The sequence below is a fragment of the Streptomyces sp. LaBMicrA B280 genome (assembly GCF_049222185.1).
GTDB lineage: Bacteria > Actinomycetota > Actinomycetes > Streptomycetales > Streptomycetaceae > Streptomyces > Streptomyces murinus.
Genome location: NZ_JBMJCT010000052.1, coordinates 114,828 through 230,170 on the forward strand (window position 1 = coordinate 114,828; position 115,343 = coordinate 230,170).

Annotated in this window: 25 protein-coding genes (2 of these 25 cut by a window edge); 8 read left to right on the forward strand and 17 right to left on the reverse strand. The window is 74.0% G+C overall.

From position 1 onward, the window contains the following. From ACLF5H_RS30850 to ACLF5H_RS30870, 5 genes are all read right to left on the reverse strand, one after another. Positions 1-17,049: the 5' portion of a type I polyketide synthase gene (locus tag ACLF5H_RS30850; protein ID WP_421679290.1), read on the reverse strand. It extends 1,557 nt beyond the left edge of the window; 17,049 of the gene's 18,606 nt are visible here — the first part of the coding sequence; it begins with the start codon at positions 17,047-17,049; the stop codon falls past the left edge of the window. 35 nt (positions 17,050-17,084) lie between these two features. Beyond that, positions 17,085-22,616, reverse strand: coding sequence for an SDR family NAD(P)-dependent oxidoreductase (locus tag ACLF5H_RS30855; protein WP_421679413.1), 5,532 nt, complete (start codon positions 22,614-22,616; stop codon positions 17,085-17,087). After that, positions 22,613-28,321, reverse strand: a complete 5,709-nt coding sequence (locus ACLF5H_RS30860) for an SDR family NAD(P)-dependent oxidoreductase (RefSeq protein WP_421679291.1) — start codon at positions 28,319-28,321, stop codon at positions 22,613-22,615. The genes ACLF5H_RS30855 and ACLF5H_RS30860 overlap by 4 nt, the downstream gene beginning before the upstream one ends. 56 nt (positions 28,322-28,377) lie before the next feature. After that, complete coding sequence (locus tag ACLF5H_RS30865) at positions 28,378-33,354, reverse strand: SDR family NAD(P)-dependent oxidoreductase (protein ID WP_421679414.1); 4,977 nt, start codon at positions 33,352-33,354, stop codon at positions 28,378-28,380. A 65-nt stretch (positions 33,355-33,419) separates the two neighbouring features. Next, positions 33,420-56,888: a type I polyketide synthase gene (locus ACLF5H_RS30870; protein ID WP_421679292.1), complete on the reverse strand. Its 23,469-nt coding sequence runs from the start codon at positions 56,886-56,888 to the stop codon at positions 33,420-33,422. 401 nt (positions 56,889-57,289) lie between these two features. On the opposite strand from ACLF5H_RS30870, the gene ACLF5H_RS30875 reads away from it, so the two are divergent. From ACLF5H_RS30875 to ACLF5H_RS30885, 3 genes are all read left to right on the forward strand, one after another. Further along, complete coding sequence (locus ACLF5H_RS30875; RefSeq protein WP_421679293.1) at positions 57,290-58,390, forward strand: cytochrome P450; 1,101 nt, start codon at positions 57,290-57,292, stop codon at positions 58,388-58,390. An 11-nt stretch (positions 58,391-58,401) separates the two neighbouring features. Then, positions 58,402-58,596: a ferredoxin gene (locus tag ACLF5H_RS30880; protein ID WP_256641318.1), complete on the forward strand. Its 195-nt coding sequence runs from the start codon at positions 58,402-58,404 to the stop codon at positions 58,594-58,596. 182 nt (positions 58,597-58,778) lie between these two features. Next, positions 58,779-59,531, forward strand: coding sequence for a hypothetical protein (locus ACLF5H_RS30885; RefSeq protein ID WP_421679294.1), 753 nt, complete (start codon positions 58,779-58,781; stop codon positions 59,529-59,531). Positions 59,532-59,689: 158 nt separating this feature from the next. On the opposite strand, the gene ACLF5H_RS30890 is transcribed toward ACLF5H_RS30885, so the two are convergent. Further along, the gene (locus ACLF5H_RS30890; protein ID WP_421679295.1) at positions 59,690-60,619 is read right to left on the reverse strand and encodes an MBL fold metallo-hydrolase; all 930 of its coding nucleotides are present in this window, start codon (positions 60,617-60,619) and stop codon (positions 59,690-59,692) included. 164 nt (positions 60,620-60,783) lie between these two features. Between ACLF5H_RS30890 and ACLF5H_RS30895 the strand changes: the two genes are divergently transcribed. From ACLF5H_RS30895 to ACLF5H_RS30905, 3 genes are all read left to right on the forward strand, one after another. Then, positions 60,784-60,993 carry a hypothetical protein gene (locus tag ACLF5H_RS30895; protein WP_421679296.1) on the forward strand — a complete coding sequence of 70 codons (210 nt, stop codon included), beginning with the start codon at positions 60,784-60,786 and terminating at the stop codon, positions 60,991-60,993. Then, positions 60,980-62,371 carry an amidase gene (locus ACLF5H_RS30900; protein ID WP_421679297.1) on the forward strand — a complete coding sequence of 464 codons (1,392 nt, stop codon included), beginning with the start codon at positions 60,980-60,982 and terminating at the stop codon, positions 62,369-62,371. Before ACLF5H_RS30895 ends, ACLF5H_RS30900 begins: the two co-directional genes overlap by 14 nt. A 110-nt stretch (positions 62,372-62,481) precedes the next feature. Continuing rightward, the gene (locus ACLF5H_RS30905) at positions 62,482-63,045 is read left to right on the forward strand and encodes a TetR/AcrR family transcriptional regulator (protein ID WP_421679298.1); all 564 of its coding nucleotides are present in this window, start codon (positions 62,482-62,484) and stop codon (positions 63,043-63,045) included. Between the two features lie 253 nt (positions 63,046-63,298). Here the strand turns inward: ACLF5H_RS30905 and ACLF5H_RS30910 are convergent, their stop codons facing one another. Beyond that, positions 63,299-63,613: a DUF6980 family protein gene (locus tag ACLF5H_RS30910; protein ID WP_421679299.1), complete on the reverse strand. Its 315-nt coding sequence runs from the start codon at positions 63,611-63,613 to the stop codon at positions 63,299-63,301. A 65-nt stretch (positions 63,614-63,678) separates the two neighbouring features. Between ACLF5H_RS30910 and ACLF5H_RS30915 the strand changes: the two genes are divergently transcribed. Beyond that, a protein-coding gene (locus ACLF5H_RS30915; RefSeq protein WP_421679300.1) for an IS5 family transposase occupies positions 63,679-64,532 on the forward strand; the annotation gives its coding sequence in 2 pieces (ribosomal slippage) (positions 63,679-64,069 and positions 64,069-64,532; 855 coding nt in all). Positions 64,533-64,807: 275 nt separating this feature from the next. Here the strand turns inward: ACLF5H_RS30915 and ACLF5H_RS30920 are convergent. Beyond that, positions 64,808-66,055 (reverse strand): FAD-dependent monooxygenase, encoded by a 1,248-nt coding sequence (locus tag ACLF5H_RS30920; protein ID WP_421679301.1) that lies wholly within the window; start codon positions 66,053-66,055, stop codon positions 64,808-64,810. An 82-nt stretch (positions 66,056-66,137) separates the two neighbouring features. Between ACLF5H_RS30920 and ACLF5H_RS30925 the strand changes: the two genes are divergently transcribed. Beyond that, the gene (locus ACLF5H_RS30925) at positions 66,138-66,713 is read left to right on the forward strand and encodes a TetR/AcrR family transcriptional regulator C-terminal domain-containing protein (RefSeq protein WP_421679415.1); all 576 of its coding nucleotides are present in this window, start codon (positions 66,138-66,140) and stop codon (positions 66,711-66,713) included. Positions 66,714-67,121: 408 nt separating this feature from the next. Here the strand turns inward: ACLF5H_RS30925 and ACLF5H_RS30930 are convergent, their stop codons facing one another. From ACLF5H_RS30930 to ACLF5H_RS30970, 9 genes are all read right to left on the reverse strand, one after another. Continuing rightward, the gene (locus tag ACLF5H_RS30930) at positions 67,122-67,658 is read right to left on the reverse strand and encodes a hypothetical protein (RefSeq protein WP_421679302.1); all 537 of its coding nucleotides are present in this window, start codon (positions 67,656-67,658) and stop codon (positions 67,122-67,124) included. Positions 67,659-67,818: 160 nt separating this feature from the next. Then, a complete protein-coding gene (locus tag ACLF5H_RS30935) occupies positions 67,819-69,069 on the reverse strand; it encodes an MFS transporter (protein WP_421679303.1) in 1,251 nt (416 codons plus the stop codon). Continuing rightward, entirely contained in the window at positions 69,066-69,833 is a 768-nt protein-coding gene (locus ACLF5H_RS30940) for a GNAT family N-acetyltransferase (RefSeq protein WP_421679304.1), read from the reverse strand. Before ACLF5H_RS30940 ends, ACLF5H_RS30935 begins: the two co-directional genes overlap by 4 nt. A gap of 183 nt (positions 69,834-70,016) precedes the next feature. Further along, positions 70,017-70,220, reverse strand: a complete 204-nt coding sequence (locus ACLF5H_RS30945; protein ID WP_421679305.1) for an MbtH family protein — start codon at positions 70,218-70,220, stop codon at positions 70,017-70,019. 122 nt (positions 70,221-70,342) lie between these two features. Next, positions 70,343-90,160 carry a non-ribosomal peptide synthase/polyketide synthase gene (locus ACLF5H_RS30950; RefSeq protein ID WP_421679416.1) on the reverse strand — a complete coding sequence of 6,606 codons (19,818 nt, stop codon included), beginning with the start codon at positions 90,158-90,160 and terminating at the stop codon, positions 70,343-70,345. Positions 90,161-90,370: 210 nt separating this feature from the next. Continuing rightward, positions 90,371-109,120, reverse strand: a complete 18,750-nt coding sequence (locus ACLF5H_RS30955; RefSeq protein ID WP_421679306.1) for a non-ribosomal peptide synthase/polyketide synthase — start codon at positions 109,118-109,120, stop codon at positions 90,371-90,373. Between the two features lie 521 nt (positions 109,121-109,641). Then, complete coding sequence (locus ACLF5H_RS30960) at positions 109,642-110,994, reverse strand: serine hydrolase domain-containing protein (protein WP_421679307.1); 1,353 nt, start codon at positions 110,992-110,994, stop codon at positions 109,642-109,644. Between the two features lie 102 nt (positions 110,995-111,096). After that, positions 111,097-112,305: a cytochrome P450 gene (locus ACLF5H_RS30965; protein WP_421679308.1), complete on the reverse strand. Its 1,209-nt coding sequence runs from the start codon at positions 112,303-112,305 to the stop codon at positions 111,097-111,099. Positions 112,306-113,454: 1,149 nt separating this feature from the next. Further along, on the reverse strand, positions 113,455-115,343 hold the 3' portion of the coding sequence (locus ACLF5H_RS30970; protein WP_421679309.1) for a discoidin domain-containing protein. The gene runs 301 nt beyond the window's last position; the window shows 1,889 of its 2,190 coding nt (coding positions 302-2,190); the start codon falls outside the window, past its right edge — the gene reads right to left on this strand; the stop codon is at positions 113,455-113,457.

Below are 115,343 nucleotides of genomic sequence, written 5' to 3' on the forward strand. Positions count from 1 at the left end.
CTCGGCGGCGCTCACGCCCATCGCGTTCCGGGTCACGCACCACAGCGGGGCGTCGATACCGGCGTCGCCCAGGGCCTGGACGAGCAGGACGGAAAGCGCGACGCCGAGGGTCAGCGGGGCGGCCGCCGGGGCGGCCTCGCCGTCGATGGCGAGCAGCGACAGGACACCTTCCACGGCCTCCTCACCGACGGCCCCGGCGAGTCGGACGGTCAGTTCCGCCCGGTCCGTGGAGGGCTCGACCGGGAACGGCAGCGTGGTCAGGCCCCGCTCGGTCAGCCCGCGCAGACAGGCGGTGACCCAGTCGTCGCCGAGGTGCGCGGCACTGACCGGAACCAGCCATACGCCGTTGCGGGCGGGACTCTGCGGGGTGGGGTCGGGTATCGCCTTCCAGGTGATGCCGTAGCGCCAACTGTCCACGGCGGTCTGCTCCTTGTGCTGCCGTCGCCATGCCGACAGCCGTGGGAGTACGTCGCCGAAGGTGTCGCCCGCGTCGATGTCCAGGGTCTCGGCGAGGGCGCGCAGATCCTCGCGCTCCACCGTCTCCCAGAACTCGGCGTCCACCGGGTCCACCACCGCGTCGGCCACGGCCTGCGGGGCGTCCACCCAGTACCGCTCGTGCTGGAACGCGTACGTCGGCAGATCGACCCTCCGCGCACCCGCGAAGAACACACCCCAGTCCACCGCCACGCCGTACGTGTGCAGTTGAGCCAGAGCGGTGACCAGCGCCAGCCGCTCCGAACGCTCACCACGCAGCACCGGCACCGTCACGGCCCCGTCCAGGCACCCCTGCGTCATACCACTGAGGACACCACCAGGACCGACCTCCACGAACGTGGTCACACCCAGCTCGTGCAGGGTCCGGACACCGTCGGCGAAGCGCACCGCCTCGCGCACGTGCCGTACCCAGTACTCGGGGGTGTAGGGCTCGGCCACTCGTCCGGTGAGGTTCGAAACCACCGGGATCCGCGGCTCGTTGAAGGTCAGGTCGCTGATGGTCCGCGCGAACTCGTCCAGCATCGGGTCCATCAGCGGCGAGTGGAACGCGTGGCTCACCGTGAGCCGGGACGTCTTACGGCCCTGTTCGGCGAACGCCTCGGCAATCGTGACGACCGCGTCCTCGGTGCCGGAGACCACGACCGATCGAGGCCCGTTGACCGCCGCGACACCGACCCCGATACCGGCGCCGTCGGTCAGCTGCGCCAGCACCTCCTCCTCGGTGGCCTGCACGGCGACCATCGCACCGCCGCTCGGCAACGCCTGCATCAACGCGGCACGCGCCGACACCAACTTCACCGCGTCGTCCAGCGACAACACCCCGGCCACATGCGCGGCCGCGATCTCCCCCACCGAATGACCGGCCACGTAATCAGGCCGCACACCCCACGATTCGAGAAGCCGGAACAACGCCACCTCGACCGCGAACAACGCCGGTTGCGTGCACCCCGTCTGATGCAGGGACTCGGAGTCGACGTCGAACGGCGTCTCCAGTCGCGCACACACCTCGTCGTACGCATCGGCGAACACGGGGAACGCCTCGTACAACTCACCACCCATACCCAGGCGTTGCGAACCCTGACCCGAGAACAGGAACCCCACCTTGCCTCCCGGTCGGCCCTGGACGATTCCGGGTGAGGGTGTGCCGTCGGCCAGCAGGCCCAGTTCTCGGCGGAGTTCGGCGCCGGTCTCGCCGATGACGGCCGCCCGGTGGCGCAGGGCGCTGCGGGTGGTGGCCAGGGAGAAGCCGACGTCGGCCGGTGAGGTGTCGTCCTGTACCTGGGCCAGCAGCCGTCGTGCCTGGTCGCGCAGTGCGGCGGCACTCTTGGCGGAGAGCAGCCAGGGCAGGAGGGCCGGGGCGGCGCCCGACTCCTCGGCTTCGGCGGGCGGGGCCTGTTCGATGATGGTGTGGGCGTTGGTGCCGCTGACGCCGAAGGACGAGATCGCGGCGCGGCGCGGGCGGTCCGACGCGGGCCAGTCGACGGCCTCGGTCAACAGCCGTACCGCGCCCGCCGACCAGTCCACGTGCGGCGTCGGCTCATCGGCGTGCAGAGTCCGGGGCAGGACGCCATGGCGCATGGCCATGACCATCTTGATGATGCCGCCGACACCGGCGGCGGCCTGTGAGTGACCGATGTTGGACTTCAGCGAGCCGAGCAGGAGCGGCCGGTCTTCCGGACGCTCCCGTCCGTAGGTGGCGAGCAGCGCCTGCGCCTCGATCGGATCGCCGAGCGTCGTTCCCGTACCGTGCGCCTCCACCGCGTCGATGTCGGCGGAGGTGAGGCCGGCGGAGGCGAGGGCCTGCCGGATGACGCGCTGCTGCGCGGGGCCGTTGGGCGCGGTCAGGCCGTTGGACGCGCCGTCCTGGTTGATCGCGCTGCCGCGAACGACGGCCAGGACCTGGTGCCCGTTGCGGCGGGCGTCGGAAAGGCGCTCCACCAGCAGCATGCCGACACCCTCGGCCCACCCGGTGCCGTCCGCTCCGGCGCCGAACGCCTTGCAGCGGCCGTCGGGCGACAGTCCGCGCTGGCGGCTGAACTCCACGAAGGCGCGCGGGGTGGACATGACCATCACACCGCCGGCCAGTGCCATGGAGCACTCGCCGCCGCGCAGCGCCTGGACCGCCCAGTGCAGGGCGACCAGTGAGGAGGAGCAGGCCGTGTCGACGGTGACGGCCGGTCCTTCCAGGCCGAGGGTGTAGGCGATGCGGCCGGACATGATGCTGGCGGAGTTGCCGGTGCCGAAGAAGCCCTCGGAGTCGTCGATCGCGTGGAATGCCTGGGCGGCGTAGTCCTGGTAGCCGGATCCGACGAAGACTCCGGTACGGCTGCCGCGCACCGACTCCGCGTCGATACCGGCCCGCTCGAACGTCTCCCACGTCGTCTCCAGCAGCAACCGCTGCTGCGGATCCATCGCCACGGCCTCACGCGGCGAGATCCCGAAGAACCCGGGGTCGAACTCCCCCGCGTCGTAAAGGAATCCACCGTGGCGCGTGTATGTCTTGCCGGAGGCGTCCGGGTCCGGGTCGTAGATGCCGTCCACATTCCAGCCGCGGTCAGCCGGGAACTCACCGATCGCGTCGCCACCGGAGGCCACCAGCCGCCACAGGTCCTCGGGCGAACGCACCCCGCCCGGGTACCGGCACGCCATGCCGACGATCGCGATGGGTTCGTCGTCCACGGCGGGTGCGGTGCCCGGCTCCGGGGTGGCCGCCGGGGTGCGGCCGGTGATCTCGGTGCGCAACTGCCGTGCGAGTGCCTGGGCGTTGGGGTGGTCGAAGACCAGGGTGGTGGGCAGGGTGAGGCCGGTCTCGGTGTTGAGCCTGTTGCGCAGTTCGACGGCGGTCAGGGAGTCGAAGCCGAGGTCCTTGAAGGCCCGGTCGGCCTCGACCTCGCCGATGCCGCTGTGTCCGAGGACGGCCGCCGCGTGGGTGCGCACGAGGTCGACCAGCAGGGTGTGCTGTTCGGTCTCGGGCAGCTTGGTGAGGCGGTCGGCCAGGGGCGAGGCGGCGGCCGTGCCGGGTTCGCCCGGGGTGCTGTCCTTGGTGCGGATCCGTTCGGCCTGCGGGAGGTCGCCGAGCAGGGCGCTCGGGCGGCCCAGGGTGAAGGGGGGCAGGAACCGTTCCCAGTCGATGTCGGCCACCGTGGTGGTGGCCGCGCCGGAGTCCAGTGCCCGTCCGAGGGCGGCCACGGCGAGCGCGGCGGGCATCGGGAGCAGGCCGCGGCGGCGCAGCCGTTCGTCCGCGCCGTCACCCTCGGCCATGCCGCCGCCCGCCCAGGGACCCCAGGCCACGGCGGTCGCCGGAAGTCCTCGGGCGCGGCGGCGTTCGGCGAGTCCGTCGAGCAGGGCGTTGGCGGCGGCGTAGGCGGCCTGGTGGCCGCCGCCCCACACACCGGCGATGGACGAGAAGAGGACGAAGGCGTCCAGTTCCCGGCCGTCGAGGAGCGCGTCGAGGTGCAGGGCGCCCGCCGCCTTCGCGGAGAGTACGTCGGCGAAGGCGCCCGGTGTCATGGTGTCCAGCGGGTCCAGGTGGTCCACTCCCGCCGTGTGGACGACGGCGTTCACCGGGTGCTCGGCGAGCAGCGCGGCCAGCGCCGCACGATCGGCGACATCGCACGCGACGACACTCACCCGTACGCCCGACTCCTCCAACTCCCCCTTCAGCGCGGCGGCACCGGGCGCGTCGAGACCACGACGGCTGGTCAGCACCAGATGCTCGGCCCCCGCACCCGCGAGCCACCGCGCCACATGCCCGCCCAGCGCACCCGTACCACCCGTGATCAGCACCGTGCCACGCGGCGACCATCCGTGGCTGGTGCCGGTGTCGCGGCGGGCGGTGGCCCGGGTGAGCCTGCGTCCGAAGACACCTCGAGCGCGGAGGGCGACCTGGTCCTCGGCCGACTGGGTGAGGACCGCGGCGAGACGGTCGGTGACCCGGTCGTCGATCGTGTCCGGGAGGTCGATCAGGCCGCCCCAGCGCGGCGCGTGTTCCAGCGCGGCGACCCGGCCCAGGCCCCAGACGGCATGCTGGGTGGCGCTCGGCACCGGGTCCGTGTGGCCGGTGGACATGGCGGACCTGGTCAGCGCCCACAGCGGGGCGTCGATGCCCGCGTCGCCCAGGGCCTGGACGAGCGCGAGGGTCAGCGCGGTGCCGACGGAAAGGGCCGGGTGGACGGCGTGGGGCCGCTCATCGGTGCCGAGGAGGGAGATCACCCCGTCGACCGGGATGTCCCCGGCGGCGTCGGTGAGTTGGCGCAGCAGTGCGTCCCGGTCGGCGGCGGGGTCGACGGTGACGCGGATCAGCCGGGCGCCACGGGCGGCGAGCCCGTCGGCGAGGGCGGACGTCCACGCAGGTGCGGATGTCCACTCGGTCGCGGCCGACCGGTCCTCGGCGGCCGTCGCCTCGTCCGTGCCCGTCGGCTCCTGGGTGGTCAAGTACAGCCAGGTACCCGGCAGTTCATGGGTCCGCAGTCCGCTGAGCGGCTTCCAGCTCGTGCGGTAGGTCCAGCCTTCCACGGCGGACTGCCGGCGCCGCTGCCGGCGCCACGCGGACAGCCGGGGCAGCACCGCGTCCAGCTGCTCGGCGGGCAGATCGAGGGTGGCGGCGAGGGACTGGGCGTCCTCGCGCTCCACGGTCTCCCAGAACCCGGCCTCCACGGTGTCGGTCGGCGCGGCGGCCGTGGGCGTGGTGGTCCGGAGCCAGTACCGCTGGTGCTGGAAGGCGTAGGTGGGCAGTTCGGCGCGCCGGGCGCCGCGCCCGGCGAAGAACGCCGCCCAGTCGACGGGGACGCCGAGCACATGCAGGCGCGCGACCGCGCCGGTGATCGCCTCGGGCTCGGGGCTGCCGGACCGGGTGGAGGGTACGGTGACCGCGCTGTCCAGGCAGCCCTGGGCCATGGCGCTCAGCACCCCGCCGGGGCCGGTCTCCACGAACGTGGTGACGCCCAGCTCGCCCAGGGCGCGGATGCCGTCGGCGAAGCGCACGGCCTCGCGGACGTGCCGGACCCAGTAGTCCGGGGTGTACGCGTCGACGAGTTCACCGGTGAGGTTCGAGACGATGGGCGTCCGGGGCGGCGCGAAGCGCAGACCGCCGACGACGCGGGCGAAGTCCTCCAGCACGGGGTCCATCAGCGGCGAGTGGAAGGCGTGGCTCACCGTGAGCCGGGACGTCTTGCGGCCCTGGCGGGTGAAGACCTCGGCGATCTCCAGCACGGCGTCCTCGGCCCCGGAGACCACCACGGAGTCCGGGCCGTTGACCGCCGCGATGTCGGTGTCGTCGGTCAGGTGCGGCCGGATCTCGTCCTCAGTGGCCTGTACGGCGATCATCGCGCCGCCCGTGGGCAGGGCCTGCATCAGCGCGGCACGGGCGGTCACGAGGGTGGCCGCGTCCTCCAGTGAGAGGGCCCCGGCGACGTGCGCGGCGGCGATCTCACCGACGGAATGTCCGGCCAGGTAGTCCGGTCGGACGCCCCAGGACTCCAGCAGTCGGTGGACGGCGACCTCGTGCGCGAACAGGGCGGGCTGGGTGAAGGCGGTGCGGTTCAGGTGCGTGCCGTCGCCGTGGCCGTTCTCGCCGAAGGCCACCTCACGCAGCGGCCGGTCCAGGTGCCGGTCGAGGTGGGCGCACGCCTCGTCGTAGGCCGCCGCGAAGACCGGGAAGGCGTCGTACAGTTCACGCCCCATGCCGACGCGCTGGGAGCCCTGGCCGGAGAACAGGAACCCCACCTGGCCGGTGTCGGCGCGGCCGACGGCGACCCCGGGCGCGGGCGCTCCGACGGCCAGGGCCCGCAGGCCCTCGGTCATCCGGTCGTGGTCGGCGCCGACCACGGCGGCGCGGTGCTCCAGGGCAGCCCGGGTGGTGGCCAGCGAGAACCCGATGTCGGTGAGGGAGGGTTCGGCGCCGTCGGCCACAAGGGCGAGCAGGCGTTCGGCCTGGGCGCGCAGCGCGGCCTCGGTCTTGCCGGACAGCACCCATGGCACGGGTGCGCCGGAGTCCGAGTCCGGGGCTGGGTTCGGGTACGGGGACAACTCGGCTGTGGCGGGGGCCTGTTCGATGATGGTGTGGGCGTTGGTGCCGCTCACGCCGAAGGACGAGATCGCCGCGCGGCGCGGGCGGTCCGACTCCGGCCAGTCCACGGACTCCGTCAGCAGCCGTACCGCACCCGCCGACCAGTCCACGTGCGGCGTCGGCTCATCGGCGTGCAAGGTCCGGGGCAGGACGCCATGGCGCATGGCCATGACCATCTTGATGACGCCGGCCACGCCGGACGCCGCCTGGGCGTGGCCGATGTTGGACTTCAACGAGCCGAGCAGGAGCGGCCGTTCGCGATCCTGTCCGTAGGTCGCGAGCAGCGCCTGCGCCTCGATCGGATCGCCGAGCGTGGTCCCCGTACCGTGCGCCTCCACGGCGTCCACGTCGGCCGGGGTGAGCCCGGCGGAGGCGAGCGCCTGCCGGATGACCCGCTGCTGCGCCGGACCGTTGGGCGCGGTCAGGCCGTTGGACGCGCCGTCCTGATTGACCGCGCTGCCCCGCACGATCGCGAGGACGTCGTGGCCGTTGCGCACGGCGTCGGACAGGCGCTCCACGAGCACCACGCCGACGCCCTCCGCCCAGCCGGTGCCGTCCGCACCGGCGCCGAACGCCTTGCAGCGGCCGTCCGGGGACAGTCCGCGCTGACGGCTGAACTCCACGAACGCGGCCGGTACGGCCATGACGTTGACACCGCCCGCGACAGCCATGGTGCTCTCGCCGCCCCGCAGCGACTGGATGGCCAGGTGCAGGGCGACCAGGGACGACGAGCACGCCGTGTCGACGGTGACGGCCGGGCCCTCCAGGCCGAACGAGTAGGCCACGCGCCCGGAGACGACGCTGGCGGCGCTGCCGGTGAGCAGATGGCCCTCGACGCCCTCGGGGACCTCCGGGAGGCCGGCGCCGTAGCCCTGATAGGACATGCCGACGAACACACCCGTGCGGCTGCCCTTCATGGCGGCCGGGTCGATCCCGGCCCGCTCGAACGCCTCCCAGGTGGCTTCGAGGAGCAGCCGCTGCTGGGGGTCCATCGCGAGCGCCTCGCGCGGCGAGATCCCGAACAGCGCGGCGTCGAAGTCGCCCGCGTCGTGGAGGAATCCGCCGTCGCGCGCGTACGTCTTTCCGGGGGTGCCCGGGTCGGGGTCGTAGAGGCCCTCGATGTCCCAGCCTCGGTCCTCGGGGAAGCCGGAGATCGCGTCGCCGCCGGATGTCACGAGCCGCCACAGGTCCTCGGGCGAGCCGACGCCGCCGGGGAGGCGGCAGCTCATGGCCACGATGGCGATGGGTTCGTCGCCGTCGGCGGCCGCGTGCCGTTCCGGTAGCGCGGCGTCCTGCGTACCGAGCAGTTCGGTGCGCAGGAAGTGGGCCAGGGCGGTGGCGTTGGGGTAGTCGAAGACCAGGGTGGTGGGCAGTTTCAGGCCGGTGTCGGCCGTGAGCTTGTTGCGCAGTTCGACGGCGGTCAGGGAGTCGAAGCCGAGGTCGTTGAACGCCCGGCCCGGCTCCACGGCCGCGCTGCCGTCGTGGCCGAGCACGGCGGCGGCGTGGCCGCGGACGAGGTCCACCAGGGTGCGGTCCTGCTCGCCCGCCGACAGCCCGGCCAGTCGTGCGGCGAGCGCGTTGCCCGCCTCGGTGCCACCTGCGGCCGGTCCCTCCAGGGCGCGGGCCGCCTCGGGCACGTCGGCGAACAGGGCGCTGGGCCGGGTGACGGTGAAGGGGCCGATGAACCGCTGCCAGTCGAAGTCGGCGACGGTGAGGGCGGTCTCGTCGTCGGCCAGCGCCCGCTGGAGCGCGGAGAGCGCGAGCGCGGGGCGCATCGGCGGCAGACCGCGGCGGAGCAGCATCTCCTCGCCGTCGCCGACCGCGGCCATGCCGCCGTCGGCCCAGCCGCCCCAGGAGACGGCGAGCGCGGTGCGTCCGCGTGCCCGCCGGTGCTCGGCGAGGGCGTCCAGGTAGGCGTTGGCCGCGGCGTAGGCGGACTGGCCGGCGCCGCCCCAGATGCCGGCGCCGGAGGAGAACAGGACGAAGGCGTCGAGTTCCCGATCGGCCAGCAGTTCGTCCAGGTGGGTGGCGCCCGCGGCCTTCGCGGACACCGTACGGGCGAACCCGGCCGGGTCGCTGTCCTCGATCATGGCGTGGTCGCCGACGCCCGCGGCGTGGACGACGGCGTTCACCGGGTGCTCGGCGAGCAGCGCGGCCAGCGCCGCACGGTCGGCGACATCGCACGCGACGACACTCACCCGTACGCCCGACTCCTCCAACTCCCTCTTCAGCGCGGCGGCTCCGGGCGCGTCGAGACCTCGACGGCTGGTCAGCACCAGATGCTCGGCCCCCGCACCGGCGAGCCAGCGGGCCACATGCCCGCCCAGCGCGCCCGTACCGCCCGTGATCAGCACCGTGCCACGCGGCGACCACTCCTGTGTGGGCTCGGTGGCGCGGGTGGCCCGGACGACTCGGCGCCCGTAGACGCCGGAGGCGCGGACCGCCACCTGGTCCTCGGCCCGCTGGCCGAGAACGGCGGCCAGGCGGGCCGCGGAACGGGCGTCCAGCAGGTCGGGCAGGTCGATCAACCCGCCCCAGCGCTGCGGGTGTTCGAGCGCCGCGGCCCGGCCGAAGCCCCACACCTGGGACTGGAGCGGGCGGTCGACGCGGTCGGAGCGGCCGGTGGCCACCGCGCCGCGCGTGGCGCACCACAGCGGGGCGTCGATGCCCGCGTCGCCGAGCGCCTGCGTCAGGCAGAGGGTCGCGGCGAGGCCGTACGGCATCCCGGGCTGCTCGGCCGAGGCGGTCTCGGCCTGGTCCTGGGCCGCATCCTGGTCCTGGCCCTCGGCCGCGCCCACACCCACACCCTCGGCCTCGGCCTCGGCCTCGGCGAGCAGGGAGAGTACGCCGCTCACCGGGCCGATGTCGGCCAGTTCGCGGGCCAGGGTGCGGCGGTCGGTGCCGGGTGCGGCGACGAGGGTGACCGGTGCCGTGCCGTGGTCGGTGAGGGCGGCGCGGACCGAGGCGGTCCACTCGCTCTCCTCGGCCACCACGAGCAGCCAGGTCCCGGCCGCGCCGGGTTGCGGGAGCGTACCGAGCGGCTTCCAGGTGACGCGGTAGCGCCAGCCATCGACCACGGACCGCTCGCGGCGCTGCCGACGCCACGCGGACAGCCGGGGCAGGAGCGCGTTCAGCGAGGCGTCCGCGCTCACGCCGAGGGTCGCGGCCAGGGACTCGGCGTCCTCGCGCTCCACACTGTCCCAGAAACCGGAGTCCGCCGTGTCGGCCGGGGCGCCGACGGCGGCGGGGTCCGCGTCGCCCGCCAGCCAGTAGCGCTCGCGCTGGAAGGCATAGGTGGGCAGGGTGACGCGGTGGGCGCCGGGGACGAGTGCCTGCCAGTCGGGGGTCTCGCCGCGCACGTACAGTTCGGCGAGCGCGGTGACGACGGCCTGCCGCTCGGGGCGGTCACCGCGCAGGACGGGCACGGCCACGGTGTCGTCCAGGCAGCCCTGCGCCAGGGCGGTGAGGACGCCGCCGGGGCCGATTTCCACGAACGTGGTCACGCCCAGCTCGTGCAGGGTGTGCACACCGTCGGCGAAGCGGACCGCCTCGCGCACGTGCCGTACCCAGTACTCGGAGGTGTAGGGCTCGGCCAGGCGACCGGTGAGGTTCGAAACGACGGGGATCCGCGGCTCGTTGAAGGTCAGGTCGCTGATGGTCCGTGCGAACTCGTCCAGCATCGGGTCCATCAGCGGCGAGTGGAACGCGTGACTGACCTTCAGCCGGGAGGTCTTGCGACCCTGCCGCGCGAACTCCTCGGCTATCCCCAGCACCAGGTCCTCGGCTCCGGAGACCACGACGGACTGGGGTCCGTTGACCGCCGCGATGCCGACGCCGTCGGTCAGGTGCGGAAGGACTTCGTCCTCGGTGGCCTGCACGGCGACCATCGCACCGCCGCTCGGCAACGCCTGCATCAACGCGGCACGCGCCGACACCAGCTTCACGGCGTCGTCCAGCGACAACACCCCGGCCACATGCGCGGCCGCGATCTCACCCACCGAGTGACCGGCCACGTAATCAGGCCGCACACCCCACGACTCCAGCAGCCGGAACAACGCCACCTCGACCGCGAACAACGCCGGTTGAGTGCACCCCGTCTGATGCAGGGACTCGGAGTCGACATCGACCGGCACGTCCAGCCGCGCACACACCTCGTCGTACGCGTCGGCGAACACGGGGAACGCCTCGTACAACTCACGCCCCATACCCAGGCGTTGCGAACCCTGACCCGAGAACAGGAACCCCACCTTGCCCGTCGCGTGGGCGCGTCCGGTGAGGACGTTCGCGATCGGTTCGCCGGTGGCGAGGGCGGTGAGGGCGTGGCGGAGTTCGTCGGGGTCCTGGGCCAGGAGTACGGCGCGGTCCTCGAAGGTCTCGCGGGCGGCCAGGGAGTAGCCGATGCCGGAGGCGGTCCAGCCGTTCGTCGCGTCGAGGTGGGCGGCGAGCCGGGCCGCCTGTGCGCGCAGCGCGGGCTCGCCCTTGCCCGACAGGACCCATGGCACGGGTGCGCCGGAGTCCGAGTCCGGGGTCGGGTTCGGGGGCAACTCGGCTGTGGCGGGGGCCTGTTCGATGATGGTGTGGGCGTTGGTGCCGCTCACGCCGAAGGACGAGACCGCCGCGCGGCGCGGGCGGCCCGACTCCGGCCAGTCCACGGGCTCCGTCAGCAGCCGTACCGCGCCCGCCGACCAGTCCACGTGCGGCGTCGGCTCATCGGCGTGCAGAGTCCGGGGAAGCACGCCGTGGCGCATCGCCATGACCATCTTGATCACACCGGCGACGCCCGCGGCGGCCTGGGTGTGGCCAATGTTGGACTTCAGCGAGCCGAGCAGGAGCGGCCGGTCTTCCGGACGCTCCCGTCCGTAGGTGGCGAGCAGCGCCTGCGCCTCGATCGGGTCGCCGAGCGTCGTCCCCGTACCGTGCGCCTCCACGGCGTCCACGTCGGCCGGGGTGAGCCCGGCGGAGGCGAGCGCCTGCCGGATGACCCGCTGCTGCGCCGGGCCGTTGGGCGCGGTCAGGCCGTTGGACGCGCCGTCCTGGTTCACGGCGCTGCCTCGCACCACCGCGAGGACTTCATGGCCGTTGCGCACGGCGTCGGACAGCCGCTCCACCAGCACCACGCCCACGCCCTCGGACCAGCCGGTGCCGTCCGCGTCCGCGCCGAAGGCACGGCAGCGGCCGTCGGGGGACAGTCCGCGCTGGCGGCTGAACTCTACGAAGACGTTGGGGCTGGCCATGACGGTGACGCCGCCGGCCAGGGCCATCGTGCACTCGCCGCCCCGCAGCGACTGCATGGCCAGGTGCAGGGCGACCAGGGAGGAGGAGCAGGCGGTGTCGATGGTGACGGCGGGGCCTTCGAGACCGAAGGTGTAGGCGACCCGGCCGGAGACGACGCTGGAGGCGCCGCCGACGAGCCGGTGTCCCTCGACGCCTTCGGGCGTACGGTGCACATCGGCGCCGTAGCCCTGGTAGGCCATGCCGACGAAGACGCCGGTCCGGCTGCCGCGCAGCTGTCCGGGGGTGATCCCGGCGCGTTCGAAGGCCTCCCACGAGGTCTCAAGGAGCAGGCGCTGCTGGGGGTCCATGGCCAGTGCCTCGCGCGGGGAGATCCCGAAGAAGCCGGCGTCGAAGTCGGTGGCGTCGTAGAGGAATCCGCCGTCGCGGGCGTAGGTCTTGCCGGGGCGTTCGGGGTCGGGGTCGTAGAGCGCGTCGACGTCCCAGCCGCGGTCGGCCGGGAACTGAGCGATGGCGTCGCCGCCGGACGCCACCAGGTCCCACAGGGCCTCCGGCGAGTCGACGCCGCCGGGCAGGTGGCAGCTCATCGCGACGATGGCGATGGGCTCGTCGTCGGCGGCGGGCGCCCGCAGGTCCTGCGGTACGGCGCTCTGCACGCCGAGGAGTTCGCTCTCCAGGAAGCGGGCGAGGGCGGTGGCGCTGGGGTGGTCGAAGACCAGGGTGGGCGGCAGGGCGAGACCGGTCGCCGCGTTGACCTTGTCGCGGAGTTCGACGGCGGTCAGGGAGTCGAAGCCGAGGTCCTTGAAGGCCCGGTCGGGCTCGATCTCGCCGCTGCCGCTGTGGCCGAGGACGGCCGCGACGTGCGCGCGGACCAGGTCGAGCAGGGCCCGGGTGCGCTCGGCCTCGGGCAGTCCGGCGAGCTGGGCCGTCAGGGGTGCGGTGCCAGTCCCGGGGGCGTCAGGTGCCGCGGCGCGGGCGCGGCGCACCTCGGGGATCTCGGACAGCAGCGGGCTGGGACGGCCGAGGGTGAACGGTCCGATGAACCGTTCCCATTCGATGTCGGCGACGACGACCGCGGTGTCGTCGCAGTCGAGCGCGCGCTGGAGCGCGGTCGCGGCGAGCGCGGCGGGCAGCGGGACGACGCCGCGGCGGCGCAGGTGTTCCTCGTCGGCGTCGGTGACCATACCGCCGTCGGCCCAGGGGCCCCAGGCGATCGCGGTGGCGGTCAGGCCCCTGGCCCGGCGCCGGGCGGCGAGGCCGTCGAGGTGGGCGTTGGCGGCGGCGTAGGCGGTCTGGCCGCCGCTGCCCCACACCCCGGCGATCGAGGAGAAGAGCACGAAGGCGTCCAGCTCGCGGTCGCCGAGCAGTTCGTCCAGGTGCGTGGCGCCGTGGGCCTTCGCCGCGAGGGTGCGGGCGAAGTCGGCCGGTGTCAGTTCGTCGAAGGGGGTGAACTGGGGCACGCCCGCGGCGTGGAAGACGGCGGTGAAGCGGTGTTCGGCGAGCAGGGCCGCCACCGCGTCACGGTCGGCGACATCGCAGGCGGCGAGGGTGACGCGGGCGCCCAGTTCCTCCAGTTCGGCCCTGAGCGCGGGCGCGCCGGGGGCGTCGGCGCCGTGGCGGCTGGTGAGCACCAGGTGCTCGGCGCCCGCACCGGCGAGCCGACGGGCGATGTGTCCGCCGAGGGCGCCCGTGCCGCCGGTGATCAGGACGGTGCCGCGCGGCGACCATGTCCGGGCGGTGCCGCCGCGAGCGTGGTCGAGCCGGGCGGTGAACACCCCGGAGGCGCGGACGGCGACCTGGTCCTCCCGCTCCCCCCGGCCGTCCGTGGCGCCGCTTCCCTGGGCGAGTACGGCGGCGACCCGACCGGCGGCGCGTTCGTCCACGGTGGCGGGCAGGTCGATCAGGCCGCCCCAGCGGCGGGGGTGCTCCAGGGCCAGGGTCCGGCCGAGGCCCCACACCTGGTTCTGCACGGCGCTGAGCGGGGCGTCGTCGAAGCGGCCGGTGCCGGCCGCGCCACGGGTGGCGCACCACAGCGGGGCGTCGATGTCCGCGTCGCCCAGTGCCTGTGCGAGGGCCACGGTCTGTGCGAGGCCCCGGGAGAGCGCGGGGTGCTCGGGCGTGGCGGACTCGTCGGTCGCGAGCAGCGACAGGACGCCGTCGGGCGTTCCGGCTTCGGCCGCGGCCCGGGTCAACTCCCGTGCCAGGCGGGCGCGGTCGGCGGTCGCGCCGACCGTCAGCGGGATCAGTCGCGCGCCGCGTCCGGCGAGGGCCGCGCGGACCGTCTGGGCCCACTCGTCGCCCTCGGGTGCGGCGAACAGCCAGGTGCGGTCCGAGAGATCGCCTCCGGACAGGCCGTTCAGCGGCTGCCAGGTCAGCTGGTAGCGCCGGCCGTCCACGGCGGACTGCTCGCGCCGCCTGCGCCGCCAGGCGGACAACTTCGGTACGACGACGTCGAGTTCGCCGGGGCTCAGCTCCAGTGTCGCGGCGAGGGACTCGGCGTCCTCGCGCTCGACGCTCGCCCAGAAGTCGGCGTCGACCGCGTCCACGACGGCCGTCTCGGCCTCGGGGGTCTCCAGCCAGTAGCGCTGCTGCTGGAAGGCGTAGGTGGGCAGGTCGACACGGCGGGCGCCCGGGAAGAGGGCCCCCCAGTCGGGGGACGCGCCGTGCGTGTGCAGTTCGGCGAGCGCGGTGACGACGGCTCGGGGTTCGGGGCGGTCGGCGCGGAGTACGGGGATGGTGGCGATGCCGTCCGCACAGCCCTGTGCCATACCGCTGAGGACGCCGCCGGGACCGATCTCCACGAACGTGGTCACGCCCAGCTCGTGCAGGGTGCGCACGCCGTCGGCGAAGCGGACCGCCTCGCGGACGTGCCGGACCCAGTATTCGGGGGTGTACGGCTCGGCCAGGCGGCCGGTGAGGTTCGAAACGACCGGGATCCGCGGCTCGTTGAAGGTCAGTCCGCCGACCGCCCGCGCGAACTCCGCCAGCATCGGGTCCATCAACGGCGAGTGGAACGCGTGACTGACCTTCAGCCGGGAGGTCTTGCGCCCCTGGCCGGAGAACAGCTCCGCGACCGCGAGGACCGCGTCCTCGGTGCCCGAGACCACCACCGAACGGGGGCCGTTGACCGCCGCGACACCGACCTCGTCGGTGAGCTGCGGCAGCACCTCGTCCTCCGTCGCCTCGACGGCGACCATCGCGCCGCCCTCGGGGAGCGCCTGCATCAGCGCGGCACGCGCCGACACCAGCTTCGCCGCGTCTTCGAGCGACAGCACCCCGGCCACGTGCGCGGCGGCGATCTCGCCGACCGAGTGACCGGCCACGTAGTCCGGCCGCACACCCCACGACTCCAGCAGCCGGAACAGCGCCACCTCCAGGGCGAACAGCGCCGGCTGGGTGTGCCCGGTCCGGTTCAGTTGTTCCGCGTCCGTGTCGAGCGTGACGTCGAGGTGGGCGCGGATCTCGTCGTAGGCGGCGGCGAACGCGGGGAAGGCGTCGTAGAGTTCACGGCCCATGCCGAACCGCTGCGAGCCCTGACCGGAGAAGAGGAACCCGGTCCTGTCGCCGAGGCGGCCCGTGTTCCGCACGACGGCCGCGGAGGGGGCACCGGACGCCAACGCCCTTACGCCCTCGGTGAGTTCTTCGAGGCTCGCACCGACGACGGCCGCCCGGTGGTCCCAGGCGGCGCGGGTGGTGGCGAGGGAGTAGCCGATGTCGGCCGGTGCGCAGCCGGGGCCGCGGTCCTCCAGGAAGGCCAGCAGGCGCTGGGCCTGGGCGCGCAGCGCGGTCTCGCTCCTCGCCGAGAGCACCCACGGCCGTACACCGGTGGCGGGGGCCTCGGCGGGTTCGGTGGCGGGCTCCTCGTCGAGGGCCGGGGCCTGTTCGATGATCGTGTGCACATTGGTGCCGCTGACGCCGAAGGACGAGACGGCGGCGCGGCGGGGGTGGTCCGACTCGGGCCAGTCGACGGCCTCGGTGAGCAGCCGTACGCCGCCCGCCGTCCAGTCGACCTGGTCGGTCGGCTCGGATACGTGCAGCGTCCGCGGCAGGACGCCGTTGCGGATGGCCATCACCATCTTGATGACCCCGGCGACGCCGGAAGCCGCCTGGGTGTGCCCGATGTTGGACTTGACGGACCCGAGCCACAGCGGCCGGTCCGCCGGGTGCTCCTGGCCGTACGTGGCGATCAGCGCCTCCGCCTCGATCGGGTCGCCGAGGGTGGTGGCCGTGCCGTGTGCCTCGACCGCGTCGACCTGGGAGGCGGTCAGGCGCGCGTTCTCCAGCGCCTGCCGGATCACCCGTTCCTGCGACGGGCCGTTCGGGGCGGTGAGCCCGTTGGAGGCGCCGTCCTGGTTGACGGCGCTGCCCCGGATGACGGCGAGCACGTCATGGCCGAGCCGACGGGCGTCGGACAGCCGCTCCAGCAGCAGGACGCCGACGCCCTCGGACATGCCCGTGCCGTCGGCGGTGGCGGAGAACGCGCGGCAGCGGCCGTCGGGCGACAGACCGCGCTGGGCGCTGAACGCGACGAAGGTGTTCGGGGTGGCCATCACGGTGGCACCGCCCGCGAGGGCGAGCGAGCACTCGCCCCGGCGCAGCGCCTGGGCGGCCAGGTGGAGCGCGACCAGGGAGGACGAGCAGGCCGTGTCGACGGTGACCGCCGGGCCTTCCAGGCCGAGGGCGTAGGAGATACGGCCGGAGATCACGGCGGCGGTGTTCGCGGTGACGAGGTGGGCCTCGATGTCGCTGTCGCCGGGCCGCTGGAGGTAGGCGTGGTCCTGACCATTGGTGCCGACGAACACACCGGCCCGGGTGCCGCGCGCGGTGGCGGGGTCGATGCCCGCGCGTTCGAACGCCTCCCAGGAGGTCTCCAGGAGCAGCCGCTGCTGCGGGTCCATGACCAGGGCCTCACGCGGCGAGATCCCGAAGAAGGCGGGGTCGAACTCCCCTGCGCCGTAAAGGAATCCGCCCTCGCGCACATAGCTGCGGCCGGTCCGTCCGGGCTCGGGGTCGTAGAGCGCGTCGAGGTCCCAGCCCCGGTCGGTGGGGAACCCGGAGACGCCGTCGCCGCCCGAGGCGACCAGGCGCCACAGGTCCTCGGGGGAGGCGACGCCACCCGGGTAGCGGCAGGCCATACCGACGATGGCGACGGGCTCGGTGTCCTTCGCCTCCAGCTCACCCAGCTGCCTGCGGGTCTGGCGCAGGTCCACCATCACGCGCTTGAGGTAGTCCCTGAGCTTGTCGTCGTTCGACATGTTTTACGTCCTCGGTAGCAGTGCGTGAGAGAGGTTCAGAGAGACCCGAGCTCTTGGTCGATGAGGTCGAACATCTCGTCGTCGGTGGCCGCGTCGATCCGGTCGAGGTCGAGATCGCGGTCGGCGCCGGTGCCGGTGTCGGCGGTGTTCGACGCGGTGCCCTGGGTGTCGGTCCACTTCCAGAGCAGCGCCTTCAGGCGGGCGGTGACCTTGTCCCGTACCGCGTCCTCAGGGGTGAGCGCCGCGAGCAGCGTCTCCAGCCGGTCGAGTTCGCCGAGCACGGGCGGGGCCTCGGCGGCCGACTCCCGTACGAGGTTCTTGTGCAGCAGCCGGGCGACGGCGACGGGGCTCGGGTGGTCGAAGACCAGGGTGGGCTTGAGCCGGAGGCCGGTCGCGGCCTTGAGCCGGTTGCGCAGTTCCACGGCGGTCAGGGAGTCGAAGCCGATGTCCCGGAAGGCGGTGGTGGGTTCGACGCGGGCGGCGGTGGCGTGACCGAGGGCGGCCGCCGCCTGGTTGCGCACCAGCTCCAGCAGGATCTTCTCCTGGTCGGCCTCTGGCATCCCGGCGAGCCTGCGGGCCAGTGCGGGGGTCGCCGAGGCCGTGGTCTCGCCGGACGCGGCGCCGGGGCTGCCGACGAGGCCGCGCAGGACGGCGGGCAGCAGACCGGCGCGGGCCATGGCGCGCAGCCCCGGCATGTCCAGCCGGACCGGCACGATCACCGGCCGGTCCACGGTGAGGGCGGCGTCGAACAGGGCCAGTCCCTCGGACGGGGTGAACGGCACGACTCCGGCGCGCCCCATCCGGTCGCGGTCGGCGTCGGTGATCCGGTCGCCCATGCCGCCGCTGTCGGTCCACAGGCCCCAGGCCAGCGAGGTGCCGGGCAGGCCTGCGGCCCGGCGCCCGCGCGCCAGCCCGTCGAGGAAGGCGTTGGCGGCGGCGTAGCCCGCGGCGCCGGCGCTGCCCAGGACTCCGGCCAGGGAGGAGAAGAGCACGAACGCGGAGAGGTCCAGGTCCCGGGTCAGTTCGTGCAGGTTCAGTGCCCCGTCGGCCTTCGGCCGCAGCACGGTGTCCAGGCGCTCCGGGGCCAGTGCGGTGATCACCCCGTCGTCCAGGGCCCCGGCCGCGTGCACCACGGCGGTGAGCGGGTGCCCGGCCGGGACCGTGGCCAGCAGGGCGGCGAGGGCGTCCCGGTCCGCGATGTCGCAGGCGGCCACGTCGACGTGTGCGCCCAACTCGGAGAGTTCGGCCACGAGTTCGCCGATGCCCTCGGCCGCGGGCCCACGGCGGCTGGTCAGCAGCAGCCTGCGGGCGCCGCGTTCGGCGACGAGGTGGCGCGCGAGGGACCGGCCGAGGCCACCGGTCGCGCCGGTGAGCAGCACGGTCCCCTCGGGGTCCCAGGCGGGCCCGGCGGGCTCCTCGGGCGGGGTGATCCGGGCGAGGCGCGGCACGTACAGCTTTCCGCCGCGCAGGGCGGCCTGCGGCTCGTCCGGGGCGGCGAGCGCGGCGATGAACGCGGGGTCGGTGGTGACATCCGCGACCGAGCCGTCCGCGTCCACATCAACGTCTACGTCTACGTCTACGTCTACGTCTACGAGCACGATCCGGTCCGGGTGTTCGGTCTGGGCCGACTTCACCAGCCCGGCGATCGCGGCATGCGCCACGTCGGCCGCCGGGCCGTCCAGTTCGACGGCTCCCCGGGTCAGCACCACGAGTCGCGCGTCGGAGAACCGCTCGTCCGCGACCCACTCCCGGACGACCGACAGCACACCCGCCAGCGCGTCACGGGTCGCCGCGGCGAGGTCGCCCCGGCTGGGGGCGCAGGGCAGCAGGACGTGCGTGGGCAGGGCCGTTCCGTCGTCCACGGCGCTGCGGAGCGCGTCGAGGTCGGCGAAGGCGCCCCCGTCGCCGAGGACCGCCCACCCGGCTGCGGAGCCGGTGGCGGGAGCGGACGGCGTGGGACGCTCGACCCACTCGATCCCGAACATCCAGTCCTGGTGTGCGACGCGCGAGGCGAGTACCTGCTGCGCGGACATGGTCCGGGTCCGCACGGAGGCGGCCGAGGCGACGGGAGAGCCGTCGGCGTCGGCCAGTTCGACCGCCACCGCGTCGTCGCCGACGGGCCGGACCCGGACGCGTACGGCGCCGGACCCGGGCGTGTGCACGGACAGACCGCTCCAGGCGTACGGCATGCGCGCCTCGCCCGGTTCCCCGGCGGGCGGCAGGCCGAGGGCGGCGGCCAGCAGTACGGGGTGCAGCGCGTACCGGCCCGCCCGGCCCTGCTCGGTGGCGGGGAGTATGGCCTCGGCGTACAGCTCCTCCCCCGCCCGCCAGGCGGCGCGCAGGTGCGGACGGTCCTCGACGTCCATGGGTTCGGCGCCCGTCGGCGGCCAGAGCATCAGATCGAAGTCCGGCGCCGGAGCGTTCCGGGTCAGTTCTCCGGTGGCGTGCCGGACCCACGGCTCATCGGCGCCCGCCGAGGCGGGCCGGCTGAAGACGCGTACCGGGCGCCGGTCGGGGTCGTCGCCCGCGCCGATCTGCACCTGGACGCGGACGGCGCCCTGTTCCGCCAGGACCAGCGGGGCGTCCACGTCCAGCTGGTCCAGGTGCGGGAACCCGGCCCGCCGCCCGGCGGACAGGGCGAGTTCCACGAACGCGGCGACCGGGAGCACCGGCACCCCGCCGACGGTGTGGTCCGCGATCCAGGGCAGGTCGGCCGGGGACAGCCGGCCGGTGAACAGCAGGTCCTGCGCCCCGGCGGTCTCCACCACCGCGCCGAGCAGGGCGTGGCCCGCCGGGTCAAGGCCCGCCGAGGAGACGTCGGGCGCGGCCGTGCCTTCGAGCCAGTAGCGCTCGCGCTGGAAGGCGTAGGTGGGCAGGTCGATCCGCTGGGCGCCGGGGAACAGCGCCGCCCAGTCGGGGGAGACGCCGTGCGCGTGCAGCTGCCCGAGGGCGAGCGTGAGCGCCTGTGGTTCGGGGCGGTCGGTGCGCAGGGCGGGGACGGTGACGATGTCGGCGTCGTCGAGGCAGCCCTGGGCGAGGGCGCTGAGGACGCCACCCGGGCCGATCTCCACGAAGGTGGTCACCCCCAGGCCGCCGAGGGTCTTGACGCCGTCGGCGAACCGGACCGCCTCGCGGACGTGCCGGACCCAGTATTCGGGGGTGTACGGCTCGGCCAGGCGGCCGGTGAGGTTCGAAACGACCGGGATCCGCGGCTCGTTGAAGGCCAGTCCGCCGACCGCCCGCGCGAACTCCGCCAGCATCGGGTCCATCAACGGCGAGTGGAACGCGTGACTGACCTTCAGCCGGGAGGTCTTGCGCCCCTGCCGCGCGAACTCCTCGGCGATCTCCAGCACCGCGTCCTCGGCTCCGGAGACCACGACGGACTGGGGTCCGTTGACCGCCGCGATGCCGGCGCCGTCGGTCAGGTGCGGAAGGACTTCGTCCTCGGGGGCCTGTACGGCGACCATCGCGCCGCCGCCCGGCAGGGCTTGCATGAGCCGGGCACGGGCCGACACCAGCTTTGCCGCGTCCTCAAGGGACAGCACACCCGCCACATGAGCAGCCGCGACCTCACCCACCGAATGACCGGCCACATAATCCGGCCGCACACCCCACGACTCCAACAACCGGAACAACGCCACCTCGACCGCGAACAACGCGGGCTGCGTCGAACCCGTCTGGTCCAACTCCTCCGAGTCGACGTCGACCGGCGTGCCCAGAGCCGCGCACACCTCGTCGTAGGCGGCGGCGAACACGGGGTACGCCTCGTACAACTCGCGTCCCATGCCGAGGCGTTGGGAGCCCTGGCCGGAGAACAGGAACCCGGTCCTGCCCCGGTCGGCGCCGGCGCGGCCGGTCACCACCTGGGGCGCGGGCTCGCCCGCCGCGAGGGCGGTCAGTCCCGCGCGCAGCTCTTCGCCGTCGGCGCCGACGACCACCGCCCGGTGTTCCAGCGCCGAGCGGGTGGCCGCCAGCGAGAAGCCCACGTCGGCCGGAGACGCGGTCGCGAGGCAGGTGGACGACAGCAGTCGTCGTGCTCCTTCCCGCAGTGCCGGTCCGCTCTTCGCGGAGAGCACCCACGGCACCACGGTGGTCCGGGCCCGCGCCGGTTCCTCGGCCGGGGTCTCCCCCTCGGGCTCGGGCGCCGCTTCCTCGGGGGCCGCTTCGAGGATGATGTGCGCGTTGGTGCCGCTGATCCCGAACGAGGAGATCCCGGCCCGGCGGGGATGGTCGGTCTCCGGCCACGCGGTCGCCTCGGTCAGCAGCTCGACGGAGCCGGCCGACCAGTCGACCCGGGGGGTGGGCCGGTCCACGTGCAGCGTCTTCGGCAGCACGCCGTGCCGCATCGCCAGCACCATCTTCATCACCCCGGCGACCCCGGCCGCGGCCTGCGCGTGTCCGATGTTGGACTTCAACGAGCCGATCAGCAGCGGACGTTGACGGTCCTGCCCGTAGGTCGCCAGCAGCGCCTGCGCCTCGATCGGGTCGCCGAGGTCGGTGCCCGTGCCGTGCGCCTCCACGGCGTCGATCTCCTCGGCGGACAGCCCGGCACCCGCCAGCGCTTCGAGGATCACGCGCTGCTGCGAGGGGCCGTTGGGGGCGGTCAGGCCGTTGGAGGCGCCGTCCTGGTTGACGGCGCTGCCGCGGACGACCGCGAGCACCCGGTGGCCGAGCCGCCGGGCGTCCCGCAGCCGCTCCACCAGCAGCAGCCCGGCACCCTCGGACCAGGACGCGCCGTCCGCCGCCGCCGCGAAGGACTTGCAGCGGCCGTCGGGGGCGAGCCCGCGCTGACGGCTGAACTCGACGAAGGCGGACGGGCCCGCCATGACCGTCACTCCGCCGGCCAGCGCCATCGCGCACTCACCGCCCCGCAGGGCCCGCACAGCCAGGTGCAGGGCGACGAGCGAGGAGGAGCAGGCGGTGTCGACGGTGACCGCGGGGCCCTCGAAACCGAAGGTGTAGGCGATGCGTCCGGAGGCGACGCTGCCGGAGTTGCCGGTGCTCATCAGCCCCTCGACCCCTTCGGGGAGGTCGCCGGGCAGGAAGCCGTAGTCGTGGTACATCAGTCCCGCGAAGACACCGGTGCGGCTGCCCTTGAGGGTGGCGGGGTCGATGCCCGCGTGTTCAAAGGCCTCCCAGGCGGTCTCCAGCAGCAGCCGCTGCTGGGGATCCATGGCCAGTGCCTCGCGCGGTGAGATCCCGAAGAAGTCCGCGTCGAAGTCCGCCGCGTCGCGCAGGAAGCCGCCCTGCCGGGTGTAGACCTTGCCGGGCCGCTCGGGGTCGGGGTCGTAGAGCGCGTCGACGTCCCAGCCGCGGTCCTCGGGGAATCCCGAGACGGCGTCCGTGCCCTCGGCCAGCAGCCGCCACAGTTCCTCGGGGGTGCCGACGCCGCCGGGGAACCGGCAGCTCATCCCCACGATGGCGATGGGCTCCTGGTCCCGGGTCTCCAGCTCGCGCACGCGTCGCCGGGCCTGCCGCAGGTCGGTGGTGGCCCGCTTGAGGTAGTCCCGGAGCTTGTCTTCGTTCATCATCGGTGTTGCCCGCCCCTTTTGGCCTGCGCGGTTCAGGAGTTGCCGAGTTCGTCGTCGAGGAGGTCGTACAGCTCCTCGTCGCTGGCCGAGCTGAGATCGTCATCGCTCTCGGCTCCGCCCGTGTCCCCCGGATCGGCCGGCTCGTTCCCGTTCCAGCGGGCGAGCAGGGCCTGGAGACGCATGTTGATCCTGGTCCGGGTGACGTTGTCGAGACCGTCCCCGCCCGCGCCTTCCAGGGCGGCGGCGAGGCGGTCCAGCTCGTCGAAGACCGGTGCCGTCCCCGTCGTACCGCCGGGGAGGTCCTTCAGCACCCGCTGGGCGAGCGCCGCGGGCGTCGGATGGTCGAAGACCAGCGTCGCGGGCAGGCGCAGGCCGGTGGCCCGGTTCAGCCGGTTGCGCAGCTCCACCGCGGTCAGCGAGTCGAAGCCCAGGTCGCCGAATGCCTGGTCGGGCTGGACGGCCTTGGCCGAGCTGTGCCCGAGGACGGCGGCGGCCTCGGACCGCACGAGAACCAGGACGACGTCCGCGCGCTCGCTCTCGGGCAGCCCCGCGATCCGCTGGGCCAGCGGCACGGCGGACGCGCGGTCGGTACGGCGCGGCCGGCCGCCGACGAGTGCCTTGAGCAGCGGCGGCACCGGCGCGGTCGCGTTGCGCAGCGCGGCGAGGTCCAGCCGGGCCGGCACCACCACGGGTTCGTCCAACGCGAGGGCCGCGTCGAGGAGTTCAAGGCCGTCCTCGTCGGACAGCGGGAGTACGCCGCCACGGGCCAGCCGACTGCGGTCGGCGCCGCCGAGGTCCTCGGTCATGGCGCCGGTGCGCTGCCACAGGCCCCACGGCAGGGACACCGCGGGCAGCCCCAGTCCCCGGCGGTGTCCGGCGAAGGCGTCCAGGTAGGCGTTGGCCGCCGCGTAGTTGGCCTGGCCCGGGGTGCCGAGGGTGCCCGCGAGGGAGGAGAAGACCACGAACGCCGAGACGTCGCCGACCAGTTCGTGCAGGTTGAGCACGGCGTCGACCTTGGGGCGCAGGACCGTCTCCAGGCGCTCCGGGGTGAGCGAGGGGAGCACGCCGTCGTCGAGGACTCCGGCCGTGTGCACCACGGCCGTCACCGGTGTGCCGGACAGCGCCTCGGCGAGGGCGTCCCGGTCGGCCACGTCACAGGCGGCCCAGCGCACTTCGGCACCGGCCGCGGTCAGTTCCGCCTGGAGTTCCGCCGCACCCTCGGCGTCCGCCCCGCGCCGGCTCATCAGCAGCAGGCTCCGCACGCCGTGCTCGGTGACCAGGTGCCGGGCGACGAGTCCGCCCAGGGCGCCGGACGCGCCGGTCAGCAGGACGGGGCCGGCCCCGAAGTCCACGGTGGCCCGCGGGGCTTCGGCGGCGGTCCTGGTGAGCCGGGGCAGCAGGAGCGTGTCGCCGCGCAGCGCGGCCTGCGGCTCCTCGAAGGCGAGGAGCCGGGGGACGACGGCCGCCGCGATCCGCTCCACGTCGGTGCTCCCGTCGCCGTCGTCCGTGCCTTCCGCGTCCGGGTGCGCGCCGGCGTCGGCCTCGGCGTCGATGAGGACGATGCGGTCCGGGTTCTCGGACTGCGCCGAGCGGATCAGGCCCCATACGGCGGCCTGCACCGGGTCGGCCGTCACCGCCCCGCCCGCTCCCGGACCGTCCTCCGCCTCCGGGCCGTCCCCGGTGGCGACCGCGCCCCTGGTCACCAGCACCAGTCGGGCCACCCGGTCCTCGGCCAGCCACCACTGCACCAGCCCGAGCACCTTGCGCAGGACGTCCCGGACGCGTTCGGCGCCGGTGCCCGACCCGGCGGGGCAGGGCACGACCACGGCGTCCGCGTACGCCCGCGCCCCGGTCTCCGTCGCGGGGGCCGCGAGGAGGGCGGAGATGTCGTCGTAGGCCCGTACGACCGTGGTGTGCCCGTCGGCCTGTGCGGTGAGCGGCGCCCACTCCACGGTGAACAGAGAGTCCCGGGCGTTCGTGCGCAGTTGCTCGGCCGACACCGGGCGCAGCGTCAGCGACTCCACCGAGACGACGGGACGGCCCGTGCCGTCGGCGGCCTCCAGCCGTACGGTGTCCCCGCCGGCCGGGGAGAGCCGCACCCGCAGCTCGCCCGCCCCGGTGCCGTGCAGGGTGACACGGGACCATGCGAAGGGCAGCAGGGGCCCGTCGGCGGCCGGTACGAGGCCGCCCGCGCCCAGCGCGTGCAGCGCCGCGTCGAGCAGGGCCGGGTGCAGGCCGAAGGTGTCCGTGCGTGCCTCGTCGGTGACGGCGAGTTCGGCGTACACCGCGTCATGGCCGCGCCAGGCGGCGCGCAGCCCCTGGAAGACCGGGCCGTAACTCAGGCCGAGGTCCGCCAGCCGGTCGTAGAAGCCGTCCAGGTCCACCGGCCGGGCGTCCGCCGGGGGCCAGCTGCGCAGGTCGGTGCCGGAGGGGGTCGCGCCCGTGGTGAGGACGCCGGTGGCGTTGCGGACCCAGGATCCGGCACCGGCGCGCGAGTGCACGCCCAGCGGGCGGCGGCCGGACTCGTCCTGGGCGCCCACCAGCACCTGGAGCGCGACGCCGCCCTCCTCGGGCAGGATCAGCGGTGCGTGCAGGGTGAGTTCTTCCACCAGGTCGCAGCCGGTCTCGGCGGCGGCGTGGGCGGCCAGTTCGACGAAGGCCGTGCCCGGCAGCAGGACCGTACCGAGCACCGCGTGGTCGGCCAGCCAGGGCTGGGCCCGCAGGGACAGCATCCCGGTGAGCAGATGGCCGCCCGCGTCCGGCAGCTCCACCGCCGCGCCGAGGAACGGGTGGTCGGTGGCGTCGAGACCGGCCGCCCGTACGTCACCGGCCGGGGCGCCCGCCTCCAGCCAGTACCGCTCGTGCTGGAAGGCATAGGTCGGCAGGTCGGTGCGGCGCGCGCCCGGCAGGACGGCGTCCCAGTCGATGCCGACGCCGTGCGCGTGCGCCTGGGCCAGGGAGAGCATCAGCCGGTCGGGTCCGCCGTCGCGGCGGCGCAGCGTGGGTACGACCGCGGCGTCCGCCTCGGCGGCCTCGATGGCGTCCTGGATACCGGCCAACTGGACCGGGTGCGGGCTGACTTCGACGAAGACGTCGTATCCGTCGCTCAGCGCGGCCCGGATGGCGTCGTGGAACCGTACCGTCCGGCGCATGTTGCGGTACCAGTAGCCGGAGTCCAGCTGGTCCGCGTCGAGTTTCCCGCCCGTCACCGTGGAGTAGAAGGGCACGGCGCCGGGGAGCGGGACGACACCGGCGAAGCCCTCGGTGGCCTGGGCCCGGACGCGTTCGATCTGCGGCGAGTGCGCGGCGTAGTCGACGGCGACCCGGCGGGCCTGGACGCCCTCCCGCTGGCAGTGCGCGAGGAGTTCGTCCAGGGCGTCGGTGTCACCGGAGACCACGGCGGTCGCGGGGCCGTTCACGGCGGCGATGCCGAGCCGGCCGTCCCAGCGGGCGACCAGTTCCCGCACCTCCTCGTCCGGGAGTGGCACCGAGGCCATGGCGCCGAGCCCCTGGAGTTCGCGCACCGCGAGGCTGCGCCGCACCACGACGCGGGCCCCGTCCTCCAGGGAGAGCGCACCGGCGATCACCGCCGCGGACACCTCGCCCTGGGAGTGCCCGACGACCGCGTCGGGGGTCACGCCGAAGGAGCGCCACACCTCGGCGAGGGCGACGGTCATCGCCCAGAGCACGGGTTGCAGCACGTCGACCCGGTCCTGCTCGACCTCGGACGTGCCGCGCAGCACCGCGGTCAGGGACCAGTCGACGTGCGGGGCGAGGGCGCGTTCGCAGGCGTCGACGCGGTCGCGGAAGACCGGGCTGGTCTCCAGGAGTTCGGCGGCCATGCCCACCCACTGCGAGCCCTGCCCGGGGAAGACGAAGACGGTCCTGCCACCGCGTGCCCCACCGGTCACCGCGCCGGGCGGGGTGGCACCGGCCGCGACACCGGCCAGCTGCCGCCGAAGCTCCTGGAGGGTCTGCCCGACGACCACGGCGCGGTGCTCGAAGGCCGCCCTGGTCGTGGCCAGCGAGTGCGCCACGTCGGTCAGGAGGGCCGCCTCGCCGTCACTGTCGTCGCTGTCGCCGCTCTCCTCAAGGAAGGACGCGAGGCGGGCGGCCTGAGCCCGCAGGGCCGCCTCGGTCCTGCCGGACAGCACCCACGGCACGGCCGCGCCGGAGCCGGGCGCCGACGGCGCTGCCCCGACCGCGGGAGCCTGTTCGATGATCGTGTGGGCGTTGGTGCCGCTGACCCCGAAGGACGACACCGCGGCCCGGCGCGGGCGGTCCGTCTCCGGCCAGTCCACGGCCTCGGTCAGCAGGCGTACGTCGCCCGCCGACCAGTCCACGTGAGGCGTCGGCTCGTCCACGTGCAGCGTCCGCGGAAGCACGCCGTGCCGCATCGCCATGACCATCTTGATCACTCCGGCGACGCCCGCGGCGGCCTGCGTATGGCCGATGTTGGACTTCAGCGAGCCCAGCCACAGCGGCTGTCCCCCGGGGCGCTCCCGCCCATAGGTGGCGAGCAGCGCCTGCGCCTCGATGGGGTCGCCGAGCTTCGTTCCCGTACCGTGCGCCTCCACGGCGTCCACATCGGCCGGGGTGAGCCCGGCGGACGCCAGCGCCTGCCGGATCACCCGCTGCTGCGCGGGACCGTTCGGCGCGGTCAGACCGTTGGACGCGCCGTCCTGGTTGACGGCGCTGCCCCGGACGACGGCCAGCACGCGGTGCCCGTGGCGTTCGGCGTCGGACAGCCGCTCCACGAGGAGCATGCCGACGCCCTCGCCCCAGCCGGTGCCGTCGGCACCGGCCGCGAACGCCTTGCAGCGGCCGTCGGGGGCCAGTCCGCGCTGGCGGCTGAACTCCACGAAGACCGTCGGGCTCGCCATGACGGTGACACCGCCGGCCAGCGCCATCGTGCACTCTCCGCCCCGCAGGGCCTGGACGGCGAGGTGCAGGGCGACGAGCGAGGAGGAGCAGGCCGTGTCGACGGTGACGGCGGGGCCCTCCAGGCCGAAGGTGTAGGAGACGCGCCCGGAGGCGACGCTGCCGGAACCGCCGGTGGTGAGCAACCCCTCGACGCCTTCGGGCAGTTCGCGCGGGCCTTGACCGTAGTCGTGGTACATCAGGCCGGTGAAGACGCCGGTACGGCTGCCCCGCAGCGTCGCCGGGTCGATACCGGCCCCTTCGAACGCCTCCCAGGACGCCTCGAGGAGCAGCCGCTGCTGGGGGTCCATGGCCAGCGCCTCGCGCGGCGAGATCCCGAAGAATCCGGCGTCGAACTCGGCGGCCTCGTAGAGGAATCCGCCGTCGCGCGCGTAGGTCTTGCCGAGGCGCTCCGGGTCGGGGTCGTACAGCCCCTCGATGTCCCAGCCCCGGTCGTCGGGGAACCGGGAGATGCCGTCGCGGCCGGAGGCCACCAGCCGCCACAGGTCCTCCGGGGAGCGCACGCCGCCCGGGAGGCGGCAGCTCATGCCGACGATGGCGATCGGCTCGTCGGCGTCGGCCACGGTCCGCCGTGCCATGGGCGGGGCCGTGGCGGCGGGGGCCCCGTCGAGGAGTTCGCCGCCGAGGTGCCGGGCGAGGGCGGTGGGGGTGGGGTGGTCGAAGACGAGGGTGGCGGGCAGTCGCAGGCCGGTGGCACCGGCGAGACGGTTGCGCAGTTCGACGGCGGTCAGCGAGTCGAAGCCCAGGTCCTGGAAGGCGTGCGTGGGCTGGACGGCCCGGGGCGAGGAGTGTCCGAGCACGGCGGCGACCTCGCCGCGGACCAGTTCGAGGAGCGCCTCCCCGCGCTCGTCGCCGGTCAGCCCGGCGAGGCGGTCGGCCAGGGAGCCGGTGGCCGCGCGCTGGGCCGTGCCGCGCGGGGCGCCCGCTGGGCCGTGCCGCGCGGGGCGCCGCGGACGAGGCCGCGCAGCGGGGCCGGTACGGTCTCCGGGGCGCGGTCGCGCAGGGCGGCGGTGTCGAGGCGGACCGGTACGAGCAGGGGTTCGTCGGCGGCGAGCGCCGCGTCGAACAGCCGCAGCCCGTCCTCGGTGGTCAGCGCCAGCACGCCGGAGCGTGCCATCCGCGACCTGCCCGCCGCGTCCAGGGCGTCGGCCATGGCGCCTTCCTGCTCCCACAGGCCCCAGGCGAGGGAGACGGTGGGGCGGCCCTGGGCGCGGCGGTGCCGGGCGAAGGCGTCGAGGAAGGCGTTGGCGGCGGCGTAGTTGCCCTGGCCGGGGTTGCCGAAGACGCCCGCGGCGGAGGAGAACAGCACGAACGGGGTGCTGTCGTCGGTGAGTTCGGCCAGGTGGAGCACGGCGTCGGCCTTGGGCGCGAGGACGGCGTCCACACGCTCCGGGGTGAGTGCGGCGATCACGCCGTCGTCGAGGACTCCGGCGGTGTGCACGACGGAGTCGACCGGGTGGGCGGCCAGCAGCCGGGCGACGGCGGCGCGGTCGGCGAGGTCGCAGGCGGCCCAGGTCGCCTCGGCGCCGAGCGCCGCGAGTTCGGCCGCCAGGTCCGTGGCACCGGGCGCGTCCGCGCCCCGGCGGCTGACCAGCAGCAGCCGCCGTACGCCGTGTCCGGTCACCAGGTGCCGGGCGAGGGCGCTTGCCAGCACGCCGGAGGCGCCGGTGAGCAGCACGGTGCCGAGGTGGGTGGGGGCGGGCCCGGCGGAGGCGGCGGCGCGGACCAGGCGCGGCACGCCCGCTTCCCCCTCGCGGACGACGACATGGGGCTCGCCGGACCGTACGACGCCGGGCACGAGCGTGGCCGCCTCGTCCGGGCGGTCGGTTTCGAGGAGCACGATCCGGCCGGGGTTCTCCGCCTGGGCCGAGCGCACCAGTCCGCCCGCGGCGGCGTGCGCGAGGTCGTCGCAGCGCGCCACCAGCACAAGGCGCGCCGTCCGGTCCTCGGCCGACCAGCGCTGGACGAGTCGCAGCACCTCGGTGGTGACCGCGCGGACCCGCTCGGCCCCGCTCGCCCCTTCCGGCCCGTCGGGGCACGGCACCACGACCACGTCCGGCTGCGCCGACCCGTCGGCCTCGGCCGGTGCGTCGATGTCCGTGACGTACGCGACGGCCGTCCGGTCCGTGTCGTCGGCGGCCAGGCTCAACGGCGTCCGCTCGACGGTGAACAGCGCGTCACCGGAGCGCGGGCGGAGCTGCTCGGCCGACACGGGGCGGAGCGTCAGCGACTCGACGGACGCCACCGGCTGACCGGCGCCGTCGGCCACCGTCAGGGACACCGTGTCCGTACCGGCCGTCCCCAGCCTCACTCGCACGGTGGACGCGCCCGTGGCGTGCACGGACACCCCGGACCAGGCGAACGGCAGGAGCGGCCCGTCGGCCTCGGGGACCGGGCCGCCCGCGCCGATCGCGTGCAGCGCCGCGTCCAGCAGCGCCGGGTGCAGCAGGAAGGACCCGGTGTCCGTGCCGTCGGGGAGGGCGACCTCCGCGAAGATGTCGTCGCCCGTGCGCCAGGCGCTCCGCAGTCCGCGGAACGCGGGCCCGTACGCCAGCCCGAGGTCGGCCAACCGGTCGTAGAAGCCGTCGAGTTCGATCGGTTCGGCGCCCGCGGGCGGCCACGCGGTGAGCGTCCGGCCGACGGCCTTGTCCTCGTCGCCGCCCGCCCTGGCGCTTCCTTCGGTGACGAAGCCGGTCGCGTGGCGGACCCACGGCAGGTCGGTGTCGTCCTCGGGGCGCGCGTGCACGGTCAGCGGCCTGCGGCCGGAGCCGTCGGCCGCGCCGACCCATACCTGCACCGCGATGCCGCCCTGCTCGGGCACCACCAGGGGCGCTTCGAGGGTGAGGTCCTCCAGCAGGTCGCAACCGGCTTCGTCGGCGGCGCGCACGGCCAGTTCCACGAACGCGGTACCGGGCAGCAGCACGGTCCCGAGCACGGCGTGGTCGCTCAGCCAGGGATGCGTGCGCAGGGAGAGCCGGCCGGTCAGCAGCCGCTCGTCGCCGCCGGCCAGGGAGACAGCGGCGCCCAGCAGCGGGTGGTCGGCGGAGCCGAGGCCCGCGGCGCGGACGTCGCCAGGGGCGGCCGCCGCGGTGTCGAGCCAGTAGTGCTCGTACTGGAAGGCGTAGGTGGGGAGATCGACCCGGCGAGCGCCGGGGAAGAAGGCGTGCCAGTCCGGCGAGACGCCGTGTACGTGCAGTTCGGCCACGGCGGCGACGAGCGCGGCCCGCTCGGGGCGGCCTTCGCGCAGGACGGGCACGGTGACCACGTCGTCGTCCAGGCAGCCCTGGGCGAGGGCGCTGAGCACCCCGCCCGGTCCGATCTCCACGAAGGTGGTCACACCCAGCTCGCCGAGCGTCCTCACGCCGTCGGCGAACCGCACCGCCTCCCGCACATGGCGGACCCAGTATGCGGGCGTGTACGGCTCGGCCAGCCGCCCGGTGAGGTTGGAGACCACCGGAATCGTCGGCTTCGCGCACACCAACGCGCTGACGACGTCGCTGAATTGCTCCAGCATCGGGTCCATCAGGGGCGAGTGGAAGGCATGGCTGACCTTCAGCCGGGACGTCTTACGACCCTGCTCCCGGAAGGTCTCACCGATCGCGACCACCGCGTCTTCCGCACCCGAAACCACCACCGATTGAGGGCCGTTGACCGCCGCGATACCGACGCCATCGGTCAGGTGCGGAAGGACTTCGTCCTCGGTGGCCTGCACCGCTACCATCGCGCCGCCGCCCGGCAAGGCTTGCATCAGACGGGCACGCGCCGACACCAGCTTGGCCGCGTCCTCAAGGGACAGCACACCCGCCACATGAGCAGCCGCGATCTCCCCCACCGAATGACCGGCCACATAATCCGGCCGCACACCCCACGACTCCAACAACCGGAACAACGCCACCTCGACCGCGAACAACGCGGGCTGCGTCGAACCCGTCTGGTCCAACTCCTCCGCATCCACATCCACGGGCGCGTCCAGAGCCGCGCACACCTCGTCGTAGGCGGCGGCGAACACGGGGAACGCCTCGTACAACTCGCGACCCATACCGCGCCGTTGCGAGCCCTGCCCCGAGAAGAGGAACCCGACGCGTCCGCCGGTGCCGGAGAGGCCGCGGGTGACGCCCGGGGCCGGGGAGCCGGAGGCCACGGCCCGCAGTCCTGCGGCGAGTTCGTCCGGCGTCTCGCCCTGGACCACCGCGCGATGGTCAAGGGCCGTGCGCGTGGTGGCGAGGGAGAACGCGACGTCGGACAGGGGGACTTCGGCGTCCATGCGGGACAGCAGCCGTGCGGCCTGGGCGCGCAGGGCCTCCTCGGTCCTGCCCGAGATCACCCACGGCACCGGTCCGCCCTCGGCCGGGCGGGCGACCTCCGGGGCGACGGCCTCGGTGCTCTCCGCGCTTTCCTCCGGCGCGTCCGGGTCCTCGGTGTCCGGCGCGAACGCCTCGGCAGACGGGGCCTCTTCGATGATCGTGTGCGCGTTGGTGCCGCTGATCCCGAAGGAGGAGATCCCGGCCCGGCGCGGCTGGTCGGACGCGGGCCACGGCGTGTTCTCGGTGAGCAGCCGTACGCCGCCCGCCGACCAGTCGACATGCGGGGAGGGGGCGTCGATGTGCAGCGTGCGCGGCAGTTCGCCGTGGCGCAGGGCCATCACCATCTTGATGATGCCCGCGACACCGGCCGCGGCCTGGGTGTGCCCGATGTTGGACTTGATGGAGCCCAGCATCAGCGGCTTGTCCTCGGGGCGGCCCTGTCCGTACGTGGCGAGGAGCGCCCCTGCCTCGATCGGGTCGCCGAGCCGGGTGCCCGTGCCGTGCGCCTCGACCGCGTCGACCTGTGCGGTGGTCAGCCGGGCGGCGGCCAGGGCCTGGCGGATCACCCGTTGCTGGGAGGGGCCGTTGGGGGCGGTCAGGCCGTTGGACGCGCCGTCCTGGTTGACGGCGGAGCCGCGGACGACGGCGAGGATCTCGTGTCCGTTGCGCCGGGCGTCGGAGAGGCGTTCCACCAGGAGCAGGCCGGCGCCCTCGCCCCAGCCGGTGCCGTCGGCGCCCGCCGCGAACGCCTTGCAGCGGCCGTCGGGCGCCAGTCCGCGCTGGCGGCTGAAGCCGACGAAGGTGGCGGGGCCGACCATCGCGGTGACACCGCCCGCGACGGCCAGCGAGCACTCGCCGTTGCGCAGCGACTGGACGGCCAGGTGCAGGGCGACCAGGGACGACGAGCACGCCGTGTCGACCGTGACCGCCGGGCCCTCAAGTCCGAAGGTGTACGAGATCCGCCCGGAGGCGACACTGCCCGAGGTCCCCGTGCCCAGGTAACCTTCCAGGTCCTCCGGGGAGTTCTGGAGGGCGGCCAGGAACTCGTGGTTCATCACCCCGGTGAACACACCGGTCCTGCTCCCCGCGAGCGAGGCGGCGTCGATACCGGCCCGCTCGAAGAGTTCCCACGACGTCTCCAGCAGCAGCCGCTGCTGGGGATCCATGGCGAGGGCCTCGCGGGGCGAGATCCCGAAGAGACCGGCGTCGAACCGCGCGAGGTCGCTCAGGAACGCGCCCTCGCGGGCGTAACTGGTGCCGCGGGCCTCCGGATCCGGGTCGTAGAGCGCGTCCAGGTCCCAGCCGCGGTCGGCCGGGAACCCGGCGACGGCGTCGCGCCCGCCCGCGACCAGCTCCCACAGGTCCTCGGGCGAGTCGACGCCCCCCGGATAGCGGCAGCTCATCCCGATGATGGCCACCGGCTCCCCGGCGGCGTCCTCGTAGTCACGAAGGCGCCGCCGGGTCTCCTGGAGGTCCGCGGTGACTCGCTTCAGAAAATAACGGAGCTTGTCTTCGTTCGCCACCGAAATCGTCCCTCACCCCTGCGATGACTTACCGGAATTCGGCAAAGGCTCACCGGGACGCGCCTAAGCGGTCAGGAAATCCCGAATTCCTTGCCGAGCAGATCGAACATCTCATCGTCCGTGGCCGTTTCCAGATCACTGCCGCTCGTGCCAGGGACTTCCTGGTCCGATGTCTTGCCGGATTCACCGGCAATCAGCAGCAGTTCCTGGAGCCTCACCAGGATCCGGTCGCGAGCTTCGCCCGCTGCCAACTTCGTGACCAATTCTTGTTCGACGTTGTCCAAGTCGGCAAGTAGGGAATCCACTAGGTCCGGTTCGGCGGCCCCCGCTATCTCCGTGAACAGATGACGGGCCAGGAGCGCGGGTGTCGGATGGTCGAAGACCAGGGTCGCGGGGAGCCGCGACCCGGTGGCCCGGTTCAGCCGGTTGCGCAGTTCGACGGCCGTGAGGGAGTCGAAGCCCAGATCCTGGAAGGCGTGTTCCGGCCGGACCGTGCGGTCCGAGGCATGCCCCAGGACCGCGGCCACCTCGGCCCGCACCAGATCCAGCACGCTCTTCTCCCGCTCACCCTCGGGCAGCTGTGCCAGACGCTCGGCCAGCGAGGGCCCATGGGCGGCGGCCGAGGAGCCGGCGGAGGTGGCGGACTGTACGGTCCGTCGGCCGGCCGGGGCCGGTACGAGGGCGCGCAGCACCGGCGGCGCCTCACCGCCGCGCAGGGCGCCGGTGTCGATCCGGACCGGGGCGAGCACCGCCGCGTCCGAGGCCAGCGCCGCGTCGAACAGCCGCAGCCCCTCCCCCGTCGGCAGCGGCAGCACCCCGCTGCGCGCCATCCGCGCCCGGTCGGCCGCGGCGAGACCGTCCGTCATCGCGCCGGACTGCTCCCACACCCCCCATGCCAGGGAGGTGGCGGGCAGTCCCGCCCGGCGCCGGTGGGCCGAGAAGGCGTCAAGGAAGGAGTTCGCCGCCGCGTAACTCGCCTGCCCCGCGCTGCCGATCAGACCGGCGACGGACGAGAACACCACGAAGGCGGCCGGGCCCATGTCCCGGGTGCACTCGTGCAGATTCAGCACGGCGTCCACCTTGGGGCGGAACACCTCCCTCATCCGCTCCGGTGTGACCGAGCCGATCACACCGTCGTCCAGCACGCCCGCGGTGTGCACGACGGCGGACAGCGCGTGTCCGCCCAGCCCGTCCAGCATCGCGGAGACGGCCTCCCGGTCCGCGACGTCGCAGGCCGCCCAGGTGACCTCGGCCCCCAGCGCGGCGAGTTCGGCCGCCAGCTCGGCGGCGCCCGGCGCGTCCGCGCCCCGGCGGCTCGCCAGCAGCAGCCGCCGTACCTTGTGCTCGGACACCAGGTGCCGTGCGACGAGTCCGCCCAGCGCCCCGGAGGCGCCGGTCACGAGTACCGTGCCGGTGGCGAGGTCCGGCGCGTCGACGAGCTCCCCGGTGCTCCGCACGAGACGCGGCACGCGCACTTCCCCGTCGCGGAGCGCGAACTGCGGTTCATCGGCGGCGAGTACGGCGGGCAGGACGCGGACCACCTCGTCGGTGTCCTCGGCCTCCGCCAGCACGAACCGGTCCGGGTTCTCCGACTGCGCGGACCGCACCAGCCCCCACACCGCCGCATGAGCCAGATCGCCGGGACGCGTCACCAGCACCAGCCGCCCCGCACACTCCCGCGCCAACCACGACCGCACCAGCGCCAGAACCTCGCTCGCGATGCCGTGCACGCGGTCGGCGGTCGGGGTGCCGGGCAGCTCCGGGCACGGTACGACCGTGACGGCCTCGGTCGCCCTCCCGGTCCCGCTCGCGCTGTCGCTGTCGCTCGCGGTCCCGCTCTCGGTCTCCGCTTCGGGAAGGTCGGCGGACAGGGCGGCGGCCGGGTCCGGGTAGACCCGTACATCGAGTGGGGCGTCGCCCTCCACCAGGGCAATGGGCTGCCAGGCCAGGCCGAACAGCGAGTCGTCCGCCCGCCCACCGAGATCGCCGGCCGCGAGCAACTGCTCGCGCGACACCGGCCGCAGGGACAGCGAACCGACCGTGGCGACCAGGCCGCCCGAGGCGTCGGCCACGGTCAGCGACACCGCGTCCGTGCCCGTACGGGAGACCTTGACCCGCAGCGCCGTCGCGCCCGTGGCCCGCACCCCCACCTCGGACCAGGCGAAGGGCAGCAGCGGCCCGTCGGCCACGGGGACCAGCCCGCCCGCGCCGATCGCGTGCAGCGCCGCGTCCAGCAGCGCCGGATGAACGGCGAACGCGTCCGCCGCCGTGTCCTCGGGGAGGGCGACCTCGGCGAGGACGTCGTCCCCGTCGCGCCACACGGAGCGCAGCCCGCGGAAGGCCGGGCCGTAGCTCAGACCGAGCCCGTCCAGGCCCTCGTAGAACCTGCTCAGGTCGACGGGCTCCGCGGCTGACGGCGGCCACGCTCCGGGGTCCACGCCGTGCGGCGGGTCGGGCAGTTCGTCCGCCAGGTAGCCGACGGCATGCCGTACCCACGGCGCGTCGTCCGGGGCGTCGTCCGGTCGCGAGTGCACGCTCAGCGCGCGCCGACCGGACTCCTCCTCGGGCCCGACCCACACCTGCACGGCGACACCGCCACGGTCCGGGACGATCAGCGGTGCTTCCAGCGTCAGGTCCTCGACCTGCGCGCAACCGGCCTCGTCGCCCGCGCGCACCGCCAGTTCCACGAGCGCGGTACCCGGCAGCAGCACCCTGCCCATCACCGTGTGATCAGCGAGCCAGGGGTGCGTCCTGAGCGACAGCCGCCCGGTGACCAGGAACCCACCGGCGCCGGGCAGCGCGACCACCGCACCGGCCAACGGGTGCTCCGCCGCGCCCAGTCCGAGCCCGGCGGCAGCGGCGCCACCGCTGAACTCCTCCGGCACCTCCAGCCAGAACCGCTCGTACTGGAAGGCGTAGGTGGGCAGATCGACCCGCCGGGCACCCGGGAACACCGCCCACCAGCCCGGGGAGACACCGTGCGTATACAGCTCGGCGAGCGCGGTGACGACGGCCTGCGGCTCGGGCCGGTCCGCCCGTACGACGGGGACGGTCACGATGTCGTCCACACAGCCCTGGGCGAGGGCGCTCAGCACCCCGCCCGGACCGACCTCCACGAAGGTGGCCACGCCCAGCTCGTGCAAGGTCTGCACCCCGTCCGCGAAACGGACCGCCTCGCGCACGTGCCGCACCCAGTACGACGGCGTGTACGGCTCCGCCAGCTGTCCGGTGAGGTTCGAAACGACGGGGATCCGCGGCTCGTTGAAGGTCAGGCCCGCGATCGCCTGCCCGAACTCCTCCAGCATCGGGTCCATCAGGGGCGAGTGGAAGGCATGGCTGACCTTCAGCCGGGACGTCTTACGACCCTGCTCCCGGAAGACTTCGCCGATCGCGACCACCGCGTCTTCCGCGCCCGAAACCACGACCGACTGCGGGCCGTTGACCGCCGCGATACCGACGCCGTCGGTCAGGTACGGGAGGACATCGTCCTCGGTGGCCTGTACGGCGACCATCGCACCGCCACTCGGCAGGGCTTGCATGAGCCGGGCACGCGCCGACACCAGCTTCGCCGCGTCCTCAAGGGACAGCACCCCCGCCACATGCGCGGCAGCGATCTCCCCCACCGAATGACCGGCCACATAATCCGGCCGCACACCCCACGATTCGAGAAGCCGGAACAACGCCACCTCGACCGCGAACAACGCGGGCTGCGTCGAACCCGTCTGGTCCAACTCCTCCGCATCCACATCCACGGGCGCGTCCAGAGCCGCGCACACCTCGTCGTAGGCGGCGGCGAACACGGGGAACGCCTCGTACAACTCGCGGCCCATACCGCGCCGTTGCGAGCCCTGCCCCGAGAACAGGAACCCGACCTTGCCCCCGCTACCCGGTTCACCCGTGACGATCCGGGGGGACGCGGAGCCCGCGGCCAACGCGCGCAGTCCGTCGAGGAGTTCCTCGCGGTCCTCTCCCACCACGGCGGCCCGGTACTCCATGGCCGAGCGCGTGGTGGCGAGGGAGAGGGCGAGGTCGGCCGGCCGTGCGTCCGTGGCCGAGGCCAGGGAGAGCAGGCGCTCCGCCTGGGCCCGCAGTGCCGTGTCGGTCTTCGCGGACAGCACCCACGGTACGACCGCATCGGGCTCGGACTCGGGTACCGACTCCGCCGAGTCCGGGGCCTGTTCCACGATCACGTGGGCGTTGGTGCCACTGATACCGAAGGAGGACACGGCAGCCCGGCGCGGCCCGTCATGCGCGGGCCACTCCACGGCCTCGGTCAGCAGCCGGACATCGCCCGCCGACCAGTCCACATGCGGCGTCGGCTCATCCACATGCAGCGTCTGCGGCAGCACCCCGTGCCGCATCGCCATGACCATCTTGATCACACCACCGACACCCGCTGCCGCCTGCGCATGCCCGATGTTCGACTTCAACGAACCCAGCCACAACGGCCGCTCCCCCGACCGCTCCTGACCGTACGTCGCGATCAACGCCTGCGCCTCGATCGGATCACCCAACCGCGTCCCCGTACCATGCGCCTCCACCGCGTCCACCTGGTCCGAAGACACACCGGCGTTCGCCAACGCCTGCCGGATCACCCGCTGCTGCGAAGGACCGTTCGGCGCCGTCAGACCGTTCGACGCACCGTCCTGATTCACCGCCGTACCCCGAACAACCGCCAACACCCGATGACCATGACGACGAGCATCGGACAACCGCTCCACCAGCAGCATGCCCGCGCCCTCAGCCCACCCCGTACCATCCGCACCCGCCGCGAACGCCTTGCACCGACCATCCGCCGACAGGCCCCGCTGACGGCTGAACTCCACGAACGTCGAAGGAGTGGCCATCACGGTGACGCCGCCGACGAGGGCCATTGTGCACTCACCGCTGCGCAGCGCCTGAGCCGCAAGATGCAGCGCCACCAGGGACGACGAGCACGCCGTGTCGACCGTGACCGCGGGGCCTTCGAGACCGAAGGTGTACGAGACCCGGCCGGAGGCGATGCTGCCCGCGCTGCCGCTGCCCAGGTAGGCGTCCATGCCCTCCGTCGGCGTCTTCACGCGGCCGCCGTAGTCATGGTACATCACCCCGGCGAAGACACCGGTCCTGCTCCCGCGCACCGTCGCCGGATCGATCCCGGCCCGCTCGAACGCCTCCCACGACGTCTCCAGGAGCAAACGCTGCTGCGGGTCCATCGCCAGCGCCTCACGCGGCGAGATCCCGAAGAAGGCCGGGTCGAACGCGGCGGCCTCGTGGAGGAATCCACCGTGGCGCACGTAGGACTTGCCGGAGCGGTCGGGGTCCGGGTCGTAGAGGTTCTCGACGTCCCAGCCGCGGTCCTCGGGGAAGCCCGAGACCGCGTCGCCGCCGGAGGCGACGAGGCGCCACAGGTCTTCGGGCGACCGCACGTCGCCGGGGAACCGGCAGGCCATGCCCACGATCGCGATCGGCTCGTCCGTGCCGGTCACCGCGGCCACCGCGGCCTCGGGCCGTTCCTGGCCGCCCAGTGTCTCGGCCAGCAGGAAGCGGGAGAGCGCGAGGGGCGTGGGGTGGTCGAAGACCAGGGTCGCGGGGAGCCGCAGCCCGGTCGCCGCGTTCAGCCGGTTGCGGAGTTCCACCGAGGTGAGCGAGTCGAAACCGGCGTCCTGGAAGGCGTGTTCGGGCTGCACGGCCTGGGCCGAGGTGTGTCCGAGCACGGCGGCGACCTCACCGCGCACCAGGTCCAGCACCGCCTCCTCCCGCTGGGCCACCGGCAACCCGGCCAGCCGCTGCCCCAGCGAGCCCTTCGGTGCGCTCTGCGCCGTGCGCCGCGCGGTGCCCCGTACGGGTCCGCGCAGCCCGCGCAGGACCGGCGGCACCGTGCCCTGGAGACCGCCCAGGTCCAGCCGCAGGGGGGCGACGGTGGCCCGGTCCAGGGCCAGCGCCGCGTCGAAGAGCCGCAGTCCCTCATCGACGCCTATCGGGGCCAGGCCCGCCCGCTTGAGGCGGGTGAGATCCGCCTGGTCGAGTCGGTCGGCCATGCCGCCGCCCTGCTCCCACAGGCCCCAGGCGAGTGAGGTGGCGGGGAGTCCCTGGGCGCGGCGGGATTCGGCGAAGGCGTCGAGGAAGGTGTTCGCCGCGGCGTAGTTACCCTGTCCCGCGCTGCCCAGGATGCCGGAAACCGAGGAGAACACGACGAACGCCGACAACCCGTCAGTCAATTCATGGAGGTTGAGCACGGCGTCGACCTTGGGCCGCAGCACCTTCTCCATGCGCTCGGGGGTGAGCGAGGCGATCACGCCGTCGTCGAGGACACCGGCCGTGTGCACCACGGCCGTCACCGGTGTGCCGGACAGCGCCTCGGCGAGGGCGTCCCGGTCGGCCGCGTCGCAGGCCGCCCAGGTCACCTCGGCGCCCCACGCGGTCAGTTCGGCCTCCAGCTCGACCGCGCCGGGCGCCTCCGCGCCACGCCGGCTGAGCAGCAGCAGGCTCCGTACGCCGTGCTCGGCGACCAGGTGCCGGGCGACGAGCCCGCCCAGCGCCCCAGACGCACCGGTCAGCAGCACGGGGCCGGCGCCGAAGTCCGGCGTGCCGATGGCGGTTCCGGCGGCCGTGCCGATGGCCGTTCCGGTGGCCGTGCCGGTGGCCTTCGTCAGACGCGGGACGAACACCTCCCCGCCCCGGACCGCGAACTGCGGTTCATCGGCGGCGAGTACGGCGGGCAGGACGCGGACCACCTCGTCGGTGTCCTCGGCCTCCGCCAGCACGAACCGGTCCGGGTTCTCCGACTGCGCGGACCGCACCAACCCCCACACCGCCGCATGAGCCAGATCGCCGGGACGCGTCACCAGCACCAGCCGCCCCGCACGCTCCCGCGCCAACCACCACTGCACCAGCGCCAGAACCTCATCCGTGACGCTGTGCACGGTGTGCACCGTGTGCATGGCGTGCTTGGCGTGCTTGGCGTGCTTGGTGTGCGCCCGGTCGGCCTCCGCGCCTGTTCCTGCCGGGCACGGCACGACAACGGCCTCCGGCGTCCCTTCCGAGGCACGCAGCGCGTCGAAGTCCGCGAGCGTCTCAATCGTCACCGCCTCGTCGGCGGCGGGGAGAGCGAACGGCGTCCACTCCAGCCCGAACAGCCGCTCGCCACCACCGGCATCGCGCAGTTGCTCCGCCGAGACCGTCCGCAGCGACAGCGACTCGACCGAGGCCACCGGTTCACCCGCGCCGTCGGCCACGGCCAGCGTGATCGAGCCGGTGGCCGTCCGCGACAGCTTCACCCGGGCCGTCGCCGCACCGGCCGCGTGCACGAGGACGCCGGACCAGGCGAACGGCAGCGCCAGGCCGTCCGACGTCGACACCAGTCCCCCGGCGGCCAGTGCGTGCAGGGCGGCGTCCAGCAGCGCCGGATGCAGGGCGAAGGCCGCCGCCTCCGTGGCCGACTCCTCCGGCAGCTCGACCTCGGCGTAGACGTCGTCGCCGCCGCGCCACACCGAGCGCAGGCCCTGGAAGAGCGGGCCGTAGTCCAGGCCCATGGCGGCCATGCCCTCGTAGAACGCCGTCAGGTCCACGGCCTCCGCGCCCGCCGGTGGCCATACGCCGACGTCCACGGCGGAGGGTGCCACAGCCGGGGACAGCACGCCCGTCGCGTGCCGCAGCCATGGGCCGTCACCGGTCCGCGAGTGCACGCTCAGCTGCCGACGGCCCGACTCGTCCGCAGCCCCGGCAGCCACCTGAAGGGTGACGCCACCGTTCCCGGGCACGACCAGGGGAAGCTCAAGGGTGAGGTCCTCGATCCCCCCGCACCCCGTCTCGTCGCCCGCCCGGATCGCCAACTCCACGAACGCGGTGCCGGGCAGCAGCACGGTCCCGTGTACGGCGTGGTCGGCGAGCCATGGGTGGGTTTCGAGGGAGAGCAGGCCGGTGAGCAGGACGCCATCGCTGTCGGCCGTCACGATCGCGGCACCCAGCAGTGGATGATCCGCCGCCCCCAGACCGGCGGCCCGGACATCACCGGACACCGGGGGCACGTCGAGCCAGAAGCGCTCGCGCTGGAAGGCGTAGGTGGGCAGATCGACACGGCGGGCGCCGGGAAGAAGAGCCCGCCAGTCCGGCGAGACGCCGTACGTGTGCAGCGACCCCAGCGCGGCGGTGATCGCGTACGGCTCCGGGCGGTCGGCGCGCAGGACGGGCACGGTGACGATGTCATCCACACAGCCCTGGGCGAGGGCGCTCAGCACCCCGCCCGGACCGACCTCCACGAAGGTGGTCACACCCAGCTCGCGCAAGGTCTGCACACCGTCCGCGAAACGGACCGCCTCGCGCACGTGCCGCACCCAGTACGACGGCGTGTACGGCTCCGCCAGCTGTCCGGTGAGGTTCGAAACGACGGGGATCCGCGGCTCGTTGAAGGTCAGGCCCGCGATCGCCTGCCCGAACTCCTCCAGCATCGGCTCCATCAGGGGCGAGTGGAAGGCATGGCTGACCTTCAGCCGGGACGTCTTACGACCCTGCTCCCGGAACGTCTCACCGATCGCGACCACCGCGTCTTCCGCGCCCGAAACCACGACCGACTGCGGGCCGTTGACCGCCGCGATACCGACGCCATCGGTCAGGTACGGAAGGACTTCGTCCTCGGCGGCCTGTACGGCGACCATCGCACCGCCACTCGGCAGGGCTTGCATCAGACGGGCACGCGCCGACACCAGCTTCGCCGCATCCTCAAGGGACAGCACACCCGCCACATGAGCAGCCGCGATCTCCCCCACCGAATGACCGGCCACATAATCCGGCCGCACACCCCACGACTCCAACAACCGGAACAACGCCACCTCAACGGCGAACAACGCAGGCTGAGTCACACCCGTCTGATGCAGTGCCTCCGCCTCGACATCAACCTCGATGTCAAGAAGCGCACACACCTCGTCGTACGCAGCGGCGAACACCGGATAGGACGCGTACAACTCACGCCCCATACCGAGACGTTGCGAACCCTGACCCGAGAACAGGAACCCGACCTTGCCGCCGACGGCACCGGCCGCCGGAACGGCACCGGAGACGATCGACTCCAACCCACCCCGGAGTTCACCGAGTTCCGTCCCCACGACCGCCGCACGGCGCTCCAGCACCGCGCGGGACGTCGCCAGCGAGAACGCCACGTCCTCCGGGCGGACGCCCGCGCCTTCGTCGTCCAGGAAGGACAGCAGCCGGGCCGCCTGCTCCCGCAGCGCCGTATCGCTCTTCGCCGACAGCACCCACGGTACGACCGCACCCGACCCCGGGGTCGGGGCCGGAGCCGGGGGCTCCTCGGCAAGGTCGGGCGCCTGCTCGACGATGACGTGCGCGTTGGTGCCGCTCACGCCGAAGGAGGACACGGCGGCTCGGCGCGGCCCGTCATGCGCGGGCCACTCCACGGCCTCGGTCAGCAGCCGGACATCGCCCGCCGACCAGTCCACATGCGGCGTCGGCTCATCCACATGCAGCGTCTGCGGCAGCACCCCGTGCCGCATCGCCATGACCATCTTGATCACACCACCGACACCCGCTGCCGCCTGCGCATGCCCGATGTTCGACTTCAACGAACCCAGCCACAACGGCCGCTCCCCCGCCCGCTCCCGACCGTACGTCGCGATCAACGCCTGCGCCTCGATCGGATCACCCAACCGCGTCCCCGTACCATGCGCCTCCACCGCATCCACCTGGTCCGACGACACACCGGCATTCGCCAACGCCTGCCGGATCACCCGCTGCTGCGAAGGACCGTTCGGCGCCGTCAGACCATTCGACGCACCGTCCTGATTCACCGCCGTACCCCGAACAACCGCCAACACCCGATGACCATGACGACGAGCATCGGACAACCGCTCCACCAACAGCATGCCCGCACCCTCAGCCCACCCCGTACCATCCGCACCAGCCGCGAACGCCTTGCACCGACCATCCGCCGACAGGCCCCGCTGACGGCTGAACTCCACGAAGACGCTCGGGCCGGCCATGACGGTGACGCCGCCGACCAGGGCCATCGTGCACTCACCGCTGCGCAGCGCCTGAGCCGCAAGGTGCAGCGCCACCAGCGAGGAGGAGCACGCCGTGTCGACCGTGACCGCCGGGCCCTCCAGGCCGAACGTGTACGAGACACGCCCTGAAGCGACGCTGCCCGCACTGCCGTTGACGAGGTAGCCCTCCAGCCCTGCCGGTGAGGTGTGCACGCGGCCGCCGTAGTCGTGGTACATCACCCCGGCGAAGACACCGGTCCTGCTCCCGCGCACCGTCGCCGGATCGATCCCGGCCCGCTCGAACGCCTCCCACGACGTCTCCAGGAGCAAACGCTGCTGCGGGTCCATCGCCAGCGCCTCACGCGGCGAGATCCCGAAGAACTCGGCGTCGAAGTCCGCCGCGTCGCGCAGGAATCCGCCCTCGCGGGTGTAACTCGTGCCCCACTGGTCGGGGTTCGGGTCGTAGAGTTTCTCGACGTCCCAGCCGCGGTCCTCGGGGAAGCCGGACACGGCGTCGCGCCCGGAGCGGACCAGCTGCCACAGGTCTTCGGGCGACCGCACACCACCGGGGTAGCGGCAGGCCATGCCCACGATCGCGATCGGGTCGTCGGCCGTCGCGCCGGACGTCGACCGGGTCGTCGGCACAGTCGCCGCCGCCGCGTCGGTGCCGGCGGCCTCGGCGGTGAGGTAGCGGGCGAGGGCCAGCGGACTCGGGTAGTCGAAGATCAGGGTGGCGGGCAGCCGCATGCCGACGGCCGAGTTGAGCCGGTTGCGCAGTTCGACGGCGGTCAGCGAGTCGAACCCGATGTCCTTGAACGCGTCGTCCGCGCCGACCGATCGGGCACCGGAGTGTCCGAGCACGGCGGCGACCTCACCGCGCACCAGGTCCAGCACCACCTGCTCCCGCTCGGCCACCGGCAACCCGGCCAGCCGCTGCCCCAGCGAGCCCTCCGGCGCGGTCCGCGCCGTACGCCGTACCGGTGTGACCCGTACCAGTCCACGCAGGACCGAGGGCACGGACTGGCCCTGTCCTTCGCGGAACCGGCCCTGTCCATCACGGAAGGCGGACGTGTCGAGGCGGATCGGGGCGACGGCCGCCCGGTCGGTCGCCAGTGCCGCGTCGAACATGCGCAGGCCGTCGGCCGACGGGATCGGGGCGAGGCCCATGCGCTGGATGCGGGTGAGATCGGTGTGGTCGAGGCCGCCGGTCATGGCGCTCTCGCTCTCGCTGTCCTGCGCCCACAGGCCCCAGGCCAGCGAAGTGGCGCGCAGACCCAGGGCTCGGCGGTGCTCGGCGAGGGCGTCGAGGAAGGTGTTGGCGGCGGCGTAGTTGCCCTGTCCCGGCGTGCCGAGGGTGCCCGCCACCGAGGAGAAGAGCACGAACGCGGAGAGTTCGCCGCACAGTTCGGCCGCGAGGTCGTGCAGGTTGAGCGCGGCGTCCACCTTGGGGCGGAACACGGCGTCCAGCCGGTCGGGCGTCAGCGATCCGATGATTCCGTCGTCCAGGACGCCGGCGGTGTGCACGATCGCGGACAGATTCCGCCCCGGTCCGGCCAGGAGCGCGCGGACGGCGTCGCGGTCGGCCACATCGCACGCGGCCCAGGTGACATCGGCGCCCCGCGCGGTCAGCTCGGCGGTGAGTTCGGCTGCGCCGGGCGCGTCCCCGCCCCGGCGGCTGACCAGCAGCAGGCTGCGCACGCCGTGCTCGGCGACCAGGTGCTTGACGAACAGCCCGCCCAGGCCCCCGGACGCACCGGTCAGCAGGACGGTGCCGCTGCCGAGGGCGGGGACCGACGGCTCGGCGTCCGGCGTGGCGGCGCGGACCAGCCTCGGCACCCGGATCTCGCCGTCCGCGCCCAACAGGGCCTGTGGTTCGCCGGACGCGAGCAGGCCGGGCAGCGTCCGGGTGAAATCAGTGGGTTCAGCACCGCTGCCCGGGTCGGCGTCCGCCGAGGTCTCGACCAGCACGACGCGGTCGGGGTTCTCGGTCTGTGCCGAGCGCACCAGTCCGCGGACCGCCGACTGGGCGAGGTCTCCCGTGCGGGTCACCAGCACCAGGCGCGCCGGGCGTTCCTCGGCCAGCCACCACTGGAGCAACTCCAGTACGGCGTAGGTGACTTCGCGGACCCGGGTGGCCAGGTCCGTGGCGGTTCCGGTCGGGCAGGGCACGATCACGGCATCGGCGGTGGCTCCGGCCTCCGCCTCGGCCGCCGTTACGGCCGGTGAGTCGGCGTTCCGAAGGGCGGCGAGATCCTCGTACGGCTCGATCCTCGTGCCGTCCGGCGCGGACGGCAGGCCGATCGGTGTCCACTCCAGTCCGAAGACGGCGTCGTCGCCACCGGAACCGGCGCGCAGCTGGTCGACGGGTACCGGGCGCAGCGTCAGCGAGTCGATCCGTGCGACCGGCTCACCGGTGCCGTCGGCCAGGAGCAGTGACACCGTGGAGGTGCCTGCGCGCGAGACCTTCACGCGCAGGGCAGAGGCACCGGCGGCCGCCAGTCGCACCCCGCTCCAGGCGAACGGGAGCAGCCCGTGGCCGGTTCCGGCGTCGGGCTCCACCGCGCCGAGCCAGACGGTGTGCAGGGCGGCGTCGAACAGCGCGGGGTGCAGGCCGTACGCGCCCGCGTCCATGCCGTCCGCGCCGGGCAGTTCCACCTCGGCGAAGAAGTCGTCCCCGGCGTGCCACGCGGCGCGCAGCCCCTGGAAGACGGGGCCGTAGTCGAGTGCCATAGCGGCGAGGCGGTCGTAGAACCCGTCGACGTCGATCGGCTCGGCGCCCGCGGGCGGCCAGGCGGCGAGGGAACCGTCCATGGGCTCTTCGGTGGCGACGGTCAGCGAGCCGGAGGCGTGCCGGACCCAGGCCCGCGCGGGGTCGTCCTGGTGTGCGGGCGCGTCCCCGTCGTCGGTCCGCGAGTGGACGGTCAGCGACCTGCGGCCCGTGCCGTCGTCGGCGCCGACACGTACCTGGAGGGCGACGCCGCCACGCTCGGGCATGAGCAGCGGTGTCTCCAGCGTCAGCTCTTCCAGCAGGTCGCAGCCCACGGCGTCGGCGGCGGTGACGGCCAGCTCCACGAACGCGGTGCCGGGCAGCAGCACGGTCCCGCTGACGGCGTGGTCCATCAGCCAGGGGTGCGTGTGTGTCGAGAGCCGCCCGGTGAGGAGGTGTCCGTCGCCGTCGGCCAGCGGCACGGCGGCGCCGAGGAGCGGATGACCGGCCGTGCCTTGGCCGACCGCGCTCATGTCGCCGGTGGGGGCGGGGGCGTTGAGCCAGTAGCGCTCGCGCTGGAATGCGTAGGTGGGCAGCTCGACGCGCCGGGCACCGGGGAAGAAGGCGTCCCAGTCCAACTCGACTCCATTGACGTGGAGTTGGGCGTAGGCGGTGATGAGCGCCTGGGGTTCGGGGCGGTCGGCCCGCAGTACGGGGACGGTGACGATGTCGTCCACACAGCCCTGCGCCATACCGCTGAGGACACCACCGGGACCGATCTCCACGAACGTCCCGACACCCAGCTCATCCAGGGTCCGCACACCATCCGCGAAACGAACCGCCTCACGCACATGCCGCACCCAGTACGAGGACGTGTACGGCTCGGCCAGCCGACCCGTGAGATTCGAAACCACCGGAACCCACGGCTCATTGAAGACCAACCCACCGACGACCCCGCCGAACTCCTCCAGCATCGGCTCCATCAACGGCGAATGGAACGCATGACTGACCTTCAACCGGGACGTCTTACGCCCCTGACCGGCGAACAGCTCCGCGACCGCCAGAACCGCATCCTCAACACCCGAAACCACCACCGAACGAGGGCCGTTGACCGCCGCGATACCGACGCCCTCGGTCAGGTGCGGAAGGATCTCGTCCTCGGTGGCCTGTACCGCGACCATCGCACCACCGCCCGGCAGGGCTTGCATGAGCCGGGCACGCGCCGACACCAACTTCGCCGCATCCTCAAGGGACAGCACACCCGCCACATGAGCAGCCGCGATCTCCCCCACCGAATGACCGGCCACATAATCCGGCCGCACACCCCACGACCCCAACAACCGGAACAACGCCACCTCAACGGCGAACAACGCAGGCTGAGTCACGCCCGTCTGATGCAGTGCCTCCGCCTCGACATCCACCTCGATGTCAAGAAGCGCACACACCTCGTCGTACGCAGCGGCGAACACAGGGAACGCGCCGTACAACTCCCGCCCCATACCCAGACGTTGCGAACCCTGACCCGAGAACAGGAACCCGACCTTGCCCGTCGAGTGGGCGCGCCCGGTGACGACGTTCGCCGACGGTTCGCCGGCCGTGAGGGCGGTAAGGGCCGTCCGCAGTTCGGCCGGGTCGGTGCCGATCACGGCGGCGCGGTGCTCCAGTGCCGACCGTGTCGTGGCCGTCGAGAATCCGGCGTCGACGGGCGACACGTCGTCGGTGGCGAAGGCCAGCAGACGCTCCGCCTGGGCGCGCAGCGCCGCTTCGCTCTTCGCCGACAGCACCCACGGCACGGGCACCGGGCGGTGTTCCCGGACCGGCTCGGCCACGGTCGCGGCGGGCGCCTCTTCGAGGATCGTGTGCGCGTTGGTGCCGCCGATGCCGAAGGACGAGACCGCGGCCCGGCGCGGCCCGGTGGTGCCGGGCCATGGCACCGGTTCGGTCAGCAGCCGTACGGTGCCCGCCGACCAGTCGACGTGCCCGGTCGGCTCGTCCACATGGAGTGTCCGGGGCAGCGTGCCGTGCCGCATCGCCAGGACCATCTTGATCACACCGGCGACACCGGCGGCGGCCTGCGTGTGACCGATGTTGGACTTGACCGAGCCCAGCCACACCGGCCGGTCGGCGGAGTGCTCGCGGCCGTATGTGGCGAGCAGTGCCTGCGCCTCGATCGGGTCGCCGAGCTTCGTCCCCGTACCGTGTGCCTCCACGGCGTCCACATCGGCCGGGGTGAGCCCGGCGGACGCCAGGGCCTGCCGGATCACCCGCTGCTGGGAGGGGCCGTTGGGTGCCGTGAGTCCGTTCGACGCGCCGTCCTGGTTCACCGCGCTGCCCCGGACCACCGCCAGCACCTGGTGACCGTGGCGCCGGGCGTCGGAGAGCCGCTCCACCAGCAGCAGGCCGACGCCCTCGCCCCAGCCGGTGCCGTCGGCACCGGCGGCGAACGCCTTGCAGCGGCCGTCCGGCGACAGTCCGCGCTGGCGGCTGAACTCCACGAACAGGTCCGGCGTGGTCATCACGGTGACGCCCCCGACCAGGGCCATGGAGCACTCGCCGCTCCGCAGCGCCTGGGCCGCGAGGTGCAGCGCGACCAGGGACGACGAGCACGCCGTGTCCACCGTGACCGCCGGGCCCTCAAGTCCGAACGTGTAGGAGATGCGGCCGGAGACGACCGAGGCAGCCTTGCCGGTGAGGGCGTACCCCTCGATCTCCTCGGGCGCGTTGCGCAGCCCGTTGGCGTAGTCCTGGCCGTTGGTGCCGATGAACACACCGGTGCGGCTGGCGCGGACGGAGGCGGGGGCGATCCCGGCGCGCTCGAAGGCCTCCCACGCGGTCTCCAGCAGCAGCCGCTGCTGGGGGTCCATGGCCAGCGCCTCGCGCGGCGAGATCCCGAACAGACCGGCGTCGAAGCGGTCGGCGCCCTCGATGAAGCCGCCCTCGCGGGTGTACGTCGTGCCGGGCCGCTCGGGGTCGGGGTCGTAGATCGCGTCGAGGTCCCAGCCGCGGTCGGTGGGGAAGCCGGACATGGCGTCCAGGCCGGAGCCGAGCAGCTCCCACAGGTCCTCCGGCGTGTCGACGCCGCCGGGGAAGCGGCAGCTCATGCTGACGATCGCGAGCGGCTCGTCGGCCGCGACGGCGGTCACCGCCTGCGGGGCGGGTGTCTCCGTGCCGTGGCCGCCGAGGAGTTCGTCGCCCAGGTGGCGGGCGAGGGCGGTCGGCGTCGGGTGGTCGAAGACCAGGGTGGCGGGCAGTTTGAGACCGGTGGCCGTGCTCAGCCGGTGCCGCAGTTCGACGGCGGTGAGCGAGTCGAAGCCGGTCTCGCGGAACGTACGGTCCGCGTCGAACGTGCCCTTGTTCGTGTGCCCGAGGACCATGGCGGCCTGCTCGCGCACCAGGTCGAGCAGGATCCGTGCCCGTTCCCCCGGCACGGCGTCGAGAAGGCGCTGCCCGAGCGCGGAGGCGGGCGCCTCGGTGCTCCGCGCGGCGCGGGCGCGGCCTTCGAGGGCCTCGCGGGCCTCGGGTACGCCGGACAGCAGCGGGCAGGGGCGGGTGCCGGCGAAGGCCGGGACGAAGCGGTCCCAGTCCACGTCCGCGATGGTCACGGAGGTCTCGCCGCGGGTCAGCGCGGCATGCAGTGCGGAGATCGCGGGGAGCGCCGCGATCGGCCGTACGCCGCGCCGCCGCAGGTGGTCACCGGCGGCGCCGTCGGCCATGCCGCCGTCCGCCCAGGGGCCCCAGGCGACGGCCAGCGCGGGCAGTCCCTGGGCCCGGCGCTGTTCGGCCAGGGCGTCGAGGAAGGCGTTCGCGGCGCCGTAGGCGCCCTGGCCGCCGTTGCCCCAGACACCCGTCATCGAGGAGAAGAGCACGAAGGCGTCGAGGTCCTCGCGGTCCCGGGTCAGCTCGTGCAGGTGGAGTGCCGCGTCGGCCTTGGGGCGCAGTACGCCGTCGAGGCGCTCGGGGGTGAGCGAGTCGATCAGGCCGTCGTCCAGTACGCCCGCCGTGTGCACCACGGCGTTCACGGTGTGCCGGGCGAACAGTTCGGCGAGGTCGTCGCGGTCCGCGGCGTCGCATGCGGCGACGGTGACCCGAGCGCCCAACTCCGTCAGCTCCGCCGTGAGTTCGGCGGCGCCCGGAGCCTCGGGTCCGCGGCGGCTGATCAGCACCAGGTGCTCGGCCCCGGCTCCGGCGAGCCAGCGGGCCACGTGTCCGCCGAGCGCGCCCGTACCGCCGGTCACGAGCACGGTGCCGCGCGGCGACCAGGTCGCGTCCGCCGGTGCCGCGCTCCGTGCCGCGCGCACGAGGCGGCGTACCGACACACCGGAGGGGCGTACGGCGAGCTGGTCCTCGTCGGTCTGGTCCAGCAGACCGGCCAGGCGCGCCAGCGCGCGGGGGTCGGGTTCGGCGGGCAGGTCGACGAGGCCGCCCCAGCGCTGCGGCTGTTCCAGGGCGACGATCCTGCCCAGGCCCCAGAGCCGTGCGGCGGCGGGGTCGGTCAGCGGGTCCGCCGGGCCGGTCGACACCGCGCCGCTGGTCAGGCACCAGAGCGGGGCCTCGATTCCGGCGTCGCCGAGGGCCTGGACGAGCAGCACGAGCCGCTGGAGGGCGGCCGTCCCCGTGTCTGCTGTCCCCGTGTCTGCCGTCCCCGTGTCTGCCGGTGCCGGTGCCGCCGCGAACAGGACGCCGTCAGCCTGCTCGTGTCCGGCCTCGGTCAGGGATCGGGCGAGCGTGTCGCGGTCGGTGTCCTCGGCCACGGTGAACGGTACGAGGGTGACGCCGAGTTCCGTGAGCCCCGCGCGAATCGCCTCGGTCCACGCGGTCTCCTCGGGGACCACGTACAGCCAGGTCCCCGACGAAGCGGCTCCCGCCGGGTCGCCGAGCGGCTGCCAGGTGATCCGGTAGCGCCAGCCGTCGGCGGCGGACTGCTCACGCCGCTGCCGACGCCAGGCGGACAACTTGGGTGCGACCGTGTCCAGTTCGGCGGCCTCCAGCCCCAGGAGCGCGCCGAGCGACGCCCGGTCCTCGCTCTCGACGGAGTCCCAGAACTCGGCGTCCGACGCCTCCTGGAGGCCACCGGTCGCCGTCCGGGGTACGTCGAGCCAGTAGCGCTCGCGCTGGAACGCGTAGGTGGGCAGGTCGACGCGCCGGGCGCCCGGGAAAAAGGCACGCCAGTCAACTACGGTACCGCCGACGTGCAGTTCGGCGAGCGCGGCGACGACGGCCCGGGGTTCGGGGCGGTCGGCCCGCAGTACGGGGACGGTGACGATGTCGTCCACACAGCCCTGCGCCATACCGCTGAGGACACCACCGGGACCGATCTCCACGAACGTCCCTACACCCAGCTCATGCAGGGTCCGCACACCATCCGCGAAACGAACCGCCTCACGCACATGCCGCACCCAGTACGAGGACGTGTACGGCTCGGCCAACCGACCCGTGAGATTCGAAACCACCGGAATCCACGGCTCATTGAAAACCAACCCACCGACGACCCCGCCGAACTCCTCCAGCATCGGCTCCATCAACGGCGAATGGAACGCATGACTGACCTTCAACCGAGACGTCTTACGCCCCTGACCGGCGAACACCCCCGCGACCGCCAGAACCTCGGCCTCAGCACCGGAAACCACCACCGAACGCGGGCCGTTGATCGCCGCGATACCGACGCCCTCGGCCAGGTGCGGGAGGATCTCATCCTCGGTGGCCTGTACGGCGACCATCGCACCACCGCCCGGCAGGGCTTGCATGAGCCGGGCACGGGCCGACACCAGCTTGGCCGCGTCCTCAAGGGACAGCACACCCGCCACATGCGCGGCAGCGATCTCCCCCACCGAATGACCGGCCACATAATCCGGCCGCACGCCCCATGACTCCAACAACCGGAACAACGCCACCTCAACGGCGAACAACGCAGGCTGAGTCATGCCCGTCTGATGCAGTGCCTCCGCATCGACATCCACCTCGATGTCAAGAAGCGCACACACCTCGTCGTACGCCGCAGCGAACACCGGATAGGACGCGTACAACTCGCGGCCCATGCCCACCCGTTGCGAACCCTGACCCGAGAACAGGAACCCGACCTTGCCGCCGACGGCACCGGCCGCCGGAACGGCACCGGAGACGATCGACTGCAACTCACCCCGGAGTTCACCGAGTTCCGCCCCCACGACCGCCGCACGGCGCTCCAGCACCGCGCGGGACGTCGCCAGTGAGAACGCCACGTCCTCCGGGCGGACGCCCACGCCTTCGTCGTCCAGGAAGGAGTCCAGGAAGGACAGCAGCCGGGCCGCCTGCTCCCGCAGCGCCGTATCGCTCTTCGCCGACAGCACCCACGGTACGACCACGCCCGACCCCGGAGTCGGGGCCGGAGCCGGGGGCTCCTCGGCAAGGTCGGGCGCCTGCTCGACGATGACGTGCGCGTTGGTGCCGCTGATGCCGAAGGAGGACACCGCCGCCCGGCGCGGCGGGCCGCCCGCGGGCCACTCCACCGCCTCGGTCAGCAGTCGTACCTCGCTCGCCGACCAGTCCACGTGCGGGGTCGGCTCGTCCACGTGCAGCGTGCGCGGCAGGAGGCCGTGGCGCATCGCCATGACCATCTTGATCACACCGGCCACACCGGCGGCGGCCTGGGTGTGGCCGATGTTCGACTTCAGCGAGCCGAGCCACAACGGCCGCTCCTGCGACCGTTCTTGACCGTACGTGGCGATGAGGGCTTCCGCCTCGATCGGGTCGCCGAGCTTCGTCCCCGTGCCGTGCGCCTCCACGGCGTCGACGTCGGCGGGCGCGAGTCCGGCGGCCGCCAGGGCCTGGCGGATGACACGCTGCTGGGAGGGGCCGTTGGGTGCCGTGAGTCCGTTCGACGCGCCGTCCTGGTTGACGGCGCTGCCCCGGACGACGGCGAGCACCTGGTGGCCGTTGCGACGGGCGTCGGAGAGCCGCTCCACCAGGAGCATGCCGACGCCCTCGGCCCAGCCCGTGCCGTCCGCGCCGGCCGCGAACGCCTTGCAGCGGCCGTCCGCCGACAGGCCGCCCTGGCGGCTGAACTCCACGAACATGCCGGGCGTGGACATCACCGTGACGCCACCGGCCAGGGCCATCGTGCACTCGCCGCCGCGCAGCGACTGGACGGCCAGGTGCAGGGCGACCAGGGACGAGGAGCAGGCCGTGTCCACCGTGACGGCGGGGCCTTCGAGGCCGAACGAGTAGGCCACCCGGCCCGAGGCGACACTCGTCGTCGTGCCGGTCAGCAGGTAGCCCCCGGCTTCGTCGACGGGCTCGTGCAGCCGGGGGCCGTAGTCTTGTGCCGTCGCGCCGATGAACACGCCCGCCCGGCTGCCGCGCAGGGTGGCCGGGTCGATGCCGGCCCGTTCGAAGGCCTCCCAGGCGGTCTCCAGGACCAGCCGCTGCTGGGGGTCGATCGCGGCGGCCTCGCGCGGGCTGATGCCGAAGAAGGCGGCGTCGAAGTCGGCCGCCCCGCGCAGGAAGCCGCCGTGCCGCGTCGAGGACTTGCCGGGGGTGCCGGGCTCCGGGTCCCAGAGCGTCTCGATGTCCCAGCCGCGATCCGTCGGGAACCCGGAGACGGCGTCGCCACCGGAGGCGAGCAGCCGCCACAGCTCCTCCGGGGAGCTGATGCCGCCGGGCAGTCGGCAGCTCATGGCCACGATCGCGATCGGCTCGTCGGGGTCGTCCGCCGTCACGGGCGTACGGTCCGCCGTGTCCGCGGCGCCCAGGGAGCGGGCGGCGAGGTGGCGGGCGAGCGCGGCCGGGGTGGGGTGGTCGAACAGCAGTCCGCTGGGCAGGCGCAGGCCGGTGGCGGCGCCGAGCTGGTTGCACAGCTCCACCGAGCTGAGCGAGTCGAAGCCGAGGTCCTTGAAGGTCCACTCGCTCTCGACCTGACGGGCCTCGGCGTGGCCGAGTACGGCGGCGACATGGGCGCGGACCAGGTCGAGCGCGGCCTCTTCGCGCGCGGACTCGGGCAGTCCGGCGAGCCGTCGGCCGAGGGCGCCGACCGGCGCGGTGTCGGTTTCCGCGACAGCGTCGGTCTGTGGGTCTGCCGGGGCCCGATCGGTGGTGGTGCCGGCGATGAGTGGGGTGGTGGCGCCGTCCAGCCAGTACCGCTGCCGTTCGAACGCGTAGGTGGGGAGCGCGACCTTGCGGTGGGTGCGTCCACCGTCGCCGAACAGGGCGTCCCAGTCCGGCTCCAGGCCGTGGACGTGCAGTGCGGCGACGGCGGTCAGCAGGGCGGAGGTCTCGGGGCGGCGGCCGCGCAGGGCGGGGACGAACAGGGCCTCGTCGTCGGCCCCCGCGCGGGCCATGGAGGTGAGGACGCCGCCGGGGCCGAGTTCGAGGTAGGTCCGCACACCCTGCTCGTCGAGGCGGGCGACGCCGTCGGCGAAGCGGACCGCCTCGCGCACATGGCGGACCCAGTACGCGGCGTCGCACCCCTCGTACGCCGCGCGTTCCTCGGCGAGCCGACCCGTCACATTGGACACGATCGGGATGCGCGGGGCGTGGAAGGTCAGTCCCTCGGCCACCTCGCGGAACTCCGCCAGCATGGGTTCCATGTGCGGGGAGTGGAAGGCGTGGCTGACCCGCAGTCGGCTGGTCTTGCGGCCGAGGGCGGCGAAGGCGTCGGCGATCTCGGTGGCGAGGTCGTCGTCGCCGGAGACGACGACGGAGTCGGGGCCGTTCAGCGCGGCGACGCTGACGCGGTCGGTGTGCGCGCCGATGCGGTCGTGGACCTCGTCCTCGGTGGCCTGGACGGCGATCATGGCGCCACCGGCGGGCAGCGCCTGCATCAGACGGCCGCGTGCGGCCACGAGGGTGCAGGCGTCGGCGAGCGAGAGGACACCGGCCACGTGCGCGGCGGCGAGTTCGCCGATGGAGTGGCCCATGAGCACGTCGGGGGTGACGCCCCAGCTCTCCAGCGCCCGGAACAGGGCGACTTCGAGGGCGAACAGCGAGGTCTGGGTGTAGAGGGTCCGGTCGAGTTCGGCGGCTTCCCCGGTGCCTTCGGCGGCGAACATGATCTCGCGCAGCGGCCTCGGCAGCAGCGGGTCGAGGTGGGCGCACACGTCGTCCAGCGCGGTGGCGAACGCCGGTACGGACTCGGCCAGTTCGCGGCCCATACCGGCGCGCTGGCTGCCCTGGCCCGGGAAGAGGAAGGCGAGTTCGCCGCGCGGTGCCGTACGGCCCGTGGTCAGTGCCGCGTCGATGCCGTCGGTGGACAGCGCGCGCAGGGCGCGCAGGAAGTCGTCCCGGTTCTCGCCGACGACGACGGCCCGGTGTTCGAAGGCGGTACGGCCGGTGGCCAGCGCCCGGCCGACAGCGGGCAGGGCCAGTGCGGGGTGCGCCTCGGCGTGGGCCAGCAGGGCGGCGGCCTGGCCGCGCAGCGCGGACGCGGTCTTGGCGGACAGCGGCCAGCAGGTCGCGGCCGTACCCGGGCCGGATTCCCCGGTGCCCGGGACCGCGCGATCCGCTCCCGTGCTGTCCCGCGCCGCCGGGTCCGCCGTCTCCCGGTGTTCCGCCAGCACGATGTGGCAGTTGGTGCCGCCCATGCCGAACGAGCTGACTCCGGCGAGCAGCGGGCGCCCGTCCTCGGCGGCCCACGCGCTGTGCTCGTTCTGCACACGGAGGTTCAGCCGGTCCAGCGGGATCGCCGGGTTCGGCGTCTCGAAGTTGAGGCTGGCGGGCAGTTCGCGGTGGTGGAGCGCGAGGGCCGCCTTGAGCAGGCCGGTGATGCCGGCGGCGCCCTCCAGGTGGCCGACGTTGGTCTTGGCCGAGCCGACCCGCAGCGGGTTGCCGGGCGCGCGTCCCGTGCCCAGCACCGCGCCGAGCGCGGCCGCCTCGACGGGGTCGCCGACCTTGGTGCCGGTGCCGTGCAACTCGACGTAGCCGATGTGCGCGGGGTCGATCCCGGCGCGCTCGCAGGCGAGCCTGAGCACCTGTTCCTGTCCGGACCGCAGGGGCACGGTCAGTCCGTCGCCGCCGCCGTCGTTGTTGACGGCGCTGCCCCGGATCACGCAGTAGACGGGGTCACCGTCCGCGACGGCCCGGGCGAGGGGTTTGAGGACGACGATGCCGCCGCCCTCGCCGCGGACGTAGCCGTTGGCGCGGGCGTCGAAGGTGAAGCAGCGGCCGTCTGGGGACAGCCCGCCGAACTTGGCGGCGCCCAGGGTGCTTTCGGGCACGATGTTGAGGTTGACGCCACCGGCGAGGGCGATCGTCGACTCGCCCTTGCGCAGGCTCTCGCAGGCCAGGTGGACCGAGACCAGGGACGAGGACTGGCCGGAGTCCACGGTCAGACTGGGGCCGTTGAGGCCGAGGAAGTACGAGACCCGGTTGGCGATGATGCTGCGGTGCAGGCCGGTGACGGTGTGCGGGGAGATGGCCGTGAGCCCGGAGCGGTGGTGCAGGGTCGCGTAGTCGTCCCAGATGGCGCCGACGAAGACTCCGGTGCGGGTGGAGCGCAGTGTCCCGGGGCGTACGTGCGCGTCCTCCAGCGCCTCCCAGGCCAGCTCCAGAACGAGCCGCTGCTGCGGGTCCATCGCGGCGGCTTCCTTCGGGGAGAGCCCGAAGAACCGGGCGTCGAAGTGGCCGACCCGGTCGAGGAACCCGCCCCGGCGGATGTCGGTCCGCCCGGGCTCGGACGGGTCGGCGTCGGCCACCGCGGCCCCGTCCCACCGGTCCGCGGGTACGTCGGTGATCGCGTCCGTGCCCTCGCTGAGCAGCCGCCAGAAGGCCGCCGGGTCGGCGGCGCCCGGCAGCCGGCACGCCAGGCCGATGACGGCGACGTCACCGGCCGAATCCGCCGATGCCGAACCGGCCCGATTCCCCGTCCCGTTGCGCTCGGACTCGACCATTTGCACTCCACCCGCCCACACAGAGAACGAAAAGGCACCGCACGGTGGCGGCCACGGCACTGGTGATCGGTAGGTCCGGGGCGGCAACGGATTGCGGTGTGGCCCCAGTTTCGGCCCCGGGGCGGCGCCCCGCCGCTGTGGCGGATCAGTTTTAGGGGAATCCCCAAGGGTGGAATCGAGGCGGCCGGAAATCTCTAAGGAGAACCCTAGGGGCGGTCGTGAGACAACTGCACGTCATACAGCCTTCCCCAGTTCTCCTCCGATGACGAGGTCCGAGGATTTTCATGGTGCATTCGCAAGCTGCCGAGAATCCCTCGGCCCAGCCTTTTCCCACGGCGCGCCCCGAGGGTTGTCCTTTCGACCCGCCCGCTCCCTTCGCGCGGGCACGCGCCGAATGCCCGATGACCCCGCTGCGGTACCCCGACGGACACGTCGGTCAGCTGGTCACCGGTCTGGAGACCGCGCGTTCCGTGCTGGCGGACACCCGGTTCAGCTCGCTGCCCGCCGGGAAGCGCTCGCCGGTGAAGGTGCCCGGCTCGGAGCTGAGCACCGACGCACTGCCCGCGGGGATGTTCGTCAATATGGACCCGCCCGAGCACACCCGCTACCGCCGGCTGCTCAGCAAGCACTTCACCATCCGGCGGGTACGGGAACTCCGCCCGCGCATACAGGAGTTGACGGACCGCCTGCTGGACGAGATGGCGGGCGCGAGCGGTCCCGTCGATCTCGTCCAGTCCTTCGCCAAGCCGCTGCCCACCCTGGTCACCTCGGAACTGCTCGGCCTGCCGGAGGCGGACCGCGCGGAGTTCGGGCGCCATGTCGACGTGCTCTTCAGCCTCTCCACCAGCGGCGAGGAGATGCAGCAGTCGATGGCGGTCCTCGGCGGCATGCTGCACGCCCTGATCGCGGCCGCGCGCAAGGACGCGGGCCCGGACATCCTGGGCAGGCTCACCGTGGAGACGGACCTGACCGACGAGGAGCTGCTCGGGATCACGATCGTTCTGCTGATCGCCGGTCTTGAGACCACCACCAACATGCTGGCGCTGGGCACCTACGCCCTGCTGCGCCACCCCGGGCAGCTGGCCGCGCTGCGCGCCGACTGGTCGCTGATGGACGACGCCGTCGAGGAGCTGCTGCGCTACCTCAGCGTGGTGCAGATCGGACCGATCCGCGTGGCCGCCGAGGACTTCGAGTTCGAGGGGCGGCCGATCCGCGCGGGCCAGGTCGTCACGGTGTCGCTGCCCGCGGCCAACCGTGACCCGCTGGGCTTCGAGGACCCCGACACCTTCGACATCCGCCGCGGCCCGTCCCGGCACATGGCCTTCGGCAACGGCCCCCACCAGTGCATGGGGCACCATCTGGCCCGGCTCGAACTCGCCATCGGCTACGAGTCGTTGCTGCGCCGCTTCCCCCGCCTGGAGCTTGCGGTGCCGCCCCAGGAGATCGGCACCCGGGAGATGATGGTGACGTACGGCGTCCTCGAACTGCCGGTGCGCTGGTGAGGGGTGGACCGGTGACACGGATCGAGATCGAGATGGACCTCTGCTGCGGCGCGGGAGCCTGCGTCCTCGCCGCCCCGGCCGTCTTCGACCAGAACGACGACGACGGCACGGTGATCCTCCTGGACGCCACTCCCCCGGCCGACCAGCGGGAGGCCGCGCAGGAGGCGGCGGCGCGGTGTCCGACGTCGGCGATCAGGGTCGTATGACCATGCGGCCGAGCCACCGGCGGAGGACTCACCCTTCAGCGTCTCCGAACTGACCTGCCGTAACCGGGCCGTCCCGCAATGGATTTGACGACCCACGCCCGTTGCCGGTAGTCGTCGATGCGGACAGCACCGGGACATCGGATACGGCGTGGGGCGTCGGCTGCCGTACGGGGGAGGGCATCATGAGTGCTTGGGGCTGGGTACTTCTGCTCGCTCTGGCCGCCGCAGCCGCGGTCGGCAGGCAGCTCTACCTCTATCCGGGTGGCTGGAGATTCGCCTTCGCCCCGGAGTACGGCGCGGCGCGCCGGGATCTCGACCGTGCGCGCAGCGCCCTGGGCGGCCTGGAACGTACCGCGCGGAAGGAGCTGGCCGGTGCGCGCGGCGCTGTCGACACCGCTGCCGCCGCTCACCGGCGCCGGGTGCGCGACGCCGAGGAGCGCGTCGCCCGGCTGAGCGACCCCGGCCGCGGGGGCTACCGCGACGAACTCGGCACCCTGTCCCTCTACGAACACGTTCTCGTCGTCTCGACCGACGATTTCAGCGGAGATCTGCCCCTGCACGAAATCGCCGTCCGCTCCGACCACACCAGTACGGCCGGTCACCTCTACCTGGTCGGCCCGGACGGGCGTCAGCATCTGGTGACCTACGCTACGGCCGACGTCGCGGAGGAACAGGTCCGCACGTTCGTCGTCGACGTCCACAACGCCATCGCCGCCGCCAAGTCGTTCCAGCGGGACCGGCCCGCCCGGCTCCGGCAGGCGAAGGCCGATCTGCACCAGGCGGCGAACGACACTTCCGCACAACAGGACGCCCAGCTGCGCCTCGAAGAGGTCACCGCCCGGCAGAGCGGTGACCTCCGTATCCCCGCGGCACGCAAGGATCTCGCCGCCGCTCACGACCGCTGGCAGGAACTCACCGGGCACCGCCCCTCCTGACCGGCCGCTGCGGACTTCCTGCCCGCCGGTGCGTCCGCTCGGGGAAGTACGTCAGCTCACCGGAAGAGAATCGCGCACCGGGGAGTGCCTGTGGCGGCGCGCCGGCCGCTCGGGTGCCGCCGCCGCGTCCATGCCCAGGGCTCCCGGCAGATCGTGTCCTACCTGGCCGGGAGCGGGTCGATGGGCGAGAGCCGGTATCCGTCCTGGTGGAGGACCACATGACCGGCCGTGGGCGGGGCGAAATGGGTGCCCAGGAGGAGGGTGTCCGAGTCGGCGAGGGAGGCGAGCAGCGTCCGGCGGGTGGCCTCGGACCGGCCCGGGTCGATGTCGACGCAGGCGCCTATGGCGGGGTGGGCGAACTGGACGGGGTGGTGGATGCAGTCACCGGTGATCAGAGCCGTCCGGCCGTGGCTGGTCAGCTCGACGGCCATGTGTCCCGGGGTGTGTCCAGGGGTGGGCAGCAGACGCAGGCCCGGGGCGATGTCGGCACCTCCGGCGGGGACGTCGACGAGGTCGAGCAGCCCTGCCTCCTCCACCGGGATCACGGAGTCCCGGAACATCTGCGCGCGGGCCTCCTCCATGTCGTACCCGGCCCAGAACTCCCGCTCGGTACGTGAGGTCAGGTAGCGGGCGTTCGGGAAGGTCGGCACCCAGCGGCCGTCCGTCTTCCGGGTGTTCCAGCCGACGTGGTCGGCGTGCAGGTGGGTGAGGATCACCAGGTCGACCGAGTCCGGGGGGAATCCGGCGGCGGTGAGATCGCGCAGGTAGTCGGTGTCCAGGTCGTGCCAGGCGGGGTTGGCCCGTTCCTTGCCGTTGCCGATGCCGGTGTCGACCAGGATGCGCCGGCCGCCGAGGGTGAACGCGAAGGTGTGGCTGTCCAGGCGCAGGGTGCCCTCGCCGTCGGCGAAGTGGGGGCGCAGCCAGTCCTGCGCGGCGACGAGGTCCGGGGTGGCGTCGGGCAGCAGCCAGGATCCGGTCGCGGCCGGTAGGCGGACCTCGTCGACGCGGTGGACGGTGACGTCACCCACGGTCCAGGAGGGGGCGGGGGTCGGGGTGGGTGCGGGGGCGGGGGGCGGCGTAGTACTCATGATCCTTCTGTTCTTCGGGGCCCGCAGCGGCTCGGCGAGTCGGCACGAGTCGACGCGAGCCGACGCGAACCGACGACTAAAAGCTATTGGTTTGCTTTAAAGCAACGTAGCCCCTACGGTGAGCTAACGCAAACGCTTAGCTTTTAGCGCCGAGGGGAAAACCCATGCCCGACACAGAACTCACCCCGCCCGAAGCAGCCCGCTGGGCCGCACGCGCCGGGCTCCCGCTGCCCGCCGACCGGCACGCCGCGGTCGCGGCCACCGCCGACCACATCCACTCCGTGGTCTCGCTCCTGCGCGAGCTGGACTTCGGCGAGACCGTGCCCGCCGCCGCCTACCGAGCGGGACAGGAGGCGCACGATGCGACCGTATGAACTGCCCCTGACGGCGGCCGCCGAAGCGATCCGGACCCGGCAGCTGTCCCCCGTCGAGCTGGCGGACTCGGTCCTGGAGCGCATCGAGCGGATGGAGCCGCACCTCCAGGCGTACGTCACCGTCGCCGCCGAGCGCACCCGCGAGGCCGCCCGTGAAGCGGAACGCGACATCGTGGCAGGGCGCCGCCGCGGCCCGCTGCACGGCATCCCCATGGGCGTCAAAGATCTGATCGACGTCGCGGGTACGGCGACAAGCGCCAGTTCCCGGGTCCGCGCCGACCACCGCGCGCGGGGCGACAGCACGGTCGTCGCGCGCCTGGCGGCGGCCGGTGCGGTCCTGCTGGGCAAGACCCAGACGCACGAGTTCGCCTACGGCCTGACCACCCCGCAGACCCACAACGCCTGGGACACCGGGCGGGTCGCGGGCGGCTCCAGCGGCGGATCCGCGGTCGCCGTCGCCGCCGGAATGGCCACCTTCGCCCTGGGCACCGACACCGGCGGATCCATCAGGGTGCCCTCCGCGCTCAACGGGGTGGTCGGTCTCAAGCCGACCTACGGCCTGCTGCCGCGCCACGGCGTCACGTCCCTGTCGTGGTCACTGGACCACGTCGGCCCGATCACCCGCACCGTCGAGGACGCGGCCCTGGTCCTGACCGCCCTGGCCGGGCACGACCCCCGCGACCCCGCCTCCTTGCCCGCACCCACCGCGGACTACCGGCCGGACGCGGGCACGGATCTGACGGGACTGCGGGTCGGCGTGCCGCGCAACTACTACTTCGACCATGTCGACCCCGAGGTCGAAGGCGCTGTCCGGCACGCCGTCGACCAGCTCCAGGCCCTCGGCGCACGCCTGGTCGAGGTCGAGATCCCCATGACCCGCTACATCCAGGCCACCCAGTGGGGTCTGATGGTGCCCGAGGCCACCGCCTACCACGAGGCCACCCTGCGTACGGTCCCGGAGCTCTACCAGGCCGACGTCCGCATCCTGCTCGAGGCCGGCGAGCTGATGTCCGCCGGGGACTATCTGCGCGCTCAGCGTTCCCGCACCCTCATGCGGCAGGAATGGGCCCGCGTGTTGCGGGACGTCGACGTCATCGCCGCCCCCACCGTCCCGGCGACCGCCGTCAGAGCCGGTCAGGAGACCATCACCTGGGCCGACGGCACCGTCGAGGGTGTCTCCGACGCCTATGTACGACTGTCGTCCCCGGCCAACATCACCGGGATACCGTCCCTGTCCGTACCGGTCGGCCAGGACACCGCGGGGCTGCCGATCGGCATGCAGCTGCTCGGGCGGCCACTCCAGGAGAGCGTGCTCCTGCGGGTCGGCCACGCCTACGAGCAGACCCGGCCCGCCCGTGCCCTCGCGCGAGTCGCGTAATCAAGGGACGTGGTGGTGCGGGCACTTCACGGAAAGTACCCGCGCGGGGGCGGTTCCTGAGCGGACAGAGCGATGGGACCGCCCGCCCTTCTCGCTCTAAAGTAGGTGTCATGAGCAGGCAGATGGTTCGCCCCGGGGGACGGAGCGCCCGGGTCCAGGCATCGGTGCACACGGCCGTGCGTGAACTCGCCTCGGAGGTGGGCCGCGACGCCCTGACGGTGCCGATGATCGCCCAGCGTGCGGGCGTGACACCATCGACGATCTACCGCCGCTGGGGCGATCTCCAGGAGCTGCTGTCGGACGTGGCGGTCGAACGGCTGCGGCCCGAGACCACGCCCGGGGATCACGGCACCCTGTCCCGCGATCTCACGACCTGGGCCGAGCAGTTCCTCGACGAGATGTCCTCCCCCGCCGGTCGCGCCTACATCCGCGACGCGCTCCTCGGCGACCCGGACGGCGGCAACGCCGGTCAGTGCTCCGCCTACGCCGCGGAACAGATCGACGTGATCCTCACCCGCGCGTCCGGACGCGGGGAGCGGGGGCCCGACGTCGAGACGGTCATCGACCATGTCGTCGCCCCGCTGATGTACCGCATCCTCTTCCGCCCGGACGGACTCGACGCCGCCCACGCGCGTCGGCTCGTGACAGCGGTCCTCGCCCCGACCGGCCACTGACCGCCGGTCGCCCCGGTCGCCCCGGTCGCCCCGGTCGCCGAGACGATCTCTTGGCCGGGGAAGTCGCCCCGCCGCCCGGCGGTGATCACGACGGACAAGGGCTTCTGCCCCTGCTCGACCGCAAGGTGGAGTTCGCCGGTCAGCCCACCCCGGGAAGGTCCGAGGCCGTGGTCGGCCGGTTCGACGAAGGTCCCGCCGGGCGGTTCCTTCTGGGGGTTACCTATCGGAAGTGGCTTGAGAGGCTGTTGGTTCGTCAGTCCCGAGACGGGGCAGCGAGCCAGCGGTCGTCCTGGAACTCGGCTGGCACTTCGTCCTCCCCCGGATCGATCCCACGGCGTTCCAGTTCGTCGAACCATCGATCCCGCTGTGATTCGGGGAGGCGTCGTCCGCACCAGGGGCAGAAGCCGATGGTGATACTCGATGTGCCGCCGTCGTGGATGATCAGCCCGTACTCCTGGAACGTGGCACTGAACTTGATCAGCACGTCCGGACAGGCGAAGGGGTCGTCGTGCTGGTCGCAGGGCACGTTCACGCGGCGGCTCATCGCCTCGCAGCAGTGGTTGGTCATGACCTCGGTTTCTCGTTCATCGGCAATGTGCCCAGAAGTAGATCACGGTCTGTGATGATCACCCGGTGGCGCGTGGAGATCTGACAGACATGCGGTGGACCCGACTGGAGCTGTTGTTGCCCAGGGGCAAGAAGCCGGGACGTCCGTCGCTATGGACCAGGCGGCAGCTGGTCGACGGCATACGGTTTCGTACCCGCACCGGTGTCCCGTGGCGGGACGTGCCGGAGCGGTACGGGCCCTGGGCGCGGGTGTACGACCTGTTCCGGCGCTGGCAGCGGGACGGCACGTGGCAGCGGATCTTCGCCGCTTTGCAGGCCCAAGCCGACGCCGAGGAGCTCATCACTTGGGACCTCAACATCGACTCCACCGTGTGCCGGGCCCACCAGCACGCCGCCGGGGCGCGGAAAAAGGGGATCTGCAGGTCGAGCCGCCTGGCGGGGTCACCATCGAGCCGGACGACCACGGCCTCGGACGCTCGCGCGGCGGCCTGACCACCAAGCTGCACCTGGCCGTCGAGCAGGGGCAGAAGCCCATGGCGATCGTGATCACCGCCGGGCAGCGCGGCGACTCCCCGCAGTTCGAGCCCGTGCTGAAGAAGGTCCGCGTCGCCCGTCTGGGTTCGGGGCGTCCGCGGACCCGGCCCGACCGGGTCTGCGCCGACAAGGCATACGCGTCCCGCAAGAACCGCGCCTACCTGCGACGCCGCGGTATCCGCTGCACCATCCCGGACAAGGTCGACCAAGCTCGCAACCGCAAGAAGCTTGGCTCTCGCGGTGGCCGGCCGCCGAAGTTCGACGCCGAGGACTACAAGGCTCGGCACGCGGTTAAGCGTCATCGGGCCGTGGCCACGCGCTACGACAAACTCGCTGTCCGCTATGAGGCGACCGTCCTCGTCGCTGCCATCGGCGAGTGGCTATGAGCCTCGGTCACACGGCGGGATCCACGTTCCTTGCCGTCGGCAGATCACTGCCGCTCGTAGCCGTAGGCAGGGCCAAGGGCGCTGACAAGCATGGCCGTACACCGGCCATCCCGCCGGCGCCGTACGCGCGGATGGGCCAAAGCTCGCCCTCCACCGTTCGCGGCGCGGGCGCCCGCGCCGTCCCACGCCTGCCGACTCCCGCCCGTACTGCAGCCGCAGTACGCCAACAGCACGGACCGTCCCTGGCCGGCCGGGCCCATCCTCCAGCCCGTCGCTCAGGCGGCGTGCGCTTCGCCGAAGGCCGGGAGCTGCCAGTCGCCGCCGCGGTCCGTCCTCGACATGCGGGCGACCACGTCGGGGATGTGCAGGAAGCAGGCCAGCGCGGTGACGCTCTGGAAGGCGCTGATGGCGTGCTTGCTGAGGGGCATGCCCACGCGCAGGATGCGAGGGTTGACCTCTCCCTGGATCTTGTCGACGAAGGGCCGCAGGACCTGTTCGTAGTTCGCCAGCGCGGCCGGCAGGTCGGCCGGGTTCCGGTTTATCTCCCCGGCCAGGACGTAGGCACCGACCAGGCCGCCGGAGATACCCATGCCGCTGTAAGGAGAGGCGCAGTGCGCGGCGTCCCCGGCCAGGACCACTCGCCCCTTGAACCAGCTGTCGATGCGGACCTGGGCGATCTCCTGGGAGTAGAAGAACGGGCTGTCCTTCATCCCCGTGACGAACCGCTCGGTCTGCCAGCCGGCGTCCTTGAACCGCTCGGCCCAGAACGTCTGCTGCTGCTCGACGGGAGCGCGGTGGATCGCGGACGCTTCCGCCGACTCCTCGCGCATCACGAAGTACGCCTGGGTCTCGGTCGCGTTGTGGCTGCGTCGCATGATCTGCCGCCCGCCCGGGACCATGTAGGTGTCGCGAATGTTGGTGTCGGAGGGGATCCGCGGTACGAACCAGTACGCCATGTGGATACCCATACGCCAGTACGGATCGAAGCCGTGCGGCAGCAGCGCCCTGCGGGTTCGCGAGCCCTGCCCGTCTGCGCCGATCAGCAGGTCGTATGCGCCCGAAGTCCCGTCAGAGAAGTGCGCGGTGACCCGGTCGGAGTGCTGGTCGAATCCGTCGACGCTCTTACCGAAGACGTACTCGGCGTCGTCCTTCGTCGCCTCGTGCAGGATGCGCACCAGGTCACCGCGCATGATCTCGTATTCCGAGGTCAGGGTCTGGCGGCCCTTGCCGGATGTGTTGGCCATGATCGTTGCCTTCGGCTTCCCGTGGGAATCGACGAATGCCACGCCCGCCTCGTCCACTAGCCGACTGCGCACCTCCTGAAGCAGCACCATGCGCTCCACTGCCTCGATGCCCTGCCCTCGCAGATCCACTTGCGCCCCCGAGGCGCGGAGCGCCGGGGACCGCTCCACGACTGTCACCGCGTGCCCACCGCGCGTGAGCCAGAAGGCCAGCGCCTGCCCCGCAACACCGCCCCCGGCCACCAGGATCCGCAGGGAACGCTTCGCGATCTTGTTCGTCATGATCCGCACTCCAAAATCTATCGGTGATTGGTTCCGTCTTTTCAGATTCTTCTATCACCGATAGATTGTCAATGTGACGAAGATGAACCGTGAGACCGTCGTCGCCGAGGCGCTGGACCTGCTGGACGACGTGGGCCTGGAAAATGTCAGCACCCGGCAACTGGCCAAACGCCTGGGCGTGGAGCAGCCGTCGCTCTACTACCACTTCAAGACCAAGAAGGACCTGCTGGCAGCGATGGCGGAGGCGGCCATGGCCCCGCACGCCCGCGCCGCCCTGCCCGAGCCCGGAGACGACTGGCGCAGCTGGTTCGTGGACAACTCGCGCAGCTTCCGCCGCACCCTGTTGATGCGCCGCGACGGGGCCCGCCTGCATGCCGGCAGCACACCGACCGGCGATCTGGATCGGATTCGTCGGAAAATGACCTTCCTGGTCGCCTCCGGCGTGCCCGAGCGGCAGGCGCAGATGGCGATGCTGGCGGCCAGCCGCTTCACCGTCGGATGTGTCCTGGAGGAGCAGGCTGACGCCGACGCGCCGAACGCGGAGGGCCTGCCGGACGACGTCCCCGCGCTCGATCACGAGGCGGCGTTCGAGGCGGGCCTCGCGCTCATCCTCGGCGGCCTCGAACAGCACACCACTGCTCCCGACGCCGCCCACTGACCGTCGACGGGTGAGGTGAGGACACCACGTCCAGGGGCCCGTCCTGTCGCGGGTGAGACGTCCCAGTAGTCGCGCAGCCCCGCACGGGAGGCGGCCTGCGCGGCCCCGAACGAGCACGGACACCGCGAAGCTCGCGCACAGAGCAGCCAGTGCACGCTCACTGGCAGCTCGTCGTACCGGTGCTCCGCCAGCGCGACCAGCGCCGCCACAAGCGCGACAAGTCCGCCGTTGGTCACGCTGTCCAGGAGCAGCGCGATCGGCGGCGGCGCTGACGCGCGCACGTTGTGGACGCGGCCGTAACCGTGCACCGGCGACAGCTCCCAGATCGCCATCCGGCGGAGCCGCAGAAGTAGCCGGCCACCTCCTCATCCAGGGCGGCAATGGCACGGCCCAATTTCGATACACGCCCTAGCGCCGGTTGATCCCGGGCAGGCGGACGTCGAAGTCGTCGAGCATCAGCAGCGTGCGGGCCCTGGTCCGTTTCTTCATGCGGGGCCAGGCGGCCTCCACCAGGCCGCTGTCGATCAGGAGCTGATCCAGCACCTCGAAGCAGACGGCGCCGCCGACGTGTTGCGTGGGGTGGTCCACGATGCGCTCCACGAAGTCCCAGCAGCGGGCGAGCAGGTGGGTGTCCGGGGTGTCGCTCCGCAGCTGCGGCATCAGCACCGGTGCGGTGAAGCATCCGGCCAGCAGCTCGTACAGCATCACGGCCGCGTCCTCGGTCAGGACAGCCGTTTCCGCGGGCTGGTGGAACATCTCGGCGATGGAGTCGGCGCACTCCGGGACCATGCTCAGCAGCAGCGCGGGGATCTCCTCGAACGCGATCTCCTGGACCGGATTCTCCCCGGCGGGGACGTCGCTCATGTGTTCCTCGGTTGGATGTGCGGCGGTCGCGCCCTCCTTCCAGCCGTACTGGTGGACGTAGGACGGAGCCTGGGCGGCCATCGCGATGCCGCCGACGATACCGAGGGTCCCGGAGAAGCCGCGCAGCCGGGTGGGCAGGCCGACCGGAACGCTCCCTCCTCCCGACAGCTTGCCGTCGCTGAAGACCGCAGCGCCCCCCGCGGGTCGTCCCGCGGGGCAGGCGGGACTTTCGCAGCACGGTCTAGGGGGACATCGTCCGGATGCCCTTGCTGACGGTGGCCGTCACCGCGGCGACGACGACCAGGGCCGGGAAGACCAGCATGGCCGGTCCGGGGCTCCAGTGGGCCAGTAGCGCGCCGGCCAGGACGGGGGCGAGGGCGGCGGCCGAACCGGCGGCGAGCAGGACGCCGCTGACCACGCGGCCCTGTAAGTGGTCGGGGGTGACGGCGGCCTGGTGGCCGAAGAGGGTGGCGTTCGCGGTGGGGCCGAGGAAGACGGCGGCGGACAGCGGGACCGCCGCCAGGACGGAGCCGGACAGCAGGGTGCTGACGGCCATCAGCGCGGCGGTCGCCCAGCACAGCAGCGTGATCAGGACGGGCAGCCGCAGCCGCCGCTGGAGTGCCGGGGCGGCGAAGGCCCCGAGGAGGCCGCCGAGCGCGAAGATCGCGCCGGCGAAGCCCACCAGGACCGGGGCGACACCGGCCCGGCGCAGGGCGAGGGTCATGGCGAAGATCATGCCGGTGAAGGCCATGTTCAGCGGGGCCGCGATGGCCAGCAGGGCCCGCAGGAACGGGTGCCCCAGCAGGAAGCGCAGCCCCTCCGCGGTGGACGCGCCGACGGGCGCGGCCACCTCCTTGCGGGGCTCCTGCAGCGGCCGCCTGATCCAGCAGACGGCCGCCAGGGACACCAGGAAGCTCAGCGCGTTGCCCAGGAAGGGCAGGAACCGGCCGAGTCCGAACAGCAGGCCGCCCAGCGGTGGTCCGGCCAGTGACACGCCGTAGGTCCGCGCCTCGTTGCGGGCGACGGCGGAGGCGAGCTGGTCCGGGCGGACCAGGGTGCGTATCGAGGCGTGCTCGGCGGTGCTGAAGACCGCGGTGGCGGCCGCACCGGCGACCACCACCGCGAGGATCACCGGCAGGCGGGCGGCGCCCGTCAGGACCGCCCAGCCGAGCAGGGCGTACACGGCGATCCGCAACGCGTCGCAGACGATCATCAACCGGCGCCGGTCGAACCGGTCGGCGAGGACACCGGCCGGCAACCGGCACACCAGGGTGGTGACGAGCCCGGCGGTGCCGACGACCCCGGCCCGCGTCGGGGACCCGGTCTGCTGGAGCACCAGCAGCGGCAGGGCCAGGTCGACCATGGCGCCGCCCAGGTCGGACAGGGACTGTCCGGTCCACAGCAGGTTGAAGTCGCGGTTGCGCCACAGGCCAGGCGGCGGGCCGGTGTCCGCCGCCCCGGCGGTCTCCTCGGTGAGCGGCGGGCGGCTCATCCGGCCTCCCCGGCGCTCGCCGCCCCCGCCAGACCCTCGCCGGTCGCCGCTCCGGCCAGACCCTCGCCGGTCGCCGCCCCGGCCAGACCCTGAGCAACCACCGCCCCGGCCGAGCCCGTGGCCCCCGGCACTCCGGTCAGGCCCTCGGTGCCCCGTGCCACGGCGGGCACCGGCCCGTCCGCCGTGCCGATGCCGATGCCGGGCGCCGGGGTCCGCGCGGTGGCCGCGACGGCCGTACGCCCCGTACTGTCAGGGCCGCCCGCCGCCGTGGGGATGACCAGCAGCTTCGTCACCGAGCCGTCGTCGCCGACGACATCGCGCAGATGGCGGAAGCCCAGGCGGCGGCACATGGCCAGGCTCGCGGTGTTCTCTGCGCCGACCATGCCGTACGCCTCGGTGAGGCCGAGGTTTTCGGCGGCGTGCCGGAGCAGGCCGCGGACCGCCTCGCCGCCCAGTCCCTGGCCCCAGTAGCCGGGGGCGAGGGCGGTGACGAGTTCGTGGCCCTCGACGTTGCCGGTCGGTTTCACCTCGGCGTGGCCGATGTAGCGGCCCGCCAGCCACAGGCCCCAGACGTCGAACCGCCCCTGGGGGTAGATGTCGGTGAGGATGGCGCGGAACACCTCGCGGATCTGCGGTTCGGGCACGAGGTCCTGGCCCATCCAGCGGCACACCTCCTCGTCGCGCAGCAACTCGACGAAGACGTCCTCGTGTTCTGGCCGGTACGGGAGGAACTCCAGGCGTTCGGTGCGCAGTTCGGGGGTCATGACGGGCTCCTCGGGGAGTTGTGGTGCGGTGAGGGCCGAGGGCGGTGGGGCGCCGGTGCGGCGGTTCCGTGCGGGGGGGGTGTGGGGTGCGGTGCGCCGCCGGGCCGGCACTCGGGCGGCCCGGCGGGGTGCGGCGGTTCCGTGCGGGGGGGGTGTGGGGGGCGGCGGTACGGGCGGGGCCGGTCAGGCGCCCGCGTTCTCCATGCGCTCGCGCAGGCTCTTGGGCCGCATGTCGGTCCACACCTCGTCGACATAGGCGGAGCACTCGGCCTCGGTGCCCTCCTTGCCGACGGGCTGCCAGCCCCCGGGCACCTCGATGTCGACGGGCCAGAGGGAGTACTGCTCCTCGTCGTTGCGCAGCACCTGGTAGCGGGTGTTCTCGTCCATGTCGTTCTCCTTGGATCTCGGTTCGGGTGGGAAGGCCGGAAGCGGGGTGCGGGTGGGGGCGCGGGGTGCGCGAGGACCGTACCGGGCGGTGCGCCGGGGCGGTGCCTCGTGGGGGAACGCCGTCATCGGCCTCCCCTGGCGTGCCGGGCGAGTCGGCGCAGGGCCTCGGCGAAGTCCTCCGCGACCCGGCGCACGGTCTCCGTGTCGTGGACGCCGGGCCGGTGGTGCCAGGTGAAGGCGAGCCGGCCGTGCTGGACGGCGCCCACCACCTCCACCGGGTGCGAGCCGGGGTCCCGGGGATCGTGGTCCTGCCCGAACGAGCCGTGTTCGGCGCGGACCAGGCCGCCGTCACCGGTCTCGGGGCGGGCATCCCACTGGCCGAGGTAGTTGAACACCACCTGGCTGTGGGCGTGTTCGCCGAGGCGTTCGCGGACCTCGGGCGTCCCGAAGGTGCGCAGCGCGCCGAAGCCGATCCCGTTGCCGGGCACCGCGCGCAGCTGGCGCCGTACCGACTTCACCAGGGACCGCCAGTCGCGGTCGGCGCCGAGGTCGCCGGGGTCGGACACCTGGAGGGCGACCGGGTAGACGGTGGTGAACCAGCCGACGGTGCGGGACAGATCGACGCCGTCGAGCAGGTCCTCGCGGCCGTGCCCCTCCAGGTCGAGGCGGACGCGGTCGTGGCCGGTCCAGCGGGCCAGCGCGAGGGCGAGGGCGGCGAGCAGCACGTCGTTGACGCGGGTGCGGTACGCGGTGGGCGCGGCGCGGAGCAGGGCGGTGGTGTCCTCCTCGCCGAGTTCCACGCTCACGGTCGCGGCCGGGCCCGCGGCGGCCGCGGGTGCGGGGTCGGCGGGGTCGGGTGCGGAGCGTACGGCCTCTTCCCAGTGGGGCAGTTCGTGGTCGAGGCCGCCCTCGGCGACGTACGCGGACAGCCGGGTGGACCAGTCCCGGAAGCTGGTGCTCCGCTCCCCCAGGGTGACGGGGCCGCCCGCGCGGGCCTGCCGGTAGGCGCTCTCCAGGTCGTCGCGCAGGACGCGCCAGGAGACGGCGTCCACGACGAGGTGGTGGGCGACGAGCAGCAGGAACACGGGCCGGTCCGGGTCGCCGGTGAACAGGGCGGCGCGCAGCTGCGGGCCGTGGGCCAGGTCGAAACCGGCGTGCAGTTCGTCGGCGGCCTTCGCCATGGCCGCGTCGGCGTCCTCGGCGGACAGTCCGGTCAGGTCGTACCGGAGGAGGATGTCCTGCCCGGGGGCGGGCGGCGGGTTGAACTGCCGCCAGCCGTTCTCGTCCCGGGTGAACCGCATGCGCAGCGCGTCGTGGTGGTCGAGCAGGGCGTCGAGCGCGGCGCGCAGCGCCTCCGGGTCGGGGGCGCCGTCGAGTTCGAGCAGCGCCGACTGGTTGAAGTGGTGGTGGGCCGCGCGGGGCTTGCTGAGGAACCACTCCTGGATCGGGGTGAGCGGCACCTCGCCGGTGACCGGGCCGTCGTCGCTCGGCCGGGGCGCGGTGCGCACCACCGCGGCGAGTTCGGCGACGGTCTGGTGCGTGAACAGGTCGCGGGTGGCGACGTGCAGTCCGTCGCGGCGCAGCCGGGAGACGACCTGCATGCTGAGGATGGAGTCGCCGCCGAGCGCGAAGAAGTTGTCGTCGGCGCCGACCTCCTCGATGCCGAGGACGTCGGCCCAGATGCGGGCGACCCGGCGTTCGGTGTCGGTGCGGGGCGCGGTGCGCGGTCCGTCGGCTGCCTGCGCGGGACCGGGGGCGGGCAGGGCCTGCCGGTCGGTCTTGCCGTTCGGGGTGAGCGGCAGCCGGTCGAGCGGGACGAACACCGACGGCACCATGTGCGGCGGCAGCAGCCCGGCGAGGTGCAGCCGCAGCTCGCTGACGGGCAGCGCGGCGCCGGACCGCCCGGGAGCGGCCTGCTCGGGGGCGGGCGCCGGTGCAGGTACGACGTAGCCGACGAGCCGGTCCGGCGCGCCGGGGCTCTCCCCCGGGCGTACGACCACCACGGCGTCCCGCACCAGGGGGCTGGTGCGCAGCGCGCTCTCGATCTCGCCGGGCTCGATGCGGAAGCCGCGCAGTTTGACCTGGTCGTCGGCGCGTCCGGCGAACCTGAGCCGGCCGTCGGCGCTCCAGCGGACCAGGTCCCCGGTGCGGTACATCCGCTCCCCGGGGCCGCCGAACGGGTCGGCCACGAACCGCCGGGCGGTGAGTCCCGGCCGGCCCAGGTAGCCGCGGGCGAGGCCGGGGCCCGCGATGTACAGCTCGCCGGTCACGCCGGGCGGTACGGGGCGCAGGGCGGCATCGAGCACCTGGACGCGGGTGCTGCCGGAGGGGCGGCCGATGGGCGGCGCGCCGGTGCCGGGGGTGAGCGGTCCGGTCCAGGTGGCGACGACGGTGGCCTCGGTGGGACCGTACGAGTTGATCATGCGGCGGCCGGGGGCCCAGACGGCGACGAGGTCGGCGGGGCAGGCTTCCGCGCCGACGATGAGGGTGCGCAGGTGGGGCAGGGCCGCGGCGGTCTCCGGCGGTACGGTGGCGAGCGCGGCCGGTGGGATCAGCGCGTGGCTGACGCGCCGTACGGCGAGCACCTCTGCCAGCCGCTCCCCGACCAGCGGCCCTTCCTCGCCGGTCACCAGCGCGGCCCCGCTGAGCAGGGACACGCACAGCTCCAGCACGGAGGCGTCGAAGCTGGGCGAGGCGAACTGGAGGACCCGGTCGCCGGGGCCGGCCGCGTACCGTTCGGCGGCCGCGGCGGCGAAGGAGGCCAGGCCCCGGTGGGTGACGACGACGCCCTTGGGGGTGCCGGTGGAGCCTGAGGTGTAGATGACGTAGGCGGGGTGGGCGGGGGTCAGCGGGCGGGCGCGGTCGGCGTCCGTGGGTGCCGTCTCCGGTCCTTCGGCCGCCCATGCCTCGGCCGGGTCGTCGAGGACCAGGTGGGCGCCCGCGTCCTGGATCATGAACTCCCGTCGGCGGGCCGGGTAGTTGGGGTCCACGGGCAGGAAGGCGCCGCCTGCCTTGGCGACGGCGAGCTGGGCCACGACGGTCGCCGCCGAGCGGGGCAGCGCCAGGGCCACCACGCGCTCCGGTCCGACGCCGTCCCGGATCAGCCGGTGGGCCAGCCGGTTGGCCGCCCGGTCCACCTCGGCGTAGCTCAGCTCCCGGTCGCCGTCCACCAGCGCGACCGCGTCCGGGGTACGGGCCGCCTGCTGTTCGAACAGGTTTGGCAGGGTGCGCTCGGGCACCGGCCGGAAGTCGCCCCGGCCCTGGTCGAGCAGTGCCTTGACCTCGCCGTCGGAGGACAGCGGCAGGGCGCCCAGCGGGCGGTCCGGGTCGGTGGCGACGGCGTGCAGCAGGGTGCCGAGCTGGGCGGCCATCCGCTCGGCGGTGGCCGGGTCGAACAGGTCGGTGTTGTAGGTGAGCAGGCCGTGCAGCTCCCCGGAGCCGGCCTCGGCGAACTCCAGGGTGAGGTCGAACGCGGCCTGGTCCGAGTCGGGTTCGACGTCGGTGACGTCGAGGCCGGGCAGGTCGAGACCGGCGGCCGGGGTGTTCTGGAGGACGACCATGACCTGGAAGAGCGGGCTGCGGCTGGTGTCCCGGACCGGCTGCACCTCGTCGACGACCCGTTCGAAGGGCACGTCCTGGTGGGCGAAGGCGTCCAGGACGGTCCCCCGTACGGCGGTGAGGAACCCGGAGAAGGGCGCCCCCGCCTCGGCCCGGGAGCGCAGCACCAGGGTGTTCACGAAGAACCCGACGAGGGCCTGGGTCTCGGGCCGGTCGCGGCCGGAGGTGACGGTGCCGACGGCGATGTCCTCGGCGCCGGAGAGCCGGGCCAGATAGGCCTGGGCGGCGGCGACGAGCGTGGTGAACAGGGTGGTCCCGTGGTCGCGGGCGAGCCGGGTCAGTCCGTGTACGGTCCGGGCGGGCACCACCAGCCGGGCGGTGGCGCCCGCGCTGGTGCGCACCGGCGGCCGGGGCCGGTCGGTGGGCAGGTCCAGGGGGGCGGTGTCGGCCAGGTGCTCCTTCCAGTAGGCCAAGTGCTCGTCCGCGCCGGTGTCGCCGGTGGTGCGCTGCCAGTGGGCGTAGTCGGCGTACTGCACCGGCAGCGGCGGCAACGGCGCCTGTGCGACGCCGAGTTCGGCCCGGTAGAGGTGGGCGAGGTCGCCGAGCAGCACGGAGGTGGACCAGCCGTCGGTGACGATGTGGTGCAGGGCGAGGGTGAGCACATGGTCGTCGTCGGCGAGCCGGGCCAGTCCGGCGCGCAGCAGCGGGCCCTCGCGCAGGTCGAACGGCCGGGCGCGTTCGGCGGCGAGCAGACGGCGCAGCCCGGGTTCCCGGTCGGCCGGGGCGAGCCCGGTCAGGTCGTGCACCGGCAGCGGGACCTCCGCGGGCGGGTGCACGCGCTGGATGCCGTGCCCGTCGACGCTGTCGAAGGTGGTGCGCAGCGACTCGTGCCGGGCGACCACGGCGGCGAGCGCCGCGCGGAGCGCGCCGGTGTCCGGGGTGCCGCGCAGCCGCAGGGCGAGCGCGGTGACGTACTCGGCGCCCGCGGGTTCGAACTCGTGCAGGAACCACAGGCGTTGCTGGGCGTGGGACATCGGTGCGACCGCGTCCCGGGCGACCGGGACGATGGCGGCGCGGCCGGAGCCCTGCCGGTCGCCGAGCAGCCGGGCCAGCGCCGCCGGGGTGGGGTGGGTGAACACCGCGCGGGGGGTGACCTCGGTGTCGAAGACCTCCGCGAGGCGGGAGGCGAGCCGGATGCTGAGGATCGAGTCGCCGCCCAGCTGGAAGAAGTCGTCCTCGGCGCCGGGCGGTTCGCTGCCCAGCACCTCGGCGAAGACGTCCGCCGTGCGCCGCTCGGCCTCGGTGCGGGGCGCCACCCGCGCGTGCCCCGGCTGTGCCTCGGGCGCGGGCAGGGCGGACCGGTCGACCTTGCCGTTGCGGCTCAGCGGGAGGGCGGCGAGCGGGACGAAGGCGGCGGGGACGAGGTAGTCGGGCAGGGTGCGGGCGGCGAAGGCCCGCAGTTCCGCCATGTCGTCGGCGGCCGGTCCGACGACGTACGCCACGAGCCGCTTGGCGCCGGGCCGGTCCTCGCGGGCCAGCACGGTGATGTCGGTGATGTCCGGGTGCGCGGCGAGCGCGCTCTCGGCCTCGCCTGGCTCCACCCGGAAGCCCCGGATCTTGACCTGGTCGTCGGCGCGGCCGAGGAACTCGACGGTGCCGTCCGGCCGCCTGCGGGCCAGGTCGCCGGTGCGGTACATCCGCTCGCCCGGCGCCCCGAACGGATCGGCGAGGAAGCGGGCGGCGGTGTCGCCGGGACGGCCGAGGTAGCCGCGGGCGACGCCCTCCCCGGCGAGGTACAACTCGCCCGCGCAGCCCGGCGGTACGGGCCGCAGCCGGGCGTCGAGGACGTGTACGCGCATGTCGTCGAGCGGGCGGCCGATGGGCACGGTGCCGGGCACGGCCCCCGGGTCGGTGAGCGCGAAGGTCGTCGCGAAGGTCGTCGTCTCGGTGGGGCCGTAGCCGTCCACGACGGTCAGGCCGGGGCAGGCGGTGAGGACCCGGCGCACGGCCGGGGCGGGCACCACGTCACCGCCGGTCCACACCTGCCGCAGACCGCGGAAGCAGTCGGGGGCGTCCTGGGCGAGCAGCCGGAACAGCCCGGCGGTCAGCCACAGCGCGGTCAGCCCGCCGCCGTCGGCGAGCCCGCGCAGCAGGGCGGCGTCCACGCTCCCGTCCGGCGCGACGACCACGCGGCCGCCGTTCAGGAGCGGCGCCCACACCTCGAAGGTGGCGGCGTCGAAGGCCACCGGCGAGTGCAGCAGCACCCGGTCGCACACCCCGTCGGCGAACCGGCTGTCGGTGGCCAGCGCGGCCACGTCCCGGTGCCGTACCGCGACCGCCTTGGGCAGGCCGGTGGAGCCGGAGGTGAACATGACGTAGGCCAACAGGTCGGGGTCGGCGGCCGGGAGGTGCGGTGCGGGGGTGCCGGTCCGGGCGGCGGTCACGTCGGCGGCGGTGAGCCGGACCGTCGCGCCGGCCCCGTCGAGCAGGGCGCGGCGGCGTTCCTCGGGGGCCCGGGTGTCGACGGGCAGGTAGGCGCCGCCCGCCATGAGCACCGCGAGCTGGGCGACGACGAGTTCGGCGGAGCGGTCGAGGAGCAGCGCCACCCGGTCCTCGGCCGCGTGCCCGTCGGACAGCAGCCGTCCGGCCAGCGCGGCGGCCCAGTCGTGCAGCTCCCGGTAGGTCAGTTCCCGGTCGCCGTCCTGGACCGCGAGGGCGTCGGGGGCGCGGTGGGCCCGTTCGGCGAACAGGTCGACGGGGCTGCGCGGGGCGGCCGGCCGGGCGGTGGTGTTCCAGGCGGCGAGCAGCTCGCGGTCCGCCGGGAGAAGCAGGTCGAGCCCGTCCAGGTCGGTGTCGAACCCGTCGGCGAGGACGGTCAGCAGCGCGGCCAGGCGGTCCGCGGCGCGCTCGGCGGTGGCGGCGTCGAACAGGGCGGGGTCGTACGCGAGGTCGAAGCCGAGCCGTCCGGTGAGGTGGGCGCGCAGGCACCAGGGGAAGGTGGTGGCGTCGTCGGCGCGCACCTCCTCGACCCGGACGCCGGTACGGGCCGTCGCCGACTCGTCCACCGGGTAGTTCTCGAAGACCAGCATGCTGTCGAACAGGGGCTCGCCGGGCGGGACCTGGCTCACGGCCTGGACGCGGGGCAGCGCGAGGAAGTCGAAGCGGCGGGCGTCGCTCTGCCGCTCCTGGAGGCCGCGCAGCCACGGCAGGACCGGTCCGGCGGGTATCCGGACGCGGGTCGGCACGGTGTTGATGAACATGCCGATCATGCCTTCGACGCCGGGCAGTTCGGCCGGGCGGCCGGAGACGGTGGTGCCGAACACCACGTCGTGCTGGCCGCTGGAGCGGGCCAGCAGCAGGGCCCAGGCGCCCTCCAGGACGGTGTTGACGGTGAGTCCGGCGCGTGCGGCGCTCTCCCGCAGCCGCCGCGAGACGTCCGCGTCCAGCTCGTGGTGGACGGCGGCGGCCGACCGGGCGCGGTGGGCCTCGGCGGGCGTGCGGTCGTACGGCAGCGGGGTGCGGGCGGTGAAGCCGTCCAGCGCCTCGGACCAGTGCCGTTCGGCCGCCGTCCCGTCCTGCGCGGCGAGCCAGTGCAGGAAGTCCGCGAACGGCCGCCGTACCGGGGGCGCCGGGTCCGGGCCCCCGGTCAGGGCGGCGTAGCGTTCGCACACCTCGGTGAGCAGCTGCCCGGTGCTCCAGCCGTCGAGGACGATGTGATGGGTGGACCACACCAGCAGCACCTCGTCGCCGGGCAGGGCCGCGAGGGTGAGCCGGGTGAGCGGTGCGAGGGTGAGGTCCATCCCGGCCGCGCGGTCCTCGGCGAGCAGCCGCTCGGTGGCCTCCGCGCGCTGTGCGGGGGTCAGGGCGCGCCAGTCGAGCCGGGTGACGGGCAGTTCGACGCGCCGGTGCACCACCTGTACCGGGTGGGGCAGGCCGTGCCAGTGCACGGAGCCGCGCAGGGCCGGGGTGCGGTCGGTGATCTGCTGCCAGGCGGTGGCGAAGGCCCCGGGGTCGGCCACCCCGGCCAGTCGTACGGCGGTGCGGTCGAAGTAGGCGTGCTCGGTGTCCACGAGGCCGTGGAAGAGCATGCCGGACTGGAGCGGGGTGAGCGGCAGGACGTCCTCGATGTCGCGGCCGGTGCCGATGAGCCGGTCCAGCTGGTCCTGGGCGAGACCGGCGAGCGGGAAGTCGGAGGGTGTGCGGCCGCCCGCTTCGGGCAGGGCGCAGTGAGCCACGATGTCCCGCAGCGCGGCCAGGGTCTCCTCGGCGAGCCGGCGGACGGTGTCCTCCTCGTGCACGGCCGCCGGGTAGGTCCAGCCGAGCTCCAGGCGACCGTCCTGGACGACCCCGGTGATGTCCAGCACGTAGGGGCGGGGTTCGTCCGGGTCGGTGTCCCGGCCCGCCGGGGGCAGGGAGCCGCGGACCAGGCCGCCGCCCTCGGTGCCGCCGGTGTCCCATCGGCCGTGGTAGTTGAAGCCGATCAGCGGGGCCGGGGCGCCGGTCAGCGGGCTGCCGGGGGCGAGGTGGCGCAGGGCGCCGTGGCTCAGTCCGTGCAGCGGCACCGCGCGCAGCTGCTCCTTGACCGAGCGGAGGGTCTCGTGCCATCCGGCGTCCGGGTCGGCGGTGAGGGCGAGCGGGTACTCGGCGGTGAACCAGCCGACGGTCCGCGACAGGTCGACGTCCTCGAACAGGTCCTCCCGGCCGTGCCCCTCCACGCCCAGGAGCACGGTGTCCCGCCCGCACCAGCGGGCCAGGGTGCGGCCGAGGGCGCTGAGCAGCACGTCGTTGACCTGGGTGCGGTAGGTGTCGGGGACCTTGCGCAGCAGGGCGTCGGTGGTCGCGGCGTCCAGGCTGACCGTGAGGGTGGCCGCGGTGCCGTGGGTGTTGGGGCCGGGGCGGCCTTCGGGCAGTGCGGCCGGGGCGTCGGCGGTGTGCGTCCAGTACGCCAGGTCGGCGTCCAGGGCGCCGGAGCGGGTGTGCTCCTGGAGCCGGGTGGCCCAGTGGCCGAAGGAGGTGCCCGTGGCGGGGAGTTCGACGGGCCGACCGGCCGCCGCGGCCCGGTGGGCGGTCTCCAGGTCGGCGAGCAGGATGCGCCAGGAGACACCGTCGATCACCAGGTGGTGCGCGGTGATGACGAGTTGGGGCGCCTGGGCCGGGCCCCGGTCGAAGAACAGCGCGCGCACGACGCGGCCCTCGGCGGGGTCGAGTGCGGACTGTGCCTCGTCGGTGAGCCGTTGGACCTCGGCCTCCAGCTCGGCGTCGGGCGTCCCGGCCATGTCGTGGTCGCTGAAGACGCCGTCTGGTGCCTGCGGCTGGGCTTCCTGGCGCCAGCCGTCGGGGGTGCGGCGGAACCGGGTGCGCAGGGCCGCGTGGTGGCGCACCAGGGCGTCGACGGCCTCGCGCACGCTCGACTCGCCGGTGCCCGGGGCGAGTTCGAGGCGCTGGGTCATGGTGAAGCGGAGCGGATGGCCCGGGTCGCGGCCGTCCAGGTACCAGTGCTGGATCGGGGTGAGCGGTGCCTCGCCGGTCTGCTCGGCGGCGACGGGACGGGGCGCCGACTCCTCGGTGCGCAGGGCGAGTTCGGCGACGGTCTGGTGGCGGAAGACGTCCTTGGTGGTGAGGGCGAGTCCGGCCTGCCGGGCACGGGCGACGATCTGGATGCTCAGGATGGAGTCGCCGCCGAGCGCGAAGAAGTTGTCGCGGGCACCGACCCGTTCGACGCCGAGCACCTGCGCCCAGATCGCGGCCAGCCGTTCCTCCGTACCGGGCCGGGGGGCGACGTAGGGGGTGGTGCTGTCGGGCTGCGCGGGCGGGGCGGGCAGGGCGCGCCGGTCGGTCTTTCCGCTGGTGGTGCGCGGGATGCGGGCCAGCGGGACGAACGCGGTGGGCACCATGTGGTCGGGCAGGGTGCGGCGCAGCGCGAGGCGCAGGTCGTCGGCGGACGGGACGCGGTCGCCGTCCGGCACCACATAGCCGACGAGCATCAGGCGGCCCGCGTGTTCGCGTGCGGCGACGGCGGCGTCGGTGACGTCCGGGTGGTCGAGGAGGGCGGCCTCCACCTCGCCGGGCTCGATGCGGAACCCGCGGATCTTGACCTGTTCGTCGACCCGGCCGAGGAACTCCAGCAGTCCGTCCCGGTCCCAGCGGGCCCGGTCACCGGTGCGGTACATCCGCTCGCCCGGCGCCCCGAACGGGTCGGCGACGAAGCGGGCGGCGGTGAGGCCGGGCCTGTTCAGGTAGCCGCGGGCCACCTGGGCCCCGGACAGATACAGCTCGCCGGGCACCCCGGGCGGCACCGGGCGCAGGGCGCCGTCGAGCACATAGGCGCGCAGGTTGCCGCCGGGGCGGCCGATGACGGGCCGGTCGGGGCGGTCGGCGACGCGGCCGTAGACGGCGTCGACGGTGCACTCGGTGGGCCCGTACATGTTGTACACCGCGACCTGGAACTCGCTGTCCACGCGCGCGAGTTCGCGCCAGTCGGCCGGGGTGACGGCCTCTCCGCCGACGAGCAGCAGGCCCGGGTGGTGGCGGCCGGGGGCCAGCAGACCGGCGGAGGTCAGCTCCCGCAGGAAGGAGGGGGTGACGTTCACCAGGTCGAGGCGGCGGTCGGCGATCTGGGCGCAGAACGCCTCGGGGTCCAGGCGTACGTCCTCGTCGATCAGGTGCACCTCGTGACCGAGGGCCAGCAGCAGCGGGCCCTCCCAGGAGGTGTCGAAGGAGAAGGAGGCGCTGAGCGCGGCCCGCAGCGGCCGGCCGTCGGCGGTGTGCGGGGCGAGCAGGCCCCGCTCGTGGTCGTGACACAGGTTGACCAGGTGGCGGTGTTCGACGGCGACGCCCTTGGGCCGCCCGGTGGAGCCGGAGGTGTAGATGACGTAGGCGGTGTGCCCGGGCAGCAGGGGCCGGACGCGGTCGGCGTCGGTCGGGTCGTGGGCGGGCAGCCGGTCCCAGGGCACCTCGGCGAGGTCGGCGAGCAGGGTGTGCGGGCGGGCGTCGGTGAGCAGGAAGTCCGCGCGCTCCCGGGGGAGTTCGGGATCGAGGCTGAGCAGGGTGGCGCCCGCCTTGGCGACGGCGAGCAGCGCGATCACCTGCTCGGAGGTGCGCGGCAGGCGTACGGCGACGATGTCCTCGGGACCGGCGCCCCGCGCGATGAGGTGGTGGGCGAGCCGGTTGGCGCGCTCGTTGAGCGTGCCGAAGTCGAGCGTGGTGTCGCGGGCGACCAGGGCGGTGCGGTGCGGGGTGCGGGCGGCCCGCGCCTCGAACAGGGCGGGGAAGGTGGTGTCCGGTTCGGGCAGCCGGGCGCCCTCGCCGTGGCGGAGCACCTGCCGCCGCTCGGCGCCGGTCATCAGGGGCAGCGCGCCGACGGCACGCTCCGGGGCCTCGGTCGCGGCCTCCAGCAGGACGCGCAGCCGACCGGCCAGGTGCTGGACGGTGTCGCGGTCGAAGAGACCGGTGTTGTACTCCAGATAGCCCGTCAGGCCGCCGTCGGTCTCGACGAAGTCGAAGGACAGGTCGAAGGTGGCGTTGCGGACCGGCGGGGTGACCGGCTCGGCGGTCAGGCCGGGCAGCCGGGGCGGGGCGGCGTCGAGGTTGTGCAGGGCGACCATGACCTGGAACAGCGGGGTGCGGCTGGTGTCCCGCTCGGGCTGGACGGCGTCCACCACCCGCTCGAAGGGCACCTCCTGGTGGGCGAACGCGTCCAGGACGGTCGTGCGGACCTCGGACAGCAGCTCGCGGAAGGGCAGTTCGGGACGGACCCGGGAGCGCAGCACCAGGGTGTTGACGAACATGCCGACGACGTCGTGCAGTTCGGGCCGGTCGCGGCCCGCGGTCACGGTGCCGACGGTGACGTCCTCCTGTCCGGCCCAGCGCGCGAGCAGGATCTGGCAGGCCGTCACCAGCGTCATGTAGAGGGTGGCGTCGGCCTCCCGGCCGCGTGCGCGCAGCCGCTCGGTCAGGGCGGCCGGGAGGGTGAAGGTCACCAGGTCGCCGTCGCGGGTGCGGACCGCCGGGCGCGGCCGGTCGGTGGGCAGTTCCAGCGGGGTGACACCGTCCAGGGCCGCGCGCCAGTGGGCGAGTTCGGTCTCGGCCCGGTCGGCGCGGGCCCGCTGCCAGGCGGCGTGGTCGGCGTAGCGGACGGGCAGGGCGGGCAGTTCGGGGCGCCGGTCCGCGAGGGCGGCCGCGTACAGCTCACTCAGATCCCGGCCGAGCACGCCCATGGACCAGCCGTCGGTGACGATGTGGTGCACGGCCAGCACGAGAACGTGGTCGTGATCGTGGGCGTCGGCGGCGAGGCGGGCCAGGCGGGCGCGCAGCAGCGGTCCGGTGGTCAGGTCGAAGGGGGTGGCGGCCACCCGCTCCAGGAAGCCGTCCAGGGCTGCGGGGTCCGGGAGTTCGGTCACCGGCAGGTCGACGGGCCGCGCCGGGTGGACGATCTGCCGTGCCTGCCCGTCGTGTTCGGTGAACGTGGTGCGCAGCGTCTCGTGCCGGGCGACGAGGCCGTCCAGGGCGGCGCCGAGGGCGCCGGTGTCGAGCGGGCCGCGCAGCCGCAGGGCGGACAGGGTGGTGTACTCGGTGCTGCCGGGTTCGAACCGGTCGAGGAACCACAGGCGTTGCTGCGCGTACGACAGGGGCGCCGGGGTGTCCGCGGGGAGGGCCGGGATGACGTCGGCGGTGTGCGCGGTACCCGCCGGTTCGCCGAGCGCGGTCGCGAGGTCGGACAGCGTGGAGTGGGTGAACAGCAGCCGGGGTGAGACATCGGTGCCGAAGGCGGCGCGCAGCCGGGAGGTGACCCGTACGGCGAGGATGGAGTCGCCGCCGAGCGCGAAGAAGTCGTCGTCGGCGCCGACCTCGTCGGTGTCCAGGACGTCCGTCCAGGCGGCGGCGACCAGCCGTTCGGCAGGGGTGCGCAGGGGGGTTCGCGCGCGGTCCGCGGCGAAGCCGTCGGGGCCGGGGGCGGGCAGGGCGCGCCGGTCGAGCTTGCCGTTCACGGTGAGCGGCAGCGCGGTCATCGGTACGTAGGCCGCGGGCACCATGTGGGCGGGCAGCGACCCCTCCAGGTGGGCGCGCAGTTCGGCGGCGGGCGGGGGCGGCGCGGTGCGGTCGCCGGTGCCGGTGCCGACCACGTGGGCGACCAGGCGGCGGGTCCCGGCGGCGTCCTCGTACACGCCGACGGCGGCGGCGCCCACACCCGGGTGGGTGTGCAGGGCGGCCTCGATCTCGCCTGGTTCGATGCGGTAGCCGCGGATCTTCACCTGCTGGTCGGCGCGGCCGAGGTACTCCAGGGAGCCGTCGGCACGCCTGCGGGCCCGGTCGCCGGTGCGGTACATGCGGGTGCCGGGCCGGCCGAACGGGTCGGCGAGGAACCGGGTCGCGGTGAGGCCGGGCCGGTTCAGGTAGCCGCGCGCCAGGCCCTCACCGGCGACGAACAGCTCGCCGACGGCGCCGGGCGGCACGGGCCGCAGCAGTTCGTCCAGCACATGCACCCGCAGGTCCGGGATGCCGGTGCCGATGGGGCTCGCGGCGCCGGTGCGGGCCGTGAAGCGGTCCAGCGGGGCGTAGGTGACGTGCACGGTGGTCTCGGTGATGCCGTACATGTTCACCAGGCGCGGCGCGGTGTCCGGGTGGCGCGGGTACCAGTCGGCGAGCCGGTCCACGTCCAGCGCCTCGCCGCCGAAGATCACCGTGCGCAGGGCCAGCCGGGCGCTGACGTCGGGGAGTTCGGCGTCCGCCCGGACCAGCGGGTAGAAGGCGGAGGGGGTCTGGTTGAGGACGGTGACCTGTTCGTCGGCGAGCAGCCGCAGGAAGTCCTCCGGGGAGCGCGCGGTGTCCTCGGGGACGATCACCAGGCGGCCGCCGTGCAGCAGCGGGCCCCACAGCTCCCACACGGAGAAGTCGAAGGCGTAGGAGTGGAACAGCGTCCATACGTCGTCGGGGCCGAAGCCGAACCAGTGCCGGGTGCGGCCGAACAGCCGGACCACGTTGGCGTGCGGGACGACCACGCCCTTGGGCAGGCCGGTGGAGCCGGAGGTGTAGATGGCGTAGGCGGGGCTGTCGGGCAGCGCGCGGCGGGCCGGGCCCGCGGCCGGGCGGCGGGCGAGGTCGGCGCGGACCCCGGGGTCGTCCAGGGGCACCAGGGGTACGCCCGCATCGGCTTCGGCGCCACTGGTGGTCACCAGGGCCACCGGGGCGGCGTCGGCGAGCAGGTGCCGTACCCGCTCGGCGGGCAGCCGGGGGTCGATGGGCAGGTAGGCGGCGCCGGTCTTCAGCACGGCGAGGACGGCCACGACGAGGTCGGTGGAGCGGGGCAGCGCCAGGGCCACGAACGTCTCGGGTCCGGCGCCGAGTTCGGCGAGCCGGTGGGCGAGCTGTCCGGAGCGGGCGTCGAGGGTGGCGTAGTCGAGCCGGTCGGCGCCGCAGCTGACGGCCTCGGCGCCCGGGGTGCGGGCGGCCTGGGCGGTGAAGAGGCCGTCCAGGGTCTCGGCGGGCCGGCCCTCCTCAGTGCCGTTCCACTCGGCCGGGAGGCTCCGCCGTTCCTCGGCGGTGATCCAGGCGAGGTCGCGCACGGGCCGCTCCGGGTCGTCGGCCAGCTCGGTGAGCAGCAGGCACAGCCGGTCGGCGAGGTCCCGTACGGTCGCGGGTTCGAACAGCTGGGGGTCGTAGGCGAGGTCGAAGCCGAAGCGCTCGCCCTGGTAAGCGCGCAGTACCAGCGCGTAGTTGGTGGCGTCGCGGGCGGAGACGTCCGCCAGGCGTATCCCGGCGTCGGTCGAACGGGCCTCGTCGAAGGGGTAGTTCTCGAAGGCCACCATGCTGTCGAACAGCGGGCTCCCGGACGGCACGTCGCTCAGCGCGGTCAGCTCGGCGAGGGACACCGCGGCGAACCGCCGTGCGTCGGCCTGTGCTTCCTGGAGTTCCCGCAGCCAGGCGGTGGCGGTACGGCGGCCGTCGACGCGGACCCGGGTGGGCAGGGTGTTGATGAACATGCCGACCATCGACTCGACGCCGGGCAGGTCGTCGGGGCGCCCGGAGACGGTGGTGCCGAACAGCACGTCCGGCTCGGCGCCGTAGCGGGACAGCAGCAGCGCCCAGGCGCCCTGCACCACGGTGCCGAGGGTGAGTCCCGCGGCTCGGGCGGTGCGGGCCAGCCGCGCGGAGACCTCGTCGGACAGAGCGGCCGTGTGCAGGCCGCCGGAGCGGGTCTCGTGCCCGGGACGCCGGGTCCGGTCGGCGGGCAGCGGGGTGGGGGTCGCGAACCCGGCGAGGACGTCCCGCCAGTGCGCGCGGGCCGCCGCGCCGTCCTGTCCGGCCAGCCAGCGCACATAGTCGCCGAACGGCCGGCGGGCCGGGGGCCGGGGAGTCGCGCCGGTGGTCAGCGCCGTGTACTCGGCAAACACCTCGGTGAGGACCTGGGCCAGGCTCCAGCCGTCCAGGATGAGGTGGTGGGAGGTCCACAGCAGGTGCAGCCGGTCCCCGGGCAGCCGGACGAGGGTGAGCCGCATCAGCGGGGCGGCGGTGAGGTCCAGTCCGCGCGCGAGGTCGTCGGCGCGCAGCCGGTCCCAGCGCGCCTCCCGCTCCGCCGGGTCGAGTTCCCGCCAGTCCACCTGCTCCACGGGCACGGTGACCCGGCGGTGCACGACCTGGAGCGGGACCGGCACGCCCTCCCACACCACGGAGGTGCGCAGGGCGGGGGTGCGGTCGGTGACGTGCTGCCAGGCCAGGGCGAGCGCGGCGGGGTCGGTGACGCCTTCGAGGAGCAGCGCGGCCTGGTCGACGTACACGTCGTCGGGTCCGCCGACCAGCCGGTGGAAGAGCATGCCCTCCTGGAGCGGGGTGAGCGGCAGCAGGTCCTCGATGTCCCGGCCGTCGCCGACGACGCGGTCCACACCTGCCTGGTCGAGGCGGGCGAGCGGGAAGTCGGAGGGGGTACGGCCGCCCGCGCCGGGGCGCACGCAGTGCTCGGTGATCGCGCCGAGCGCCCGCACCATGCCGTCGGCCAACCGCCGTACGGTGCCGGCCCGGTGCACCTGGTCGCTGTAGTGCCAGGTGATCTCCAGCTCGCCGTCGGTGACCAGGGCGGACACGTCGAGGAGGTGGTCGAGCGGCTCGCCGGGGTCGGTGTCCCGGCCGGGTACGTCGGCGACGGGTGCGAAGTCGCCGTCGCCGGGCGCCTCCCACTGGCCGTGGTAGGTGAAGCACACCTGGGGCAGCGGGAGTTCACCGAGGGCACGGGCCCCCGGGCCGGGCGAGCCGAGGTGGGCCAGCGCCTGGTAGCCGAGGCCCCGGCGGGGTACCGCCCGCAGCCGCTCCTTGACGGACTTGAGGGTGCTCCCCCAGTCGTCCGCTGCGGCCGGGGTCAGGGTGACCGGGTACTGGGTGGTGAACCAGCCCACCGTGCGGGACAGATCGGCGCCCTCGGCCAGGTCCTCCTGGCGGCCGTGGCCCTCCAGCGCGACGGTCACCCGGTCGGTTCCCGTCCAGTCGGCCAGCACCCGGCCGAGCGCGCTCAGCAGTACGTCGTTGACCTGGGTGCGGTACGCCGTCGGCACGCGCCGCAGCAGCGCCTCGGTGGTGGCGCGGTCCACCCGGGTGCGGACGGTGCGCACGGATCCGGCGAGCGGGGTGCCGGGCAGGTCGACGGGGAGCGGGGTGCGGGGCTCGGCCACTTCCCGGGTCCAGTAGGGCAGGTCGTCGTCCAGGTCTCCGGCCCGTACCCGGTCGGACAGTTCGCGCGCCCAGTCGGCGAACGCGGTGTGCTCGGGCTCGGGCCGGGGCTCCTCCCCCGCCGCCGCCTGCCGGTAGCTCTCCGCGAGGCCGGTGAGCAGCACCCGCCAGGAGACGCTGTCGACCGCCAGGTGGTGGGCGGTGAGGAAGAGGCGCGGGCGCCGGCCGCCGGTGAGCAGGGCCGCGCGCAGCAGCGTCCCGGTGGCCGGGTCGAGGGCGGCGCGGGCCTGCTCGGCGGCCTCGGGACGTGTGCTCTTCCGATCTCGGGCCTGCTCGGCGGCCTCGGCGGGCGGGGTGCCGGGGGCGTGGCGGGTCAGCGGCGGGCCGTCCGGGGCGGCGGTGGGGTGCTGGAGCCAGGTGTCCCCGGAGCGGACGAAGCGGGTGCGCAGCGCCGGGTGCCGGGCCACCAGGGCGGTCAACGCCCTCTCCAGTGCCCGTTCGTCGAAGTCGTGCGGCAGGTCGAGCAGCATCGACATGCTGAAGTGCCGCAGCGGGCCGTGCGTGGCGAGGAACCACTCCTGGACCGGGGTGAGGGGGGCGGGTCCGTCCTGCCGGGGGCGCCGGGGCGCGGGCACGGTGGCGGTGCGGCGGGACGCGGCGGCGGCCAGGTCGGCGACGGTCTGGTGCCGGAAGACGTCCTGCGAGCCGATCCGCAGCCCGGCGGCGCGGGCCCGGGAGACGGCCTGGATGCTCAGGATGGAGTCGCCGCCCAGCTCGAAGAAGTTGTCCGTGACGCCGACCCGGGCCACCCCGAGCACCTCGGCCCAGACGGCCGCCAGGGTCTCCTCCTCGGGGGTGCGGGGGGCCACGAACTCCCGTTCCGCCTCCGGGGTTTCGGGGGCGGGCAGGGCGCGGCGGTCGAGCTTGCCGCTGGTGGTCAGGGGCAGTGCGTCCAGGGCGGTGAAGGAGGACGGCACCCAGGCGTCGGGCAGCACGCGGCGCAGGGCGGCCCGCAGATCGGCGGGGGCGGGCCGCCGGGCGCCGGGCGCGGGCACGACGTAGGCCGCGAGGCGGGTGTGTCCGCGGGCGTCGGGTACGGCGACGACCGCGGCGGCGGTGATGCCGTCCAGCGCGAGCAGCGCGGCCTCGATCTCGCCGGGCTCGATGCGGTGGCCGCGCACCTTGACCTGGTCGTCGGCGCGCCCGAGGTAGTCGAGGCGGCCGTCGGCGGTCCACCGGGCCAGGTCGCCGGTGCGGTACATGCGGGTCCCGGCGGGCCCGTACGGGTCGGGCAGGAACCGGGTGGCGGTCAGGCCGGGGCGGCCGGTGTAGCCGCGGGCCAGCTGGTCGCCCGCGAGGTACAGCTCGCCGCCGACCCCGGGCGGCACCGGCTGGAGCCGGTCGTCCAGCACATAGGCGCGTACGCCGAGCAGCGGGCGGCCCACCAGCGGGCGGTCCCCGCCGTCGATGCGGCAGGACAGCGCGTCCACGGTGCACTCGGTGGGGCCGTAGAAGTTGTGCGCGGCCACGTCCGGGTGGGCGGCCAGCTCCCGCCAGAGCGCGGGTCCGACCGCCTCGCCGCCGAGCATGAGGACGCGGGGGTGGTGCCGGGGGTCGGTGAGCAGCCCTGCGGGCAGCAGCTGGCGCAGGTAGGAGGGGGTGACGTCGAGGAAGTCGACGCAGTGCTCGACGACGTACTCGACCAGGGCGGCCGGGTCCATCCGGGTCACCTCGTCGACCAGGTGCAGGGGATGGCCGTCGGCCATCAGCAGCACGCCCTCCAGGGAGGTGTCGAAGGAGAAGGAGGCGGTGAGCGCGACGCGCAGCGGGCCGCCGCCCGCCTCGGCGACGAAGCCCGCCCGGTGCGCGGCGAGCAGGCGCGCCGCCGAACGGTGCGACACGGCGACGCCCTTGGGGCGGCCGGTCGAGCCGGAGGTGTGGATGACGTAGGCGATGTGCTCCGGGTCCAGCGGGGCGCGCCGGTCGGCGTCCCTCGGATCGGTGTCCGGGGCGGTCGCGGGTACGGCGCGCAGGGCGTCCTCGTCCAGCACCAGGGCCGGACGGGTGTCGTCCAGCAGGTACCGGACGCGTTCCGCGGGCAGGGCGGTGTCGAGCGGGAGGTATCCGGCGCCGGACTTCCAGACGGCGAGGATCGCGGTGATCATGTCGGCGGTGCGCGGCAGCCGCAGCGCCACCAGCTGCTCCGGTCCCGCGCCGCGCGCGATGAGGTGGTGGGCGAGCCGGTTGGCGCGGGCGTTGAGCGTGCCGTAGTCGAGCCGTTCGCCGCCCGCGACGAGGGCGAGGGCGTCCGGGGTGCGGGCGGCACGGCGCTCGAACAGCTCCGCGTGGAGGGCGTCGGGCGCGGGCTGGTGCGTGCCGGAGTCCCCGAAGGCGAGGACCTGGCGGGTCTCCGCCTCGGACAGCAGCGGCAGGGTGCCCAGCGGGCGGTCCGGGGCGTCGGCGGCGCCCTCCAGCAGGCGCAGCAGCTGACCCGCCAGCCGTTCGGCCGTGGCCGCGTCGAACAGGTCGGTGCGGTACTCCAGCAGCCCGGTCAGGCGCTCCCCGTCCGGTACGAACTCCACGCTGAGGTCGAAGGTGGCCGCCTGCCGGGGCACGTCGACCGGGCTGGTGGCGAGGCCGTGCGGGGCGGTCGCGGCGGGCGGGTCGGGGTGCAGCAGGACGAGCACGTCGAACAGCGGGTTGCGGCCGGCCTCGCGCGCTGCGCCGACCGCCTCCACGACCCGTTCGAACGGCGTGTCGCCGTGCGCGAAGGCGTCGTTGACGGTGTCGGCGGTCCGCCCCAGCAGCTCGCGGAAGGAGCCGGAGCGGTCCACCGCGGTGCGCAGCACGACGGTGTTCACGAAGAAGCCGACGGTGCGTTCCAGCTCGGTGCGGGAGCGGCCGGGGGTCAGGGAGCCGACGGTGATGTCGTCCTGTCCCGACCAGCGGGCCAGCAGGGCCTGGGTCGCCGCGACCAGGGCGGTGTGCAGGGTGCTGTGCTGCTCCCGCGCGAGAGTGCGCAGCCGGGTGGTGAGGGCTGCGGGGACGGTGAAGGTGTGGACGGCTCCGGTGCCCGCCTCCTCGCCGCGGCGCGGCCGGTCCAGGGGCAGTTCCGGTGCCACCGCTCCGGCCAACCGCTCCTTCCAGTGCGCGAGTTGGCCGTCGAGCCGGGCGCCCGAGAGCTGTTCGCGCTGCCACACCGCGAAGTCCGGGTACTGCGTGGCCACCGGCGGCAGCTGCGGCGCGGCACCCCGGGCGAGGGCGTCGTAGGCGGTGCGCAGCTCGTCCAGGACGACGCCCATCGACCAGCCGTCGGTGACGATGTGATGGGCCGTCAGCAGCAGGACGTGCGCGGCGGCGGACTCGCGCAGCAGCAGGGCGCGCAGCGGCGGACCCTGCCGCAGGTCGAAGGGGCGGGCGTACTCCGCTCTCAGGTCCGCGTCCAGGTCAGTGGTGTCGCGGACCGGCAGCGGCACCGGGCCCGCCGGGTGCACCCGCTGCGCCGGGCGGCCGTCGGTCTCCTCGAAGGTGGTGCGCAGGGCCTCGTGCCGGGCCACGACGGCGGCCAGGGCGGTGCCCAGCGCCTCCTGGTCCAGCGGGCCGGTGAAGCGGACCGCGACCGCGCTGTTGTAGCGGGGGTCGCCGGGCCGCAGCCGGTCCAGGAACCACAGGCGCTGCTGGGCGAAGGACAGCGGCAGCGGGCGGTCCCGGTCGGCGCGCGGGATGCCCTGCCGGGCGGCCGGGGCGCTGCCGCCGGCCCGTCAGATCGGAAGAGCGTCCGGGCGGCCGGGGCGCTGCCGCCGGCCCGTCCGGCGAGCCGTCGGCGCAGCGCCTCGCGCATCTGCTCGGGCAGTGCCTCGGCGCGGTCCCGCCGGGAGGGGCGGGCGGGGCCGGAGGGGTTCGAAGGGGTCGAAGACGTCATGGTCGTCGATTCCTCACCGTTCGTGGTCGTTGCCGCCGAGCGCGGCGTCTTCGTCGTCGGGTCCGGTGCCCTGGTCGTAGGCGTCGTCGGGGCCGGTGCCGTGGTCGTCGTCGGCGTCGCCGTACGCGGCGTTCTCGAACTCGCTGAGGATCTGCTCCTCCACCAGGTGCGCCAGGGCGGCGACGGTGCGCGAGACCAGGACGTCGCGGGGGGTCAGTGTGATGGCGAACGCGTCGTTGGCGCGGGAGGCGATGAGCAGGGCGCGCATGGAGTCGCCGCCGAGCAGGAAGTAATCGTCCTCGGCGCCGACGGACGTCCCCAGGGTCTCCTCCCAGATCTCCGCGACCGCCTCCTCGGTGGGGGTGCGCGGTGCCACGTACTCGGGCCGGTCCCGCTCCTCCTCCGGTGCCGGTGCGGGCAGGGCCGCCCGGTCGGTCTTGCCGTTCTCGGTGAGAGGGAAGCGCTCCAGGGCGACGAAGGCCGACGGGATCATGTGGCCCGGCAGGAACCGGGCGGCCAGGGACCGCAGTTCGGCCGGGGCGGGGGGTTCGGCGCCGGGGGCAGTGAGCAGGTGGGCGACCAGGCGCGGCAGGCCGGGTTCGTCCTCGCGTACGGTCACCACCGCGTCCAGCACGTCCGGGTGGCGTACGAGGGTCGCCTCGACCTCGCCCGCCTCGATGCGGTGGCCGCGCAGCGTGAGCTGGTGGTCGGTGCGCCCCCGGTAGTGCAGTTCGCCGCCGCTGTCACGGCGCACCAGGTCGCCGGTGCGGTACATGCGGGTGCCGGGCGGCCCGAACGGGTCGGCGCGGAACCGGGCGGCGGTCAGTCCCGGGCGGCCGAGGTAGCCGCGGGCCAACGCCGTTCCTGACAGCCAGAGTTCGCCGGGGACACCGTCGGGTACCGGCCGCAGCCGGGCGTCCAGGACGTAGGCGCCGGTGGCGGGCAGCGGGCGGCCGATGGGGGGTGCACCGCCATCCGCCGCCAGCGGCGCGGACCAGGTGGCGACGACGGTGGCCTCGGTGGGGCCGTAGGAGTTGACCATGCGGTGGTGCGGCGCCCAGCGGGCCACCAGGTCGGCCCCGCACGCCTCGGCGCCGACGATCAGGGTCTTCAGGTCCGGCAGAGTGCCGGGGGTGCCCGGGGGCAGGGTGGCGAGCGCGGCCGGGGGCAGCAGGGTATGGGTGATGCGCTCGGCCCGCATCACGTCGGCCAGTTCGGCGCCGAGCAGCGGTCCGGGGCGGGGCACGACGAGCCGGGCGCCGTGCGGCAGGGACATGCACAGCTCCAGTACGGAGGCGTCGAAGCTGGGCGTGGCGAAGGCCAGCACCCGGTCTCCCTCGGCCACTTGGTAGTGGGCGGCCTCGGCGGCGGAGAACGCGGCGAGCCCGCGGTGGGTGACGACCACGCCCTTCGGGGTGCCGGTGGAGCCGGAGGTGTAGATGACGTACGCCGGGTCGTCCAGGTCCAGCGGGCGCCTGCGGTCGGCGTCGGCGGGCCGGTGTCCGGGTGCCTCGTCCGGCGGCGCGGCGAGCAGGCCTGCGATCTCCTTGGCGTCGAGGGTCAGGGCGGGGGCGGCGTCGCGCAGCATCAGCGCGATCCGCTCCTCGGGGTAGGCGGGGTCCACGGGCAGGAACGCGGCGCCCGCCTTGGCCACCGCCAGCTGGGCCAGCACCATGTCCACGGAGCGGGGCAGCAGCAGCGCGACGATGTCGCCGGGTCCGGCGCCCCGGGCGATGAGCCGGTGGGCCAGCCGGTTGGCCCGCGCCTCCGCCTCGGCGAAGGTGAGCAGGGAGCCGGGCGCGGCGAGCGCGGGGGCGTCCGGCCGACGGTCGACGGCCGCCTCCACGAGGGCGGGCAGGGTGACGGCGGGCACCTCGCCCGAGGCCGGGCGGGACGGTCCCCGCAGCAGCCGCTCGCGCAGTGCGGGCGGCAGCACGTCGAGTTCGTCGAGGCGGGCGGTGCCGTCCGTGCCGGCCAGGGTGTGCAGGGTGTGCAGCAGCTGGGCGGCGAGGGCGTCGGCGGTGTCCGCGTCGAAGCACCTCGGGTCGTAACCGAGTTCGACGGCGAGCCGGTCGCCGGGCGAGACCACCACGGTGAGCGGGTAGTTGGTGGCCTCCCGGGCGTCCAGGTCGCGCAGGGCGAGCCCGTGGGCGCCCGCGGTCGCGTCGCCGACCGGGTAGTTCTCGAACACCACCAGGCTGTCGAACAGGCCGGTGCCCGGCGGCAGTTCGGTGAGGGCGCGCAGCGCGTTGAGCGGCAGGTGGTCGTGGCGCCGGTCCTCCGCGCGCGCCTCCTGCACCGCGCGCAGCCAGCCGGCCGCGGGCGCGGCGCCGTCGACGGCGATCCGGGCGGGCAGCGTGGTGATGAACAGGCCGGTGATGGTGTCGGCGCCGGGCAGGTCGGCGGGCCGTCCGGAGACGGTGGTGCCGAAGCACACCTCCGCCTCCCCGCTCCACCGGGCCAGCAGCAGCGCCCAGGCGCCCTGCACCAGGGTGTTCAGGGTCAGGCGGTGCCGCCGCGCGAACTCCTGGAGGCGGCGGGTCTCCTCGGCGCCGAGCCGCTGCGACAGCCAGGTGCCCGAGCGGGCCGTGGTGCCGGGGGCGGGCCTGCGGTCGTACGGCAGCGGGGTCGGTGTGCGCAGTTGGGACAGGGCCCCGCGCCAGTGGTCCTCGGCGGGTCCGGTGCCGCGGGCGGCCAGCCAGGCGGCGTAGTCCGCGAACGGGCGGCGCTCGGGCAGCCGGGGCCGCTCGCCCCGGGCCAGCGCCTCGTGGGCGGCCAGCACATCGGCGAGTACGTGGAAGACGCTCCAGCCGTCCAGCAGGACGTGGTGGAAGGTCCAGACGACCCGTACCGCGTCCGGTCCGAGCCGGACCAGGGCGAGCCGCAGCAGCGGGGCGCGCTCCAGGGCCAGGCCCCGGGCCCGCTCCTCGGCGAGCAGCCGCTCCAGCTCCGCCTCCCGCCGGTCCGCGGACAGCGCGCTCCAGTCGTGCTCGGTGACGGGCAGGACCACGTCCCGGTGGACGATCTGGAGCGGTACGGGCACGCCGTGCAGGGCGACGGAGGTGCGCAGCACGGGGGTGCGGTCGACGACGTGCCGCCAGGCGGCCGCCAGGGTGCCCGGGTCGCGGGCGCCGTCCGCCACGAAGGTGATCTGCTCGACGTACAGGCCGTGTTCGGCCTCGTCCAGGCCGTGCATCACCATGCCGGTCTGGGTGGGCGTGAGCGGGTACACGTCCTGGACGTCCGCCCCGCTGCCGACGAGCCGGTCGAGAGCGGTCTGGTCCAGTGGCGCGAGCGGGAAGTCGGACGGGGTGCGGCCACCGGCGCCGGGTTCGGCGCAGTGCCGGACGATCGCGCGCAGTTCGTCGGCCAGTTCGGCCGCCAGCCGGGCGACGGTCTCCGGCCGGTGCACCTCGCGGGAGTACGACCAGGTGAACTCCAGCCGGTCGCCGGTGACCCGGCCGAGGACGTCCAGCAGGTGCGGGCGGTCCGCGGCGCGGTCCATGCCGCCGCTGAGGCCGTCGCCGTGGGGCGCGCCCAGCAGGCCGCCGGGCGCGGGGGTCCGGTCCTGCCGGCCGAGGTAGTTGAAGCACACCTGGGGCAGTCCGGGCAGGGCGGCGCCCGCCGTGGGGTGCAGATGGCGCAGCGCGCCGTAGCCGAGGCCGCCGTTCGGTACGGCCCGCAGGTTCTCCTTGACGGTCTTCAGCGCGGTGCCGGTGTCCGCCTCCCGGGGCACGTCCAGGGCGACCGGGTACACGGTGGTGAACCAGCCGGTGGTGCGGGCGAGGTCCGCCTCGGCGAAGAGTTCCTCGCGGCCGTGGCCCTCCAGGGTGACCGCCACCCGGTCCCGGCCCGTCCAGCGGCCGAGGACCCGGCCCAGCGCGGTGAGCAGGACGTCGTTGACGCGGGTGCGGTAGGCGTCCGGGACGTCCTGGAGCAGTCGGCGGGTCTCCTCGGCGTCGAGTCCGGCGGTCAGGCTCTCCTCGACGGCGACGGTGTTCGCGCCGCCGGTGTGGTCGACCGGCAGGGCGGTCCCGGTGCCGACGCCCTGCCAGTGGGCGAGTTCGGCGTCAAAGCCGCCCGCCTCGGTGTGCTCGGCGAGCCGCCTGGCCCAGGCCTGGAACGAGGTGCTCTTGGCGCCGAGTTCGGGCCGCGCCCCGTCCCGCAGGGCGCGGTGGGCGCTCTCCAGGTCCTCCAGGATCAGCCGCCAGGACACGGCGTCCACGACGAGGTGGTGGGCGGCGAGCAGCAGCACCGGCCGTGCGGTGCCGCCCGGCAGGCACAGGGCCGCGCGCAGCAGCGGCCCGTGGGCCAGGTCGAACCCGGCGCCGAGGGCGGCGGCCACCGCGCGCGGCTCCGCGTCCCGGTGCACCTCCAGGTGCACGGCGGTGTCGCCGGGCGCGCTGCCGTACTGCCGCCAGCGGCCGTCCCCGGCCTCCTCGAAGCGGTGCCGCAGCGCGTCGTGGTGCTCCAGTACGGCGGCCAGGGCGGCCCGCAGCACCGACTCCTCGGGTTCCTCGGCCAGTTCGAAGGAGACCGTCTGGCTGAAGCGCGCGGGGTCCCCGGTGAGCGTGTCGAGCAGCCAGTGCTGTACGGGGGTGAGCGGGGCCTCGCCGGTCACCGGGCCCTGTTCGGCTCCGGCGGATCCGGCGCTGTCCGGCAACTTCTCGGCCGCGGCGGCGAGTTCGGCGAGGGTCTGGTGGGTGAACAGGTGCCGGGGGTTCAGGGCGAGACCGGCGCGGCGGGCGGCCGAGACGATCTGGATGCCGAGGATGGAGTCGCCGCCGAGCATGAAGTAGTTGTCGTCCGCGCCCACTTCGGGCACGCCCAGCACCTCGGACCAGATGGCGGCCAGGGTGTGCTCCGCCTCGGTGTGCGGCGGTCGGCCCGCTCCCGTACCGGCGCTGGGCGCGGCCCACTCGGGGGTGGGCAGGGCCCGCCGGTCGAGCTTGCCGGTGGCGCCGAGCGGCAGCCGCTCCAGCGGCAGGACGAGGGCGGGGACCAGATGGTCGGGGAGGCTGCCCGCGAGGAAGGCGCGCAGTTCGGCGGGGTCCGGCAGAGCGGCCGCGCGGGGCACCGCGTAGCCGATGAGCCGGCGGTGGCCGTCCTGCTCCACCACCCGGGCGGCCGCTCCCGCCACGGCCGGGTGGCGGGCCAGCGCGGCCTCCACCTCGCCGAGTTCGATGCGGAAGCCGCGTACCTTCACCTGGTCGTCGCCGCGCCCGAGGTAGACGAGGTCGCCGTCGGCCGTCCAGCGGACCCGGTCGCCGGTGCGGTACATACGGCTGCCCGCCGGGCCGAACGGGTCGGGCAGGAAGCGGGTCGCGGTCAGGCCGGGGCGGCGCAGATAGCCGCGGGCGACCCCGGTTCCGGCGAGGAAGAGCTCGCCGGGCGCGCCGACGGGCACCGGGCGCATCCGCTCGTCCAGGACGTAGGCGCGGGCACCGCCGAGCGGGCGGCCGATCGGCGGGTCGCGGTCGGGGTCGGCCGGGTCGCAGGTGAAGGCGGTGGCGTAGACGGTGGCCTCGGTGGGCCCGTAGATGTTGCGCACCTCGCCGCCGGGGACGGCGTCGCGGACCCGGCGCACGGTCCGGGCGGGCAGCCCCTCCCCCGCGAGGACCACGGTGTCGGCGGTGACCTGGACGGCGTCCTCGGCGAGCAGCCGGTCCAGGGCGGAGGGCACCGCGCTGAGCAGTCCGGCCCGCCACGGGCCGGGGCGTTCGGCGAGGGCCAGCAGGTCGCGGACGATCTCGACGCAGCCGCCGGAGAGCAGCGGGGCGAAGATCTCGAAGACCGACACATCGAAATTGAGCGAGGTGGAGGCGATCACATGGGCGAGGCCCCGGCCGGTGAACTCGGCCGCCGCCCAGTCGGTCAGGGCGAGGACGGAGGCGTGGCTGACGACGACGCCCTTGGGGCGGCCGGTCGAGCCCGAGGTGTGGATCACATAGGCGGGGTGGCCGGGCAGCAGGGCGGTACGGCGTTCGTCGTCGCCGACCGGGGTGTCCGGCACCTGGGGGTCCGGCTCCTCGTCCAGCAGGATGCGGGTGAACGGCCCCTCGGGCAGCCGCCCCGCGGTCGAGGCGGCCGTGATCACGGCGTCGGGCCGTACGTCCTCGAAGAGGAACGCGACGCGCTCGGCCGGGTACTGGGGGTCGACCGGCAGGTATCCGGCGCCGCTCTTGAGCACCGCGAGGAGCGCCACGATCAGCTCGGCGGTGCGGGGCAGGCACAGGGCGACGAAGCGCTCGGGTCCGGCACCGGCCGCGATGAGCCGCCGGGCCAGCCGGTTGGCGCGGGCGTCGAGCTCGCCGTAGGTGAGGCACCGGTCGGCGTGGCGGACGGCGAGGGCGTCCGGGGTACGCTCGGCCTGCCGTCGGAACGCCTCCGGCAGGGTGCCGTGCGGGAGTTCGGCCACGGGTCCGCCCAGGCGGTCCACCAGCGCCCGCGCCCCGGGCGTATCGAGCAGGGGCAGTTCGGCGAGGGTGCGGCCGGGGTCGTCGGCCATGCCGGTCAGCAGGGTGCGCAGGCTCTCGCCGAGCGCCCGTACCGTCGTGGCGTCGAAGGCGTCCGGGTCGTAGTCCAGGTTCACGGCCAGGGTGTCGCCGGGCGCGACGACCACGCTCAGCGGGTAGTTCGTCGGTTCCAGGTCGCGTTCCTGCTCCATGGACAGGCCGTGGCGGGCCAGCGCGTGTTCGTCGAACGGATAGTTCTCGAAGACCACGATGGAGTCGAACAGGCTTGTGCCGCCGGGCACTTCGCTCCAGGACTGCAACTGGGCGAGCGAGACGAAGTCATGGCGGCGGGCCTCGGACTGGGCGGCCTGGAGTTCGCGCAGCCAGTCAAGCAGCGGGCGCTGACCGTCGACGCGGGCGCGGGTGGGCAGCGTGTTGATGAACAGGCCCACCATCGAGGTGACGCCGGGCAGTTCGGCGGGGCGGCCGGAGACGGTGGTGCCGAACACCACGTCGGTGCCGCCGCCGTAGCGGGACAGCAGCAGCGCCCAGGCGCCCTGGAGGACCGTGTTCAGGGTGAGTCCGGCGCGCTGGGCGGTCTCGCGCAGCCGCGCCGAGACGTCCGGGGCGAGGGTCGTGCGCACCGTGCCGCAGGAGGAGGCGCGGTGGGCCTCGGCGGGGCGCCGGTCCCGGGGCAGCTCGGTGGGGGCCTGGAAGCCGGCGAGGGCGGCCCGCCAGTGCCGTTCGGCGCGTTCGGTGTCCTGTGCGGCGAGCCAGCGCAGGTACTCGGCGAACGGCCTGCGTTCGGTCGGTCGCGGGCGGCGCCCGGAGGTGAGCGCGGCGTACCGCTCGCAGACCTCGTCGAAGACCTGGGCGGCGCTCCAGCCGTCCAGCAGGACGTGGTGGAACGTCCACACCAGCCGGACCCGCTCGGGCGCGAGCCTGATCAGGGTCAGCCGCATCAGGGGCGCGGTGCCCAGGTCGATGCCCCGCTCCCGGTCCTCGGCGAGCAGCCGGTCCAGCTCGTCCGCGCAGTCGTCGGCGGGCCGCCCTGACCAGTCGTGGTGGGTGACCGGCACGGTGGCGCGGTGCCGGACGACCTGGAGCGGTTGCGGGGTCTCCTGCCACACCAGGTGGGTGCGCAGGACCGGGTTGGCGTCCGCGGTGTGCTGCCACGCCTGGGCGAGCGCCCGCGGGTCGGTGACCCCGTTCAGCACCAGCTGCACCTGGTTGACGTAGGTGCGGCCCGCCGGGTCGAGCAGGCTGTGGAAGAGCATTCCGGCCTGCATCGGGGTGAGCGGGTAGATGTCCGCGATGTCATGGCCGGTGCCGGCGATGTGGTCGACGGCGGTCTGGTCCAGGCGGGCCAGCGGGAAGTCCGAGGGGGTGCGGCCGCCCGCCTCGGGGCGGGCGCAGTGCGCGACGATGTCGCCGAGCGCGCGCAGCACGCCCTCGGCGAGCGCGGTGACGGTGTGCTCGTGGTGCCGTCCGGCGCTGTAGTACCAGGTGATCTCCAGCCGGTCGTCCTCGACCCGGGCCACCACGTCCAGCAGGTGCAGGCGTTCGGTGCCGGGCGCCTCGGCGCCGCCCAGGCCGCCGGGTACCGCCCCGACCAGGCTGCCGCCCGCCCCGGACCAGTCGAAGCGGCCCAGGTAGTTGAAGCTGATGGCGGGTTCGGGCGCGCCGGTGAGCCGGGCGTCGCGGACGAGATGGCGCAGTACGCCGTAGCCGAGACCGCGGTCGGGTACGGCGCGCAGCTGTTCCTTGACGGCCTTCAGGGCGGTGCCCCAGTCGCCGGGCGGGACGGTCAGGGCGAGGGGGAAGAGCGAGGTGAACCAGCCGACGGTGCGGGACAGGTCGACGTCCTCGAACAGCTGGTCCTCACGGCCGTGGCCCTCAAGTCCGACGGCGACGGTGCCGTGCCCGGTCCAGTCGGCGAGGACCCGGCCGAGCGCGGTGAGCAGGACGTCGTCGACGCGGGTGCGGTAGACCCCGGGGACGCGGCGCAGCAGGGCGTCGGTGCGGTCGCGGTCCAGTCGTACGGTGACCTCGCGGACGTCGGCCATGGTGTTGCCGCCGGTGCCGTCCGCGGGCAGCGGGTCGGCGCAGTGCCGGGCGGCCCGCTCCCAGTGGTCGAGCCGGGCGGCGAAGGTGTCGGCGTGCTCGCGCAGCCGGTGGACCCAGGCGTGCACGGAGGTGGTGCGGGCGGGCAGGCGCACGGGCTCGCCGGTCAGGGCCTGCCGGTAGGCGGTCTCCAGGTCCTCCAGCAGGATGCGCCAGGAGACGCCGTCGACCACCAGGTGGTGGGCGACCAGCAGCAGCCGCGCGGGCCGGGTGCCGTCGGCGGTGAACAGGCGGGCGGTGAACAGCGGTCCTGTCGCGAGGCGGAGTCCGGCGTGGGCCGCCGCCGTGACGAACTCCTCGGCCCGGGGGTCGTGGACCTGGAGCAGCTCGGGCTCCGGGGCGTCGGCGGCGGGGACGTCCTGCCGCCAGGTGCCGTCCGCGTCGGCGGTGAACCGGGCGCGCAGCGCGTCGTGCCGGGTCCACAGGGCGGTGAGGGCGCGGCGCAGCGCGTCCTCGTCCACCGGTCCGGCCGCCTCGATGAGGACGGACTGGTCGAAGAGGTCGGCGTGCGGCGGGCGGGGGTCGAGGAACCAGTGCTGGATCGGGGTGAGGTCCACCGCCCCGCTGACCGGTGCGGTGCCGGTGACGGCGGGCGCGGCGGAGCCGTCCGCGGCGGCCAGTTCGGCCACCGTGGGGTGCCGGAAGAGGTCGCGCGGGGTGAGGGTGAGCCCGGCGGCGCGGGCGCGGGAGACGACCTGGATGCTGAGGATCGAGTCGCCGCCCAGCATGAAGAAGTTGTCGTCGACGCCGACCCGTTCCACGCCCAGCAGCTCGGCCCAGATCCCGGTGAGCAGCCGCTCGGTCTCGGTGCTCGGGGCGCGGTGGGCCCGCTCCCCACCGGCCGACCAGTCGGGTGCGGGCAGCCGGCGCCGGTCGACCTTGCCGTTGCCGGTCAGCGGCAGCTCGGACACGGTGACGAACGCGGCGGGCAGCATGTAGTCGGGCAGGCCGTCGGCGAGATGGGCGCGCAGCTCGGCGGCGGGCGGTATCGCGGCGCCGACGGCGGGGACGAGGTGGGCGGCGAGGCGTTTGCGTCCGCCGTCCTGGTAGAGGGAGACGACGGCTTCGGCGACGGCGGGGTGGGCGGTGAGCCGGGCCTCGATCTCGGCGGGTTCGACGCGGAAGCCGCGGATCTTGATCTGGTCGTCGGCGCGGCCGACGAAGTGCAGCTCGCCGTCGGCGCTCCAGCGCACGATGTCGCCGGTGCGGTACATCCGTTCCCCGGGCGGACCGAAGGGGTCGGCGAGATAGCGGGCGGCGGTCGCGCCGGGCCGCCCCGCGTAGCCCCGGGCCAGTCCGGCGCCCGCGATGTACAGCTCGCCGGGGATGCCGGGCGGCTGCGGCTGGAGGGCGGCGTCCAGGACGTAGACGCGGGTGTCGTCCAGCGGGCGGCCGATGGGGAGGACGGCGGGCAGCGGGTCGCCGGTGCGGAAGGCGCGGCGGGTGGCGAAGGTGGTGGTCTCGGTGGGGCCGTAGCCGTCCATGACGGTCAGGCCGGGGCAGGCGTCCAGCACCCGGCGCACCACCGCGCCCGGCACCGCCTCGCCGCCCGTCCACACCTCGCGCGCGCCGCGCAGGCAGCCGGGGTCCTCCTGGGCGAGGAGCCGGAACAGTCCCGCGGTCAGCCACAGGCAGCCGACCCGCTGTTCCGTGACGGCCCTGCGGACCTGGGCGGTGTCCAGGTCGGCGGGCGGGGCGAGGACGGCGGTGCCGCCGCGCAGCAGCGGCACCCACACCTCGTAGGTGGCGGCGTCGAAGGCGTGCGGCGAGTGCACGAGGACCCGGTCGTGCCCGGCGAAGGCGCGGTCCAGGGCGAGGGCGGCGACGTCCCGCTGGCGTACCGCGACACCCTTGGGGGTGCCGGTGGAGCCGGAGGTGAACATCAGGTACTGCGCGTTGTCCGGGTGGACGGGCGGCAGGGGGCCGGTGGGTACGGGGGTGTCCGCGTCGGGCGTGCCGTCGGCGCGCAGCACGCCGTCGCCGGGCAGCACCGCACGGGCCGTCTCCGCCCAGGCGGCGTCGGTGAGCAGCAGCTCGGCGCCGGCCTCGGCCAGCATCCGGCGCAGTCGTTCGGCGGGCGCCCTGCCGTCCAGCGGCACGTACACCCCGCCGGTGCGGACGAGGGCCAGCTGGGCGACGACCAGTGCCACGGAGCGGTCCATCAGCACGCCGACCGGGCGTTCCGGCCGTACCCCGAGGCCGGTCAGCCGGGCCGCCAACCGGGCGGCGCGGGCGTCGAGTTCGGCGTAGGTGAGGTGTTCGTCGGCGGCTTCCAGGGCGACGGCGTCCGGGGTGCGGCGCACCTGTGCGGCGAAGAGGTCGGCGACGGTGGTGGGGGGCCGGTCGGTGGCGGTGTCGTTCCAGGCGCGCAGCACCTGTGCGCGGCGCTCCGGGGCGAGCAGCGGGAGCCGAGCGGGCGGGCGCCGGGTGCCGTCGGGCATTCCCGTGAGCAGCACGGTGAGGTATTCGGCCAGCCGCTCGGCGGTCCCCGCGTCGAACAGGTCGGGGTCGTACCCCAGGCGCAGGGTCAGCTCCTGGCCGGGGTAAGCGGTCAGGCTCAGCGGGTAGTTGGTGGTCTCGATGCCCTCCAGGCCGCTCAGGCGCAGCCCGTGGGCGGCGGCGAGGTCGTCGTCCACCGGATAGTTCTCGAAGACGACGATGCTGTCGAACAGGCCGACGCGTTCCGGCAGTTCGGTGAGGGCGCGCAGCCGGGTGAGCGGCAGGTGGTCGAACCGCCGGTCCTCGCTCTGGTCGCGCTGGAGGGCGCGCAGCCAGTCGAGCAGGGTCCCGTGGCCTGGGACGGCGGCCCGGGTCGGCAGGGTGGTGATGAACAGGCCGGTCATGGCGTCGGCGCCGGGCAGCTCGGGCGGTCGGCCGGACACGGTGGTGCCGAACACCACCTCGTCCCGGCCGGACTGCCGGGCCAGCAGCAGCGCCCAGGCGCCCTGCACCAGGGTGTTGAGGGTCAGTCCGGAGGTCCGCGCCAGCTCCTCCAACGCCCGGCTCGCGGCCTCGGGCAGGGTGGCCCGTACGGCGTGGGTGGACTCGGCGCGGTGGCTCTCGCGCGGCTCGCGGTCGTACGGCAGGGGGGTGGCCTCGGTCAGTCCGGCGAGCCGGTGCCGCCAGTGCCGTTCGGCCTCCGCGGTGTCGCGGGCGCGCAGCCAGCCGACGTAGTCCCGGTACGGCGGGCGGTCCGGGAGGGCGTCCGGGCCGGTGCCGCCGGTGAGGGCGAAGACGTCCGAGAGGACCTGGAACAGGCTCCAGCCGTCGAGGAGCAGATGGTGGAAGGACCACACCACGCGCACCGCGGTGTCGGAGACCCGGGCGAGGAGGAGGCGCTGGAGTGGGGCCCGCCCGAGGTCGATGCCCTCGGCGCGGTCGCGGTCCAGGACGTCGTCCAGCCGGGTGCGCCGCTCCTCCTCCGTCAGGTCCCGCCAGTCCAGGTGGGTGACCGGTACGGCCGCGTGCCGCCGGACCACGAGCAGCGGCTCGGGCACGTCCTGCCAGACGACGCCGCCGCGCAGCACCTCGGCGCGGTCGGTCACCCGCTGCCAGGCGGCGGCGAGGGTTCCCGGCTCGTCCACGCCGTCCAGGACGAAGGTGAGCTGCTGGAAGTAGACGCCCCGGTCGTCCTGGGACAGGCCGTGGAAGAGCATGCCCGCCTGGGTCGGGGTGAGCGGCAGGATGTCCGCGACGGCCGCCGGGTCCGTGCCGGTGAGGCGGTCCACGGCGGCCTGGTCGAGCCGGGCCAGCGGGAAGTCGGACGGGGTGCGCCCGGCGGCCCCGGGCCCGGCGGCGAACCGGGCCAGGTCCGCGAGCGCCTCGGCGAAGCCTGTGGCCAGCGTCCCGATCGTGTCCTCGGCGTGCAGCAGCTCCGAGTAGAACCAGGTGAACTCCAGCTGTTCGTCCACCAGTTGGCCGACGACCTCCAGGGCATGCGGCCGTTCGGCCGCCGGGTCGGCGTCCAGCTCCAGCGGCCGTACGGTGCCCCGGTACAGCCCGTCGGGCGCGGCCGAAGCCCCCATCCGGCCCAGGTAGTTGAAGCTGATCCGCGCCTCCGGCGTGCCGGGGTCGCCGCCGGGTCCGGCCAGGTGGCGCAGCGCGTCATGGCCCAGGCCGTGCCGGGGTATCGCGCGCAGCTGCTCCTTGACGCGCTTCAGTACGGCGTCCCAGCCGTCCTTCCCGGGGACGGCGAGGGCGACGGGGTAGCGGGTGGTGAACCAGCCGACCGTGCGGCTGATGTCCAGCTCGGGGAAGAGTTCCTCGCGGCCGTGTCCCTCGACGTCGACGATCACCCGGTCCCGGCCGCTCCAGGCGCACAGGGCGCGGCCGAGGGCGCTGAGCAGGACGTCGTTGACCTGGGTGCGGTAGGTGTCGGGCAGGGTGTGCAGCAGGACCGAGGTGTCCTCGGGGCTGAGGCGCAGGGTGAACGCGCGCTGCGAGGCGTAGGTGTTGGCGCCGCGCTCCGGTCCGGCCGCTACCGCCGGTTCGGTGTCCGGGACCGCCCGCGCCCAGTACTCCCGCTCGTCCTCGAAGCCGCCGTCCGCCGCGTGGGCGGCCAGCCGACGGGCCCACTGGCGCAGCGGCGAGGACTTCGCGGGCAGGGCCGCCGCGCCGTCGGCGCCGGTGCGGCGGGCCCGGTAGGCGCGGTCGAGGTCCTCCAGCAGGACCCGCCAGGACACGCCGTCGACCACCAGGTGGTGGACCGCGAGGTGCAGCACGGCGGGCCGTCCTGGTCCGCCCTCGTGCAGCACGGCGCGCAGCAGTGGCCCCCGGGCGAGGTCGAAGGGCCCGAAGTGGGGCGTGTCCGTGTCCGGTCCGGTGTGCCGGGCCAGCCGGAGCCGGGGCATCCGCTCGTCGATGAACCAGACGGCCTCGCGCCCCTGCCCACCGGTGTCGGCGAACCGGGAGCGCAGGGCGTCGTGGTGCCCGGCGAGGTCGTTCAGCGCGTCCTCCAGCGCGGCGGCGTCCAGGTCGTCGGGCAGCCGGACGGACAGCGCCTGCGAGAAGTGCCCGGCGTCCCGCACACCGGCGCCGAACAGCCAGTGCTGGATGGGCGTCAGCGGGGCCGTACCGGTGGCCTCCTCCGGTGCCGGGGCTGCCTCATGGAGCCGTCCCGCGGCGTCGGCGCAGCGGGCCAGGGCGGCGACCGTCTGGTGCTGGTAGACGTCCCGCGAGGTCAGCGGCAGGCCGTCCTGCCGGGCGCGGGCCACGACCTGGATGCTGAGGATCGAGTCGCCGCCGAGTTCGAAGAAGTTGTCGTCGACGCCGATGCGTTCGGCGCGCAGCACCTCGGCCCAGATCGCGGCGAGGGTGCGCTCGGTGGGGGTGCGGGGCGCGACATGCCGTACGGCGCGCACGGCGGGGCCCGGGTCGGGGAGCCGGCCGCGGTCGACCTTGCCGTTCGGGCTGAGCGGCAGGCTCGCCAGGACGACGACCGTCGCCGGGACCATGTAGTCGGGCAGGGTACGGCCGAGTTCCCGGCGTACGGCCTCCGGTTCCACGGACTGACCGGCGGCCGGGACGACGTAGCCGACCAGGCGCCGGTGGTCCTCGCCCTCGCCCAGGACGGCCCTGGCGGCGGCCTCGGCGACGCCCGCGCAGCCGCGCAACGCCTCCTCCACCTCGCCCAGTTCGATGCGGAAGCCGCGCACCTTGACCTGCTGGTCGATCCGGCCCACGTACTCCAGGCGGCCGTCGGCGGCGCGGCGCACCAGGTCGCCGGTGCGGTACATGCGCTCCCCGGGCGCGCCGAACGGGTCGGCGACGAACCGGGCCGCGGTCAGCGCGGGACGGCGCAGGTAGCCGCGGGCCAGGCCGCCGCCGCCGAGGTACAGCTCACCGGTGACGCCGACCGGCTGGGGCCGCAGCCGGCCGTCCAGGACGTAGGCCCGGGTGAGCGCGACCGGTTCGCCGATGGGCGGGGCCTGGTCGGGCAGCCGGTCACCGGCGAACCAGGCGGTGGCGTACACGGTGGCCTCGGTGGGGCCGTAGATGTTGGCGATGCGGGCCCCGGGCATGGCGGCCCGCAGCTCGTGCACGGTCTGCGCGGGCAGGGCCTCACCGGCCAGGACGACGGTGTCCGCGGTCAGCGGCGCCGTACCGCCCGCGATCAGGCGGGAGACGACGGAGGGCACCCCGCTGAGCAGCCCCGCGTGCCGGGGTCCCGAGCCGTCGGCGAGGGCCGGCAGATCGGCGACCACCTCGACCGTGCCGCCCGCCGTCAGGGGGCAGAGCAGCTCGAAGACCGAGACGTCGAAGTTGAGGGAGGTGGAGGCGATCACATGGCCGAGCCCGGCGGCCTCGAACCGCTCGCCCGCCCACGCGGCCAGGGCGGCGACGCTGCGATGGGTCACCACCACCCCCTTGGGGCGGCCGGTGGAACCGGAGGTGTAGATGACGTACGCGGGATGGTCCGGCAGCAGCGGCCGGAGCCGGTCGGCGTCGGTGAGTTCCCTGTCGGGCCGCGCCGCGTCATCGGCATGCGCCGCGTCGTCGGTCCGCGCCGCGTCATCGGCGTGCCCCGCGTCGTCGGTCCGTGCCGCGTCCTCGCACTCGTCGAGCAGCAGCGGCGCGCAGTCGTCGGGCAGGGCGGCGGCGGTCTCGCGGGTGGCGAGGACGAGGGCGGGCCGGGCGTCGCCGAGCATCAGGCGGATGCGTTCGACCGGGTAGCCGGGGTCGACGGGGAGGTAGGCGGCGCCCGAGGTGAGCACGGCCCACAGCACGGGCACGAGATCGGCGGAGCGCGGCAGGCAGAGCGCGACCAGGGTCTCGGGTCCCGCGCCGCGCGCGACGAGCAGCCGGGCCAGCCGGTTGGCGCGCCGGGCGACCTCGGCGTAGTCGAGCCGGGCGGGGCCGCAGACGACGGCGGTACGGTCCGGGGTGCGGGCCGCCTGGGCGTGGAACAGCTCGGGCAGCGTGCCGTGTCCGGTGCTCGCGGAGCGCCCGGCGGGCGGGTTCCAGGTGTCCACCAGCGTGCGCTGCTCCTCGGCCGAGAGCATGGGCAGCTCGGCCAGCGGACGGCCAGGGCCGTCGGCCATGCCCTCCAGCAGGCGGTGCAGATGCGCGGTCAGGCGGGCCGCGGTCGCCGCCTCGAACAGGTCCGTGTTGAACTCGGCGGTCAGCACGCAGCCGCCGTCCGCCTCCGGCGTGAACTCCAGGACCAGGTCGAAGCGCGCGGCCGGGCGGGGCAACGGGTGCTCCGCGAGGCGCAGTTCCCCGGCCCGCGGCGGGACGGGCAGGGCGGTCTGCTGGACGACGAGGACCTGTACCAGCGGGGTGCGGCTGGGGTCGCGGGGCGGGGCCAGTTCCTCCACGACCCGGTCGAACGGCACCCCGTCGTGGGCGAAGGCGTCCAGCACCGTCGTCCGCATGCTCTCCACGAACCGGTCGACGGTCGCCCGTTCGTCCACTTCGCCGCGCAGCACGACCGTGTTGGCGAAGAAGCCCGCCACGTCCTCCAGTTCGCGCCGGGCGCGTCCGGCGGTGACGGTGCCGAACGCGATGTCCCGCTGGCCCGAGTAGCGGGCGAACAGGAGGGCCGCGGCGCCCGCGAACAGGGTGAACACCGTGGTGCCGCGTCCCGTGGCCAGTTGCCGCAGCCGGGCCATCAACTCGGCGGGCAGCGCGTGCCGGTGGGCGGCTCCGGCGGTGGTGCGCACGGCCGGACGCGGCCGGTCGGCGGGCAGCTCCAGGTGCTGGAGTCCGGCCAGGTGCCGCTTCCAGTAGGCGAGGTCGGCCGTGTCCGCGCCGGAGGTCCGCTGCCGCCGTTCCCACACCGCGAAGTCCGGGTACTGCACGCCCGGCCGGGAAAGGCCGTCCGGCTCGCCGGTGGTCTCGGCGTGGTAGAGGGCGGCGAGTTCGCGGGTCAGGATGCCCACCGACCAGCCGTCGGTGACGATGTGGTGCTGGGCGAGGAGCAGCAGGTGGTCCTCGTCGGCGAGCCGCACCAGCAGGGCCCTGGTGAGCGGTCCGGCGGCCAGGTCGTGGGGGCGGCCCAGTTCCTCGGTGAGCAGGTCCTCGGCGGCTTGGGCGCGCCGCGCCGGGGGCAGGTCGCGGACGTCGGCCGTGCGCAGGGGCAGGTCCGGTTCCGCCGCGATCCGCTGGCGGGCCTGTCCGTCCGCCGTGGCGAAGGTGGTGCGCAGGGCGGCGTGCCGGGCGGCGAGGCGGTGCAGGGACCGCCGCAGCGCCTCGGGGTCCAGGGCGCCGCGCAGCCGCAGGGAGACACCGGTGTTGTACTCGGTGCCGCCCGCGCTGAGTTCGTCCAGGTACCACAGCCGCCGTTGCGCGCTGGACAGCGGCAGGCCGTCCGCGTGCGGGGCCGGGGGGATCGGCTCGGCGGGCGCGGCGGCCGACGGGTCGGCGAGGAGCGGGGCGAGGGCGGCGATCGTGCGCGCCGAGAAGACGTCCCGCACGGTCAGCCGGACACCCAGTTCGTCCCGGATCCGGGACAGGGTGCGGGCGGCGAGGACGGATTCGCCGCCGAGGTCGAAGAAGTCGTCCGTCACGCCGACCCCGGCCACGCCCAGGACGTCCGCCCAGATCGCCGCGAGCGCCCGTTCCTCGTCGGTGCGCGGCGCCAGATGACCGGCCGCGGCCGTGCGCTCCGGCGCGGGCAGCGCCCGTCGGTCGATCTTGTTCTGCGGGGTGAGCGGCATCCGGTCCAGGACCACGACCGCGGCCGGCACCATGTGGGCGGGCAACCGCGCGGCCACGGCGGCCCGCAGCGCCGCGGGATCCAGGGGGCGCGCCGGGTCCGGGGCGGTGCCGGGTTGCTGTCCGGCCGGGGTGACGTAGCCGACGAGGCGCTGGTGCCCGGGCTCGTCCTCGCGTACGACGACCACGGCCTCGCCGACGGCACCGGCCCGGCGCAGGGCGGCCTCGATCTCGCCGGGCTCGATGCGGAAGCCGCGGATCTTCACCTGCCGGTCGAGGCGGCCCAGGAACTCCAGTTCGCCGCCCGGGGTTCGGCGCGCCCGGTCGCCGGTGCGGTACAGGCGTGCCCCGGCCGGGCCGAAGGGATCGGGGACGAAGCGGGTGGCGGTCAGGCCCGGGCGGCCGAGGTAGCCGCGGGCCACCGCGTCGCCGCCCACGAACAACTCGCCGTCCGTGCCGGGCGGTACGGGCCGCATCGCGGGGTCGAGCACGTAGGCGCGGGTGTGTGGCAGGGCGTCGCCGATCGTCGGGGTGCCCCGGCCCGCGGTGAGCGGCCCGGTCCAGGTGGCGACGATGGTGGCCTCGGTCGGACCATAGGAGTTGATCATGCGGCGGCCGGGTGCCCAGGTGTCCACGAGCCCGGCCGGGCAGGCTTCGGCGCCCACGATCAGCGTGCGCAGCCGGCGTCCCGTGCCGGTCCCGGGCCCCGGCAGGGTGGCGAGCGCGGCCGGTGGGATGAGGGCGTGGGTGATGCGGTGCTCGTCCAGGACGGCGGCGAGTTCGTCGCCCAGCCAGGGGCCGTGCGGCGGTACGACGAGGGTGGCACCGCACAGCACCGAGATGAACAGCTCCAGGACGGAGGCGTCGAAGCTCGGCGAGGAGAACTGGAGCACGCGGTCACCGGGACCCACGGCGTACCGCTCGGCCGCGGCGGCGACGAAGCCGCCGATGCCGCGGTGGGTGACCGTCACACCCTTGGGAGTGCCGGTGGAACCAGAGGTATAGATGACGTACGCCGCGCTGTCGGCCCCGGCACGCGCCCCGGCGACCGGCCCCCCGCCCCGCTCCCCCTCGGGCTCCGCGCCGTCGCGGCCGTCGAGCACCGCGCCCACCCGGTCCTTGTCGTCGAGGGTGACGGCGGGTGCCGCGTCGGCGAGCATCAGGGCCCGGCGCTCGGCGGGGTAGCCGGGGTCCACCGGCAGGAAGGCGGCACCCGCCCGGGAGACGGCCAGTTCGGCGGCGATGAGTTCCATGGAGCGCGGCAGGACCAGGGCGACCACCCGGTCGGGCCCGGCGCCCCGGCGTATCAGATGCCCGGCCAACCGGTCGGCCCGATCGGCCAGTTGGCGGTAGGTCCAGGTCCGCCGGCCGTCGGTGAGGGCCGGTGCGTCCGGGGTGCGCGCCACCCAGGCGGCGAACAGCGCGCCGAGCATCGGGTGCGCCCCGGTCGTGCTGCTCTCCGCCGCGCCGGTGGGGCCGGAGCGCGGCAGGGCGGGCGCCGATGCGGGCTTGTCGTGCGGGTCCGTCATGGGTGTAGTCCTTTGGAGAGCGGGACGATGCGGCACGGACCAGGAGGGCGACCTGGCCCACCGCGGGGGCGGCGCGCTGGAACGGGGGGCACACCGGGTGTGCGCGGCGGTGCGGGACGAACGGGGCTGCCGGTACCGGTCGGGGTGACCGGTACCGGGGGGGGGACGGGCGGTGGGACGATGACGATTCCCGCGTCGGCGGGCGTCCTCCGGTCGGCCGGACCGCGCGCACTGGTCACGGGTGCCTCACCGGAGCCAGAGCCGGAGCCGGATTCCTGGGCGGGACCGGCGCGACGGGCCCTGGGCCGGACATCCGTCGTACCCCGGCAGGAACGGGAAGCGGAACGGGAATCGGATCCGGGGCCGGGCATCGGCACCCGGACCGGTGCCGGGCCCCGTCCGGGTCATGACCGGCGGGGCGGCGGGTCTGGACCGGAGACCGGCCCGCGCTGCCCGAGGTCCGGCGCCGGGCCCGACACGCGGTCCGACCTGCCCCGCGGCGTCCCGCCGTGTCCCGTCGTTCAGCCGTCGTCGGTGCGGCGCGCCGTACGGCCGGATATCTGTATTCGGTCGATGCTCCCGGTGACCGGGTCGCGGTGGAAGCGGCCGCCGGGCTCCAGGCTTCCGGTGGCCGGATCGCGCAGGTCGCAGGACAGGTCGGCGTAGCAGACCAGCGGGAGCGCCAGGTCGCCGTCCACGGACAGGGCGGGCTCCCCGTCCGGCCCGGCCGTGACGCGGTAGGTCGTGGTGCCGTTGCGGTACGTGCCGACGCAGCCGGGCAGGGCGGCGCGGCGCCCCCCGTCCACCAGGTGTCCTCCGGCGGGCACCCGGATGCCGGTCAGCCGGGCGAGTTCCCCGGTGAGGTCGCGCCACAGCGCGGTCGCGCCCCCGGCGTTGCCCGTGAAGGCGACCACCACCCCGCTCTCCGGGTCGACACGCAGATGGCAGGACGTGCCCTGGGCGTTGCCGTCGTGGCCGTACCAGGCGCGGTCGTCCCGCTGGTACTGGGCCAGTCCGGGGCTCCAGCCGTCGGCCAGGGTGCCGGGCCGGGCGGCGGGTTCGGGGCGGCGCATGTCCTTGGCGACGGCGGGCGGCAGCACGTCGGAGCGGCCGATCAGCGCGTTGCCGAACGCGGCCAGGTCCGCGGCGCTCGCGAGCAGCGCACCGGCCGGCGCCTCCAGCGGTGCCAGGTTCTGCCGGGCGGCGAGGGCCTGTCCGGTGGCGGTGTTGACCGCGTGTCCCGCGGCCAGGGGGCGGGCGGGGGCCGCGTCGCCGATGAACACCGGTACGACACCGAGCGGTTCGAGCAGCAGCGAGGTGACCGCCTCGGCCCACGGCATTCCGGTGACGGTCTCCACGAGCCGTCCGGCGGCGACGTAACCGGCGTTGGAGTAGGAGAAGTCACTGCCCGGCGGGAAGAGCAGGTCGCGGGCGGTGCACACCGACGTGAGGTAGCGGGCGGCGGTGGTCGCCGCGGCGGTGTCGGAGTCCGGCCCGGTGGGCAGCCCGCCGGTGTGGCTGAGCAGCTGGCGAATCGTCACCTCGGGGACGGAGCACAGCTCCTGGAGGTGCTCGGCGGCGGGCTCGTCCAGGTCCACGTCACCGTCGTCGGCCAGGAGCATGACCAGGGCCGCGGTGAAGGGTTTGGTGAGCGAGCCCAGGGGGACGGCCGTCTCCCCCGTGAGGAGGGTGCCGGCGGAGACGTCCGCCGTGCCGGTGTGTATGGATATGACGTCCGTGCCGGTGTCGAGGACCAGTTGCGCGCCGGGCACCCGGTGGGTGCGGGCGAGCGCGTCGAGCCGGTCCCGCAGTTGACGGCGTAACAGCGAGGGCGTCCGGGAAACGGGCGGAGCGGCGGGGATGGTGTACGGCATGAGAAGGGGACTCCCGTTGGATGGGTCTCATGTGCGGGTGTTCCGGACCGGCCCGGGTGTGAGCGGTACGGGGGCCGGCCGGTGCGCTTCGTGCGCCGGGTCCTACGCTCTGCCGACCTCGACGGGCAGTTGCCGGACGCCGATGAGCACGGCGGGGTTCTGATAGGTGATGTCCTCGTGGGACGGGATCACCAGGGAGCGGAATCGTTCATGCAACATGTTCAGGGCGATCCGCGCCTCCAGCCGGGCCAGCGGCGCGCCGAAGCAGAAGTGGATGCCGTGCCCGAAGGTCAGATGGGGATTGGGCGAGCGGGTCACGTCGAAGACGTCGGGCGCGTCGAAGCGGGCGGGGTCCCGGTTGGCGGCGCCCAGATGTGCCATCAGCAGGGTGTCGGCGGGGATCTCGTGACCACCGAGGACGACGGGCCTGGTCACCCGGCGGCCCAGTTCGGGGAAGGGGGGCAGCCAGCGCAGCACCTCCTCGACGGCGGCGGGGATGCGCAGCGGATCGGCGCGCAGCGCCGCGTCCGTCTCGGGGTACCGGTCGAAGGTGACGACCGCGTTGCCCAGCAGCGCGGTGGTGGTGATGTGTCCGGCGACCAGCAGCAGTGCCACGAAGCCGACCATCTCCTGGTCCCGCAGGCGCACGCCGTCCACCTCGGCGGCGATGAGTCTGCTGGTCAGGTCGTCACCGGGGGCGGCGCGGCGGGCGCGTATGTGGTCAAGGACGTAGCTGTTCATCTCGCGCACGGTGGGGGCGATGGCTTCCAGCGCCCGTTCCAGATCGGCCATGTCCGGCGCCTCGCCGAGCTGGTCGCCGCCGAACAGGACGCTCGCCCATTCCTGGAAGAGCCGGTGCTCCTCGGCGGGGATGCCGAGCAGTTCGGCGATCACGATGATCGGCAGCGGATAGGCCAGCGTGTCGACCAGGTCGAACCGGTCCTGGTCGGCGACCCCGTCCAGCAGCCGGGCGCAGACGGCCTCGATCCGGGGTTCGAGTCCCTGTACGACCCGGGGGGTGAACGCCTGGCTGATCAGGGTGCGGAGCTTGCGGTGCTCCGGGGGGTCCATGGCGACGAAGTTGCCCTGGGTGAAGGTCTCGAAGTCGGGCTGGGTGGGGCTGAGGGCGGACAGGTCCGAGGAGTACGTCGCGTGGTCGGAGAGCACGGCGGCGACGTTCTCGTGGTCGAGCACCTGCCAGACGCCCTGCGCCTCGTCGTGCCGTACCGGACCGGCCTCGCGTAGACCCCGCCAGCGGTCGGGTAACTCCTCCAGGAGGAGCCGTCCGCCCGTCGATTGCCTGCTGGTCACCTTGTCTCCTTGCTTGCGCGTGCGGGCACGGAGGAACCACACACACGAGGAATGGCGCGAACCGGCGCGGGCCGGTCGGCGGTAGATCTCGGGCATCGCCGCGCGAACGTCCGGACGGGAGCAGCGCGTGGCCCGTGTGGCGTGCCGATGACGTGCCATGGGGCGGCGGGACGGTCAGCTGCCGTCGGTCCGCTGCCGGGATGGACCGGAATCCGTCAACACATACGGCACAGGACGCGGCGGCTGCGCGGCCGGCCCCGGCCCCGCGGCGAGCCCGGTCGTACGGCGCACCAACCCGACATAGCCCATCCCCCTTGGCGAAACCTCCCGCGCGGTGGTGCCGCGGGACCCTCCCGGTTCGTATACGGACAACGGGGCCGAGGGCCCCGACTGCTCGGAACGCGATGTGACGATACGCAATCGTGGAGCATGCCGCCCCACGAATGGCATGATGCGCAGCCCGTCACACCTTCGTTTCGATGGATCTCGGCCACAGTCTTCACGGTGAGTCACACGTAAGCAACCCCCTGAAGTTGAACGGAGAGTACTGTGCCGGTGTTTTTGCGTCACCGTGGAGCAATCTCCGACGGGGCGTGCGCGCGCATGCCGTCGCGGCCGGATCGTCGCCCCCGCGGGTGCCCCGGCGCCCTGTCCGCAAACCGGCACCGTAAAAAATCTTCGCCCGCACCCCGGTCGGAACGCCACGCGTCGCGGCACCTCAGCGGCGCGGCGAAGCGCGACACGCCCGGGTCCGATGACCGAACACGGTCCTGATCTGGGCTGATTATCCGACAGAGAGGTTTGCCCGTACGGTCCTTCGGAAGCCATCCGCGATATGCCAGAGGCATGTCCCATATCCGTTCGACGGGCCACCGGGCCCCGTCCGCCCCTGCAGCACCCCTTGACAGTCCCCGGACGGGGGAAGCAAAGATTCCGGCCGGAGCGTGCGTTTTCAGCCAACCTGGCGCGTCGGGGGCGCACTTGGAGATCTCACTCACCACCCGCGCTCCCCCGGCGTGTCCCAGCGCGCGCCGTCCGCCGCGCGCGGCCCGTGGCCCGGTCGTGTGTGATGCCGGTGCCCGGGGCTCTCCCCTCGGGCACCGGCACCTGGAGGCGGTTCTGGCGGGCCGCCCGGTTCGGATCAGGACGTCAGGACGTCAGGTACGCCTCCACCTCGCTGAACTGCCCGGCCGGCCACCCCGTGTTGGCGCTGACCGACAGCCGCAGGTAGCGCAGGTTGGTGCCGCTCGGCAGGGACACCGTGGTGGTGTTGCCGCTCGCCGGGTCGAAGCGGTAGTCCTGGGCGCCGACCACGGTGGAATAGGTGGAGCCGTCGGTGCTGCCGAGCACGGTGACGGTCTGGGTGCGGGCGCCCCACGCCGAGGACGGCGGCAGCTTCAGCACCAGTCGGCGCACCGCGTACGACGCGCCGAGATCGACCGTCAGGGACTGCGGGAAGGCGTTGTTGGCCGACTCCCAGTACGAGTTGGCGTCACCGTCGACCGCCTTGCCGGGCGTGTAGACGTCCTGGGAGCCGGTCGCGGTGGCCGGACGCCCCTTGGCCAGGTTGCGGCCGGGGTCGGGCGCCGGGTTGCCCTGGCCGGGCTGGGGCCAGCTGGAGCAGTCCGACCAGGTGCTGGACCAGCCGGAGTTGCCGCCGCCGTCGGTGAGCGTGAAGGCACCGGAGTTCGCCGGGTACGGGCAGTTGTACACCCCGGCCGAGCCGACACCGGTGGCGGTGACGTCCTTGAACGTGGCCGCTCCCTGCGCCTCCCCCTGCACCACGACCGTGCCGGTGTTCCGCACCGTCGCCCCGCTCACCTGGACGTTCCGCACCGGATACCCCTGCCCGCCGCCGGAGACGAACTCAAAGGCGCTGTACGGGCTGTCGGTGATCGTCGTATTGGTGATGTTCACGTTGGCGTTGATGGCGCTGTCGTACGAGTCGACGCGCAACGCGCCCATCGGATGGTTCCAGTTGGGGTTCATGGCACCGGCGCGCACCAGCGTGTTGCCGTCGACGGTGATGGTGCCGGACAGCGGCGAGAACGGGTCCAGGAACTTCTGGTTGGAGATGGCGATGCCGCTGCCCAGGGAGTTGGTGTCGGAGACCAGGTTGCCGCGCACCGTGATGTCGGTACCGCCGTAGATGGCGATGCCGTTGGCGAGGTTGGGCTGGGAGACGGTGTTGTTCTCGAAGCTGGAGTCGGTGTCCGGGCCGTACAGCGACCACATCGCGAGGGAGTCGTCGCCCTGGTTGCGCAGGAAGTTGTTGCTGACCCGGACCCCCTTGGCGGTGCCGTTGAGGTTGATCCCGTCGGCGGTGGTGTCGAGGATCCGGTTGTTCTCCACGACCAGGTTGTCGTTGGTGCCGGTCAGCCACAGGCCGCACTTCAGGTGCTGGATCCACATGCCGGAGACGGAGGAGCCGGGACCGAGGGAGCCGTTGACGAAGTTGTCCGGGTTGGAGTCGACGCGTTCGGTGACCTCGCCGATCACCGCGAAGTCCTTGATGTGGACGTTCCCCGCGGAGCTGGACTGGTCGATGAACCGGGAGGTGTGCACGACCGAGTACCAGCCGCCCGCCCCCTGAAGGGTCACGTTCTGCACGCCGTTGAGGGAGGAGGTGAGCCTGTAGTCGCCCGGCGGGATCCACACGGTCCCGCCCTGGGCGGCGGCGATGGCGTCCCGGAACGCCTGGGTGGAGTCGCCGTTGCCGCTGGGGTCGGCCCCCTTGGAGACAACCGACACCGAACCGGACGGCTGCGCGGCGGCCGCCGCGACCTGCTCGAAGTCGGCCACGTCCACGGTGACTTGAGTACCGGTCGCCACGAACGCGACCTTGTCACCGGCCTGGACGTTCTGCCCCAGCAGCAGCCGAGCGTCGTCGAAGAAGTGATGCGTCCTGCTGCCCGCGATCCAGCCGGTGTCGACATAGGAGTACTTGGACGTCACCGGGAGGGTCTTGGCCAGCTTGGTGCCGTTGACGTACACGTCGAGCGAGCCGGACTGGCCGTCCGGGACGCTGTAGGAGACGT

Excerpts from the sequence above, each read along its gene's own strand:
- ACLF5H_RS30870 (WP_421679292.1), bottom strand. The coding sequence starts at position 56,888 with ATGGTCGAGTCCGAGCGCAACGGGACGGGGAATCGGGCCGGTTCGGCA.
- ACLF5H_RS30875 (WP_421679293.1), top strand. The coding sequence starts at position 57,290 with ATGACCCCGCTGCGGTACCCCGACGGACACGTCGGTCAGCTGGTCACC.
- ACLF5H_RS30885 (WP_421679294.1), top strand. The coding sequence starts at position 58,779 with ATGAGTGCTTGGGGCTGGGTACTTCTGCTCGCTCTGGCCGCCGCAGCC.
- ACLF5H_RS30890 (WP_421679295.1), bottom strand. The coding sequence starts at position 60,619 with ATGAGTACTACGCCGCCCCCCGCCCCCGCACCCACCCCGACCCCCGCC.
- ACLF5H_RS30895 (WP_421679296.1), top strand. The coding sequence starts at position 60,784 with ATGCCCGACACAGAACTCACCCCGCCCGAAGCAGCCCGCTGGGCCGCA.
- ACLF5H_RS30900 (WP_421679297.1), top strand. The coding sequence starts at position 60,980 with ATGCGACCGTATGAACTGCCCCTGACGGCGGCCGCCGAAGCGATCCGG.
- ACLF5H_RS30905 (WP_421679298.1), top strand. The coding sequence starts at position 62,482 with ATGAGCAGGCAGATGGTTCGCCCCGGGGGACGGAGCGCCCGGGTCCAG.
- ACLF5H_RS30910 (WP_421679299.1), bottom strand. The coding sequence starts at position 63,613 with ATGACCAACCACTGCTGCGAGGCGATGAGCCGCCGCGTGAACGTGCCC.
- ACLF5H_RS30920 (WP_421679301.1), bottom strand. The coding sequence starts at position 66,055 with ATGACGAACAAGATCGCGAAGCGTTCCCTGCGGATCCTGGTGGCCGGG.
- ACLF5H_RS30925 (WP_421679415.1), top strand. The coding sequence starts at position 66,138 with ATGAACCGTGAGACCGTCGTCGCCGAGGCGCTGGACCTGCTGGACGAC.
- ACLF5H_RS30930 (WP_421679302.1), bottom strand. The coding sequence starts at position 67,658 with ATGGCCGCCCAGGCTCCGTCCTACGTCCACCAGTACGGCTGGAAGGAG.
- ACLF5H_RS30935 (WP_421679303.1), bottom strand. The coding sequence starts at position 69,069 with ATGAGCCGCCCGCCGCTCACCGAGGAGACCGCCGGGGCGGCGGACACC.
- ACLF5H_RS30940 (WP_421679304.1), bottom strand. The coding sequence starts at position 69,833 with ATGACCCCCGAACTGCGCACCGAACGCCTGGAGTTCCTCCCGTACCGG.
- ACLF5H_RS30945 (WP_421679305.1), bottom strand. The coding sequence starts at position 70,220 with ATGGACGAGAACACCCGCTACCAGGTGCTGCGCAACGACGAGGAGCAG.
- ACLF5H_RS30955 (WP_421679306.1), bottom strand. The coding sequence starts at position 109,120 with ATGACGGACCCGCACGACAAGCCCGCATCGGCGCCCGCCCTGCCGCGC.
- ACLF5H_RS30960 (WP_421679307.1), bottom strand. The coding sequence starts at position 110,994 with ATGCCGTACACCATCCCCGCCGCTCCGCCCGTTTCCCGGACGCCCTCG.